The organism is Streptococcus australis, assembly GCF_047463015.1.
Taxonomy (GTDB): Bacteria; Bacillota; Bacilli; order Lactobacillales; family Streptococcaceae; genus Streptococcus; species Streptococcus australis_F.
Map to the genome: position 1 here is coordinate 1 of NZ_JASHER010000005.1, position 115343 is coordinate 115343.

Sequence of the window (115343 nt, forward strand, 5' to 3'; positions counted from 1 at the left end):
CAAGACGCAGTGGTTGAGTGGGCTCTACTACGCTGATTTCATCAGCTTTTACAGCCCTACTCAACTGTGCGGAGGTGGGACGACGAAATCGAATTCTAACGAATGACCGATTTCTGTCCCACTCTCTCTCCTGTTGCTTACAATTTAGCTGCTACGGCATCCAACAATTCTTGGATTTTCGCTTGGTTGCTTCCTCCTGCCATGGCCATGTCTGGTTTACCACCACCACGTCCATCGACGATTGGAGCCAATTCTTTAACCAAGTTACCTGCGTGGATGTCTTTTGTCTTGCTGGCTACAAGGACATTTACCTTGTCACCGATTGCTGCGACAAGAACAAGCACATCAGAGTAATCTTTTTGCTTCCAGTTATCCGCAAAGGTACGAAGGGCACCTGCATCTGAAACAGAGACTTGGCTTGCGATAAAGCTGTGACCATTTGCTTCTTGGACATTCTTGAAGACATCGCCTGCTGCTGCTGCTGCCGCTTTTTCCTTCAATTCTGCATTTTCTTTTTGCAATTGACGGAGTTGTTCTTGAAGGCCTTCCACCTTGTGAGGAACTTCCTTGAGTTGAGGTGCTTTCAAGGTTGCTGCGACGGCTTTCAGAGCATCTTCTTGTTCACGGTAAGCTTCGAAGGCTTCTTTACCAGTCACTGCCAAGATACGACGAGTTCCTGATCCAATCCCTTCTTCTTTGACAATCTTAAAGAGGCCAATCTCTGAAGTATTGCCAACATGGGTACCACCACAAAGCTCGACTGAGTAGTCACCAATGGTGACAACACGGACTTCCTTACCGTATTTCTCACCAAAGAGGGCCATAGCTCCCATTTCTTTAGCTGTATCAATATCTGTCTCAACTGTTTCTACAGCGATTGCTTCCCAGATCTTTTCATTGACTTGTTGTTCAATGGCACGCAATTCTTCAGGAGTTACCGCTTGGAAATGAGTGAAGTCAAAACGAAGGAATTCAACTTCGTTAAGAGATCCTGCTTGAGTAGCATGGTGGCCAAGGATATTGTGAAGAGCTGCATGGAGTAAGTGAGTCGCTGTGTGGTTTTTCATGACACGATGACGACGGTTCGTATCGATTGCCAAGGTATATTCTTGGTTCAAAGCAAGTGGAGCATGAACTTCAACGGTATGAAGAGCTTGTCCGTTTGGTGCTTTTTGAACGTCTGTTACAGTCGCTACGACATTTCCTGTAGCATCCAAGATTTGACCATGGTCAGCAACCTGTCCACCCATTTCAGCGTAGAATGGAGTTTCTGCAAAGATCAGTGATGCAGTTCCTTCTGAAACAGCTTCTACTTCTGCGTTATCTGCTACGATAGCCACCAACTTAGAAGGCAACTGGCTGGCATTGTAGTTGAAGACACTTTCTACAGTAATGTTTTGAAGTGTTTCGTTTTGCATACCCATAGATCCACCTTTGACAGCAGATGCACGCGCACGTTCTTGTTGTTCCTTCATAGCCTCTTCAAAGCCTTCACGGTCTACCGTCATACCCGCTTCTTCAGCGATTTCTTCTGTCAACTCTACTGGGAATCCATAAGTATCGTAGAGTTTGAAGACATCTTGACCAGAGATAACCGTTTGGCCTTTTTCTTTCAAGTCTGCTACGATACCTTGGGCAAAGTGCTGACCTGAGTGAAGGGTACGGGCAAATGACTCTTCCTCACTCTTGACGATTTTTTCAATAAAGTCACGTTTTTCAAGCACTTCTGGGTAGTAGCTTTCCATGATTTTACCAACAGTTGGAACGAGTTTATAAAGGAAAGGCTCATTGATACCCAATTTTTGACCATGCATAGAGGCACGGCGGAGAAGACGACGGAGGACATAACCACGACCTTCATTTCCAGGAAGGGCACCATCACCGATAGCGAATGAAAGAGAACGGATGTGGTCTGCAATAACCTTGAAACTCATGTTATCGCCATCTTGGTCGTAAACCTTACCAGACAATTTCTCTACTTCGCGAATGATCGGCATGAAGAGGTCTGTTTCAAAGTTGGTCTTAGCACCTTGGATCACGGCTACTAAACGCTCCAAACCTGCGCCCGTATCAATGTTTTTGTGTGGCAATTCTTTGTACTCGCTACGAGGTACAGCTGGGTCTGCGTTAAATTGTGACAATACGATGTTCCAGATTTCGATATAACGGTCATTTTCGATATCTTCTGCAAGAAGACGAAGACCGATGTTTTCTGGGTCAAAGGCTTCTCCACGGTCGAAGAAGATTTCTGTATCAGGTCCAGAAGGTCCTGCACCGATTTCCCAGAAGTTGTCTTCGATTGGAATCAAATGACTTGGATCTACTCCCACTTCAATCCAGCGGTTGTAAGAATCTGTATCAGCTGGGTAGTAGGTCATGTAAAGTTTTTCAGCTGGGAAGTCAAACCATTCAGGACTTGTCAAAAGTTCATAAGCCCAAGTAATGGCTTCGTCACGGAAGTAATCCCCGATAGAGAAGTTCCCCAACATTTCAAACATGGTATGGTGACGAGCTGTTTTTCCTACGTTTTCAATATCGTTGGTACGGATGGCCTTTTGCGCATTGGTAATCCGTGGGTTTTCAGGGATGATAGTCCCATCAAAGTATTTCTTAAGGGTTGCTACCCCTGAGTTGATCCATAAAAGGGTTGGATCGTTGACAGGAACCAAGCTAACAGATGGTTCTACTGAGTGACCTTTGGTAGCCCAGAAATCAAGCCACATTTGGCGGACTTGTGCACTAGATAATTGTTTCATGTTTTCTCCTCTATTTCATGTTTTCTATTGGTTGGCTTAAGAGCCATTTTCAGTCATTTCTACATAGTCAATTGCAAGACATAAGGAAATCACGAGATTGGCATATTTTTCTTCATAGACAGCTACCTGATAAGTCGACGTCAAGGTAAAGACTTGTTTGCTAATCTCTGCAACCAGCTGGTCCCGATCATCCAATAACTTGAAATTCAAATCCCAGATATTGCCTTCGATGCGTAGTCCTAAATTAGAAATATCGTACTTATCACGGAATAAGGTCAGTTTTTTACGGATGAAAAAACTGGAGCCATCCGCCAACTCTACAGTGAATTGGGGTAAGAGGCTAAAAGGCTTCTTCGTGATATGGCTGACCTTCTGGCCTTCCACATCAAATACCGTAAAGGTTTTAGGAATTTTCAAAAATGAACCTTCTACCTGGTATTCTACCATTCCCAGATCATTTTTGATATCAAAGCGTTCCCCTCCAAGTAGAAACTTTTGTTTGACCAGATACGTTTTCATCAGTTTCCTCCTGCAAATCCTTATTAAAACCTTTCTCTTATTAGAAAGGATCTCCGGTAGAAATGCTGAAAAAAAGACAAGCTCACTAACGAAGGGCGAAAAACCGCGGTACCACCTTCATTCAATGAACTTGTCATTCTTCATTCGATTATGTAATTGTTCTATTGAGTAGCAAAATCATTCCTCTTCCATGGCTCGCACCCCCGCCACTTCTCTGAATCTGATTCTAAATGATTTATTCTCAACTATCTCATTATACAGATAAATACAATGCTCGTCAACTAATATCCTTATTTAGAAGATGAGCTATCTTCTGTTGTTGCACCAATATTTTGCATGTATTGGTTGAAGGTTGCCTTGAAGGCATCATCTTTGACCTTGATATTGGCATTTGTCATTGCTTTGGCAATGATGCTACGGATAAAGTTGGCATCATTTTTACGTTCTGCCGTCAGAATTTCTTTCAAGCGTTTTTCGTATTTCTTCCAGTCAGATCCTTTTTCTTCCTTCTTAGTTACTTTAACGATATAGTAGGCACCAGCGCTTTTTTGACTAGCAGGATCAATAACGACATCTGAAATACCATTTACATCAAGCTTAGATGCTGCTTCCTTGACACGGGTTGGAACAGTTGTTGTTCCAGAGTCAAATTTGATTTCTCCACCCTTTTCTTTGGTGCTAGCATCTGTAGAATTTTCTTTGGCAATTTGTGCAAAGTCAGCGCCTTCAGCTTTTACACTTGCAAGAACTTCATTCGCTTTTTCTTCTGAATCCAATTTTATCACATTTGCAGTGATTTCTGGTGTATAGCTTTCAAAGGCTTTTTTATAAGCTTCGTCTGTCAACTCTTTTGAAATAGCTTGGTCAACCGCATACTCTAACAAAAGGTTACTACGGATTTGTTGTTTGTTGGTTTCTTCTGTCAACCCTTGTTGAGTGAGGTAGCTATTGAAGGCTTCACCCAATTGTTTTTTCTGCTCATCAACTTTTTTCTCAACATCTTTGTCTGAGACTTTTGAGCCGTATTCTTTTTCAAAGACTTTATTAATGGTCATTTGGAACAGGTATTGTTGTGCACCTTGGTTATGTTTGATTTCATCATAGAAATCACCAACAGTGATCGTGTCACCCTTCATTGTGACGATATCTTTGTCACTGCCACCTTTTGCACAAGCTGCTAGCGCTACAACGGATAAAAGGGTCACCGCTCCAGCTACAAATTTTTTCTTCATGTTTATTTCTCCATTCTAAAATTCACTGCTTCTATTTTACCACAAATTCAAAAGGATAACTTAAATAAGACTAAAAGCTACTCTTCTGTCGGCAAGGAAATCTCTTCCTCGTTTTTACGGATCATGAGAATGCCATCACCGAGCGGAATCAGACTGGCCGTCAAGCCAGGATGGTCCAAAGTGGCGTCAAAAAGACGTTGCAAACCTCGATAGATGGTGCGTTGTCCACGACGGACTTCCATAATATCACGTGCTACATCTCCCCCTTGGAAGATATCGTCTAAAATCACCACTCCCCCAACTTCCAACCGTTTGAGAACTTCTGGAAGAAAGACGATGTACTTGGACTTAGCCGAATCCATAAAAATCAAGTCAAAGCGTTGCTCGATATGCTCCAGCAGATCGACCGCATCCCCTTCTAAGAGGGTGATTTGGTTACGTTGATCAAAACGAGCAAAGTTTTCCTTGGCAAAACCAATCATTTCCTCGTTGCGATCAATGGTTGTAATCCTTGCATCAGGCACTTGCTCTGCCATCAAGAGGGCCGAAAAGCCGATTGCTGTCCCAATTTCTAAGATTGACTTGGGTTGCATGGTCTGCAAAAAGAGACGAAAGAAAGCAACCGTTTCATGAGGGATGATGGGAATATTTTCCCGTCGAGCAAATTCTTCTAGCTCCTTTAAAGCATCCGTTACCGGCGCTTGGCGCTCCCGCATGAAAGAGACAATTTCCTCCTTGACAACTGGGCGGCGCATATTGTGGTTGGCATTTTTACTGTAAGACTCTACCATCTTAGGCCAATCCTAATTTTTCAACCAGGGCCTCAAATTCATTGAGACGACGTTCAAAGACTTCAAAGGCGGCATTGAGGTAGTCTTCTTTTTCCATATCAACACCCGCCTTGCGGATGACGTTGAGTGGGTAATCTGAATTTCCGGCCTTCAAATACTCTAGATATTTGTCCTTATCTTCTTGTGTTCCATGAACGATTTTCTCAGCCAAGGCAGAAGCTGCTGCAAAACCGGTTGAATATTGGAAAACATAGTAGTTATAGTAGAAATGAGGAATACGAGCCCATTCGTATTGGATTTCTGGATTGTCTTCTTTAGAAAGACCATAGTATTTCTCGTTCAAGTCCGCATAGAGCTCATTCAAGAATTCGCTGGTCAAGACTTGTCCTTCTTGATCTGCTTTATGAATGGCATGCTCAAACTCAGCAAACTGGGTTTGACGGAAGACGGTACCACGGAAACCATCCAAGAAGTGGTTGAGAATGGCAAAACGCGTTTCATCATCTTCTACTTCTGCTAGCAATTGCTCAGTCAAGATATTTTCATTGGTTGTAGATGCAATCTCAGCAAGGAAGATAGAATAATCCCCGTAGACATAAGGTTGGGTTTCACGGGTATAGCTGGAGTGCATACTATGGCCAGTTTCGTGCACCAAGGTGAAGAGATTGTCCAATGTATCTTGCCAGTTCAACAACATAAAGGCATTGGTGTCGTACGATCCACCTGAATAGGCACCTGAACGTTTTCCTTGGTTGACATGGACATCGATCCAACGTTCCGTAAAGGCGCGCTTCACGCGTGATAGGTAGTCCTCACCAAGCACCGCCAAAGCCTGCTCAGACTTGGCAAGAGCTTCTTCATAGGTGAACTTGTAATCAGTAGAAGACAGTGGCGTGTAGACATCATACATCTTCAAATCTTCAATTCCCAAGATTTTTGAGCGGAGTTTCACGTAGCGTTGCAAGAGTGGCAAGTGCTTGTTCACCGCTTCTACCAAACTATCATAGACGCTTTCTGGGATAAAGTTAGCAGAAAGAGCTGCCTCACGCGCACTTGAGAATTTGCGAACCTTAGCATTGTAATTGTGAACCTTGACGTTGGTCTGAAGAGTCTTAGCATAGGTGTGTTGGTACTGTTCGTAGACACCATACAAGGCTTGGTAAGCTTCCTTACGTACTTGGCGGTCCTTAGACTCTACCAAAGAGATATAGTTTCCATGAGTCAACTGCACTTCTTGCCCTTGGTCATCTTTCACCATTGGGAAGACGATATCGGCATTGTCCAAAATCTCAAAGGTTTCACCTGCCGCAGCAAAGATTTCACCTGCTCCTGCTAGCAATTCTTCTTCTTTTTGAGAAAGAACGTGCTCTTTGGTTTTGAGCAATTTGTCAAAGTAATGAGCATAAGCTTCTAAGGCAGGGACTTCTTTCAAGAAGTTGGCATATTGCTCTTCGGTGATCTCCATAAATTCTGGTTCGTAGAAGGCAAAGGTCTCCCCTAAAAGGCTGTATAGAGACATGGCTTTTGATTGGAATTCTTGGTATTTGGCTACGCGTGTATCCTGGTCATTCTTCATATGGGCGTAGACATAGACCTTCTCCAAACGACGGCTCAAGTCCAAATAAACTTCTGTGGTTTCTAATAGATTGGCTGGAGAAGACAATAAAGAGCCTGCAAAATGGGCAGCATCTTTAATCGCTGCAGCTAAAGCAGTTGCTTCTTCTTCCCAAGCTTGGTCTGTCGCAAAAATGGTTGACAAATCCCATTGGTATTTTTCATCAATTTCATTTCGTTGTTTTACCATTACAAAAATCCTCCAATGTTTCTATTTTATCACATATATTACCATTTGGGGGTATTTGATTCACGGAAATTTAAGCTTTCCCATTCTGATAAAAACGAGGTGAATAAAGAGTCTGCGTCGCTTTCATTCCAGTTGAACGATAGTAGGTCATAAAGTCCTGGTAATAGCTTCGCCAATCTCCCCTAATCTGGATAAAATGGGAAGACTTCAGCGGCCGACAAAGGGGATAAAAAGCTTCCAAGTCCAATTCCAGGAGATGCTTTCCTTTCAGATAGAGTTGTTCCTGAAGAGCCATCCATTTAGAATGCCGGTAGTACAGCTGTTGACGAAGATAGTCCTTAAACTGTCTGTCTAGAGAGACCGTCATTCGTTGCAAGCCTTGTTGGGCATAGGGGGTCCGCAAAACATCTAACAAATTCCCACCATAAAAAGGAAAATGTTGAGTCCGATAATGAAGACGCCCTCGCAAGTCTTGATGGATCAGATAGTGGAGCCGAACTTCCTGTTGCTCTAGATCCAACTCCCAGAGATGAAAGCCCCTATTTTGGCTAAAATAGACAAAACCTTCTTGCAGAGCTGACAGGCTTTTCTTGAGCCATAAGTTTTTCCCTAGCAACCAGTAAACTTGATAACCATGCTTGCGATAGGCATCGCTCCGTTCTTTTAAACGCTCCATGGATAAGGAACTACATTGCACTTCTAAGGCAAGCTTTTGATCTGGAAGGAGAATATCCGCAATCTGTTGGAAAGCCTGCAGAGGACTTTCCACTTCAGCATTGGAGTGTTGCTTGGCCCATTGATAAAGTGCCAGCTTTAACTCCAAATGCTCTGGACTCTCCGTTTCATGATGGAAGGGACAAGCTTCTAGGTTGACGTGGGCAAAATGCGGACGCATCACAGGCCCTTTCTTTAAGATGACTTCCTTTCCACACAGGAGACAGAAAAAAGGACCCTCCTTTTTCATCGGAACCTTCTCCAAACAATTCCAACGCTGTTGCTTTGCATCAGTTGCAATAAACATATCATCACCTCCACTTATATAATTCGTAATAGGGGATACTTATATAAAGGAGACAGAAAAAAAGGAGGCAAGCTCCTTGTTGAATCCAGACAAACTATTATTTTTTTATAAAACAGCTGGATGATTTTCAAAAAATGACTTTCATTTTTTAGTCGTTTAAGAAGATGAAAAACTTTCCGCCGTGAGAAAAGTGCCTGAAACACAGTTGTTTCAGGCACTCGGGAGTTTTGAGACCTTAGGCTCAAAACTAAGTCATGGAACTTCGTAGAAGTTCGCTGACGTCCGTACTCACCTAAGGAAAGTTTCTAAAATTACTTTATCTTCAATCTGAAAGGAGCCAAGCTCCTTGTTTAGATATAATCGTCCTTACATGTAAAGCAACTGCTCATCCATCCTAGACGAGACGTTTAAAAACATCCCTCGCTTATTGATCTGACTCGCTCGAATTCTCGTCTGATGCCGGATCTGGAGTTTCCGATGATGGAGCGGTCCCATTTTCAGATGCTTCAGCTTGTTTTCGAGCCGTTTCAAATTTTTCAACAATGGTTGCACGAGTAGCTTCCGGAACTTCGGTATCTTCGGACCCTATCGTATCCATGGATTCATTAAAGCGGGCCTTGCTCGTTTCCATTTTCTCTTTCAAATCTTTCAGATAGGTCTCATAGGTCTCTTTAGCTGAGCCCGTCAGTGATGCTCCTGCTTCCTCTGAATGAGCAACGGTTCGGTCCATCATCAAAGCATAGAGCGCTTTAAAGTCTCCAACAGTTCTAGCATTTTCAAGTTCCTCATCTGTATACAAGACAAAAGGAGACTCTGAGGATCCTTTCAAGCTGGTCACTTTCTTGCCCTGAGAAGAGGTTGATGACTGGCGTGTTTCCTTTACAGACTTTTCACTGGACGAGGTCCCTTCTTGATTCGAGCAGGCTACTAGCCCCATCACTCCCAGTAAAGCAAGCGTCGATAATAGTATTTTTTTCATTCACTCTCTCCTTTTTAAGCTTCCACTACCATTTTAGCATCAAGCTAGGTTGCCGTCAATTCATGCATCCTCCCTGAGACTTTCTAAAAAAGACCAGAGATCAGTTGATCTCCGGTCTATCGATTTATTTGGATGAGGCGCACCTCTCCCTTATCTCCAGATACTTAAAGGTTGATTCACTGTCGAAATCCTAGAAAATATCGGCATCACGTGGACAAGTTCTTCTATCTCTACAACTTCTCCAACATGAGGTATAAGAGAGGATACCCTAAGGGAAGAGGGAGATTCTTGCAAGTAGAAAATCCCTCCACTCGTCTCCTCCTTTTGGCTTTTAACCAAAAAGTCCAATGCTAGCCATCTATTTATTCATCTGAATCGCTGTCTTCATCGTCTGAATCATGGTCCACTGGTGACTCTGATGAATCTTTGGCAGAGTCGCGAGCATCCTTCAACTGTTCAATAAAGGTTTCACGAAACTCTTTTGGAACTTCCGCATTATCATCCCCATAACGCTCAACCGCTTTGTTAAATGCTTCCTTAGATTTTGCAAGAGTCTCCTTAAGAGAATCTGCCGTTTGAGCAAATGTCTCTTTGGCACTTTCAGGAAGAGATTCCATTGATTCAGTCATCAGGCGATTGGATTCATCCAAGATTTTTGCGAAACACTTTTTAAAATCACCAACTGTTTTTAACTTCTCAAGCTCTTCATCTGATGGGAATATATCACTAGTTGTTTGAGAGCTAGTATTAGAAGAAGTCTTTTCTGCCTTAGATGAGCTAGAAGACTTGCTTGTTACCTTTTCTGTCTTCTCAGTAGATGAAGAAGCTTCGGTTTTTACTTCTTGCTTACCTGAACAAGCTGCAAGCGAAGCAGCTGCCAACAAGGCTGTAGTAGATAAAATCAATTTTTTCATTCGATTACTCCTTTAATATTGATTCGAGACCATTGTATCATCGAATAATTTGACAGTCAAATCAATCACTAACTGATGATAGATTGTGAAATCAAATCCGAAAATGTAGGAGAACAACTGCTCTAGCACTGCTTCTCTCCTCCCAGGAAGCAGCGGTTCCTTTTGTTCACTACAAAAAAAGATTTCCGTATTTGGAAATCTTCGAATGTAGAGAAACTATTTTTTACTTAAGATAGTCGGATGATTATCAAAGAATGACTTATATTTTTTAGGCATTTAAGAAGGACAAAAACTTTCCGCTGTGAGAAAAGTGCTAGAAACACTCTTGTTTCTAGCACTCGGGAGTTTTGGAGCCTTAGATCCAAAACTAAGTCATGGAACTTCTTCGAAGTTCGCTGACGTCCGTACTCACCTAAGGAAAGTTTCTAGGAATACTATTTCTTTAATTTAAGATTTCCAAATCTGGAAATCTTTTTATTTTCTCTTATATCTGATGTTAAAGAAAACTCTTAAGAAAATGAAGGGAAGGAAGCAAAAAAGCCACATTGGATCCCAGCCTTTTTGACGCGTGCTAGTGGACTTCTGATGGGACGCCTGTACTGCGCTTACAGCCTGTGTTTGCTGAATAGACGGAGAAACAGTTTGCAAGCCATTTGCAATTTGTAGCTGGCCATTTTGAACACTGACCTCTGGATTGGTCCCTCTTTTCACCGTAGCATAGAGAGGTTTTTCTAAGTGATAGGTTTGCCCCTGAATGGTGTGATCCCCCGCCGGCAGCACCTCTTTGTATTCATAATCCTGATAGAGTCTTTCAATTAGGGCATTTCCAATGACGTGGCGCAGGCTCTCTGCAATCTCCACATCGTAATGGCCAACTCCCATAATGACTTGAACAAATCGCTGGTTCCCACGGTTAACCGTCAAGGTGTAATTATAATCTGCGGTCGGACTAGAGCCTGTTTTCAGACCATCCGCTCCCTTAAGAGAATACCTTCCACCTTCTAAGGAATAATTATAATTCTCATGCGTTTCTTCATAATCTGTACCTTTGAAGAGGGTAATCTTGGCATTTTTGGTGTAGTTGAGGATTTCAGGGAACTCATTGACCATGTGATAGGCCAAAATAGCCATATCTCTCGCTGTTGTTTGGTTAATGGCATTTTGATCATAGCGTGTCGGATTATAGTAGCCATCCAAGACTGCAGTTGGGGCACCATTAGGATTGTTCCACTTGGTATTGGTCATTCCAATTTCCTGAGCCCGCTGGTTCATCAAATCCAAGAATTTATCCGGATCTCCTCCAGACACCTTATTGGCAATCATGATGGTAGCAGCACTTGAAGAAGGAACAAAAATCATATTTAGGAGGGTTGATACCTTGTATTTAGCACCCGCCACAATCGGACTATTGCTCAACTTCTGATTTTGAGAAATGATCACATCTGTATCTGTCGCGGTAATTAGGGTGTCATAATCCAGTTGCCCTTCTTGAATGGCTTTCAGAAGAACATAGACAGACATCAATTTAGCCATGCTACCGGAGTCACGAGGTGCATCAATATTATCTCCATAAACAATCGCTCCTGTGTGAGCATCAACGACAATATCTGCCTTGGGACGGAAAAATTCATCCACCGATGTCCCTGATTTTTCTGTGATCGACATGATGTCTTCTTGTTGGTAAAGATCATCCGCCTTTGCTAGCAGTGGGGAACATAGGCAAGCAAGGGAAAGTGTCGCAAATAAGGCACGTTTAAACTTCATTCTCTCTCATTTCTTTCATCATCATCGTTCTCCATTATAGCATAAGTCCCTCTATTCAGAAACACTATTTCCTAATCTTTTTACTCCTTCATACTCCCAAAGAGACCCGGAGATTTTCCTTTTGGCATCTTTAAAAAGATACTGAGAAGAAGGACGAGGATCAGGACAAGCACCAAGAAGTAACTCATCATTGAAAATCCTCCGTGATCCACAAAGAAAGCCGCTATCGGTTGCAATAAAATGGTACCAAGGTAGCGAACTCCCTGCATGAGAGCCATGGCTAAGACTAGATCTTTCTTATCCACCTGTTGAGAGATAAAACGTAAAGAGACCATGATCAACACCATCCCCGTCGTATGCTTGGCCAAAAGAGTGACCAGCACTTTTAAGAAGACAGGACTCGGAAGAGCATAGATGAAATACTGGAGCAGGAGAATCCCCACAGGAAGCAAAACCAGCAGACGCAAGGGCCAATGGTCCATAAAACGGTCCGAGAAAAAGATAAGAGGCGCTTCAACAACGACAGATATCGCCACAACCGTAGATGCGATTTGGACAGGGAGCCCACTATCCATCAAGAGAGCTGGAATATAGGTATGGCCAATATTGCCCACGCCCGACACAAGCCCCATCAAAAGTAAGAAAAAGAGATAGGGACCATTGTGGAGCAAAGGACGGATCGATACAGCTTCTTTCTGTACCCGACTGGTCTTGTCGATACGAATAGCTCCTAAAGTGAGGAAACTAAGAAGGATAGTTACCAAAACACAATAGTATACAGACTGGGGGCTAAGATGAGCATAAAGCCAACCAGCTAGTTGCGCTCCAGCCGCATACCCTAGTGTCCCCCAAACGCGGATTTTTCCAAAAGCATAGGAACTCTGGGTAGCGAAAACCTCCATCATGGGAGCCGTCCCATTTAGACACAGCAAAACCAAGCCATAAAAAATCGTCAACCAAAAGTAGTTAGGGGCCCAGATGAAGCCAGCCACTCCTGCCATGAGGACTCCCAAGCTCAAAGTGGTGATTTTAACAATGCCAAATCGTTCATTGATATAACCAAATAAGGGCTGGGTAAGCATGGATAGGAAAAAGGCCATTGATACCAAATGAGAGACTTGACTGGCTGAATACTGCTGGCCGATAAGATAGACAGAGATTAGAGTCGTAAAGAGAGCAGTCGACATGAAGTAAAAACTATATAAAAATAAATAAGCAGGATAGGAATTTCGAAATGCTTTCATTAGTTTCCTTTCAAATTTAAATATAAGAGGCAATGACAAAACCCAACTGGATTTCAGTTGAGTTTTGATTATTTATTTTTTGTATCGATCCTGAGCCTTGAGCGCACGTTCTTTACGATGGGCTCTTTCTAAATACAGAATCATAGCGAGAATGAAAATTGGAATCAGAATGACCAGGCTTTCAAGAGGAAAATGGAAGGATTTCCCTGTAGTTGAAGCCGTAGTACTTTGAGTATCCGATTGATTCACGGCTCCTTCTTTGACTGGAAGTCCATCAGAAATCTTTTCTGATAGGGTCATCAAGCCTGAATCCGCCTCTACTTGTCCATCTTTAACAACTAGCTTTGGATCCTCTTCGCCTTTTTTGACCGTGGCATAGAAAGGTTGATCTAGGGTGTAGGTCTTTCCATCAATCGTCTGAACACCCTTGTCCAATAATTTCTTATAACGATAATCTGCAAAAGCTTTTTCGATCAAGGCATTGCCAAATGGATGTCGATAGTATTCGCCATCCTGGTCAGACCAATCACCAACTCCCATGACTACGGAGATAATTCGTTGTTCTCCTCGTTTAGCAGTTGCGATATAGTTGAAGGCACCGCGAGGACTCGAGCCTGTCTTCAGACCATCTACTCCTTCAAGAGCATATCTAGCTCCTGGCAAGGAATAGTTATAGGTATCAAAGGTCTCCTCATAAGGAGTTCCTTGTTTGACGGTCACCTTAGCCTGATTGGTATAGCTAAGGATATCAGGATATTCTTTCACGAAATGATAGACGAGAATCGCCAAGTCTCTTGCAGTCGTCTGGTTAGCAACATCATTTGGATAGTTATAACTGGTATATAAACCTCGGAAGGTTGAAATGGCCGCACCACTAGGATTGTTCCAAATGGTATTGGTCATCCCCAACTCCTTGGACTTTTCATTCATCCGCTGAATAAAGGCATCCGCATCGTGGTTAGAAAGGAGATTGGCCAACATAATCGTGGCCACATTGGAGGATGGAACCGCGGTCATGGTAATCAATTCAGAGACCGTATAGTCTACGCCTGCAACGATGTTATTGTTGGAAATCTCATAGATTTTTGACATGGATTGATCCGCAGCTGTTGCAGTGACAACCGTATCTTTGGTAATCTTCCCCTCTTTCATGGATTCGAAAAGCAGATACAACGTCATGAGCTTACTCATACTTGCAGGATCCCGCACTTCATCAATATTGTCTTTCCATAAAACATCCCCGGTATTCGCGTCGATAACGAGGGAAGACCTTGGTCGGTTATAGGCCTGCACATGATCATTGGGATACATTTTTTGCGCCATATCCACTAACTCATCAGCCACGATCGACAAAGGTCGGAACAGAGATAAGACGATGATTCCTAAAACGAGCAACTTCTTTTTCAAAATATATTTTCCTCAAATATAGAATTTTATCTTATTGTACCATACTTCAATCTATAAAAAAACCTATCTTTCAGGATATTTTAGATAGGTCTCTCTGTTTCAACTGGTTACAGTAGGCTCAAGGCTGCTTGGTCTGCAATAATCACGACATCTGGATGACCTTGAAGGGCACTCGCAGGTAAACTCTCTGTTTTTGGACCATTGACCATTCCAGCAATCGCTTCTGCTTTCGATTCACCATATGCAAAGAGAATGATGGACTTGGCAGCGAGAATATTTGCAATTCCCATTGAAATGGCTTGAGTTGGCACATCTTCAATTTTTTCAAAGAAGCGAGAGTTGGCTTCAATCGTTGATTGATCCAAATGGACCAAATGCGTTTGGCTGTCAAACGGGGTTCCAGGTTCGTTAAATCCAATATGCCCGTTGCGACCAATCCCTAGAATTTGCAGATCTACTGGGTTTTGGGCCAAGATTTCATTGTAATGAGCTGTTTCTTCTTCTGCAGTATCTTCATTTCCTTTCGGAAGATAGCTGACTTTAAAAGGTTTCTCATTGAATAAATTTTCCTGCATAAAATAACGATAAGATTGAGGATCTTCTCCCGTCAAACCGACATACTCATCCAAGTTGACACTGACCATGTCTGAGAAATCCAAGTCACTTTCTCGAATCAATTTATAAAATTCAAGTGGACTACTTCCAGTCGCAAGCCCCAGCGTTTTCGCACCTTGTTCTAACTTTTCTTTTAACAGGCCAAAAGCAACCTGCCCTCCTTCAATTTGATTGGCTACTTCAATAACTTTCATGATTAAACCTCCACTTATTTCTTATATTCATTATATGGTATAGACCAATTTTTGTCAAGCGCTTTCTTCATACGAAAGAAGGATTTTTTACCTTCATCCCTTTAAAATTCGCCTAGTGATTTCCTTTGTTTCACTCTTATTTCATGATATAATGGGGAAGGTTAAATGTAAGAAATAGAAGAATTTAGAAACAAGGAGAGACCATGAATACAAACGACTTTGATTTCCACCTCCCCGAGGAGTTAATTGCGCAAACTCCTCTAGAAAAGCGCGATGCCTCAAAACTACTGATCCTCAATCGTCAAACAGGTCAGATGGAAGATCAGCATTTTGATGCCATTATCAATGAATTAGAACCAGGGGATGCTTTGGTGATGAACAATACCCGTGTCCTTCCTGCCCGTCTCCATGGGGTCAAACCGGATACAGGGGGACATGTGGAGCTTCTCCTCTTAAAAAATATCGAGGGCGATCAATGGGAGGTTCTTGCCAAACCTGCCAAACGTCTCAAAGAGGGTGGGGTCGTTAGCTTTGGTGATGGACGTCTCCAAGCAACTCTGATCAAGAAGTTAGAACACGGAGGATGTATCGTAGAGTTTTCTTACCAAGGGATTTTCCTTGAAGTCTTGGAAAGTCTAGGGGAAATGCCCCTACCACCTTACATCCATGAAAAATTAGAAGATCAGGAACGTTACCAGACAGTCTATGCCAAAGAAAATGGATCCGCCGCTGCTCCTACTGCTGGCCTCCATTTCACACCCGAGCTCTTACAAAAAATTGAAGACAAAGGCGTTCACTTGGTTTATCTAACCCTCCATGTCGGACTTGGGACCTTCCGTCCTGTATCTGTCGACGATCTCGACCAACATGAGATGCATTCCGAGTTTTATCAACTCTCTGAAGAGGCTGCCCAAACCCTTCGGCAAGTTAAAGCGAGCGGTCACCGCATCGTAGCTGTTGGAACCACTTCTATCCGAACCTTAGAAACAATTGGGAACAAGTTTAATGGGGAGTTACAAGCCGACTCTGGTTGGACCAATATCTTTATCAAACCAGGCTATCAGTGGCAGGTTGTCGATGCCTTTTCAACCAACTTCCACTTACCAAAATCAACCTTAGTCATGCTCGTTTCTGCCTTCGCAGGTCGAGAACTCACTCTGGATGCTTATCAGCACGCTATCGACCAAGGCTACCGTTTCTTCAGCTTTGGAGATGCTATGTTTATCAAATAAGGAGAGCCCCTTATGAATAAGATTGAAAGTCGCCACCGTCTGATCCGGTCCATTATTTCAGAAAAGAAAATTCGAACCCAACAGGAATTACAGGACAGCCTGGAAGCTAACGGCATCATCGTGACCCAGTCAACTCTATCAAGAGATGTCAAATCCTTGAATCTAGTAAAAATTAACGAAGGGGATACCTCTTACTATGCTATCAATAGCATTGCCCCATCTCGCTGGGAAAATCGACTGCGTTTTTATATGGAGGATGCCCTCGTCATGCTTCGTCCCGTCCAAAACCAAGTGGTGGTGAAAACTCTCCCTGGACTGGCTCAGTCTTTCGGTGCTATCCTAGACGCCCTGGAATTACCACAAATTGTCGCAACCGTCTGCGGAGATGACGTCTGTCTCATCATCTGTGAAGACAATCAGGGGGCCTTGGACTGCTTTGAAAAATTGAAAGAATTTACTCCTCCCTTCTTCTTTAGCAAATAAAAGAAAGAGAGTGGGACAGAAATCGGTAATTCGTTAGAATTCGATTTCGTCGTCCCACCTCCGCACAGTTGAGTAGGGCTGTAAAAGCTGATGAAATCAGCGTAGTAAAGCCCACTCAACCACTGCGTCTTGCTCAACAATCCAAAAATAATTGAGAGGCTAGGACTTTTGTCCCAGCCTCTTTTTTCTAATCTCTATCAGGCTTCCTTGGCTGCTAATCGTCGAATGGTCTCTGCATAGATTTCCATTGCACGATATAAATCATCCAGTTTAGCTCGTTCATTCGCCTGGTGCTCTGTTTGGAGAGCATCAGGGAAGAGGGCCCCATAAGCCACACAATTCTCCATGGTTCGAGCAAAGGTCGCTCCTCCTGAGGACATAGCTGGAGTCTGATCCCCCGTTTCTTCTTGGTAGACCTCCATCAGAGTACTCACCAACGGACTATCTAATGGAACGTACAGGGGAGCTACATAATCAAACTCTTCATACTGAAGTTGATAGCTAGCTGCCACTTCAGTTAATCGCTCTACTAAAGCATCCTTATCTGCTAAGACTGGAATCCGAATATCAATCCCGATTTCAGATCGCTCTTCATCAATAGAGAGGGTCGCAATATTGAAGGAAAGAGCACCACTTGGTTCATCTTTGATTTCACCAAAGAGAGCTGCTCCTGTCGCATCTTCCCCAACAGCATCTGCTATAAAGAGAAGAGCTGGATGAGGCTGGATCAAGGAAAGACTTTCCGCTAAGCCGACAATAGCATTGACACCCTCAGCCGCATCCTTGGAGTGTTTAGACAGTCCAAGAATGGTTACTGCTCCTGCTTCTTCTGTATACTTCACACCACTTTGCTCGATCACTGGTAAAAGTTCCTCTAAACGTTCCCCCTTATAAGTTGCCTTATCTGGTACCACGTTAAGGGCACGACCAGCTTGTAAGGGACGATCCTCCCAGCCTGGTCCATGGAGCTTCACTTGAAGCAAGCCTTTTTCAGCATAGGTTAATGGGAAGGACGAATCTGGAGCAAAGCCAAGATCTGCTTTTTCTTCTAGCTGATTGTAGCGGTTCATACAGCGCCAGAGAGTTTCCTCATCTGTACCAAATATAAAGCGAATCCGTTTGGTAAATACAAGTCCTTGGTCAAGCAGACTCTTAACTGCGTAAAGGGCCGCAAGGGATGGCCCCTTGTCATCTTGTACTCCACGTCCGATCAACCATCCATCTTTCAGAGTCGCCTCAAAAGGTGGCGTCTGCCAATCTTCTAAATCACCGGCTGGAACAACATCCAAGTGACAAAGAACGGCCAGGAGTTCTTCCCCCTGACCGATCTCTGCATATCCATAGTATCCTTCAGGATCTAGATAGGTTTGAAAGCCCATTTCTTGAGCAATTTCTAACGTTTTCTCAAGGACATCTTGGATAGCTTGTCCAAACGGTGTTCCATTTTCGCCTTCGTTTAAAACCGAAGGATAAGAAATGATGGTTTGAAGAGAGGTTAAAAACTGCTCTTTTACATCGTCCTTTATTCTATTTTTCATGAAACACCTACTTTATTCTATTGTAAGAATGGAACCACAGTTCCTAGTAGAAGAAGGGCAATGGTAATCACTACAATCGCTACGACCAATTTACCCATGAATTTCCACCATGCACTCAATTCAACACGTCCAAGAGCAAGAGCTCCCATTACGATACCTGAAGTTGGTGCGATCAAGTTCAAGACACCAGATGCAGATTGGTAAGCTGTAACAATCAAGCTAGCTGGTACATTGACGAATTTACCAAGAGGTGCCATGATACCCATTGTCGCGCTGGCAAGACCAGATGATGATGGAATCAAGAATGACATTGGCAAGTAGAAAATGTAAGTCAAGACAATGAACAATTGAGATGAAAGACCTTTAAGTCCTTCTTCACCCCAGTGAAGAATTGTTGCAGTGATCATACCGTCGTTCATGATGACTTGGATACCACGTGCTACTGCTACGATAATAGCAACACTCAAGAGGTCAGCTGCACCATTCATGAAGGATGAAATGATTTGTTCTTCTTTCAAGCCATAAATGATACCAACAAGGATTCCCATGAAGGCAAAGAGCATAGCTGTTTGAGGGAAGTACCAAGTACCAAGAGCATCTGTGTTACCGATCAATTGACCAAGGTAAGGAACTTTATGGAGAGACTCGTTAAAGGTGTCAAAGAATGTAATACCCAAATCTTTGAATGGGATAAATCCAGCAACCATGATGACGAATGTTGAAATGAAGACGAGCAAGACACGTTTTTGTTTCTTGTTCATTTGTGAAGGAATTTCTTCGCCACTATCAACGTTGAAGTGTTTCAAATCTTCTTCACGAGTAGCATAGGTGAGAGATTTGGTTGGGTCTTTTTGAATTTTATCAGCGTAACGGTATACATAGTAGGTGCTAAGGGCTGTCATGACAATCCAGAAGATTAAACGAAGCAAGAGACCTGAAGCACTTGAGATACCTGCAGTATCAGATGCGATAACTGTCGCAAATGGGTTCAAGGTAGATGCCAAACATCCAATCTGTGAACCAAGCAATATAATGGCTACCCCTGTCAAGCTGTCAAAACCAACAGACATCATAACAGGTACAAGAAGTGGATAGAAGGCCATGGTTTCCTCACCCATACCATAAGTTGTCCCACCAAGGGCAAACAATGGCATTAAGATCAAGATCAACATTTTTTCGCGGCCTTTGTATTTACGAACGATAGAAGCAATCCCTACATCAAGGGTACCTGTTTCGTTCACAACACCAAGGAAACCACCGACCATCAAGATAAAGAAGGCTACGTCAATGGCTGCACTGGTTGGTGCTTTACCAAGCATGGCATTGATTGGGGCCATCAAGACGTCCCAAATCCCTTGAGGATTTTGTTTCACAGCTTCATAACTACCTGCGATGATGGCACCACCATCGTCAACTTTGTATTGACCAGCTGGAATAATCCAAGTTAACACTGCCATAATGGCAATGATGATTAACAATACGGTATAAGATGAAGGCATCTTAAACCCTTTTTTCGCTTTTTCACTCATTTGCTTATCCTCCTAACGCAACAAAGTTTGAGTGACTCTTTCAAAAGGTTTATCTTTTAGAAAGCGCTTACCTATATGTTTATTTTATCATATTTAAGATTAAAAAACTAGTTTTTCCTAATCTTTTTTAGAAAAAACAAGGGGAGAATCTTTATACAAAATCCTGTAAAAATAAGATTTACTCCCCTCCTCATGTGCATGAATTAGTCTTTAACGATAATTGTTCCGCTTTCAGACTCAATCAAAGCGCCAAGGTTTTCAAGTGAAGTGATGACTGCTTTTCCTTCTGGACGACCATTTACAAAGGCAATCGCAGCTTCTACTTTAGGAAGCATGCTTCCTGGTGCAAATTGGTCTTGTTTGATGTACTCTTCCAATTGAGCAACATTGACATGTTCCAATTTTTCTTGATCTGGTTTGTTGTAGTTCACAAAGACATAGTCTACACCTGTCAAAACGATGAAGAGGTCTGCTTCTACCAATTCAGCCAAACGTTGGGATGCAAAGTCTTTATCGATAACAGCTTCAACACCAGTCAAGCTACCATCAGCTTCTTTCACAACTGGAATACCGCCACCACCGGCTGCAACCACTACTTGGCCTGCATTGAACAAGGTACGGATAGTATTGATTTCTTTAATATCCACTGGTTTTGGTGAAGCAACGACTTTACGCCAACCACGACCGGCATCTTCTTTGAAAGTTGCACCTGATTTTTCAGCTTCTGCTTTTGCTTCTTCTTCAGAGTAGAATGGGCCGATTGGTTTGCTCAAGTTAACGAAAGCTGGGTCATTTTTATCAACAACGACTTGTGTCACAACAGAAGCCACATCTTTTTCAATTCCTTCTTCAAGAAGAGCATTTTGAAGAGCGTTTTGAAGCCAGAAACCAATGCTTCCTTCAGTCATTGCAACCAATGAATCCAATGGAAAAGCTGGGTTCTTTTCAGAATCTGCTGCCAAATGTTGGAGCAAAAGGTTTCCTACTTGAGGACCATTTCCGTGAGTGACGATCAAGTCATCCCCATTTTTAATCAATTTTACTAAGTGTTTTGCTGTTTCTGCAAGTGCTTCTTGTTGAGCTTTTGCAGAAGGATCAGATGAGAGAATGGCATTTCCTCCCAAAGCAACGACGATTTTTCTTGACATAGTTTTTCCCTTTCTATAAAAAATAGGGGCAGGACTAAAGCTAGCAGTCCAGCCCCTATAGCTGTTGGTATACGGTTATAAAGTCTTAAACTTTTGGAATGTACAAGTTACCAAGAGTAGCTGCCATAACCGCTTTGATTGTGTGCATACGGTTTTCAGCTTGGTCAAAGTGGCGAGCATATTTGCTACGGAACACTTCGTCAGTAACTTCCATTTCTTCTACGCCGAATTTTTCAGCAACATCTTTACCATAAACAGTGTTTGTGTCGTGGAAAGCTGGCAAGCAGTGCAAAAAAATCAAGTCTTCGTTATCAGCTTTCTTAACCAATTCCATGTTTACTTGGTAAGGTTTCAAAAGGGCAACGCGTTCTGCAAATTTGTCTTCTTCACCCATAGATACCCAAACGTCAGTGTAAAGTACATCTGCACCTTTCACAGCTTCGTCAGCATCTTCAGTGATCAAGATATGAGCGCCACTTTCTTTTGCGAATCCTTCTGCCAATTCAACAATTTCTTGTTCTGGGAAGAGTTCTTTTGGTGAGAAGATGTGTACGTTCACACCAAGGATAGCACCTGTTACAAGAAGGCTGTTTGCAACGTTGTTACGTCCGTCACCACAGTATACAAGTGTCAAACCTTCCAAACGTCCAAAGTTTTCTTGAACAGTCAAGTAGTCAGCAAGCATTTGAGTTGGGTGCCATTCGTCAGTCAAACCATTCCATACTGGAACACCTGAGAATTCAGCCAATTCTTCAACCATGCGTTGGCTGAAACCACGGAATTCAATACCATCAAACATACGTCCAAGAACTTTTGCAGTATCTTCTGTAGATTCTTTTTTACCAAGTTGGATGTCGTTTGCACCAAGGTATTCTGGGTGAGCACCAAGGTCGATGGCTGCAGTAGTGAAGGCTGCACGAGTACGAGTTGAAGTTTTTTCAAACAAAAGCGCAATGTTTTTACCAGCTAGGTAGCGGTGGTCAATGTTGCGTTTTTTAAGGTCTTTCAAGTGAGCTGAAAGTCCGATAAGGTATTCTAACTCTGCACGTGTAAAGTCTTTTTCTGCTAAAAAGCTACGTCCTTGGAATACTGAAGTTGTCATTAATTATCTCCTTTAATTATGCATGATAAGATCCTGTCAATCAGTTTAGAGGGCTCAGTTTAGACACTGAGCCCGTCTAACCTGTAGAAGGATGATTAGATTTCTTCACGTTCGAATGGCATTGACATACAACGAGGTCCACCACGACCGCGAACCAATTCACTTCCGCGGATCTTGATCAAACGAAGTCCGTATTCTTCTAATTTCTTGTTGGTAACAGTGTTACGGTCGTATACTACTACCACACCTGGTGCGATTGTAAGAGTATTTGATCCGTCGTTCCATTGTTCACGCGCAGCAGCAACGACGTTGCCATCTCCACATGGAATCAATGTAACTTTTTCAACACCAAGGTTTTCAGCAAGCAATTCAGCCAAATCACCTTTTTCTTCAACGATCTTCAATTGTTCGTTTTCATAAGTAACAGAGAAGACGCGAAGGTTACCTTGGATTTCTGGGTGGATTGTGAATTTATCGTAGTCCACCATTGTGAATACTGTATCCAAGTGCATGAATTTACGGTTGTTAGCAAATTCGAAGGCCAATACTTTCTTGAAGCCAACGTTCTTCTTGAAGATGTTTACCAACAATTTTTCGATTGATGCAGCATCAGTACGTTGTGAGATACCAACTGCCAATACATCTTTAGAAAGTACCAACTCATCTCCACCTTCGATACGAGTATCTTCTTCACGGTTGTAGACAAGTTCAACTTTTCCACCGTAAACTGGGTGGTATTTGAAGATGTATTTACCATACAAAGTTTCACGGTTACGTGTATCTGCGTACATGTGGTTCAATGATACTGCATTACCAATTGTCGCAAATGGGTCACGTGTGAAGTACAAGTTTGGCATTGGGTCGATAGCAAATGGATAGTCAGATTCAACAAGGTCTGTCAATCCTTTTGCTTCTTCAGGAATTTCTGGAAGTTCAGCTTTTTGAACCCCTGCCATTGTTTTTTCAACCAATTCTTGGTTGTCTTCAATGCTGTGAAGCAATTCACGGATCGCAATTTTTGTTTGTCGTCCACGAATGTTCGCTTCTTCAAGGTATTCTTCGATGAACTGATCGCGAATTTCTGGAGAAGTCAATGACTCAGCAGCCAACTGTTCAAGGTAAAGTACTTCGATTCCTTCGTTACGAAGTGCTTCAGCAAATGCGTCGTGTTCTTTTTGAGCATCTTCCAAGAAAGGAATATCATCAAAAAGAAGACGTTCAAGATAGTCAGGCATCAAGTTTTCCAACTCTTTACCTGGACGGTGCAAACAAACTTTTTTCAGTTTTCCAATTTCTGAGAAAACATGAATTGGGTGTGTAGACATCTATAGTCCTCCTTTTTTCTTGCGGTTTAGCTTAGCTAATCCCGTTTACGTGTTTCATTTTATCACCAATTGGTACCGCTTTCACAACCAATCTTCCATTACGAATGCCAAGAATTTGACACTTTTTTAAATATTACCCTCGTTTTATGAAAAATGAACCGCTTTCTTTGGATATTTTGCTAAATATATTCTTTTTGTGAGTAAATATTTTTTTATTTGATTTTTGAAACTTTTTAACGTTTTTGACAGAAAATAAAAGAAGCCCTACTAGGCTTCTTCTTGAATGTAGACAAAGTTTATTTTACATAAAACACCTAGATGATTTTCAAAAAGTGACTTTTATTATTTTTTCATTTAAGAAGTTTAAAAACTTTCCGCCGTGAGAAAAGTGCTTGAAACATGATTATTTCAAGCACTCGGGAGTTTTGAAACCTTAGGTTCAAAACTAAGTCATGGAACTTCGTAGAAGTTCGCTGACGTCCGTACTCACCTAAGGAAAGTTTTTCAGAAGACTTTATCTTCAATCCAAAAGAAGCCCTACTAGGCTTCTTCAAAACTATCTAAAAAGAATGGAAGATCAAGAAAAGTTAATTTCTTATGCTTGTACTCGATTCTCTCCTCTTCTAGGAGCTTCTTTAACACTTGATTGACGGTTTCCCTCGTCGTCGCAGCTAATCTAGCCAACTCTTTCATGCTCATTGGAAAAGGGATGGTTGGACCAAACTTTTGATAATCCTTACAGAGTAGAGCTAAGGATTGAATCACACGATCACTGGCACTGGCTGCGACCACATTACGAAGCCGCAACTCCTGGAACTCCAGAATTTTTGAGAGCTTTCTCGTAATGAAGAGAACTTGTTCCATACTGGACTGGACAATTTCCTCATAAAGCTGAACAGGAATACTGAAGTATTTTACGGTTGTCATGGAAGTGGCTGTATAGTGATAAGTTGAATCTGTAAACATACCACCGTATGGGAAGACAGCTCCTTCTTTAATGTAATCCATATACGAGAAGGTGTCTGAAGAATCAAACTCCTCAATGCGGACATAGCCTTCCACCACTAAAAAGATACGATCGCGCTTATCACCAGCAAAAAATAGGATCTGTCCCTTTGGAATTTCTCTATAATGGATTTCTACAGCTAATTTATCGAATTTTTCAACTGGAATTTCTGAGAAAGCTGGATGGGATCGAATCAACTGATAATCTTCTTTTGTAATCATTTCTATTCTTTCTTTAGGTTCTTTAGTTATTATATCATATTTATTTACTGACCTCAAAGAATGTCACCAGGATTTTAGCTATTAAAACAATATTTTCCATAGAAAAAACCTTCCCAAAACTGTTTTGGGAAAGCTTCTAAATCGTTAATTGACATTTACACGGTGCCATTCATTGATCACATAGCAGAGTTGGCCAAGTAAATGAAGACCATAGCCACTGATCTCCGTACTTTCTGGAGTAGTTCCCCCTAGACCAGCTGTAAAAATTGAGATGAGGTAGGGTGTTTGTTCGTAAACGATGGCTTCGACATTGAGGGCTTCCGCTACATAACCAGGTTTTTGCTGAATGATCAAATCTGGTAAATACCGTTTGTAGTATTCATTTGGGAAGGACTCTCCGATCAATTCTAGCAAGGTCGCATACTTTTCTTTATGATTCCAGAGATAGTCTAAGACTTGAATATAGTAATCAGATGTCGTTTTGTTTTCAGGACTGATGGTTTTTATTTCTGCACGGGATTTCCCATATTTTTCATACTTCCCGTAAACATTGTCCATACCACCAAAGCGGTCGGCCAAGGCATATGCCGGCGTATTTTCTGAATAGACAAGAGAATACCGCTGCATATCTGGAATCGTCATAGCGCCACCGAAAGCAGCTACATAATTATCGTGCTCTCCAAGGTACTCGTAGTAAGTATTGGTAATATCAAATTCATCCGTTAAATTTAATTTCCCTGCATCGACTTCATCCACGACTAACATATTGAGGGGGAGTTTATAGGTACTTCCAGCTGTCATCGGCTGCAACTCATTCATTGAAAACTGTTGGCCTGTCGCAGGATTTTTGTAGGTAAAGGTGATTTGGGAAGGATCAATACCATATTCAGCCATGTAGTCTTGTACAACTTCTACCAAGCCTTTATTGGCATAATCATAGACAAGACCTAAATTCTCCATGGTTTCACGATCTTGATCTATGACAGCTTGTTTTTCTTCAGGAGTTTTGACACGAGGAGGTTGGAGAGGCTGCTTCTCTTCCTTGGACTCAACTGGTTGAGCTGTCGTTTCCTCTTGAGCAAGCGGTGAGGCCGGAGCCTGATAAAGATGGAGGTAAGTTAACGCTCCAACTCCTCCTATACATAGTAAAATTCCCAACACAATCATGATCGATCGAACATTAAATATTTTTTTCATATGAAGTTAATTATAAAAGATTCTCTTTAAAATAACAAGGTGTTTCCGGATCAGAAAACGATTTCTTCTAGAAGAAATTTTTTAGCGATTTCCAGATCAATCCTTCTTCATTTTCCTAATAGTCCATCCCCTTTTGACTGTCTTATTTCCGCTTAAAGGATCCCATGATCAGTTTTGCCACTTCACGCGCAATGGTACGGAACAAGGAACTGATAAAGGAATCTTTGGCCTTTTCTAAACTAGATTTCCGCGGACGGCCCGGACTCCGTTTTTGACTGGCCTTCTCTTCTGCAACTCTTGCTTTATCTTCCTCTTCTCGCTCCTTTTCCTTCTCTTCTCTAGCAGATTTTTCAGTCAATTTTTCATAAGCTGATTCATTGTCTACTCGAACAGCATATTTTTGATGGAAAGGAGAGCTGGTAATCAAGGCCAACTGTTCACTCTCGTTTAACAAATCAAAGCTCGATTGTGGAGACAAAATATAGGAGCGTTCAACCACACTTGGTTGCCCCTTTTCATTTAGGAAGGAAACGAGAGCTTCCCCTGTTCCCAACTCCGTCAAGACAGTTTCCGTATCAAATTCTGGGTTTGGTCGGAAGCTTTGAGCAGCAACCTTGATGGCCTTCATTTCTTTTGGCGTATAGGCACGCAAGGCATGTTGAACACGATTCCCAAGCTGGGCCAATACAGACTCAGGGAGATCTTGAGGATTCTGTGTAATAAAGTAGATCCCCACTCCTTTAGACCGGATGAGGCGAACGACTTGCTCAACTTTTTCAAGGAAGAGCTTGCTCGCATCATTAAACAAGAGGTGGGCTTCATCAAAGAAAAAGACAAATTTCGGTTTTTCTAGATCTCCAACTTCTGGTAAGGTCTCGAACAGACGAGACAACATCCAGATCAGGAAGGTTGAATAGAGCTTAGGGGAGTTGAAAAGACGAGTCGCTGATAGAATGTTGATGTATCCTCGTCCACTGCTGTCCAATTGCATAAAATCTTGAAGGTCCAAGGCTGGCTCTCCGAAGAATTGATCTGCCCCCTCTTGCTCTAGCACTAACAAGCTTCGTTGAATAGCTCCCACTGATTGTTTACTGATATTGCCATATTGAGCGGAATAGTCTGAAGCATGGTCATAGACTTCCTTCAAAAGACTCTGTAAATCCTTCAGATCAATCAAAGGCCAATTTTTTTCTTTAGCTAATTTAAAGACGATGGCCAAAATCCCTGTTTGTGTTTCATTGAGGTCCAACAAGCGCGCTAGCAAAAGAGAGCCCATTCCTTCAATCGTTGCACGGACCGGATGTCCTGCTTGACCAAAGACATCCCATAAGCGAACTGGAAAAGCTTGCGGTTCAAAAGGATCTGTAATACCAAGTAGTTTATAGCGTTCTTCCATCTTTGGCGTCCATTGTCCTGCTTTGGCAAGACCTGAAAGATCTCCCTTGATATCCGCTAGAAACACCGGAATCCCTTGCTGACTTAATTTTTCAGTTATGACTTTTAGGGTCACGGTTTTCCCTGTACCAGTAGCCCCTGCAATTAACCCGTGGCGGTTGAGCATTTTTAGATAAAGTGGCGTATCCACTGCTCCTTTTGTAATCGTAATACTTATCATTTTCATTCTCCCTTTTGTTGAGGTACAGTTTTTTTCAGAAAAAGTGACACGGCTTCTTTCTTATGTAGGAAGCCTTTCTCCTCACTTTCACATACTCTTCTAGTGTATCATTTTCAGGTATAAACGCAAGAAATATCCCTCCCAAAACAGGAGAATCATTTTACTCTACTTTGAGTAATTCTAAAAATAAAAAGCCTGAATCGAGGGGCTCCTTTAAGTGACCTCTTGATTCAAACTTTTTTTATTATGAAAGCTTATTTAGCTGCTGCATAAAGCTCGTCTACTTTGTTCCAGTTAATCACTGAGAAGAAAGCTTTGATGTAGTCAGGACGAACGTTGCGGTATTTCACATAGTAGGCATGTTCCCAAACGTCCAAGCCCAAGATTGGTTTCTTCCCTTCTGAGATTGGTGTGTCTTGGTTAGCTGTTGAAGTCACTTCAAGCTTCCCTTCTTTGTTCACAACCAACCATGCCCATCCAGAACCGAAACGAGTGGTTGCTGCTGCAGTGAAAGCTGCTTGGAATTCTTCGAATGAACCGAAGGCTTCATCGATTGCTGCTGCAAGTTCTGCTGAAGGAGCTGTCTTTTCAGGAGTCATCAATTCCCAGAAAAGAGCGTGGTTCAAGTGTCCACCACCGTTGTTGATAAGCGCTTGGCGGATATCAGCTGGGATCGATTCTACATCTGCCAACAAAGCTTCAAGGTCTTCACCAATTTCAGGGTGTTTTTCAAGAGCTGCATTTGCATTGTTTACGTAAGTTTGATGGTGTTTATCATGGTGCAAGTGCATTGTTTCAGCATCAATGTATGGTTCCAATGCATCGTATGCGTACGGAAGATCTGGTAAAATAATTGCCATGGAAAATACCTCTATTTCTTTATGTATATAAAAATGATAACGCAATCATCTAATTTATTCAACTATTCTGCTTACACAGATGGGTTGGCCAACTTTAGCAAAGCCAAATCAAATAGATAATCTTTCTCATAGGTTCCCGATTTCATTTGGAAGTCGGTATCAATCAAAAGACAAATCGCCTGCTCCAAATAGCTTAAAGATATCCCTCTACTATCTCTTAGAGCAAATTTGACTTGATAGGGATTTACTTTTCGACCGGTCAGCTCTGATAGGTCTGAAACGATTTGGGATTCTGTTCGTCCCTCTTGCTTCAACAGCTTGACCTGTGTGTAAATACGGAACTGACTCAATAAAATGGCCAAAAGCTTGATTTCATCCTCTCCTTGCAGCCGAAGGTCCTTGACCAAACTGCGGGCTGAATCAATTTGTTTCTTTAGAATCATCTGGATCAGATCAAACAGATTATCCTGGAGTGTCTTTGGAATAGCCTCTTCTATATCTGTGATAGTGATGCTTGAAGCTCCCTTGTAGGTTTTAAGAAACTCCAAGTTTTTCTGAATCTCACTAAAATCAAAGCCAGATTTAATCAAAAGTTGGTCGAAGGCTTGTGAATCAATCGCTAGCCCTAAAGACTTGATCTCTTCCGTGAAATGGGCACGCAACTCCTGCTCTTTTAATTCAGTCGCTTCCAGCAACTGGGCATCCCTTTTTAAGAGCTTGACAATTCTTCGCTTGCTATCCAGTTTTCCTTCCGCAATGACAATCAAGCGAGTCGTTTCTAAAGGTGCCGATAAGTATCCTTCAAAAGACTGCAATTCATCATCTGTCAGGTATCTTTTTTTTGCGGTCGTCACATCGACAAAATGATCCAAAATCACTATTTTTTCATCCGCAAAAAATGGAAGGCTGACCAAGTCAAGCTCAACTTCTGAATAAGCTGTTTCCTTCATGTCAAAATAGGAATAGTTCAAATCAGATGAATCGTAGCCAACTTTCTTTAAAAGTTGCTCTTTCATCCACTCAAACTGACCGATGTCATCCCCTGATAGAACCAGGATTGGAGGAAGGTTCTCGGCACTGATTTTTTTAATTGTTTGTAAAGCCTGCATGTTCTGAAGGTACCTCATTCCACTCTCTAAACTGATGCTGGGTCTGTTCCGATTCCATTTTCTTTTCAAGCGGTGCTTTCTCTAGTGGTGTTGGTGGAGCCGAAACAATCTGGGGAATAGCTGAAAAACTATTGGGATCCATCAAATGGGATGGCATACTTGGTGAAGGGACCACGGGACTCGTCGAAGCAAATACTGGAGAAGCAATCTGGTCCGGTTGTGCAAGTCTAGCACTTGGAAGGACCAAGAGACATGCTAAACAAAGCAAACCCGCAAGAGCTAAGACTAGAAAAATAGAAATAGGAGATAAAAGGTAGAGCAAGATAGGACCTAGAAATAGGAAAACCAAAGACCAATGAAGACCTGCATCTCTCAATCGCCGAACGACTACTGCTTGCTGGGGAACAAAAATAAGATAGAGATAAAGGAGAAAAAAGATGCTGAACCAAGCCGAAACGTCCATCCCGGTCAAGGGAATCACCTCTTCCTCTGATTTCGAATTTGAAAAGAGTAAGACCAATTGGTAAATCCAAAATGGACTTGTAAATAGTAAATGCCAGGCTTGGCTGATCCAAAATTCTTTTCTATCTGATCTTCTTGAAAAATCAGCATATTGCGTCCAAAACAACTGTAATGATTTCATACTTGTAACCTCATTTCCTTGACTTTATCATAGCAATTTTCAAGCTAGAAATCAAACAGCTCCTATCGAACGGTTTCAATCTTCCACTGATTCCAACCTCTAAAACGAATCGCTCCTTGCTGGTCTGTACGAAAAACAGTCATTTGTAACTCTTTGAAACGCTCCAAGGTTTCCTGATGAGGGTGCTGGTAACGATTTTTTTCACCCGCAGATATCAAGGCAATTTTTGCTTGGATTTTCTCTAAGAAGGCAGGGTGAGAAGATCCCTTAGAACCATGGTGGCCTGCTTTTAGCACATCTACGCGCAGTTGAGGATAACGGGCTAACAAGGTCTTTTCCCCTTCTTCTTCTAAATCTCCTGTAAAAAGGAAGGACCACCCATAAAAGCGGCCATAAAGAACAATGGAATCGTTATTACTCCCATCTCCTACTTCTACCGGATAGAGGACTTCTGCACTCCCATCAAAGATCGACAATTGATCACCAGCCTCCAACGTTTTTACCGGTAAGTTCAACCGTTTGAGCAAACGGACAAAAGAGTCTTTTTTTAAGCTCCCCTTGGAAATGTTGATTTCCTTTATCCTAACCTTAGTCGCGAGCACTTCCAAATCTCCCATGTGATCTGTGTCAGTATGCGTGAGAATCATATGATCAATCTGGTCAATCCCCCTGCTCTTGAGATAGGGAAGCAGGGTCCGTTCTGCATTGCTAGTAGACCTTCGCTTCTTCCATGCCTCCTTTTGGCCAAAGTCCACTTTTCCTCCTGTATCAATTAGGATGGTTTTCCCACGCCAATCACGTAGCAAAATACTATCACCTTGACCAATATCAATGATGGTAATCTCATTTTCTAAAGGATGCTTCACAAGGGCAAATACAGAGCATACTAAGAGTAGGAACAGGTATCTCCATTTCTTAACCTTGCGCATCTCATAGAGGCAAGCTAGCAAGCACAAGAGCAAGATGAAATAATAAATGCTTGGCTGCCCGAAAACCAAGGATTGACTAGTGAAGCTCGCTAGATACTCCATACTTTTTTCCATCCAGACAAAGAAAGGATTCCAGAAGGTCAAGGGATACAGAAAAGAAAGGAGAAAGACGACACTCAGTCCTGGCAACAACAGAAGGTCAAATAAGAGAGAAAAAATAAAGGTTAGAGGAAGGGACCAGGGTTGGTATTCTCCAAAGAAAAAAGTGAGAAAAGGAAGAACCCCTAGTGTTAACACTAGACTCTCCTTGACGACTTTTTGGATTCCCTCCTTCTCCTCTTCGGAAGAGGTCAGCGTCAATATAAAGGCGTAGGCGCAGGATAAGAGACCTCCAGCAGTCAACAAGGAGGACGGTAAAAGAAGGAGTAATAAAAGGAGAGTGACTCCCATATTTTCCATTCCTTTGATCCCAGCCTGGGCTAGGAGTTTCTGTAAGAGGCTTCGAACGACCGAAACCGAAAAACCTGTCATCCCAGCATAAAGGAGCGAAAATGGATAGAGGAGGTAGGCAACCTTTTCCTGCTCCAATCCCAAGCGGAGAAAGAAGCGCCGAAAGGCATCTAGGAAGAAGGCAACCTGCATGCCCGACAAGGCGAACAAATGGATAATCCCCAAGTTCGAATACAACTGGCTCATTTCTTCAAACTCTACATCTAAAAAACCAAAAAGCAAGCCCGTCATGTAGTGACTCATGGGCTGGGGGAAATACTGGTGAACCCATACAAGGGCCTTTCGCCTCCAACTAGACAGCACCCCTATGAAATCTCTAGGCTCAGCAGGTCTCTTTTCAAGAATGTGACTGATTTTCAAAAGGTGATAAATACCTTGTGTTTTCAGATAAGCCTGGTAATCAAAGCCCATAAAATTACGCTGTTTTGTCGGTGTTTCCAATTCCCCTTTGATCCGTAATTCTAGCCCATGATCCAGGTGTTTAAAATAGGCTTGTTCTTCCTCTGACCGAAGCTGGTAGAAAACCTGAAAAGTACGGCTACCTGACTTGGCACGAAAGGATAAAGCATCTCCATTCACCTTGATGGTATCCGGTAAAAGCTGAATGACCCTTGGGACCCTATGATCGCTTGACTCTTGTTTTCCCTGTTCGATCCGGAAAGCAAAACAAAGGCCAAAGAGGGAAAGAAACCCTATGAGGCACAGAAATCGTTTGCCATCGTAGCGTCTCCCAAACAAGATGAAGAAGGCCAGAAGGAAGAACGAAGCGAGCCAGTGTCCCGTGTACATCCAATAATAGAGAGATAAGACCGGCAGGGTGAGATGAAATGGATGAATGTTGAGACTTCTAATCCACTGTAACATGCTCTTTTAACTTTTCTAGCGTCTTTTGGCCAATACCAGAAACATTTTTCAATTCATCAACAGACTGAAATTTTCCTTTTTCCTCACGATAAGCAATGATATCTTGGGCTCGCTTTTGACCTATCCCAGAAATCGTCTGTAGTTCTGCTTCTGTTGCCGTATTGAGATTGACCTTTCCATCTTTTGACTGCTTCTCGCCACCGGTCGTCCCAGCAGATGCAGATGCGGACGCAACAGGCGCTACCACCTCTCCATTCTTAGCAACATAGACGATGGACTCATCCTCCAATATTTGCGCTAAGTTGACGGATTGGCTGTTAGCTTCGTCTGTCATCCCTCCTGCTTTTTGGACCGCATCATAGACCCGGCTCCCCACGGGAAGTTCGTAGACCCCTGCCTGCCTAACAGCACCCTTCACATCCACCATGATTTTCTCTTGAGAGGAGTCCGTCTTTTCCTCACTCCTCTGTTGAGAGCTAGAAGGGAGGCTTGTGTCTTCCTTAGGAGAAGTCTCCTGATCCACCATTTCTAACTGGGAAATGACAGTTTCCGGTGCTTGTGGAGGTTGCTTAGGCCAAAAGAGAAACACTCCTCCCATCATTAGCCCCACGGCAGCCAAACCTAAAAACAGTTTATATTCCTTGATTTTCTCAATCCACGTCTCCATAAATACCCCTTTTATTTTTATTATTCGTAAAAAATCGAAGAAATAAAAAAAGAATGTCAAAAATCACATGATTTTTGACATTCTTTTTATCTAGAGTACTGCTTAGTCTTTCCGATGCTTGTCCGGATCCCAAACAAAACTAGCGATATAACTAAACAAGAGGGTCAGTAAAGCGACAACCAAGACAAATGGCAGCAGTAAAAACTTCAACAAACGGATGAGGATAAAAGGTTTCCGGTCATTGCGGAGTGCCTGAGATTCTGCATCTAAGCGATCAAACTCAGCCTGGATTCGTCTTGCAACTTCTTCCACTCCCTCATCATTCATTTTTGCAATATCAGAGATATCAATAGGGTGCCCAAAGTTCATGTCAACCCGTTCACAGCTCGCTAATCCTTTCAAAGTCATTGGACCCGTATAAGTGACAGGCATAATACGTACCTTGGCCATCTTGGCAATCACGGCAACTCCACCCTTAACATCCTGAGAATGACGACTTCCACTTGGAAACATAATCAAGGAACGCTTGCTTTTTTTGAGCATATTCACTGGGTATTTAATCGCTGCTGCACCTGGATTTTCACGGTCAATTGGGAAAGCCCCACACATGCGAATCCACCATCCAAAAATCCGATTGGTAAAGAGTTCTTTCTTAGCCATAAAGATAAATTGCTTGGGTTTGGTCGCAAAGGCCATGTAGACAGGATCCCACCAAGTTCGATGAGGAGCTACGAGAATGTAATTTTCCTCTTGACTCGGAATCAGTTCCTTATGATGGTAATGAGCATTTCCATTCAGAACCCATAAAATAAAGGTCACTAAGCCACGTAAATAGGTATAAAACATGCTTTCTCCTTTGATAATTCTCTTGTTTATCCATTATACCGTATCCTTCTCTTCCCCGCAAATCTTTTCAAAAACTTGATGACTCAACAAACCGACTGCATCTAGTCTTTTTCTTAAAAAAATGATATGATGTTTTTATGGAAATGAATGAATTAAAGGGATTAACCCATGAAGAGGTCCGCAAAAAAATACAGCGTGGCCAAACCAACGAATTTAAAGCGAATACCAGTACCAGTACCTGGCAAATCATCAAGCGCAATGTCTTCACCTTGTTTAATGCTTTGAACTTTGTGATCGCCCTCGCTTTGGTTGCGGTACAAGCCTGGAGCAATCTGGTCTTTTTTGCAGTCATCTGCTTTAATGCCTTATCCGGGATTGCTACAGAGCTCCGCGCTAAACGGATGATTGATAAATTGAACTTGATGAGTAAGGAGCTCGTAACTGTCATCCGAGCCGGGGAAGAGGAAACCATTGATCCAGAGGAAATCGTCCTTGGCGACCTGATTAAGCTATCTGCAGGAGACCAGATTCCGAGTGATGCCATCGTTCAAAAGGGAGTTGCTGAAGCCAACGAAGCCATGCTGACGGGAGAAAGTGACTTGGTTCTCAAGGAAGAGGGAGATGAACTTCTATCCGGTAGCTTCTTAGCGAGTGGCCAGGTCTACGCTCGTGTCAAACGTGTGGGGGCCAATAACTATGCTAATAAATTGATGGTTGAGGCGAAAACTCTCAAACCCATCAATTCTCGCATCCTCTACAATCTCGCAAAAATCTCTAGTTTTACTGGAAAGATTATTATCCCATTTGGAATCGCCCTCTTCTGTGAAGCCTTTTTGATTAAACTGCTTCCAGTGAAAGATTCTGTGATTACCTCTTCCACTGCTCTCCTGGGCATGTTGCCAAAAGGAATTGCCCTTCTGACAGTGACCTCTCTCTTGACAGCCGTGATCAAGTTGGGGATGCGCAAGGTCTTGGTCCAAGAGATGTACTCTGTGGAAACCCTGGCTCGGGTCGATACTCTTTGTTTGGATAAGACAGGAACCATCACCCAAGGAAAAATGACCGTCAAAGGCATTCACTCCCTGTCTGAACACTTTTCTGAAGAAACTATCGAAGTTATTCTCGCTGCCTATATGCAAAATTCTGAGGATAACAACCCAACTGCCCAAGCTATCCGCAAAGCATATGGCGAGTTAGAACACGCTTATACAGCAGAATCAATCATTCCATTTTCAAGTGATCGAAAATGGGGTGCCATGACTCTAACCAACTTGGGAACCGTTTATTTAGGGGCCCCAGAAATGCTCCTCAAAGAAAATCCTCCAGCGGTATTGGAAGCCCAAGCCCATGGATCACGGGTCTTGATCTTAGCTCGCAGTGTGGAAGCCATCGATATGCATGATTTAACTTTGCCAAGTGATGTAGAAGCAATCGCCGTCATTGAAATCCTCGATCCAATCCGCGAAGGAGCTGCCGAAACCTTGGATTATCTTCGCTCCCAAGATGTAGATCTCAAAATCATCTCTGGTGATAATCCAGTCACTGTTTCTTACATTGCTAAGGAAGCTGGTTTTGAAAGCTATGAAAATTATATTGACTGTTCTAAGATTGAGGACGATGAGTTGGTGGACCTAGCTGAAAGTACAGCTATTTTTGGACGGGTTTCTCCTCATCAGAAGAAACTTTTGATTCAAACCCTCAAGGCTGCTGGTCGTACCACTGCCATGACAGGGGACGGGGTCAATGATATCCTAGCCTTACGAGAAGCTGACTGCTCCATCGTGATGGCCGAAGGCGATCCTGCAACTCGTCAAATTGCCAATCTCGTCTTGTTAAACTCAGACTTCAATGATGTTCCAGAAATTCTCTTTGAAGGTCGTCGGGTCGTCAATAACATTGGACGAATTGCTCCTATCTTCTTTATTAAGACGATCTACTCCTTCATTCTGGCCATTATCTGTATCGCAAGTGCCCTTTTCTTTGACATCAACTACTTGTTGATTTTCCCATTTATTCCGATTCAGATTACGCTGATTGATCAGTTTGTCGAAGGATTCCCACCATTTGTCTTGACCTTTGAACGAAACATTAAGCCAGTGGAAAAACACTTCCTCAAACGCTCCTTGCATCTGGCCTTACCAAATGCCTTGATGGTTGTCTTTAGCGTCTTATTTGTTCGTTTATGGGGAGCTCATCATGGCTGGTCTAGCCTGGATATGTCTACACTTTCCTACTACTTGTTAGGATCTATTGGCTTCTTGTCCGTTATTCGGGCTTGCTTGCCACTCAATATCTGGCGAGGTCTCTTAATCATCTTCTCTGTCTGCGGTTTCTACCTTTCTGCCTTTTACTTGAAAGGTCTGATTGAAATCGGAACATTGACAGCTGTGACCTTCCCAGTCTACCTTGCCTTGATGGCTCTCTTTACGGGAATCTTCATCTTGGCGACCATTTATCAAAAATATGAATTTGATTAAACAACTCTTGGATAAGGATGGAACGAAAGTTCTGTCCTTATTTTTTCTTATCCCTTTCTATGCTTTTCCCCGCCCTCTTTTCATGCTATAATAGAGCCATGAACGATATCGAATTAAAAGACGGCGAACGCGTCAACCAACTATTTTCCAGTGATGTGAAAATCATTCAAAACAGAGAAGTTTTTAGCTATTCCATTGATAGTGTCCTTTTGTCACGCTTTCCCAAGTTGCCCAACCGTGGTCTGATTGTCGATCTTTGTGCCGGCAATGGTGCTGTCGGACTCTTTGCTAGCACGCGCACCAAAGCCACCATCGTTGGAGTGGAGATACAAGAAAGACTAGCAGACATGGCAGAGCGTTCCATCCAATTGAATGGCCTCTCCGACCGCATGTCCATGATTACCGATGATTTAAAAAATTTGCCCCACCATTTCCCTGGTAGTAAAATCGACCTTATTCTCTGTAATCCTCCCTACTTTAAAGTAGACGAGCACTCCAATTTAAATGAGAGCCCTCATTATTTGCTAGCCCGTCATGAGATCACCACCAATTTGGACCAAATTTGTCAAGTGGCCCAACGGACTCTCAAGTCCAATGGCCGACTCGTCATGGTCCATCGTCCGGATCGCTTTTTAGATATCATCGAAACCATGAAACGCTTCAATCTGGCTCCCAAACGGATTCAATTTGTCTATCCCAAGGTCCATAAAGATGCCAACATGCTTCTCATTGAAGCCATTAAAGATGGATCACGGGATGGTCTAAAAATTCTTCCTCCACTGTTCATCCATGAAGAAGATGGAAGCTATACGCCGGAGATTCATGAGATTTACTATGGAAACTAAAGCTTATATGTATGTAGTCCAGTGTGCGGATGGGACCCTCTATACTGGCTACACCACCGATATCGAGCGCCGTATCAAAACCCACAATGCTGGCAAAGGCGCCAAATATACACGTCCCAGACTTCCTGTGACTTTGATCTACCAGGAGTCTTTCCCCGACAAAAGAGCTGCTATGTCAGCCGAGGCACTCTTTAAACGGAAGAGCCGAGAGGAAAAACTGACCTATATCAAGCATCAACAATCCAAGATAGATCCCGAACAAAAAAACACCTAGATGGTGTAACAATCATCTGTTTGCATGCTAAAAGGAGCCCCAAGAGCTCCTTTTTTTAATCAATCTAGGATTCGTCATCAAGGGTCTTCAAAAAAGCCCAATTTCCAACACTTTGTTTACCATAGTCTAGCACCATAGAATCTAATAGGACAAATTCATTTTTTTCATAGAAAAAGACATTTTGCTGGGTACTGGTAATCAAGCCTAGACGCTTACAACCTTTGGCTTTGACATAAGGTTCAATCCCGTTTTGGAGGAAATGACTACCAACCCCTTGTCCCTGAACAGTCGGGCTCACAGCAAACATCATCAAATACCAGTCGAAGTTTCCAGATTTTTTCAAATGTTGCTCCGAACGCTCCACCAGGTCCAGATATTTCATCAACTTCCAAGGGCTAATGTAACGGAATAACTTGAAAATTCCATTTACTAAATAAGAGACCATCGAGAAATCTTTTTGTTGCAAGAGTCCTACAGCTATAATTTCTCCATCTCGTTCAGCAACTAAGCAAGTTTCCCCTTTGATGTAGAGCTTGACTAACAAGGTATGCAATAGTTCAATAAAGGCCGGAAAGTATTCAGGCTTTTTTAAATCTTCTTTAATGACGGTTAAAAACGGATAATTCATAAAAGCATCAGAACAGACTTTTCCAATTAGCTTGTACTCATCTAGCCTTGCTTCTCTATATACGATCCTTTCCATACGCCAACTCCTTCATTCTAATAAGTCCATTATACTGTAAAATACTCTTTTTTTCGATTGCAATGTGAAATTATCACATAAATTCTTACAAATCAGAAGCCATTTGAATAGTGAATGAAAGCTTAATCAGATTTATGAACACTGAGAACCAATTTTTGATGAATGACGGAACTACTCCTGCATAGAAACAAAAAAATAGTCCTTCTAGATTTTTCTAGAAAGACTATTTGATACGTTAGGAACTAAGGAATTAAATACGCTCTTTCCAAGAAGTTGCGACTTGGTCTAAGACTTGGTTGAGCTCTTCAATGTTGCGACGACCTTCTGTACTGAGCCATTCACGAGCTGCTGCTTCGCCATTCTTGATGTAGGCTTCTACAGATCCAGCCCAAGTTGCACGGCCACAGAGAACCCCGTTGAAGTTCGCTCCTGCTTCATGCGCAAAGACTAAAGTTTCTTGGAAGAGTTTGGCAGAAACACCTGCACTCAAGTAGATGTATGGAAGGTTGGTTGCTTCTTCTTGTTCTTTAAAGAAGGCTGCAGCTTCTTCACGGCTATGAACGATTTCACCATCGCCAAAACCTTCAACGTATTTAACATTGACTGGAACTTCTACCTTCAAGACATCGATGTTAAAGCGTGGGTCTGAGAAGACTTTCATAGCTTCGATGACCTTGCGAGGTTTTACTTTCGCATATTCTACAGATCCGGCATCCGCGATTTTTTCATCATAAGCCAAGATTTCAAGGAAGAATGGAATTTCTTCTGCAGCACATTCTGAACCGATGCGTTCGATGTAAGCTTGTTTTTCTTGGTTGAGTTCTTCTGCACTATCCACATCATAGTAGAGCAAGAATTTCACTGCATCTGCACCCTGTTCTTTGATGCGTTTAGCTGACCAAAGGTTGAGGCAGTCTGGCAAACGCTTGGTGCTAGAAGTGTCGTAGCCTGTTTTTTCATAAGCCAACAAGAGACCTGCTTCTGCATCCAAGACCTTAGTCGCTGGAAGGCCATACTCAGGGTCCAAGAGCATAGAAGATGCGAATGGTGTCAATTCTTCAGCCACCAAGACCTTCAATTCTTCCATTTGAGCTACTGTTGGTTCTGTGTCTTGATATTGAGCCATGAGGCGTTTCAAGGCACCACGTTGGTCAAAGGCCAAGGCTGAGATCACACCCTCTTTGGTGCTCAATTTTTCTAAATAGTTGCGTTTTTGTTCTGTTAATACCATCTTATACCTCTTTTACAATTATATTCTGATACAAATCATCGTAGTGGGCCATATTGACATGCCCTGTCATCTTTTCTTGGGCATTTAGCATCCCTAGGACCATAGCATGGGTCAAGAGGGCCACGTCATCTTTTCCGCTACTGAGAGCAGCAGAAATCCCAGCCACAGTTGAATCTCCAGATCCCACTGGATTGACCACTTCAATTTTTGGAATATCGACCTTATAGAAGCTGTCTCCATGTTTGGCAAAGGCACCATCTCCACCTAAGGAGACGATAATCCATTCGATTCCTTCAAACAGTGGGTCTTTCAAAACTTCTTTTAAGTCCTCAAAATCAGCTGAAACATCCCGTCCTAAGAGTTGAGATAATTCTTCGCGATTGGGTTTAATCACCGTTGGTTTGAATGGTGAGTGAAGGACCGCTTCTAAAGATTTGCCTGATGAATCAAGTACAACCTTGCGTCCTGCTTCTTTTGCAATCTCAATTAGGCTCGCATAATAGTCCACTGGTAGCCCTGTAGGAAGACTCCCCGAAATAGCAATCACATCCGCTGTCGGCATGAGGAGTTTGAAATGATGAAGGAATCCTAAAGCTTCCGTCCGGATAATTTCTGGACCCGCTTCTAAGATTTCTGTTTGATTTCCTTCATGCAAGATGGCGATACAGTTCCGCGTATCTCCCAGGATATCATAGAAGAAGGATTGGACATCTCGTGGAAGATGGGTCTTGATGAATTGACCATTGGTCCCCCCAACAAAACCTGTTGCTCCAACTGTTTCACCGCTCTCAGCTAGGACACGGGTGACATTTAACCCTTTCCCACCAGCCGTCTTAGAAACTTCCGACACACGATTCACAGTATCCAACTTTAATTCTTCCAAGGGATAAGAAATATCAATGGAAGGATTCAAGGTGACAGTTAAGATCATATCCTCACCTCTTAGTCGTGGTATTCACCACGATCCCATTTTTCAAGGAATTCTGTAAAGAAGTCTGCATCCTCTTGGTGATCATTATGGGTTTCCAAATGTTGAATCTTGGCAATCAATTTCTTGTTTTCTTCACTTGGTTTGTATTCTGCATGAATGAAAGCTTCAATGATATCACACATGAGCAACTCACCGGTTACTTTCCCACCAAAACCAATGACATTAGCATTGAGTTCTTCTTTTGCATAAAGAGCCGTTGTCATGTCGCGTACCAAGGCTGAACGAATTCCAGGAACCTTGTTAACAGCGTTGTTAATTCCAACACCAGTACCACAGATACATACTCCAAGATCAGCTTGACCACTAGCGACTGCTTCTCCGACTTTTTTCCCAAAAATTGGGTAGTGGGTACGCGCGTGGTCATAGGTTCCGAAGTCAAGAACTTCATAACCTTTTGATTTCAAAAATTCAGAAACAGCCATTTTTTCATTTGTGACAATATGGTCACATCCAATTGCAATTTTCATTCGTTTACTCCTCCCCTTAGCACATCTTGTTGAGCATATCGACACGGATTTGGTGGCGACCGCCGTCATACTTACCGTTTACAAAACCTTTGGCGATATTTTTGGCCAATTGGTCACCCACGATTTGAGCGCCCATGGTGATCATGCGAGAATTGTTGTGGCCACGAGTCATGTAGGCAGAACGCTCATCTGAAACTTCTGCCGCAACCATTCCTTTAATTTTAGTAGCGACCATGAATGGACCAGCACCATAGGCATCAATGACGATACCAAGATTGTCTTCTGCTTGTTTGACTTCCTTAGCGACAGCCAAAGTCACATCGACAAAGTCTTGCCCTTCTTCTGTCACATCCACTACTTGGAAACCTTCTGCTTCCAAATATTCTTTGACTACTTCTTTTAAGCGGATACCTGCTGCATCCGCACCAATAATAACTGACATATTATGCTCCTTCTTTTAATTCATTTTTCAATCAAATACAGAAACTTCTATATTCAACAACATTATTATCTATAAAATTTCGATTTCAAAACTTAGTTCAGCTGCTTGACCTGCTGGCAAAAGTCGAACTTGCTTTTTATATTCCAAATAATCACTCTCTTCAAGGGAAGTGGATAAACCAGACCAAGGCTCTAAAGCGATAAAAGGTCCTTTATTTGGTGTTGTCCAGATAATCAAGTTTGAAAAATCTGGAAAATGAAGGCTTACTCCTTTTTCGTGCTTTTTAGAGCGGAGGATCACCCTTCTTGATTGTAAGCAATCTAAGGTGATGGCATCCTTTTGGAAGAGATCGTAATCGAGATTTAGGATTTTCTCTTGCTGTAAGAAAGGTGTCCGATCAAAGACGTTTAGCAAGCCTGTCTCTGGATAGGATTTAGGAATACTACAGGTCTCTTCTTGTTCGAATTCCAGGTAGTAATCTTCAAATCCTTCATCCGCCAGTAACGGACAATTAAATCCTGGATGGCCACCAACGAAAAAGGGCATGACTCCTTCCTCACCAAGATGGTGAACCCGATAGGTTACTTGAATCTTCTTACCAAGTAATTGATAAGAAATTTCTAATCTGAAATGATAGGGATATTGCTGATACATTTCTTCCGTATCTTCTATCCCAAAAGTCACCCGATCTTCTGTTTGCTCTACCAGCTCAAAGTTTTTCTTGCGAACCAGCCCGTGGCGAGGGATCTTCCCAACACCTTGAGGGCGATACAAGGTCGTATCATTTCGAACCGAACCACAGATAGGAAAGAGAACTGGGGCTTGGCCACTCCAATACTGAGCATCACCCTGCCAAAGATATTCGATACCTTCCTGATCCTTGATAGAGGTCAGCTCACCACCTAACTCCTTGAAACAAACTTCCAGATCATTATTTTTTAAAGCTATCCTCATATTTCACTCCTTAGCATGTTATTTTAGAGAAAAAACTAGGCTACCCCTCCATGTCTGGAAAATTGATACCCTAGTTTTATCAAGTTACATATTTAGGAGCGGATTATTTTGCATTTGCTGCGTATTCTTCGTTACGTTTGATCATTTGTTTTCTGTACCATGCAAAGATTCCAACGTAGAATGCTAAGAAGGCAACAACACCAATAATCAATTTAATATCACCAGTTGTTGCATTACCGATTGTCCAACCAAGCAATTTTTCAACAGGTCCTTCAAGAGTTGAGTGAGTGATCAATTGAGCTTTGTCAACTCCTTCTGGAAAGGCTTTTACACTTTTCGCCAATTCAGTAGCGAATGGTGCGATAAGAGTACCTGAAAGAAGGAAGAGTGGCAACAAGAGTGTTCCAAACACGATCATACGGATCAATTTACCACGTGTTACAACCAACAAAGCTGGAGTCACACCCATAGCGATGATCCCTGCAAGTGGCAAGATACCATTTCCGACTTTAGAAAGAAGCACTGCTTCGATCAACATGATTGGTGCAAGTACGTTTGCACAAGCCCAGATTTCAGCACGACCAGCGATAAATGGCCAGTCCAAACCGATATTGAATTTACGTCCTTGAAGACGTTTAGTAGCAACGTTTGTAATACCTTGTGACAATGGTTCTACCGCTGCGATGAACCAAGAACCGATCAATGAGAACAATTCCAAGCAGACACCGGCAGTCAAACCAAGGCTGATCCAACCTTTAATAACCAATTCCCAAGTTTTAGCATCAGCTACATCAGCAACTGGATGTGGAGTACCCATGATACCGATGACGATACCAAGAAGGAAACCGATGAAGAATTTAGATCCCCAGAAACCAATTTTCTTGTTCAATTTAGCTGCGTCAAAGTCGTATTTGTCAAGACCTGGGAAGAATTTGTCAAAGATTTTATCCAAAACCATGATGATTGGGTTCATCATGTAGTTCATGTGAGTTGAAGTCATAGGTGATGAACTTGGTGCATTCAACAAATCGTCAAATGTTGGTTTCATCAAGTCTGAGTTGATGATTTTCATAATCCCTACAAGAACAACTGCAAGAGTGGCAACTAAGAGGGAAACTCCTGCGCTAACTCCATTTTTATCCGCATACCATTTAATCAAAAGACCTGTGATAGACAAGTGCCAGATATCAAAGATATCGACATCAAGTGTATCTGTTTTCTTCATTGCAAGCATGACAATGTTGACAACCAACATAACTAGCAAGAAGTAAAGTGTCCAGGCAGACCCCCAAGTGATGGTCGCAAGTGGTGCCCAACCAACGTCTGTGATATTCAATTGAATACCAGTGTTCTCAACGAATTTTGCAAGAGACGCTGAGAAAGCTCCATTCAACATACCGATGATTGCACCGATACCTGTAAGGGCGATGGCAAGTTTAATACCACCTTCAAGCGCTTTGGAGAATTTCACTCCAAACAAAAGTGCCAATAGAGTTAGGACGATCAACATGATGATCGGTGCACCCATATCTAGAATGGGTTTGAAAAACTTATTGGCAAAATCGATAATGCCATTCATAATAAATCCTCCCGATTTATATTTTTATATTTTACAAAATTAAGAATGTCAGCAATCCCAAAAACAGGAACTGCTTACAAAGAAAAGATGAACAAATTAGCTTAAACCGTGTTCTTTGATCGCTGCTTCAATATTGTCAAATACAGGAGCGCTCATAGCTGGAATACGGAACAAGATCGGACCAGCTTCAACTACTGGAATACCAGGCTCAAAGCCTAGATCTGTTGCAGCGATTGGCGTGAAGATATCATAGCCTCTAATCAAGTCTTCATTGACATCTTTTACCATTACCGCATCACATTGTACATCATATCCACGGTTTGAAAGCTCTTCTTCTAGAGCGCTTTTAATTTGGTGGCTTGAGTTAACCCCTGCACCACAGGCAGCTAAAATTTTAATCATTTGAATGACCTCCATTATAAATATTTTTTGTTGTTACTATTAAGCAATCACTTCTGTGATATAGCGATATAAGTCTTCTTCATTTTCCAATTTCGACATGTTTTCAAGATTTCCGTTTGTCGTAAAGAAATCCATCAAATGAGCCAAAATGTTTGTTTGGCTGGAACTAGAATTGTTAATGATGAAGAATAAAAGCGAAACTTCTACTTCCTTATCAGGCGCGATCATATTGTGGAAGGTTACCGGATTTTTTAATCGAACGACTACAATATTCTCTGTCAGGTTATGGATGATATCCGTATGAGGAATAGCTACATTCGGAAGATCCTTCCCTAGAAATTCCATATCTAAACCAGTAGGGAACGATTTTTCTCTTTCTTTCAATGCAGCTCGATAAGAATCTGTCACAATCTGACGCTCTTCCAATAAAGTTGCAATCTGCTCAAACAATTCTTCTTGATCTGCAACATCTAGGCAAAAGACTAATTCTCGATTAAACAGTTGATTTAATCCCATCTTTTCACCCCTTCCACTTTTTACCTTTTTTAATTTACACGATAAGTATATCACTATATGAATGCGCTGTCAATTACAATATGTAATTTTTTGTTCTTTTTTGTTTATTTTTTATAAATTTGTTTGTAGTTTATGCTATATGAGAGAAAAAGAAAAAGACCAGAACATGCTTAAGTTCTGGTCTTTTAGCTGTTTCTGTACGAAGCTTTACAAAATTTTTGTATAAGAATTGTATTTCTCACGCACCTTTTTAGAGATTGAATGATCCGAAATCACCGCATCTAAGTCATCTAAACGGTAAAAAGCATAGAAAGAATAGCTATCAAACTTACTGTTATCTGCGACTACATACTTTTCAATGGCATTGTTGAGAATAATTTTATTGCCATTTCCTTCCTCTTCGTTTGCGGTCATTGCTGTATGACCATCAATCCCATTTACCCCGATAAAGGCTTTCGAAACTTTTATTTCCTTTAAGAGCTTATTGGCAAACTGTCCTACAAAGGTCTGTGTCTTGACCCTATAGCGTCCGCCAACTAAAATGATGTCACAATTGGGCTGGTCTTTTAATTTTTCAAAAATAGGCAAGGAATTGGTGACAATACTAACATGTTTCCCATCAAGATAATCGCCAATAAAATCTGTAGTAGTCCCTGCTCCAATAAAAATTGTATCGCCTTCATCAATCAAAGCCGCACATTTTTGAGCAATCTCCCTTTTCTCTTCCACGTTCAACATGTTCTTTTCTGTATGGGAAACTTCTGTCAGACTATCTTTGATTTTTCGATGGGCCCCTCCATGAACACGAACCAATAGGTCTTGCTCCTCTAAGTCTATCAAATCCCGTCGAATTGTCATATCAGTAACACCTAAGAGATCGCTTAGATCCTTAACAGAGACCACTTCATTTTTATCCAACTCTTGTAAGATTGCTACATGTCTACTCTCTTTCATATGACGTCCTACTTTCCTGATTATGCTTTTATTATACTATAAAAGTGAACAATTTCAATAAGAAACAAACATTTCACTCTAATTTTTCTATATTAACCACTTATTTTGTTGATCGTTTTTGTGTAATGATCATTTTTTTGTTCTTTTTTTTAAAAAAAGTAGATTTTTTTTAGCAAACCTGTTGACAGGGCTAAATAAAAGTTGTATTCTTAATATGTTAACAGAATTGATAGCGCTGTCACAAGATGATAGCAAACGTTTTGTTTACGAATTTCGGTCTCCTTATAAATATACAAGGGTAAACATGTGTTTACCCTTGTATATTTTATTTATCCCCTTTGTTCCGAATCACAAAGCCTGTTTTCTTCTCACTTGAAGTATTGCGAGGTTTTTTATGATCCTTGCGGTAACGCTTCTCTTTATCAAATCGATCCTTTGAGCGTCCACCTTTACGATAGTCATCACGACGTCCATTGCCACGGCGTTCATGGTCTCGACGGTCGTCTCCACGACGGCCACCGCGACCAGACTTGCCTTTTCCGCCAAATCCACCACCAGACGGTTTAAACGGTAGTGGTTTTTCACGCGCAATTTCAACCTCTGGAAGACTGTCTGGATCCTGAACCGTCAAGCTAAGGATGTACATAGCCAATTCTTCTGGGCTGAATTCTGAAGCCAATTGACGAGCATCCTTGCCAAACTTCTCAAAGTTGCTACGAATCTCCTCATTAGCAAAATCACGTTCGATTTTCTTAAGAGCTACTTGCTTCTTAGCTTGGAAGGCTTCTTCTGCACTTGCTGGCTTGAGACCTTTCATGCGTTTTTTAGTCAAGTTCTCAATGATTTGGAGATAACCCATTTCATTAGGTGAAACGAAGGTAATTGACTGACCTGACTTACCTGCACGCCCTGTACGACCAATCCGGTGAACATAACTCTCAGGGTCTTGAGGAATATCATAGTTGTAGACATGGGTCACACCTGAGATATCCAAACCACGAGCAGCAACGTCTGTTGCAACGAGGACATCGAGGTTGCCATTTTTAAAATCACGAAGGACACGAAGACGTTTGTTTTGGTCCAAATCTCCATGAATCCCTTCTGCACGGAAACCACGGATCTTCAATCCACGAGTTAACTCGTCTACACGGCGTTTCGTACGACCAAAAACGATTGACAATTCAGGTTGATCAACATCCATCAGACGTGTCATGGTGTCAAATTTTTCTTGTTCCTTAACACGGATATAGTACTGGTCTACCAGTTCTGTTGTTAATTCTTTGGCAGCAATCTTGACATGCTCAGGTTCTTTCATGAATTGAACACCGATCCGTTTGATGGCATCAGGCATGGTTGCTGAAAAGAGGAGAGTCTGACGATTTTCTGGGACACGTGAGATGATTGCTTCGATATCTTCCAGGAATCCCATATTAAGCATTTCGTCTGCTTCATCAAGGATGAGAGTTTCAATATCTTGTAATTTCAAGGCCTTGCGTTTGATCAAGTCTAGGAGACGTCCCGGTGTTCCTACAACGATATGAGCCCCTGATTTAAGTGCCTTAATTTGTTTTTCAATACTTGAACCACCGTATACTGAACGGACTTTCACACCCTTACTACGACCAAAGCGGAAGAGTTCTTCCTGGCTTTGAACAGCCAGTTCACGAGTTGGGGCGATGACCAAAGCTTGGATAGTTGCTTCTTCTGTACGAATTTTTTCAAGGGTTGGCAAGCCAAAGGCTGCTGTTTTCCCTGTACCAGTCTGTGCTTGACCGATTACATCTTTACCTTCAAGAGCCAAAGGAATGGTTTGCTCTTGGATAGGACTTGCTTCTACAAATCCTGCTTTTTCAATTTCTGCTAACAAATCAGCAGAAAGATTAAATTCATTAAATTTCACGTTATTCTTCTTTCTAAAGATGGTGCGAAGCCATCCTATAGCGCTTAGTTTATACTTTTCTTGTCATGACGTACTTTCACCTTTTATGAAAGATCGTGTTGCTTCTTTTCCACGAAAGAAAAGTACTGCTTTCTTTGCAACTTATCTAGTATACCACAGACCTGGGTTAAAAGATAGTAAAACGAAACAAGTTAAAAGCTTTTTATTGCGTAACCCCTTTCAAAAAAGTTCTTTTCACCTTTGATTCATTAGTATAACCCTTTTTATTTCTTTTTAAATTTACAATAATATAAAAGGACGCAAAATCTCTTCTTCGCTTTGAATCCTATCACAAAAAAAGCGTTACAATAGGCTTTCTAAAAGTTTTTTCTCACAAAAAATCCACTTTTATTTTGGGATTGTTTTCTTGATTTTTAAAATAAAAGTATGTATAATGAATTTAGTATTTAGGATATTTCAGAATGATTAAAATGCTTCATTCATTTAACTGATTCAACGATTCAATCCAATTATAAATTGTTTATAATCCACTCAGTACTTTTAAATCTACTCCTACTATTTCCAAGAAGATTATGTACAGTCGATCACTTGTATCAAAACTGCCTCTTCTTCTTAGGGGAGGCAGAGTTAAAAATGAAGAATTTTCTGAAATAGCCAAGATACGAAAGAGGTAAGGAATTTCTTCCCTACCTCTCTTTTTTATCGTTTATGGGCAATCCAGCGCAAAATACGAGACAAGATGATCCAGAGTACAAAGCTTGCTATGGAGATATACAGCCATGCATTAGGATCGTCAGTAAACGGCAATGGAACGTTCATTCCAAAGAAACCAGTGACAACTGCTAAGACTGCTAACAGAGCTTCCAAGATAGTCAAAGTTGTCAAATTGTCATTCAGGTTGTTGTTTAGGATGTTATTGTAGGAGCTAGACAACTGTTGCAAGACTTGACAGTTCAACTCCGTCATATAGACCAACTGTCTGGCCTCGATCATGGCATCATCAAACTGTTCTTTTTCGACATCATCAAATTGGCGGTAGATTAGGTGAGCCTTGATATGTTCCAAGAGCATGCGATTTTGCTTGGCAGCGGATGCCAGATAGACCATACCTGTTTCCACGTCAGAAAGAGCATACAGGTTCTTACTAGTTGTTGTTTTTCGTAAGAGACGAGTGATTTCATCCTTGTGCTTATCTAGACGCTCAATAATCGGATAATAAGCATTACTAATCATCTCAAGCCCTGCAAATAAAAGCTTAAAGGTCGATAAACTCTCGTGATTATCGACATAGCGTTCCATTTGTGCAATAATATAGGCGTTGTCTCGGTTACTAATAGTCACAAGACGTGGTCCCTGGACAATGAAGGTCATCGGAATGGTTTCATAATATTCCTTTTCCTTTTCCATGTCCAAGACATTATAGATAAAAGTCACGGTCCCATTCTCACGGTTGTAATCCATGTGGGCACGTTCGTTTTTATCCAATGCATATTCAATGGTTTCTTGATCAATACCATACTTTTGGTACAACTGGGAGGTTTCCGCAATCAAGTCAGAATCAATATTAATCCAACTCCGGCCATCTCCTAACTTTTTTTCAACGAACATTTTGCTCCCTCTTTACCTTATCTGCCAGTGCTCCTATCCGATTGTCCTAAATCGCTAGATGAAGACTGTTTAAATTTATTTTTTATCAACGCAATACAGCTGCTGCCAAGGCCTGCTGGATTTCGATGACACTATTGTCGCTCTTAAATTGAAGTGTTTCTGATGGTTCTACAGCTGATGAAACCCAAATTTTTAATTCAGCATCCAAATCAAAATGACCAGATGTTTCTACTGAAAAACGCGAAATAGAACGATAAGGAAGGGATTTATAAGATGTTTTCTTCCCTGTCATTCCTTGCTTGTCCACCAAAATCAGACGGTACTCAGTAAAGACAATCAAGTCACGAATCAAACTAAAAGCCAGAGTTACCTGCTCACCTGGAACCAGGATATCCCCTAAATCTTTTTCAACCTTATCGACGTCGTTTTGAGAAGCATTGCCCATCAAACCTGCAAAAATACCCATGATTATTTCCTCCACAATTTGTGCATTTTCTATCTTAATAACTATACCATATTTTTTGCGAGTTAAAAAGTTGCGGGAACGTTTTTTAGATAGTATAATGAAAGAGTCACAAGAGGAGCAGCAGCTGAGATTGGTTAGATGGAATACCAAAAGTGTTCGTTACTGACCTAAACTCTTACCACCTGATCAGGTTAAGACCTGCGTAGGGATGTGTCTCAAAACAGAATGAAATAGAGAACTTCTATGACGTCGTTTTGGTGTGGCAACAAATGAGCCAATCAAAACGATTGGTATAGGAGGTTTTTTTATGTCGAAAACTACAGTTCGACCAATGATTGAGGTTGCTCTTTTAGCGACCATAGCTTATATTTTGGATTTGGTTACTCAACCGATGTCCTTAGGTCCTTGGATTTCTCTATCTTTTAAGATGGTTCCCATCTTTCTCCTCAGTTTCCGCTGGGGTGTGAAGGCTGGTGCCGTGGGAGGCTTCATCTGGGGTTTGTTACAAGTCGTAACAGGGGAAGCAGCTGGTGGTTGGTTGACTCCAATCCAAGGTTTCTTAGAGTACTTTGTAGCCTTTAGTCTGATTGGACTGAGTGGAGCTGTCAAACCTGCTCTTGACAAGGCTATCCGAGAAAAGAAACGACTACAGACGCTTACTTATATCACAGTCGGAGTCATCTTGGGTGGTTTTGCACGCTACACAATTCACTACATTGCTGGTGTCATCTTCTGGGGAAGCTATGCTCCAGCTGGCCAAAGTGCCTACCTGTACTCTCTGATTGTGAATAGCTCGTCCTTCTTAGGCGAGACCATTGCCAGCCTCATTGTCTTCTTTATCTTACAAGAATTTTTGGGAAGACTCCTCATTACAGAACAATAAAAAGCCAGCTCACTTGAGCTGGTTTTTTATTAAAGAAAAAATATTCTTAGAAACTTTCCTTAAGTGAGTACGGACGTCAGCGAACTTCTACGAAGTTCCATGACTTAGTTTTGAACCCCTTCGCTCTTTAATTTCTGGGCTCAGGCTAAAACAGTTTCCCAAACTGTTTTACTTTCAAAACTCCCGAGTGCTTGAAACAACATTGTTTCAAGCATTTTTCTCACAGCGGAAAGTTTCAGTACTGGCTTTAATGACTATAAAAATATGGAATTATTTTTATTTATTGAAAAATCACTTGATTTTTTATGTAAAATGGAAGTTTGTCTTCATCCCAAAACCAGCTCAAGTGAGCTGGTTTTTCAATTTATATATTTTATTCGCCAAAAGTAGTTAGTAAGGCAGTTAGCTAGTTCGCAAAATAGCGACTAGCGTTCAACAATTAGGAACTTTAGTTCCAATTGTTGGTACTGAGTTACATCTTTTCCTCTAGTTCAACATCTGGGTACTTGTCTGCAAACCAACGGAGGGCAAAGTCATTTTCAAAGAGGAAGACAGGTTGGTCAAAGCGGTCTTTGGCCAAGATGTTGCGGCTTGAAGACATGCGTTCATCTAGATCCTCAGGTTTGATCCAGCGAACCGTCTTTTTACCCATTGGGCTCATCACCACTTCGGCATTGTATTCATTTTCCATCCGGTGCTTAAAGACTTCAAACTGGAGCTGCCCGACAGCACCCAACATGTATTCACCCGTTTGGTAGTTGGTATAGAGCTGGATAGCTCCTTCTTGCACCAATTGCTCGATTCCCTTATGGAAGGACTTTTGCTTCATGACATTCTTGGCAGATACCTTCATGAAGATTTCAGGAGTAAAGGTTGGCAGTGGTTCAAATTCAAACTTATTCTTCCCAACTGTTAGCGTATCCCCGACCTGATACGTACCGGTATCGTAGACCCCGATGATGTCTCCTGCTACGGCATTGGTGACATTCTCACGGCTTTCCGCCATAAACTGGGTGACATTAGATAGCTTAGCACTCTTACCAGTACGAGGCAGATTGACACTCATCCCCCGCTCAAATTCACCAGACACGATCCGCACAAAGGCAATCCGGTCACGGTGACGAGGGTCCATATTGGCTTGGATTTTAAAGACAAATCCTGAGAAATCCTTGTCATAAGGATCGACAATTTCTCCATCTGTCTTCTTGTGGCCGTGTGGCTCTGGAGCAAACTTGAGGAATGTTTCCAAGAAAGTCTGCACACCAAAGTTGGTAAGAGCGGAACCAAAGAAGACAGGAGTTAATTCACCTGCAAGGATAGCTTCTTCTGAAAATTCATTTCCTGCTTCATTCAAAAGCTCAATATCATCTTTTACTTGTTCATAGAATGGATTGCTAGCAAAAAGTTTATCGCCATCCTCTAGGCTGGCAAAACGTTCATCCCCTTTGTAGAGTTCCAAGCGTTGGTTATAGAGGTCATAGAGTCCCTCAAAGGCTTTCCCCATCCCGATTGGCCAGTTCATTGGGTAACTAGCGATGCCCAATACTTCTTCCAATTCTTGTAAGAGATCTAGTGGTTCACGACCGTCACGGTCCAGTTTATTCATAAAAGTGAAGACTGGAATCCCACGGTGTTTGACAACCTCAAACAATTTCTTAGTTTGGGCCTCAATACCCTTGGCAGAGTCCACTACCATGACCGCAGCATCCACCGCCATCAGGGTCCGATAAGTATCTTCTGAGAAGTCCTCGTGCCCTGGAGTGTCTAGGATATTTACTCGTTTGCCGTCGTAGTCAAACTGCATCACAGATGAAGTTACCGAAATCCCACGTTGTTTCTCGATATCCATCCAGTCAGATTTTGCAAAAGTCCCTGTTTTCTTTCCTTTTACGGTACCTGCTTCCCGAATCTCTCCTCCAAAGTAGAGCAACTGCTCAGTAATGGTTGTCTTCCCCGCGTCCGGGTGAGAGATAATGGCAAAGGTACGGCGTTTTTTAATTTCGTCAGTGATTGTCATTCTTTCATCCTCAGTTATTTTTTAAAAGCATATTTTTTAGTAAGTAGGATCCTTCTACATTGGTTCTCTCCTTTTACCTTAACTAACCTATTATAGCGGAAATAGAGCCTTTTTTCAATCATCAGTGTATTTATAAATTAAAAAGCCTGAGGGAGAACTACAATGGTTCTACATCCCAGACTTCATTCAATCACAAGTGCTATTAGAAGGCTCCAAACCCTCCACCACCACCGCCATCAGAAAATCCACCGCCGTCAAAGCCACCACTGCCATCTGAGGAGTTAATAGAGAAGCTTGAAACACTATAGGAATCATCTGCATAGTTCATCAAGGTAGAACCGTCTAGGAAGGTATTTGGAGAGGATGTCAGCCAAAGAACAGTGTCCCAGTCTTCATATGGCACGGAAATCTGATGATTTTGGAGTACCTGACTCACTTTTTTAGCTTGGCCATACAAGGTCGCATAGACTAAGATACGATTCCATAGGACAACACTCTCAAGTTCTGCTTGGTTGAAATTTGGAATACTTTCAATCATATTTCGAAAGGCCATCCATTCAAATTGTGAATCCAAGTTCTCTAAGGATTGTAGATGATCTTCACGAAGTTTCATAACAATATAAAATGGAATGAATAACAAAATCAAACATAAAATAGTCCAAAAATAGAATGAAGATAGGTATGAACCAAATCCAAAAGATAAGAAACACATGCTCACAAACAAGATCAGTAAGATCCAAAAATGTAAGGCACAGCCTGTTTTTGAAAAAGCTTCTTCTTTTTCAGATAAGTCTCTAAAATAAGAGGGCAAACCTAATTTCGTAATTTCCTTTTCAACACCTTTTGACAATTGCTGGGCATCCCTTTTTAAAAGTGATTGAACGTCACTTCCGACCTTTCGAATACGATCTCTTTGTGTGTCTGTTTTAGCAGCTCGAAAATCCTTTTTTAGGGTTGCTTGATTAATTTTATATTTCGAGAACACCTCACTGATCCTGATTTCAGTTTCTTGATCAAAGATCATTTCAATAAACTTCAATTCAAAATCAGCCAAGCCTTCATGGTGAAGACAGATCAAGGTCCCTCCACTTTCATCTCTCGTCAAACGAAGATTTCCTCGATCGATGAGATCTAACATGGTTGCCTGGATGAGATGATTAAATTTTAGTTGACCTTTCTCTCTATATATGACCATCTGTTCAAAATCAAGTTGATACAAGGCCTTGGCTAGGACAAAGGGTGGCAAATTCTGTGGAGGTTCGTATAATCGTACTCCCTTTGCAATCCGACGAGTTCTGGTACTGATCATATAGCGGATCCATGGAATGAAAGCTAGAACAAATAAAAGAATTGCTACAATTGGAATGACTCTGAGAAACAGTGTCTTGTAGATGACTGTTTTTTGTTGAATGGATTTTTCTTTTTTAAGAAATTTATCCTTTCCCTTTTCCTTTTTAATCTCATTAGATTGGCCTCGACGTAGAGCTTCTGTCATGGGCCAGTATGCGTGGAGCTCCAATTTTCCATTCTTTGGGAAGTTCCATAACTGAATGTGATAGCCAGTCTCAGTCCGTTCAATCTGGGCTGGTGGATTAAAATAACCGGTATGAGCATACAAGTCTCCCTGCTTGGCATCCAAGCCATCCACATAAAAATCTAATTTTTCTACGTCCTCATCCCCATCTGAAATAGGGAACCAATTGAGCTCGGCGATATCGGAATACAGTTCTAGAATATGATCAATCTTCCATACAACCTTGATGGTAACTTTGCCACCAACAATCCTCGAATTGTAGATTTTTAATAAACGTCCATTTCCGAGATCCGATTCTTCTACACGGATCTCTCGTTTTTCCCCATCCACATAGGCTTCCACTTGAGGATTTTCATGGATTTTAAATCCTTTGGGAAGGGGATCTACACTCCCTAAAGTTACATACTGCCCATTATAGCCTGTTGAAAAAATGTAGGTAATCTCTTGCGTAAATGTCGCCTGGCTATCTTCCTGCAAGTGGAGGTGTCCCACATAGGATTCTATCGAATAGCGAACTTCATCATCTGCCTGAGCCGGACTAACCGTACAAAAAAAGGCACACAATATACCAATGACTAGTAAAAACCTCTTCATTTCAAACTCCTATTAACTAAAAGAAGGCTGAGACTGATGGTCCCACCCTCCTTTTTCTTTTTATCGAAGAACTCTTTCTCTTGCAGGCTTACGACTGAAAAATACATTAAAGAGAAGCAAGGCTGCTGCTAAGATGCTAGAGACCACGACGTAATTCACCAAGAGGCTGTCCCCTTTGATAATCGGTGGCCGGGCCATGAGTCCATAATTCCCTCCAGTGACTTGGTTGACGCCGACTAGAAATAGATCCAAAACGAAAGTATAGAGAACAATCTCTCGATTTTTTAAGAGGCTCGAATCATAGCATCTCAAGAGATAAATCAAAGAATTAACCAAAAGACAGTAATGCCCGAGGAGGAAAGAAAAGCTCGTAATATGAGGGAAGGTGTAGGGATCAAAGACTGGATAGCCCAAGGCAAAGATCGCTCCACTCACTCCCATCAAGGCAAAGAACTGCTTGCTCTTCCATCGGTCTGGCAACAGCAAGACAGCAAACATAGCCAAACGACAATGGTACAAGGGTAAACTATTGGACCAGGGAAGCTGAAAAGCAAAATACCAGATATAGAGACAGATCAATTGAAATATTTGTAGGTTTCGAAAGATCTTCCGAAATTGTTCATTTTGGTAGTAACGTAATGAAGCCCATATTGCCATTACGATTAAAAGAACCATGACCCCATACCAAAGGAGCGGTATAACAGGTGGTACAGTGGATTCAGTTGTAAAAAAATGATGCATAAGGTCTCCTTATTAAACGGATTCAGATGTTCTTTTTCTTTTCTTACTGGACTTAATAAGATGATTGATCAGGATGAGGGTTCCTGTCATCAGGATAGTAACGATCAAGTAATTGAGCACGAGCCCATGATCGCCAATTACAGGAGGACGACGCATAAAGCCGTAATTTCCACCCGTTACGAGATTAGCAAGCTGAATAATAGCGTTGACACCAAAGGTCATCTCACAGATCTTCCAAACGTCTCCTTCTTCTACTTGGTAGAATTGGACCAGATAGATCAAGCAATTGGCCAAGAGGGCCCAGTGGCCAAAAACATTGTTGATCGAGGATACATGAGGAAAGGGATAGGGATAAAAGACGGGATGAACCAAGGCCATGATGGACCCAAAGACACCAACAAGAGCAAAATATTGCTTGAAGCTTCCCTTGGGAGCCAAAAGAATTATCCACATAGCCATCCGACTATGATAGAAGGGCAGGCTCTCTGAAAAAGGCAAATGTGCTGCAATATACCAAGAGTTGATAATCAGCAATTGAATCAATTGTCCCCAATACCAAAAGTTTTGATAAGCTTTGGAAGAAGCAAATCGAATAGATAAATAGCCTACCACCATCAATGAGGCTGGCAACAAAAAATACCAAGCCCCCAATTGAGGAGGGGCCGTTGGTTGACTAGTGAAAAACAAATCCCAAAGTGGCATGATTTCCTAACCTCAGCTCATTAATTTTCTATTCTGAACGTGAAACGACAGCCTCTTCAACCATCTTGTATTTATACTTATAACGTTGGTTGACCAAGAAAATTCCAGCTACCATCACAAAGCTAACCAAGAGGTAGTTTAAGAGAGCACCGTGGTCCCCAATGATTGGTGGACGTCGTAAGAAGCCATAATCCCCTTTCGTCAAAAGATTGACCAAGAAAATCAAGGCATTCATGCCAAAAGTAATCTTGAAAATTCTCAAGCTGTCTTGTTTTTCAGATTGATAATGATCCTGTAGGTAAATCAAACTATTGGCAAGCAAGGCCCAGTGACTGAAAATGAGATTCAACACTGTGATATGAGGGAATGGGAAGGGATCAAAGGCTGGATACACCAAGGCCGCAATCGATCCTAAAACTCCCAAGAGAGCAAAATATTGCTTGATATAGGTCCCTCTAGGTGCAAAAAGAATCACTAGCATGGCCAAGCGGCAATGATAGAATGGCAAATTATCCGTCAACGGCATGTGGGCAAGAATATACCAAGCATTAATGGTCAAGACTTGAATCAACTGTGCCCAATACCAAAAGCGTTGGTAGCTTTTGGACTGTGCATATCTAATGGAAAAGTAGCCAACCACCAACAAAGAAGTTGGCAGAATGAAATACCAGAGCCCAAATTCAGGTGGGGCTGATTTTTGGTTTGTAAACAATAAATCCCAAAGTGTCATTTTCACATTCCTTTAATTTATAGATCATTTTTAATCACAATACAAATCTCGTTTTCCATCATAGACCTCCCAAAGGAAGTTCAATTGTTCTTCTGTATTGCGCTTGGTAGAAAGAGCAGGTATTTTTTCTCTCTCAAAAAAGGCAAGGTCGGAAATTTCCTGGTTCTTTTCAAAATTTCCATCTAATAATTCACATTCAAATACCAATTTCACATATTGGCGACTTTGCAATTGGTAGCGATTGGTATCAAATACTGCCAACAATCTGATTACACGCGCAGAATAGCCCGTTTCTTCTTGGATTTCCTTTAAAATGTTTTCCGTCGGAGAATAGCCAACCTCACCAAAGCCACCCGGCAAGGCCCAGGTCTCTTCTCCCTGACCTTTCACCAGACAAAGTTTTCCATCTTTGACAATCCATACCCTAACATCAATCAAGGGAGTGTCGTAATGGTCTGTCGGTCTAAACAAATCCGATAATTCTTGTGGATTCAAATCAGTCGCTTCTCTGACAAGATCCTGTAAAATGGCACGAATATCCTGATAGCGCTCTTGATCAAATGGATCTTTTGAGAACGCTAAGCCTGTATTGGTGATTGAAATCAAGCGCTGAATGTTCTTTAGTACATTATTACTCGCCATTCTCCAACTCCTCTACCAATTTGGCTAGATTCATGGAATTGCTTCCCTTGATGAGGATTTGGTCCTGCTCTTTTAAGCTTTCCTTGACTTGTTTGACCATGTCCTCAAACTGGTCTTCCTCAGCGGTCTTTTTGAAATAATAGACATGTCCGAGTGGGAACATCTGACTCGCTAACTGAGCCAAGCCCGCAATGTCTTGGCCATAGAAAATAACCGTATCCAAGACATCCGGTGAAAGACTAAGAATCATTTGGTTGTGGAGATCAATGGATTGCTCCCCTAGTTCTTTCATATCCGCCAAGACTGCCAACTTTCGGCCATCTGGATTGGCAGGAATAGTCGAGAAGGTTTCTAAAATCAGGCGCATAGCCGTCGGATTGGCATTGTAGACATCGGATAAGATATCCGCTCCATTACTTGCCTTTTTCCATTCTGTGCGGTTCTTCGTAAGCTCTAGGCCTTTAAAGCTTGCACGAATGGCCTCTTCGCTGACTCCTTCTTTTAGGGCAACATAGGTAGCAATCATGGCATTGGTCGCATTGTATTTACCTGTTACAGGAAGATCAATGGCTTCTTCTAAGAAATTCGCTTCAAAGGTCAAGCTGTCCTTGCGTTCGTCCAACTTGGTAATGCGGATATCTGCTCCTTCCCCAAATCGCACAAGCTCTTGTTGGCTCGGCAAAAATTCCTCTACAATGGGATCAGATGGCACTAGAAGTAAGCCACCAGCTGGCATGCCGTCCGCAATTTGCAATTTCCCTTTAGCGATTTCTTTGCGATCTTTGAAAAACTCCAGGTGAGCTTCCCCAATGAGGGTCACGATGGCTGCTTTTGGATGGGCGATTTCTGAGAGGAGATGGATATCTCCTAGATGGTCCTGTCCCATTTCAAGGACAAGCTTCTCTGTCCCTTCTGGCATATGGAGAACCGTATAAGGGAGTCCAATTTCATTATTGTAGTTCCCTTGTGTTTTATAGGTTTTATAAGTAGTAGACAGCAGTTGAGCCAACATATCTTTGGTCGTTGTCTTACCGTTTGAACCAGTGACCGCCAAGACATCTACTTGACTCTTCTCCAAAACATATTGGGCTAATTTTTGAAAGGCCGCTAGAACATCATCTACCAATAAATAAGGATGGCCTTCTACTTCTTTTTCAGACAGGGTCGCTACAGCCCCATTTTCAAAGGCAGTTTCAATAAAATCATGCCCATCACGCGCCCCCTTGAGAGGGACAAAGAGATCCCCCGGGCCAATGAGACGACTATCAAATTCTGGTTTCTGTAAAACAAAATCCTCAAATTGACTGATATCATTTCGGGCACCAAGGACACGTGCTACTTCGTGCAAGGTTACATTCATGGTATTCTCCTCTAAAAAGTGGGAGCAGGAAGAAAAGTGACTCCTCTATGAGTTGACTTCATCTCCCACTCCCGCTAGGAACAGTTTCTTAAAGTAAGTGCGCTTCGCGCTTTTCAAAGGTTTCTTTGGCCAATTCTACCAAGCGCTCGATTAAATCAGGATAGGCTAAGCCCATGTTATCCCAAAGTAAAGGATACATAGACCATTGAGTAAAGCCGGGCATGGTATTAAGCTCATTCAAGTAGATGCCTCCATCCTCTGTGTAGAAGAAATCACAACGAGAGAGACCTTTGCCACCAATAGCACGGAAGGCCAATTCGGCATTCTGACGCATAGTCGCTACAACTTCTGCTGGGATTTCAGCCGGAATTGCCATCGTAATCTTATTATCGATGTATTTGGCTTCGTAGTCATAGAAGGCTACATCTTTGACCACTTCACCAGGGAGGGTACTTTTCACATCGTAGTTGCCTAATAGTCCCACTTCGATTTCACGCGCTACGACACCTTGCTCAACCAGGACACGGCTATCGTATTTAAAGGCCAATTCCAAAGACTGACGGAGTTCTGCTTGGTTCTCTGCTTTTGAAATCCCAACACTAGAGCCCATATTAGAAGGCTTGGTAAAGACCGGATAGGTTAATTCTTTTTCGATCAAGGCAATCTTAGCCTCTAGGTCGTCTCCTTCAAGGACAGCCACATAAGGAACTTGTGGAATCCCTGCAGATTCTAGGACCCGTTTCGTAGTAATCTTATCCATCGCCACACTAGAAGAAAGGATATCACAGCCCACATAAGGGAGTTTCAAGACTTCTAAGAATCCTTGAACCGATCCATCTTCGCCCATCGGTCCATGAAGGACTGGAAAGACAACCGCTCCTTCTTGGTAGATGCTGCTCGGAGATACTTTTGTATCCCAATCAATGGTCTCGTTGGTCATCAAGCGTTCGGTTTCAGCAGGCTTCTCTTCAAAGGTTTGGGTCTTAATGAAGTCCCCAGCCTGAGTAATGAAATAGGTCTCGACCGAATACTTGTCATAATTAATCGCTCGCATGACGCTTTCAGCTGAAAGCACCGACACTTCACGCTCTGCACTACGGCCACCATAAAGAAGTACTATTTTTTCTTTTGCCATCGTTTGGTCCTAATCCTTTGTTTAATTTTGTGCTTCATAATCGACTTATCAAAAGCACTCCTCACATACGAGTTCGTCCCTCTAGTATACCACACTTTAAAAAGAAAGAAAACGAGGGAGAACACCTAAAAAACAAAAAGAGAGTGGGACAGAAATCGGTCATTCGTTAGAATTCGATTTCGTCGTCCCACCTCCGCACAGCTTCAACAGTCTGGGAGACTGTTGAAGGTTGCAGATAAAGGAAACTTTGTTTCCCTCATTAGGTCATATTTGGAGCTTAAAAAGCGAACAAAGACTTAGGATACTTGCTTCGCAAGTTCTATCCACCACCTCAAAGCAGTGCTTTGAGCACTCAACCACTGCGTCTTGCTCGACAATCAAAAAACAATTGAGAGGCTAGGACTTTTGTCCCAGCCTCTCTGTAACCGCTTATAACTCGGTTCGATTTTCGATAGCCCGAAGAAGGGTCACTTCATCCGCATACTCGATATCGGCTCCGACGGCTAAGCCACGTGCCAGGCGGGTCACTTTGATACCAGCTGGTTTGAGGACGCGTGAGATATACATAGAAGTTGCTTCCCCATCTGCTGTTGCATTGGTCGCCACAATCACTTCTTGGACCTCATGATCCATTAATCGTGTGATCAAGGACTTGAGGTTAATATCATCCGGTCCGACCCCATTCATGGGCGAAATCAAGCCATGAAGGACATGGTAGCGACCGTGGTACTCCTGAATATTTTCCATGGCCGACACATCTCGGCTATCTTCCACTACTAAGATGGTCGATGGATCGCGAGTCTCGTCTCGACAAATGGCACACTCTTCTTCATCTGTTAGGTTCCCACAGATGGAACAATAGCTTAATTCCCGCTTTGCTGACAAGAGATTTTTAGCAAACTCATTGACATCGTCATCAGTCATTCCGATGGTATAAAAGGCCAGACGAGTTGCCGTCTTGATCCCAATACCAGGGAGCTTCGAATAACTTTCAATTAATTTTGCGATAGGTGTTGGATAGAGCATAGCTTCCTTTCTAATTCATAGGATGTTTTTGCTGGTAGAGATTGATAATCTCTCTGGTAATACTGTGACTAACAGTCGCTTGGAGATTAGTGTTGTGAGGGAAGACGACTGCCACTGCAATCTGAGGATTTTCAGAGGGAGCATAGGCGATCACATTGGTGTTTACAGCAGGGGTCCCACCATTTACAAACGTTTCTGCAGTTCCGGTCTTTGCACTGATTGGAACCGCCGCACCTTCTCCGATGGTTTTACCAGTTGTTAAGCCACTAGTTCCGTATACTACCTGATAAAAACCTTGTTTGATGATGGCTAGATTTTCAGGTGTTAGAGCCACTTGGTTAAGTTCTTTTGTTGCAATTTCTTCTTTCAGAGGTCCCAAACCTCCCTTGGCATCATTTTCATAGATTCCTTGGACCAGGTGTGGAGCTACACGTTTCCCATCGTTGGCAATGGTTGCAACATATTGAGCCAACTGCATAGGCGTATAGTTATCAAACTGACCAAAAGCGTCTGTTAGGTAATTGCCAATAGTATACTCTTTGGGAACGTAGCCCGTCGATTCGTTCGGAAGGTCAATCCCTGTTTCTGTTCCCAGACCATAGGAGGCGAAAGTCGTACGCAGTTTCTCCATAGCAGGATCCAATTGATCCGTCTTTAAGGTCATATTGGGCTGATAGGGTTGGCCCATTAAATTAAGAGCAATCTGCACCATATAGGTGTTGGAAGAATATTCTAACGCTTGCACCGCATTGATTTCTCGGCTTCCAAACTGGGTGAACCAGGAAGTGATTGGAGCTGAACCAGAAAATGAAATTGGTTGATCCAATAAGACTTGATTCCCAGAAATCACCCCATTTTCCCATCCTGCTGTCAAGGTAGCCGCTTTAACGACAGATCCTGGGACAAAGACATTGGTCACCGTCCCTAAAGCATCAGGAGTAAGATCTTGAGAACCGGCTTCATGCTTCATCCCCGCCATCGCAAGGATTTTACCCGTTTTTGGATCCAAGGCAACAGCATAGACCCCTTCTGAGTAGGTCGCATTGCCAGCAGCTAATTCTGCCTGGAAGGACTTTCTCAAGATATCTTCCACTCCTCTTTGGAAATCCAAATCAATCGAAAGCTTGATATTATTTCCCTTGCTTCCTTTTGAGAGGGTTTTGATCTTTTCGACATTGCCATTCTTGTCCAAATGGATCTCTTTTTCAACCCGTTCTCCTTGGAGAACAGACTCATATTGTTTTTCTAAATAAGAAGTTCCGACGCGATCATTTAAGGCGTAGCCTTTTTCCAAATAATCATCGGCTTCTTCAGCTGGTAGGCCGGCTTGCTCTGTCGACACACTACCGACAATAGAAGCCAAAGGACTATCGACTACTTTTCGATCCCAACTCGTAATCACTTCAAATCCTGGAAATTCTTTTAAATGATCTTTGACTGTCGTCACCTGCTCATCGGACATCGGATCCGTCACAATCGTAGCACTGGCGAAGTTTTCGACTGCATTCATTTGGCTAAAGAGATAGATGGCCTTTTTTTCTTCATCCGTATAGCCTAATTTAGCTGGGTCAATACTGTCCACCGCATACTGGTAGATTTTTGCTTCTGGAAGTGGGTTGCCATCCGTGTCGATGCGTTCCTCCTTGGGCAGTTTGTCCACTACTTCTTTATAGACTTCGGTGTTTGCGAGATAAAAGTCGATTTCTTGACGCTTACTGACTTGAGGGTTTGACACGCTTACGTAATTTAGGAGAAGCTGTGCTGTTTGACGCATCTCTTCTGCAGTAAACTTATTGCTACGCGTAAAGGATAAGACCTTCTTATCGACATTCTCTACCAGTGGCTGACCAGAAGCATCATAAATCTGTCCCCGGAGACTTCCCCTTGTTACATGTTTTTTTGTAGCTTTTGCTAATTTTTGCGTATAAAAGCCTTGATGAGTAATCTGCATATACCCTAGTCGAGCAATTAAAATCAAAAAGAGGGTACAGACTATACTGAATAACAAATAAAGTCGTCTAGTAATCCACCGATTATCAAATTTTCTCACCTTAGCATTCGCTTTTTTTGAACGTTTAGATTTTCGAGCCATACCTCTCCTTTCATCTTGATTCTCAATCCCAGCCCCTCTCAACACAACCTAAAAATAGGATAAATTTAGAGGAAATCTAAGGAATATTTCCATTTTAAACTTAACTTCCATTATAGCACATTTCATCCAGACGCGAGTCGCTAGACCAGATAAAAAAATAGCATTTTAAACTCCTTGTCAACTATTCTTATAGCAGTGTGAACAATACAAACATCTTTTTACTAAAAAGCGGATCCTTCCTCAAATCACAAGAAACAGGAGACTGGATATTTTTTGGTATAATAGAAGCATCGACAAAGTTAGTAAAGGAAACGATATGAAACTAATCTCATGGAATATTGACTCATTAAATGCCGCCTTGACGAGTGACTCTGCACGCGCGAAGCTCTCGCAAGACGTCCTCCTTACCTTGGTTGCAGAGAATGCGGATATCATTGCCATTCAGGAAACAAAATTATCTGCCAAAGGACCAACGAAAAAACACTTAGAGGTCTTAGCAGAACTCTTCCCTGGTTATGAAAACACCTGGCGGTCCTCTGTAGAACCCGCTCGTAAAGGATATGCAGGAACCATGTTCCTCTACAAAAAAGAATTGACACCGACCGTAACTTTCCCAGAAATCGGTGCTCCTTCTACCATGGACGTCGAAGGTCGGATTATTACCCTTGAATTTGATAACTTCTTTGTGACCCAGGTCTATACTCCGAATGCTGGAGATGGGCTCAAACGCTTAGAAGAACGCCAAATCTGGGATGCCAAATATGCAGACTACTTGGCAGAACTAGACCAGCAAAAACCTGTCCTGGCAACAGGAGACTACAACGTAGCCCACAAGGAAATCGACTTGGCCAATCCAGCCAGCAACCGTCGTTCCCCAGGCTTTACCGATGAAGAACGGGCAGGCTTCACCAACTTGCTAGCCAAAGGGTTCACTGATACTTTCCGCCACTTGCATGGGGACCTTCCAGATCAATATACTTGGTGGGCACAACGTAGCAAGACTTCTAAAATCAACAATACAGGCTGGAGAATTGACTACTGGCTCACTTCTAACCGAGTTGCGGATAAGGTAACTAAATCAGCTATGATTGATTCTGGTGCCCGTCAAGACCATACACCAATTGTCATGGAGATTGATCTATAAGGAGAAAACGGATGGACTATCAAGCTGTCATCCCTGAATTTGTCGTATCGGATATCGAGAAATCGCGTCACTTCTACTGCGACTTATTGGGATTCTCTATCCAATACGAGCGTCCTGAGGAAAAATTTCTCTTTCTCTCGCTTGAAGACTGCCAGCTGATGCTAGAAGAAGGCAAGGAAGAAGAATTAGCCCAACTGACCTATCCTTTCGGGCGCGGTGTCAATATTTCCTTTGGTATCAAGGATGTCCCACAACTCCACCAAAAACTGCTGGAAGCCAACTATCCCATCCATCGTCCGCTGATAAAAAGAGAATTTCGAGTCGGAGATAGCTTTATCTATCCTCAGGAATTTACGATTTTGGATCCAGATGGTTATTTTTTAAGATTTAGCGAATAAGAAAAAGGAGGCTCTTGGCCTCTTTTTCAGTAGGTAACTATCCATTGACAGGCTTGTAAATCTATAGTCAAAAACAGTTGCTAAACCCTATGAAATCAACATGTCAAAGAACTTTGATAGCCCTTTTTTATAAAATTGAGTAGAATGAAATCAGGAAGCGAGGAAATCTTATGCAAGTCGGAAAACAAATCCAGCACTATCGTAAAGAGAAAAACTTATCTCAAGACGAATTAGCTGAAATCATCTTTGTCAGCCGTCAATCCATCTCCAACTGGGAACGCGGCGCAACCTATCCTGATATTCAAAACCTGCTCTTACTAAGCAAGGTCTTTGAAGTGTCATTGGACAAACTAGTCAAAGGAGATTTGGAAACCATGAAACAAATTATTCACGACCAAGAATTTATGCGCTATCAAAAAGATGGAGTGGTTTTTAGCTTACTGCTAATTGGCAGTCCTATCATCAGCACTCCCCTCATTCTTTATTTGGATGGATACGGCATCGCTATTAGTTGCTTGATTCTTGCTGTCGGTATATTCTACGCCCTACGCATTGAAAAATTCAAGAAAAAGCATAATCTTCGTACTTATCGCCAGCTTGTCGCCTATGAACAAGGACGCAGTCTGAGCGAGATTGAAGAAGCTGAAGAAAGGGGTAAAGATCCCTACCAAAGAATCCTCATTCCTATTCTATTTGTCCTTGGAATTGGCGCTATTACTCTACTGATTTCTTGGCTCTTACTTACTTTCTTCCCTATCAAATAAAAGCGAAGTCATTAGACCTCGCTTTTTAACTGTCTTTAAAGTTATACAATTGCGGATAGTGATCACATTCAGGATTTTTAGGATGGCAGATAGCCCGTCCAAAATAGATCATGGCCTGATGAGCTGGGAGCCAGCGTTCAGGAGGAAGAACGTCCATGACTCGTTTTTCCACTTCTAATGGTGTTGCTGATTTCTTGACGATGTCATGGTGCTTGCAAATCCGCTCTACATGGGTATCAACAGCAAAGGCAGGAATTCCGAAACCGACACTCATGACCACATTGGCTGTTTTACGTCCCACTCCGGCTAAACTCTCCAGTTCCTCCCGTGTCTGAGGGACTTGGCCATCAAAGTTGTCCAACAATTGTTGGGCACATTTTTTGAGAAACTTAGCCTTATTGCGATAGAGACCTAATTTGGAAATATGCTTGGCAATGTCGGCTTCACTGGCGACCGCCATGGCTTGAGGAGTTGGGAAGGCTTCAAACAAGGCAGGAGTTGCCTTATTAACCGCGGCATCTGTTGTTTGAGCAGAGAGCATCACCGCTACTAATAATTCAAAATGGTTGCGAAAATCCAAACTTGGCTGAGCATCCGGAAAGAGGGCAATAATTTCTTCAATCACATGACGGGCCCGTTTTTTTGATAAGACCATAACTTCTCCTTTGCATTACTAGAATCTATTATAGCATGAAGAACCAGTTACTTTACAGAATCAGCTTAGCAAAATAGGACTAGCTAAGGGCTAGTCCTATTATCTTAAGCTTTTCTATACTAATCTCTTCAAGAAAGTCATTAAGGTTTGAGCAGAACGCTCGCCAGCCTGAACGATAAATTCATCAAAAGAGATATTAGCTGCGTGATCTGCCGTGTCACTCATAGCCCGAATGACCATGAAAGGACGGCCGGCTGCATGAGCCGCTTGGGCAATAGCTGCCCCTTCCATCTCAACGGCCAATACTTCTGGGAAATGTTCCCTAATCGCTGCGACTTTTTCTTCACTCGCGATAAAACTATCCCCAGTCGCAATCAGTCCAACATGGGTTGGTGTTTGTTCCTCAGCTAGCACTTTTTTCATCTCTGAAACAAAATAGCGACTGGATTCAAAGTAAAGAGGTTGCCCTGCCATCTGGCCATAGTCATAACCAAAAGCTGTCACATCGACATCATGGTAGGCCAGTTTGTCCGCTAGGACGATATCCCCAACAGCCATTCCCGGTGCGACTGCTCCTGCAGATCCGGTATTGATAATGGCTTCCACTTTGAAATCATTGGCTAGAACCGCTACACTCATGGCAGACATGACTTTCCCGATGCCACTTTCAACCAAGACCACTTCATGGCGACCAATCGACCCTGTATAGTAGACCTTTCCTAGGCGAAGGTGTTTCTCTCCGTTCTGCAAAGCTTCCACTAAGATTTTTAATTCTTGTGGCATGGCCGCAATGATTCCAATTTTCATAATCGTCACTCCTTTGGTAGATGCTGCTTATAAGCGCCAGATTGCAAGAATTAACAAGATGAGGAGCAGGATGACCCAAAATAAGATCTTATTCAATTTTGATTGAATCACCTCATCTTTCTGGTTCTCAATCCGACGACTCTTGGTCACTGTAGGTTGGACTCTGATTGGAATAGTCTCCTGAGGATACGATGCTCCATGTCCACTATCTCCTTCCCCTGAAGTCACTGGCCGTTCATAACCAAATCCCCTGTTTCCTGTCGGGAGAATTTTTGTTTCTTCCTCATCAAAGAGCGGGGGACCAGAGATTGCTTCTCCTCGGTTTGCCCGCTCAATCATTTCATCTGTTAATAAAGGTTTTCCCATTGGATCCTCCTCTATTTATTGGATAATTCCCAGTACTGAATCGCCATAATGGTCTTGGCATCACAGATTTCACCAGCTTGGATCAAGTCCTCCGCTTCTGCTAAAGTCACCTCAAAGAGTTCCAAGGTCTCGTCTTCATCTTGAGGGCGAGGATTTTCCACTTTTTTCAAGTTGGTCGCAACATAGAGTTTGATCCGCTCGTTACAAAATCCAATTGCAGAATAAAAATCATACAACAACTCTAGATCCGCTGTGTAACCAATTTCTTCTTCCAATTCACGCAGAGCAGCTGCTTGAGGATCCGCATTTTCACCCTTTTCCAACTTCCCTGCTGGAATCTCTACAGAAGTCCTTTCGATCGCCTTGCGGTACTGCTTGACCAAGATCGTTTTACCATCTTCTGTGATCGGCAAAACCGCTACTGCTCCATTATGGAAGATTAAATCACGCTGCGCTTGACCTTTTCCGTCAGGTAGTTCCACTTGATCTGTGACTACTTGGAAAATCGGTCCTTGATAAATCTCCTTGCGCTCAATGGTTTTTTCTTCAAATTGCATGAAAATCTCCTATTTATTTTTAGGATGGTGAGGAAGGCGAGTCGCGTACTCATCCTTATTGACTTGACGGCCACGACCAATCGCAATCGCGTCTGCTGGAACATCCTTGGTAATGGTAGATCCAGCACCGACTAGAGAATTATCTCCTAGCTCAACTGGCGCAATGATGGTCGAATTCGAACCGACAAAGACATTGTTGCCAATTACTGTCTTGTATTTATTTTTCCCATCATAGTTGACGGTAATAGTTCCCGCACCAAAGTTGACGTTGCTACCGACTTCACAGTTGCCAATGTAGGTCAGATGACCAGCTTTGGTATTTTCGCCAATAGACGAACCTTTGACTTCGACATAGTTTCCAATATGGACATCTTTTGCCAAGCTAGATCCAGGACGAATATGGGCGTACGGTCCTACTGTCACGCCATCGGCTACTGTGCTTTCTTCAATCATAGAGTTGGTGATCACGGCACCTGCACCGATTTCACTGTCTACGATATAGGTTCCATTGGTTAAGACGGTTTCAGCCCCAATTTTTGTGTGCCCTTTTAGAGTGACATTGGCTTCGATTTGCACTTCTGGTGCGATTTCAACATCGATATCGATATAGGCCGCATCTGGATTGACAAAGCTCACTCCATTGACCATATGAGCTTGGTTAATGCGGCGACGCATGATACCTTCTGCTGTCGCAAGGGCTACGCGGTCGTTAACCCCGAGACTTTCATCAAAGTCTTTGAGCGTATAGGCACCAACTTTTTCACCAGCTTCACGGAAAATCCCAATCACGTCTGTGATATAGTATTCGCCTTGAGCATTGTTGGTGTTGATATTCTTCAAAGCTTCAAAGAGGCGGGCATTGTCAAAAACATAAGTCCCTGTATTGATTTCTTTGATTTGCTTTTCAAAATCTGTCGCATCTTTTTGCTCGACGATGCGAAGCACTTCTGCATTGTCATTACGGACAATCCGGCCATAACCAAATGGATTGGCTGCTTCTGCTGTTAAAATCGTTGCCACATTTTTGTGGTTGATATGAAAATCGATCAAGTGTTTGAGGCTTTCACCCGTAATCAAAGGTGTATCCCCTGCGATGACAAGGGTGTGGCCTTCAAGAGCTTCCAAGACTGGCTCTGCCATCATAACTGCATGACCAGTTCCCAATTGTTCGGTTTGTTTGACAAACTCTGTTTGGCCTTCTAATACCTTTTCTACCAATTCCGCCTTGTGGCCGACAACCGTTACAGTTTTCTCAGGTGAGATGGCTCCGACACTTCGGAAAACATGCTCCAACATAGAGATCCCCGCAACCTTGTGTAGAACCTTGGGCAAATCTGATTTCATACGGGTACCTTTTCCCGCTGCTAAAATAATGGCATAATTTGGCATATACATTCTCTTTTCTGTACAATATCGCTTACATTATACCATTTTTTAGCCCTTTTGGAAAATTAGATCCGAACCAAAGGGAGTGGGAAAGAACTTCGACTAATTAAAAAGAGTTCGTTTTCCCACCCCCGCACAGCTCCAACAGTCTGGGAGACTGTTGGAGGTTGCAGATAAAGAAAACATGGTTTTCCATCTTCATAGGTCATCTTTGGAGCTAAGTAGCGAACAAAGATGCCAATCAACTACTGCGTCATACAGTTATTCCTATTAAACATCGAAGGCTGGACAGTTTTTGCCCAGCCTCGTTCTACAATGGATAAACCTTGCGAAATTCTTCTAAAACCACCTTGCTGTCAGGTGTAAACGTCAGACCTGCTTCCTCCAGCCACTCCGTGAAAAACTCCTCATGAACCTGACGCCAATAGGCCAGAGATTTGTCTCCTTCACCTTCCTTGAAGGCATGGTCAGCAGACACTTGATGGAAGGGCTGAACAGAAACCTTGGTAATTTCGACAATGCAGACAGCCTGATTTCGGCTGTCTAAAATAATATCAAAGGTCCCTTCTTGGGGAAGGGGTTCGTCCTCTAGTGCGTAGAGGTCGTAGGCTGAGGCTGTTGCTGTCTTTTCGCCTCTTAGTACCAAATCTGCCAAGAGATCTGCTTCCACTCCAAAAGCCCAAGCATCGATTTCATCTCCGATAGAAGGGTTGATTTGCTTGTAGGCTTTCCACATTTCTTGCGGTGTCATGGGTTCTCCTTTGTAATTTTTTACTTTCTTCTTTTATATGTTTAAGATGGTCTGGATGGTCAATTTCTAAATCAAAAATCTCTGGAATAGAGCTGTAATGGAGAATACATTCGATACCCATCTGATTCATTTTTTGTATGAAAGAAGTATTCAGATAGCCTGCTACAGCAAAATCAATCTTTTTCATCCTTGCTTTATCCTGCATCTGTCTCAACATATCTAACATAATTGGACTTTCCATATCATGCCATTGACTGTTTCTCACAGTCGCAAAAATAAAAGAAGTTAAATCATTCATTCCAACTACAATCTTTGAAATACCCGTTTCCAGTATCCTGTCCAAGTCGAAATAAGCTGATGGTAATTCAATCATCGTGCCGACTTTCCCGGTAAAACCATACTGACGCAATACTGTAATAGCTTTTTTTAATTGTTCGGCATCATTGACAAAAGGAAAAATAACAGACAGATTGGGATTGGTTTGAAAAACTTCTGTAACAACATTTGTCTCAGCCTGATATTCATCTGGACACGCCAACAAACGCCTGATACCTCTGTATCCAAATAAGGGGTGGCGTTCGTCAAAATACTCTTTAGTCCCGTCTAGACTATTTGCTTCTGCATTTGTTAACTCTGAAAAGCGATACCAGACTTCTTCATCTGCGTACAAATGACAAATAGTGTCTAGATAATCTTTCACAAATTGCTGACAATTTGGTAATAGTATGTTTTGGTTTAGTTCTCTCAACAAGTATTCCCCACGAATCAAGCCGACGTGGTGCAATAAATGGGGATAAACTTTTTCAACAATTTTTTCGCCACTAAGAGCTAGTTGATTTTGCATGTTCATTCACCTCGTCTTAAAAGATGCAATATCAGATATCATTATACGACACTTTCCTCTAGTTCAAAAGCTTCATAAGGTTCAACTAACTCATATCCTAAAAATTCTGCTACTTTTTTGGAAGCCTCGTTATGAGCATCCCAAAGTGGAAACATATCTCTGTTTAAACTCTCTAGAATCATTGCAGCACCAAGCTTTTTAGCAAATCCATTTCCTTGTTCGTTTGGTCTAGTTGCAACTTCCACTTCAACTGCACCTTGGTAAACTAACCCTGAGGAAATTCCAGCAATCAGTTCTTTATTTTTAAGAATCACAAAGCCAAATCCACCTTTTAAAGCAAAATCCTGATAGGATTCAAAATCCCCTTGTAAATCTTGTGACCATTCTTCCTCAGAAAAGCTGTCATAAATATGATTATCAATAGGCACAATATTGTAATCTTCCTCTAACTGACTAACTAGATTATTTAGAAATTCAACTTGAAAATTTGCCTTATCTTTAAAAGAATAACGAGTAAAAGAAATTAGCTCCACTTTCTGATGCAGAAAATCTTGCCAATTGGTTTTTTCTGAAATAATAATCTTATAATCTAAACCATATTTCCTAACAAAATCTTCCCAAAATCTGGAATCCAACTCCCCTGCTAGGAATAGAAAATTCCCAACATCATAAAAACTTGTTGTCCTATCACTGTTTCGGTAGACAGTTCCGATTTGAGATTTAAGACCATAGCGAACCATATTTTTCTTCCATGTTTTAAATAGTTCCATAAATCCCCTTCTTCACCTTCCAATGATTATAGCTTGTCAGTTCTAATTCTGGAAATCCTCGCAACTCTGCCTTGGCCTTCAATACTAAAGGCGAAGCATTGTCTGCAGTAATCTCTTCTAAATTCAACCAAATTGCATTTGCTGAATCATTGCTTCCATCAAGAAGCTCCTGAGGAAGGGATTGTTGAGAGCGTTCGAAATCGAGGACGATATCATAAAAGGCCATGATATGGTGTACTGCGAAATCTTGCCCTTCTTCCTGAACCAGCACATCATAAATCCTAGGTTTTGAATAAGAGCTTATCGCATATCCTGTCTCTTCCTGAACTTCTCTCTTGAGAGTTTCTGTCAACCCCTCACCGAGTTCCTGACTACCACCCGGTAAATCAAAACGATACTGATAAGGTCCTCTCGTTTTCTCAATGCAGAGTAATTTTCCATTTTCAAAGCAAACGCCATAGACGCCAAAGTGATTTTTGATTTCCATTTTCTACTCTTTCTAATACTCAATGAAAATCAAAGAGCAAACTAGGAAGCTAGCCGCAGGCTGTACTTGAGTACGGCAAGGCGAAGCTGACGTGGTTTGAATTTGATTTTCGAAGAGTATAAAAATCCAAGATTGCTAGCTCACCTTATCCCTTAAAAGGAAAGAGGCTATAGATTTCATGCTCCTTGATATACTTCTTTAGTATCTCCATATTCTCTTCGATTTTTTTCTGGATATCTGTCTCTTCACAAGTTGACTCAGTAATAAAGAGGTGAATCTTTAATAAATCTGTCAGGTACAGCAGACGACGTTCCATTTCTGATTCAGGACTTGAAGCTTGCTCAATTTTTGCAAGCTTTTGCTCCAGGCTATCGCCATTCAAAAATCTCTGATGAACTCTCCTTCTTATGTTTCGAGTGGATTCCTCCCCTTGTTCTAATGGAGATAAAAGGAGTTTTTTATAGACGAATACCTGATTTTCTTTTTCTCTTTCCAGATAAGCTAATAAAACCAGAGAGCTATCAATAAAGGTCCAGGTGTTAAAATTCCCTTCAAATGGAACCTGTATGAGCCTATCTAATAATTCCTTAGCCATTTCCTCTTGACCATCCAGATAAAGTAAATAGGCCAGATGATTAAGCGATTCGAGATAGGTAGCTTGGGGCTTCTTATTCTTTTTTGGCACAAGACTGATATAGGATGCTAAGTCAACATCATTTTCAACCTCTTCGATTAGTTCTTTAACATTCATTTCTTTTCTCCTATCCAGTTCATTTTTTGTTATAGAGAAGGGCTTTAATTGCAAATCTATCTCAGCTCACTCTTACCTTAATAGAAATTCTTTCGCTGTCGCTTGGACATCTGGGGAAAGGTAGTGCTCTATTAAGTCACCTGTCCCAGCAATAAATTCCTCCAAAGATACATCTTCTCTTTGCTTCCACAAATTAGTAAAAGCAATATAAAACTCCAGAAACTCAGTCAAACTATCACTGAGTTTGTAGAAATTAGGATCACCGGGTCTTCCAGCGAAAACAGGTGATTTTTCATCTTTCATATCACAGAAAAGAATATCATCTGTATCTGTAGTAGCGAATATCTGGTATTGCCCTTCACTAAATTGAGGAACATCTTGTAAGGCCCAACATTCGAATGTCCTGGTAGGAGAATCTAATGGCAACAAAATGATATTAAAATTTTGATTGGCAAAAAATAAATCCTCTTTGAACACTATATGTTGATAGTAATCAAGCAATTCTCCTGTCAAATCTGAGGACTGGATCCTTAATTTTTCATTTGAAAAATTCACAGATTGGGGGATAAACGTTGTTTCCTCATACAGCCTAATGATCTTTTTTAATACAGTCACTACTGCCATTTTCTCTCCTTGGTCAATCCTCTTCCGTCTCCTTTAAGAATTCCAGCCATATTTTCAGATCTGGATTTATCTCATGTGCTATCTCAGCATGCTTCCTATAATCCATATCCAAGTAGCCTTGTTCATTCCGGAAAATAATAGCTTGCTTATAACATACTTTAAAAGTTTGGAGCATAGATTCCAATGACTGGTATTCTACCTGAGGTTCCTCTTCATACACGTAGAAACCAAGTATGTGACCCTGAGCTTCTGGAGCCAGGATCATGGCATAAAAATCTCCCCCACCGCTGGCAAAAATTGGAAACCAGCATTGATTCCAAGTAGAAGTCTTCCTCAACTCCTGATAGGTCTGGATACTCTCTTCCAGAGACATCAAATAGAAACCAGGAAAAAATGCCAGCTCACCGAGTGTGATTCCCTCACTATCTTCTGAACCGTTTCTCCAAGTATAAAGAGCACGCAAGTCCTGAGTTGGCTGCAATGGGATTTCCTCAAACAATTCTTGGATTTTTAGAGAAGATATGCCCGGATTTAGATGGTCTACACAAGGATGATCTAGCTGTTGGAGACTTTTTTCAATCTCATTTAATAATTGGGTGATCATTTCCATTTGTTCTCCTTACCTTGTAAATCATTAGAGACGAGTTCCTTCGTCCCTAGAAAAGAGCTTGCGATTATTCAATCCCATCTTCTTTATTGTACTCTATCATGCATTTGACTGCATATTCTACCCATTCCCAAAAATCATTAAACTCTTTTCGTTGCTCCCAGCCTTCTGTAGCAAAATCATGAATGAGTTGGACCTTATTGCCCTTTCCTATTTCAAAACAAGCTGTATCATCACAATCACCTCTTTTAGCAAATGGAATCAACTTTCGGGTTGGGTACCTTTCCTGCAATCCCTCATACAAAGACAGGGCCCATTCTGAATCCAACAGATACCAACAATCAAAATCAACTAAATTGAGTTCGATCAATTTTTTAAACGATTCAGGATACTGAAATAGCCTTTCATCAAGTAAATAGTTTTTCATTTCTTATTTCCTTTTTGGTACAAGACTGACATAGAATGCCAGCTCTAGATTATTATCAAGGTCTTAGATTTGTTCATTAAGATGTATACATTTTCTCCTACCGATTCCTTTCGTCAGGATGTTGATCAGTCAATCAGAACTTTCATTCCACCCTAATAAGTAGTTTTGATTATTTCTCTCGAACGAATATAGGTTTTAAAGAAGTTTTTGGGAACAGAGGCAATCTTAGGTGTAATGGATAAGCCATAGTTTGCAAAATCTAAAGCAAGCTTCTTAGAATCGATTGCATCATAATACTCAACATACAATCTGCATAAGTTCATTTTGGTAATAGAGAATTGTTTTAACAACCAATCCTTCTCAAGATCCTTCTCGGGATCTATGCTTGAAAATACGGTTGAATACGATGAATACTGAGCAGTAAAATCGATGGCCTCTTGAACAGCCTTTTCCAATTCAGCTTGTTCCATACCATTTCTATGATCGATAGAACCTAATCGAGTCCTTAAAGCACAATCCACTTCTTCTAACAGTCCCGAGTCCAGGAAGAGGGGATGAATGCCAATATTCACGAAATAGGCAGTCCCATCTGATTTTCGTTGAAAATAGATTACCGTGTAAAAATCATGATTGATTTTATAATAGTTATTGCTTCTCTTTAATCTCGAAAAGCCATTTTTTTCGAAGAGTTCTTTGGCCTCTTTCATTTCTTTACCTCTATTTCTAACAGAATGTAGGGAGTTCCTCATTGCATTTTCCTATGAATCTAAATGGATATAGGTTATCCCTACAACTTTCCCGTTCTCAATCGCATATTGCTTAACAGAATGAATGGAACTGATCAAACCTTCCTTACTGATTTCCTCTAGGGTTGCTGGCACTATTTGATCCTTTAATTTAAAATCCCGAGCCTTATCTATCTCCCCCACATCATCAATGGACGTCCAAAAGAGCATATATTCATCGCAATAAAAATAGATCTGATCATCATAGAACTCAGGTATTTTACAGAACTCAACTCCATCACTTTGCCTTTCTATCGCTCCACTATCTCGATAAACAAAGTAGGTCTTTTTCATCTCTCATTTCTCCATTTTAAGTATCAATCTTCACAGGACCAATCTCAGCAATTCTAACTAGGTCAGAAGATCCTGATAACATCACATCATTTTGGTTTATAAAATTGAATTCAACCTTATTCTCTAGAAAGAGCAGCTCCAGTTGTCCATTCACCTGATGAATCTCCTTAGAATAAAAATGGATTTCATCTAAATTAAAAAACTCTAAGAGCATCTAGAAACTTACTATCACAGGGAACTGCTACATCAATCTTCCTCAATATTGAATGCATTCCACATAAAAAATCGAATAAAGTTCCATTTTGTCTTTTCCACTTGAATATCATTTAAATCATAATCCAAATAATATATTTCATCTTTAAAAACATCTTTATCCTTGATAAATCCATAATATCCTCCTACACCATCACTAGAAATTGGATAGAAAAAACTAGGGATAAATTTATATTTTTCATACTCATTCAATACATAAAAATCACTATCTGGGCTTATTGAGAATATTTCACCAAAAGCAAATGTGCCACCACCAAAGTTTCTTAACACCTCTATATAAGAATTAGGAAATTTAGCTACTAATCTATTTTCTATCTCATTTATATCATTCAGATTCACCTGAGGTTCACTATCTCTAAACATAAAAAAACCGGCTTTTCTTTCATTTTCTTACTAATAAAATCTATTAAATCTTTTGTATTCATTCATGCCTCTTCTATGTTTTGTATCCTATTCAACTACATACATTATTGCTGTATTAAAGTCAGAACTTGAGTTAACTTAAAAGAAGTTAATACGCTTTCCATCTTTTCCTTTTTTAACATCTGAAATAATATCTCTCACTAATTGAACGTCAAATTGTTCCGAAAAGATCAAAATTTTCTCTCGACTGCTCTCAGAAAACAAATAAGATGCTGCTAAGATAAATAAAAATGGATTTGTGACTTTGCCAATATGCTCAAGGTATTTAGGCTGAGTTACATAAGACATAATTCTATTAAAATCATCATCTTTAAGTACTAACTTTTTCATATAAATAGCAGCGCAAGCACCTGCAGCTTTCGAGAAGCTATTCGATTCCAAGGACTCATAAACAAATGATAAATTCTCTATTTCTGAATTCTCTAGATAGACAATGGCTAATGCTAGAGAGCGGTAGGTTACAGGTGTTGGAATGTCTCTTAGAATCAATGACTTCAGATAGGGAATTTCTTCTGCACAATCTGTTGCGGCCATAGCGTAGAGCAAGTACATTTGCGTTTCCCAAGCTCTTTTTTTTTCTATCTCCGCCTCTAAAGCACTATGTAAGTATGGCCCATATCCTTTTAGTCTGTCCTTTAAAATTTTCTTAGCTGCTTTCTTAACTAAAGGTGAACGCTTTGATGTTAATTCTTCTATGAGTGGCATATAGTCTCCTTTCTAAAATCATCATTTAATTGATCAAAAGAAAAATCCCTTCTTACAAATTTTCACAGTAAGAAAATTATTTTTATCTTAAGTTAGATAAAATTGTACTTGAATAGCCTGATATTCGTTTATCTTAAACCAGTAATCCCGACTTGATTCAATTGTCATAGCGATAAATTGGGTATGTATATTTTCCATATTTTATAAACAACTAGTCTAAGATTGTGCCAAGTATCATCTTATTTTGCTCGGATATCTGAAAGTCATCCATGAAATAGGGTAAAAAGTCATCAAGCAAGGGATGGCTAAGCCCGTCGATTGGGAGGCCTCTTTTCTGACGTTCTTTTAGTAAAACTAAGATTTCAATTGGGAAATACTGCCATAGTAAGGTATTGAAGTCTACTAAATGACTATCTTTGGTGTTCGCTAAATGATAATCACACATGGATAAAATTGTTTCTCTAAAAATAGCCATATCCTCTGAAAAAATAGTTTCCATAACCTGTTTATAGGCATCATTCACATTATGATAAGGGTTCGAGTCCAAGGGTTTATATTTAGCATCACAGGCATTTTCGAGCAAGCTAGCTAACCGGTCTCCCTGTCCATTTCCATAAAGAAAAACGACTAAAGGCAATAAACTCTTGGCTGAAAAGAAAATAACTTTTTTCCCTTTTTCAACTTGGGCTTCTTTAAAATAGGTTAATTTATCAATTAAAAATTCGACATAAGTATCATCTAAATAGGCAAGGGCAAATAAGATATTCAAACAAATATCTGTATCAAAGTTTGAGCCACCTTTAGCCAAATATTTAGCAGAAGCCATATCTGCCATCACAGAACAAAAACAGCCGTTCAATAATAACTGGTAGTTTTCAGATGTTTTACATTCTATAAAGTTAGAGACTAGAGGATACGGACTTATAGAATCAATCATATCTACATAATCATACAGGTATGATCTTATCTCACCATTTTCTTCGTAGTTAACTTGAACGCTTTTCTTATCAGATTTTAGAGCTGTTAAAATGGCTTCAGTATTAGATAGGTTTTCTGCCTCTAAGTGAAAATCTCTGGCCTTCAGTATTTTATTTTTGATAGTTGTTAATTTTCTTTTTTGATTTGAAAGTGTTTTATTCATATTGACCTCTAAAATTTCATTTCTTACACTCAACTACCGGTGTTTTTGAAGTTCATCTCTTTCCGTCTTCCTACATTATCCAGTATATCACAAGGAAGAATTGATCCACTTCCCATCATCAAGCCATTCTTTCTTATCAATCCACCATTTCCCCTTTTGAAACACCATATGAAAACAATAGAGAGTTTCTATCCCAGAACGATTCTCCTTGATATAAATATAAGCTTGATTCCCGTCATGCTCTTCATCAACGATGGGATGTGTTTCTAATTTATAGTCAAACGGAAACCGGACAGATAAAGATAATTCCCTTGCTCTGAGTGGTTTTTTAGATGTACAAAACTGATTAAAAATAGTAGCTAATTCATTCTTCAACATCTCTTTATAGGCTTGGTTTCTTAAGCTCCTAGTGGCCTTTTTCTCCCAAGAATACATAGCCTGCATAAACTGGAGTAAGGTTTCTTTTGCTAGATTCGTATGAGTCATGGTTCCTCCTACTTAAATAACGGGACTAATGGTTCGTTTATAATGAAGACATAGGTCATAAAAACCTGTATTGAAGACATGCTTTTACCCCTCTCGCATGCAAACATGTGGTAACTCGCTTCTAAGAAGTTCCCTTTGCTTTTGATTTGTTCTTCCCGTTGTTAAAAATCGTAGATGTTTCAGACTCTTCAAGTAGCTAACTGTGGATGCGTAGTTAAAAATAGACGTATCGACAAAATCCAAAAAACGAAGCTCACTAGAGGGCTGGATAAAATCCAATTCTGGTAAATTTTTATTTGCTGTAAATGAAAGATAGAGCAACTGATTTAAATCCCTTATAAAATCAAAGTCCGGCAACTTTACACCATAATCAACGTGCAGATAACGCATACCTGTATGAAAAGAAATGTTCTCTATCGTTTCCAAATTTGTCATAGAAGATATCCCTAGAGCTTTCACACAATCATTTTGGGGTAAGATGATCTTTCTTACTTTACTAGCCCCAACTATTAAAATCTTTTCTACTTGTTCATATTTTGAAAAGTCTAGCACGTCAGATTTACTTCCCATCAAGTAAATCACTCTCGTCTTGCTAGGTAACGAAAGCTGATTAAAATCCACATCCTTCAGCATATCCTCTGGGTTTTCAACAATGTACTTTTGTCTTAATAAGCGATTGATATCGATGAATTCTTTATAAGTCAATTTTTCGTCCAATAATGGTGCAATCTCTTCAATAGAATGCAGAGGCTCCATTGCCATTAGATTCTCTCTTTCGGAAAATCCTTCTTTTATGATTTCTAAATATTTATCTAAACAGGTCATCGTTCACCTCTTTTCATGAATATCATGCTTCTGTTTCTTTGTTCAACCTATCTATTTTTACAATGACACTTTTACAAGAAGACTACAGCACCGCTTGTCGCAAAAACTAAAATCGTGAATCTCAAGAGTATTCTTTTCTATATAAACATTATTCTGCTTGTTCAATCTCGATCAAAGATAACCTTGACTCTAGCTCTACCCAAAGCGTCTAGATATTGCTCCAGTTTCGTAATCGACTCCTCCGAATCAGATAATTGAACAAGCAAATCCCCATTGATAGTCATGACATCCTTTGTCGGTAAAAGCATGAGATTCTCAACGCTTGGATCATTCACAATCATTAAGGAAGGGGAATAAATACAGCTTGTGGAGAGGTCTAGATTTCCAAATCGCTCCCTAGCAGACACAAAAATAGATTCCATCCCACCTTGGTCTTTCAGAACAAATTCCCTCTTGAAAAATGCTTCAAAACTGTCGTAGATCTCGATGACATCCATAGTAATCCCATCTAAATAATAAACTTGATGACTTTGAATGTTCCCATCCTTCAATCTATAAGCGAATTGATCTCCAATAGCAGACATACCAAAAAATAGTAGCCTGATACATAATCTTTCCAGATTTCTCTCCATAGCGTATCTGAATTCCAAGAGTCGAGCGTGATGGCTTGAGCAGAATTTGTACCAAACAAACGATAATAACCACCATAAAATTCCAAGCCATTGGTTATGGAGAGCAAATCCAAGTGAGCTTGAGGAAACTGTCTGGCTTTGAGTTTTTCTAGTTCAAGAGCTGAAGCCCCACTTTCTTGTATGACCAGATCCTCACAACATTTTAAAAAATTCTTCATTTCCATTTGCTTCTCATCTCTCTCTATTTGGCTTTAACCCAGCATAAATGCTATAAAATCATTTCGATAGTCTTCAGGAAGTTGCTCCTCAATAATAGCCATGATTCCTGTTAAAAAACCTTCTTTATAGTCTGACAAAGCCTCATCAATGTAGATGTCATTCTCAAACTTGGTGATTTCTAGCTTTTTCATCTGACTATAGGTAGACAAGAAAGTAGATAAAGAGGGGCTTAAGCTATAGAGCTTGGAATTCCCAGGAATCTTGCCAAATACAGGACTAAGCTCGCTAGTTAGATCACAAAAAATTGGCTCATCCCCCATCATGTGAGCAAAAACCACATAACTCTCTTTCCAGCTAGGATCCTGCCATCCTTCTGATGCAGCTTCACATAGAGGGAGAGGAATTAGAGCAAGATCATAGGGAGCTCCTCTAAAATAAGCTTCTTCATCAAAGTCTAAATGCTGGTAGAACTCTTTCAATTGACCAGACAAATCTGGCTTTTCGACATGGAGACAGTCACTAGTAAATATAAGCTCTCCTAAGCCCTTGTTTCTATGATAGACTTCTACGAATTCCTTCAACAAATTGAGCATCATTATTGGACTCCTCTCACATTTTTGGGATTATATTTGGCTATTTTCAACTGACGATTACGTATCATTCTGACCGCTAGTGACAGCCTGAGCCCAAATTCGTTCAAATTCCTCTTGACTAATCTTGATGGAGTCTGATAGATCCAACTCATCTTTTCGACCATCATAGAGTAGAAACCCTACTTCTGGAACATAATCCTGTAGGCAAGAGGAAGCATAAGAGTGCCCATTCAAAACGTTAATTTGTCGACTTGCACGCTGACCAGTAAACTCTGTATAAATAACTCCTAGGCCTGACATAAACTCACTATTGCCATAATAATAATATTCTTTTTCACACATTAGAACCACCTTTACCATTTGTCTCTCCAAGAATGGCATTCTTTCCTCTTTGCCTCTCTCATCGACTGATTCTATGTTCATTTTCAATTTATAGAATCTACCAGTTCTTAGCCTTATTCTCCAAGACTCTCACTTCTACTTTATCCTCCGCTAAATGGAGATCCAATACTTTTTCCTGGTCTTGAAAGAATAGCGTCATGTCTCTGGTAGAAAATTCAGTAAAATAAGAGGGCAAAAATTCATCCAAAGACTCCATTTGAAACAAGACGTAAACTGGTGAAAACTCCCAAAAAACTAGGATAAACTGCCTTCTATTTCCAACTAGACTTTGAATTGATCTACTTAGATCTTTAGTAGTAAGATTGGCAGAAAGCTCATAAAGGCAAGAAATCGGAGAATCGATAGGATTCAACTCCCCAGCATACCAAGCAATTTCTCTCGGTTTAGTGGTCAGAAAATGGACATCCTTTATCCCCTTCAAATTCTTGATTCGTCTTTCAACTTTTAATAAGGATAATTTCTTTTTTACGTCACTCATTGTTCTTGCTCCATCATTTTAAAACAGAAATTCTGCTCACAACCTCATTCTGTTTATCCAACAGATAAAGGAAGTCCCCTTTTGTTTCCAGTTTACCAAGCTTAGCCCCATAGTCCATCTCGTGAGCAGGGCAGGATTGAATCAACTGACGGATGCTCTTATCCTTGTGCTCTATCTTCCAAAACAAATCCACCTTATCCAGCTGATGCTCCACTTGGATGGAAAAGATCGTGGATTGGATCTTTTTCCTTTTCCACTCCCAGCTATTTTCATAATCGTTTTTCTCTATTTCATTGACTACATCCTCTATCAAGGAGCAAGGAATTGAGAGCTCCTGAAACACGCACTTTACCCCTTTTACCAAGGCCTCTAAGAGTAGCTTTTTCTGTTCCAATGGACTCAAGGTTTTATAGCTAGAAAAATCAAATAAGACCTGAACAGTATAGACACCAAGTAGGTTCATGATAGCTGGATTGCTAATCGTATCTACACATTCTACGATGATTTTCCAACAATCCTTGGTCACAACTGGTTTGAAGAGGCGCTCTACCATAGAGGTCATACATTTGGATTCATATATGAACGCTCTTCGCAGGTCTTTCCAATTCTGTCGATAGTCCTTAATTCTAGCTTCCTCGTAAGTTAGCACAGCTGAGTCCATCAGCTCCTCAATCCTCTGTTGATTTTCCATATAGGGCTTATCTAATTCAAAATACTGTAACTTCATATTCGTGGTCTCGTAGTTTTTTTCTTGTAGAAAGGTTTATCCTTAGGTCAAGGTCTGTTGTTTGTAGTTTTTTAAATATGTAATGATTTGCTTTTCTACCTGTTAGGCATTCCAACTCCTTTAGGATACATACTGTTTACTCTCCTCAAAAGAGATTTCCCTTTCTTGACCATTTTCCCATAGTCGTGGTGTCCCTCCTGGCAATGGAGGATTGTTTGATCATCCAGAATCTCCGCAAATAAGCTAGGAATTCATCTTTAAGTATCAATCTTCACTGGCCCAATCTCAGCAATTCTAATAAGGTCAGAAGATCCTGATAACATCACATCATTTTGGTTTTTAAAATTGAATTCAACCTTATTCTCTAAAAAAAGCAGTTCCAGTTGGCCATTCACCTGATGAATCCCCTTGGAATAAAAATGGATTTCATCTAAATTAAAAAACTCTAAATTAATTTTTATGGCATTAAATGCACTTTTCTGCCACTTTTCAGGGAAATTAGTTGGCAAATCAAATAAATAAAAGACAAGATCTAATTTGTAATCGTAACATAACACAGTATCAAGAAATACATTCTTCAATTCCAAATCCCCATCAAACAGATGAATAATCTTTTCCCTGCCCACTGCTTTTTCAAACCATTTCACAATATGAACTCCTTTTTTAAAAATGAATAAAAGTCTTGTTTTTAAGAGTTATTGTTTCGCTCTTTAAGGAGATTTTAGAATAGACTGACCCTCCTGCCGTCCTTTCCTTTGGATACATCATCAATGATTGTATTTATATGTACTTCATTAAATTGACGAGAAAAGTCTACAATTTTCTGGCGATTCTGTTCTGGATATAGATAAGATGCAGCCAAAATGAACATAAAAGGAGCGATTGTTCCTCTTATATTTTCCAAATAAACATCCTTGGTGATAAAGGTCATGATTTTCTCAAAATCGTCATCTTTCAGCACGATCTTTCTCATATAGAGTGCTGCACAAGCGCCAGCAGCTTGCAATAAGTTATTCGATTCCAAGGACTCATAAACAAAAGACAAGTTCTCTGTTTCTAAATTTTCTAGATAAGCAATCGCTACTGCTAGAGAGCGATAGGTTACAGGTGTTGGAATATCTCTCAGCAGCAATGACTTGAGATAGGGGACTTCTTCTGTACAATCCGTTGCGGCTATGGCGTAGAGTAAGTACATTTGTGATTCCCATGATTTAGGTTTTTCCATCTCGCCTTCCAAGGCTTGATGTAAAAATGGTCCATATCCTTTTAGTCTGCCCTTTAAAATTTTTTTCGCAGCTTTTTTTACCAAGGGCGTACGTCCTGAAGTTAACTCATCTACATAGTCCATCTCAAACTCCTTTATTTCATTTGCTTGTCCAGTTTTTCTTCCAATATTCTGTTATAAACTATACTTCCGACACAGGCTTCCCAGTCCAGATCGTCAACTTCTTCCCTAGAAAAAATCTTAGGTTCGCGCCTACCATCTAGCCAGACCTTCCCAAAGTGAAGACCATTTGGATCTCCCCACTTAAAGGCTAAATCCTTAAAAGGGATTGGATCAAAATCCGCTTGGTGACCAATTATCTGCCAAGACCATACTGGACTTCGATCAAACAAGGTGTAAGAATCTACAATGATGGGCTTACCTATAAATTGAGCACGATTTAGCTCCTCAACTGTTATAGTAGGACTTGCTTGAAAGATATCGAAAAATTGGATGACATGACCAACGTTCACTTTTCCAATAATTTGACCAAATACAAAAATTTTCTCCAAAAATTGATAGCAAAAAATATCACCAATTTTAATAAATCGGAGTTTTGTTCTTGGCTTTTCATTCCACTCACGAATCTTTATCTGGGGCAATTTTTTCTCCATGATTAATTTAATTCTATTCCTACTGCTCTTTATTTAAGATATGAAAGAGATCATCTCTTAGTACAATTCCATCGTCTTCTATCAAATAGGCCATGTGCTCCCAGAAGGGCAATTCTTGTTCAGGGTGAGCTTCCAAGGCAAGTACTTGATTCTTCAAGTTTACTGCAATCTCTTCGACTTCAACTTGCTCAATTTCATAAAATTTTGCTTTTAAAAGAAAGAGTGCTGATAGAAAAAGCGAATAAGAGGAAACAAAAGCTTGCAAGGAAGAATTGACATAAATCCTCGCTTCTTGAAAAACTTCCCTTCCTTCTTGATTGCAAAGTAAAAAGATTTGCTCCTGTTTTCCAATGACAAAAGCACCTAAAAAACACTGGCCAACAAACCTATAACTCTCCTGATTTTTCCTTAGTTCGACTAGTTCGTCACCTGCTTTAACAAAAGAAAAACCCATTTTGGAATAATCTTCTAAATAAGCAAAGAGGTTGAAACGAATCTCATCAAGACGAAATGGTTTCTCCTCTGAAGTTACCACAGAAAAGCCGTGCTCCTTCACGAATTCATCGATATTGACTGTCATTTTTCTCCTTATCACTATCAGTCATTGAATACCATTTCTCTAATCGGCCTAGCTAATCTTCAAATGGCATAAAGCTATCATGCTGCTGATAATAATTAAAAGCCTCGACCAAGTCATTGTGACTAGCATTTGGTTTTTCCTCAAGTGCGACTGCAAGAACATCAATCAACTGCTCTCCATAGTAGACTAGCTGCAGATCTTGCTCCGTCACTTCTGTCGGGTAGACATCACGGTCTTCCACGACATCCGGATAATCGGATACCCAATAGAGCCTAGCTAGTGCCAGTTCTCCATCCTCCTTGCCATAGAGGCAAAAATCATCTGATACTAATTGATCTACGCGCACCTGCTCAATTATCTGCTCTAGTGAAAGTTCTTGGTGTTTTCGCATCCCGTCTCCTTTTGAGTCTCTCTTCCCAAAGGCTTTTTTTATTTGACCTCCATATTACAGGTCCCTTTTAGGCTATCATACCATAAGATTTCCTTTCCATAAAGCTAAAATAGAAAATGAGTCCAGCTGTTCAACTAGACTCATTTCATTCTTATCTTTTATGCTTATCTCAGCCCTTACTTCAAACTCCAGCCACCATCAATGGTCAGGATTTGCCCCTGCATGGCAGAGGCCTTCCCACTGGCCAAAAAGAGGCTGACTTCTGCCACTTCTTCTGGCTCTATCCAGCGTTTAATAGGGGTCTCACTAGCCACCCAGTCTGCTAGGCCTCCTGGTTCAAAGTCCGCTGCGGTCATGCCTGTTTTGACAGCACCTGGTGCAATGCCAAAGACTTGAATACCAGCTTCTGCATAATCTAGGGCCAACTGCTTGGTAAAGCCCGCTAGGGCATGCTTGGAGGAGGTATAAGCGTGACCGCCTCCACCCGCTAGGCTAGATGCAATGGAGCACATATTGATGATGATCCCTTGCTTCTTCTCCAACATTTGAGTCAGATAATGCCTTGTCAACTCTACCGGAGTCACATAGTTGATCTCAAAGATCTCCTGAATCTCCTGAGCGCTTTGCTCAAGAAGTGGTTTGTAGTCATCCAAAACGCCGGCCGTATTGCACAAGACGTCGACCTCAGGACACCAGTCAAAAATCGGCGTCAAATCCAAGGTCAAGTCCCGCTGCAAAAAATGGAAAGCCCCTGGCAACTGGGGATCAGCTCCCTGGTCCACCCCATAAACCTGGTAGCCCTTTTCTAGAAAGAGACGAGCTTGAGCCAAACCAATCCCGGAGCTCACGCCCGTAATCAAGACCCGTTTAGTCATGGACTTCCACCCAATCTGTCGCTAAGACATCACAAGGAGTTGGACTCCACATGGAAAATCCTTCGCCTTCACCAGAGACATTAATGAGAAAATAAGGCGTCACTTCTAGAGCCACTCCATTTTGCTCGATGGTATCAAAAAGCTGAACATAGTTCTCTGCTCCACCCCAACCCGTACGGACATATTTCTTTTTTGCCTTTAGTCCCGGCAAGATTTCTTCAAATGTCATCATCTTCTCCTTTGATTTATAGTCCCTTTCATTATAACAAAAATCAAGCTTGCTCGTTGTTTTTCAACAGAAAAAGGGGAGTTTCCTCCCCCTTTTCACTCTATTCACCATTTTCTGTCTTGTTCTTTTTCAAGGCGCGAATCGTGAACCAATAGTAAATCATCAATCCTATAACAATGATTACCGTAGGCAGAATGATAGTCATGGTAGAATTCTGAATTCCTTGCGCCAAGGTCCAGCGATGCAAGAATCCCACTACTAAGAAGGACAGAATAGGAAAGATGAAGGCACGAGCAAACTCTTCTTTCCACTGCCACAGGATAAGTCCTGCACAAGCCCCTGTAATGAGGAAGGTATCCCATGGATTTGGCACTGTTAACCAAGCAATAGCTGGCAAGAAACGGACACCCACTATCTCACTAGCGAAATAGAATCCTAGAACGAAAACGACTGCTACATAAATTGCTTTTTTTGACTTCTCTTCTGCAAAAATAAGGCGACGAAGGAGATAGAATAGTAACCCAACGACTAAAATACCTAAAATACTATCCGTTAGATAGACGAGTGGCTTGAGCACCAGGACTGCTTGCGAAGCAAAATCACTTAAGAGGCGATAAAAAATCACAATTCCCGAGATGATCGCGCCATATTTCAAAACGGATTGCGTGGATTCTTTGGGCATATTCTCTAGGATTTGGTCTGCCATTCCCTTGGGATCTTGTCCAAAATAGTCCTTAGCCGTCAATCCATCTCCGCTCGCTTGCGAAAAATCTAGGGCCAAATTATAGACCTGCTCTCTTAAAGCCCTCTCCTCATATAAGAAACCAGCGAAATTGAAATAATCCCAGAGATCTTGGAAGTAAGCTTGGTCCTCCTGGCTAAAGGTTTGAACCAAAGCCTGCGTTTCTTCATAATAAATAGCTGATGTCATATTGCTTTCCCCTCCTTTTTCACGCGTTCTACTTTAATGACCAGATCCTGCCACTGGTACCAAAATTCCTCTAGGCGCTCTCTTCCTTCCATGGTTAGAGAGAAATATTTGCGATCAGGTCCACCCGGAGAGGGCCTCATCTCTCCTACGATGACTCCCTGCTTCTCTAGCTTCTGAAGCAAGGGATAAACGGTCCCCGCAACTATCTTATCGAAGCCGGTTTCCTTGAGACTTTGGATCAATTCATAGCCATAAATAGATTTTTTTGAAATAATTTCTAAAACACAACCTTCCAGGACACCCTTGAGCAATTGCGACTCTTTCATCCTGCTCCCCCTTCTATACCGCCTCTTTTTGGCTAGTTTGTTTTACATACTAGTCCTTTCATTATTAGTATACTCCTCCTTAGCTAGTTTGTAAAGCATAATAGTTAAAAATACTGCATGAAACTCTATAAAAACGAACATTATGACTAAATATACAATTAATTTCAAAAAAAATTTGCTTTTTATAAAAAAAGGTGTATAATAATACAAAATCTTTATTAAAGGAGATAAGTGATGAAAAAATCTAAACTAGCTTTCCTTGCAGGTGTCACGGCTGCTTCAGCCCTGTTCCTTGCTTCTTGTGGATCATCTGCAAAGTCTTCTCAGACGAACACTTTTTCATACGTGTATAGCACTGATCCAGACTCTTTGAACTACCTCCTTTCAAACCGTTCAACAACAAGTGATGTCACAACTAACTTAGTAGATGGACTTTTTGAAAACGACCAATACGGTAACTTGGTCCCTGCCCTAGCAGAAGATTGGTCTGTTTCTAAGGATGGATTGACTTATACTTACAAACTTCGTAAAGATGCAAAATGGTATGACTCAGAAGGGAACGAATATGCAGATGTCACTGCACAGGACTTCGTCACTTCTCTGAAATACGTAGCGGACAACAAATCAGATGCCCTCTACTTGGTTCAAAACTCCGTAGCTGGCCTGGATGACTATGTCACTGGTAAAAATACGGACTTCTCTAAAGTTGGAGTAAAAGCCGTTGACGACCATACCCTTCAATACACCTTGGCTCAACCTGAGTCTTTCTGGAATTCTAAATTGACAACTTCGACCATGATGCCCGTCAATGAAAAATTCCTCAAGTCTGCAGGTAAAGACTTTGGTAGCGTCAAACCTTCTGGAATCCTCTACAACGGTCCTTACTACTTGAAATCCTTCACTTCAAAATCGTTAATGGAGTTCACTAAGAACGAGAACTACTACGACAAAGACAATGTGAAGATCGATGATATCAAATTGACCTACTTCGATGGTTCTGACCAAGACTACCTAGCTCGTAACTTTTCTGATGGAAACTTGACCACTGCGCGTCTCTTCCCAACGAGCTCAACCTTCAGTACCATTGAGAAAAAATTCAAGGACAATATCGTTTATTCACCGCAAGATGCGACTGTCTACTATGTCTACTTCAACGTAAACCGTCAAAACTACGGTCATACTGAGAAGACAACAGACGACCAGAAGAACCAAACCAAAACAGCTCTTCAAAACAAAAACTTCCGTCAAGCCATCAACTTTGCCCTTGATCGTACTTCTCTAAGTGCCCAATCAAACGGGAAAGATGGGGCTAGTAAAACCCTTCGTACGCTTCTTGTACCTCCAACATTTGTGCAAGTAGACAACAAAGACTTCGGTACTGTTGTTGAAGAAAAACTTGCTGCAACAGGAGATGATTGGAAGGATGTCAGCCTAGCTGATGCACAAGATAGCATGTTCAATGCGGACAAGGCTAAAGCACAATTTGCTAAAGCCAAAGAAGAGCTCCAAGCACAAGGTGTCCAATTCCCAATCCACATCGACTATGTGGTTGACCAGTCTTCTGCTAGCATTGTGCAACAAGCTGATTCAATGAAAGACTCCATCGAAAAAACATTAGGAAAAGAAAATGTTGTCGTGGATGTTCAGAAATTGTCTACGGAAGATGCGGACAATGCAACCTACTTCGCTCAAAGTCCTGATCAAAAAGACTTTGATATGGATATCGCTGGTTGGGGACCTGACTTCCAAGATCCATCAACTTACTTGGATATCTTCAATCCAGTCGATGGTTCAGCCTTAGCAGGTATGGGAATCAATCCGGCAACTGACCAAGCCCTAATTGAAAAACTAGGTTTGAACGAGTACAAACAACTATTGGATGATGCCAATGCAGAACAATTGGATACCAAAACTCGTTATGAAAAATATGCTGTTGCTCAAGCTTGGTTGACAGACAATGCCTTTGCACTTCCTGTCTACTCTAAAGGTGCTGTTCCTTCTATCACGAAGATCAAACCATTTACAAAAGCCTTCTCCTTGATTGGTATCAAAGACGGGGCTAGCTACTACAAGTACATGGAATTACAAAGTGATACAGTCACAACGGCTGACTACGACAAAGCTTATAAGAATTGGTTGAAAGAAAAAGAAGAAACCAATAAAAAAGCACAAGAAGAACTTGCAAAACACGTCAAATAATGGTTGACGTCAAAACACCGAGGATCAAATCCTCGGTGTTTTTTGTTCAGCAACTTGTCTCATTTTTCAATCCTTGACAGAGACATCGCTATCTCACGACAATCTTCCGATAACTTCTGGAGGTCAGAAGAAAGACGAGGACATAGGAGATGAAAAAGACAGCGCAGATAAAGAGAGTTGTTTGAAGGACCAAGCCCGCATTGGTCGCTCCTAAGATGGCAACGATTTTTGCAATCATCTTGTAGGCTACTCCTAGGTAAAGGAAGGAGAAGAATAGAGGAAGGAAAAAGACAGTGAGAATCTGTTTGCGAATGGTGGTGCCGGTTTGCTTTTGGTCCAATCCGACTTGTTGCAAGATCACAAAATTATCCCGATCCTCATGACCCTCTGAAATCTGTTTGTAGTAAATGACGAGTACTGTAGCTAATAGAAAGATGATCGATAGGAAAATCCCAATAAAGAGGAGAGTCCCTGCTGTTTCACGCCACTCCTTCTCTATACTGTATCGTTCATATCCACCAAAATAAGTCGCACCATATTGACTCATTTTGTCTGTCGAATACAGCTCTTTGGTCACGCCACCAGTAAAATCTTTGTTGTCTTTATTTTTGGCATTAATAGAGAATTCTAAATTCTTATCAACTTTTAGACCCAGTTGGTTCAAGTCAGGAAGAACAAGGTACAAGCCCATTTGGTGTTGAAACAGGGCGTTTTGTGGGATCTTCCCTTGGATAAAGTTGGAGTCTAGTTTTTGTTTAATCGTGAAGGTCTTCCCATTGATTTCTAATTGTGCGTCTAATCTTCCAGGATACTGATACCCATAGGCTAGGATTTCATTTTCCCCAAGCTCAACTTTTTGACCCGTTAGTTGCTCGTAAGTTGCCTGATCAAAAAAGTAGACTGTTCCCTCTGTCTTCATCTCCTGATCAGCTTCTTGATAGGACTGCTCAAACACCTCTAAGCTCCTTCCATCAATCTTTCGAATTTCAGCAGACCAGTATGTTGTCTGTGCCACCTGATAATCTGATAGATGTGTCACATCGGCTGTTTTCTTAATTTGGGCTTGAACATCCTCAATAACCGTTTCTGTCTCAGCATCTGAAGGCATATGCCCCACACTAATCATGTAATCAGAAGGGTAAACAGTATCTAGGTAATTCTGCCCTCCAATAAAGATATTGAGCGACCCGGTTAAGGTGACCAAGACCATGGTGGAAAGAATACTAATGGTCGCGAGGCCCGCTGCATTTTTTCGCATCCGAGCTATTAAGTTAGAGACGGATATAAAATTCTCTGGCTTGTAATAATAGGATTTCCGACCTTTGAGAAATCTTAAGAAGGTAATGGATCCTGCATTGAATAAGAGATAAGTCGCCAGAATGACCAAAATGACAGCAATAAAGAATCCTTGAACAGCCGCTACCGGACGCTCAACGGTTAGCGCTATATAAAAAGCAATTCCTAAGAGCCCAAGTCCTAACAGAGTTTGGACCAGCAAGAAGCGTCCCTTCTTCTCTCCTGCTTTTTTCTGTTGCATGAGGTGGAGGGAACTGTAGCGCAAGAGACGGAAAGAATTCAACAAAAGAATGAGACCAAAAGCTAAGGCTAACCCAAGTAAAGTGTTAAGAACAGCCTCTATCTGGAAGGTTGATTGAATGACGACTGGTAGCCCCATACATTTTAGGAGCAAGGCAAAAATCAAGCGATCAAACAAGAGTCCCAAGCCCAGTCCTACTCCAACTGTGAGAACATAGAAGGAGAGCAGTTCCCATAAGGTCATGACGAGAAGGTGCTTCTTCTCCATCCCCAAAACACTGTACAGTCCCAATTCTTTGGAACGATTTTTCATGACATAGCCATTGGCATAAGCCACTAAAATGATGACGACTAATTGGACAACGAAACTACCAAAACCAAGAACAGTTCTCGCCGCTCCCCCTCCGTAAGAATCCTCTAAATGAGGGGTCGATGACAAGGCGATAAAACTATAAAGGATCATAGTCGTTAAAATAACAGCCAAGGCAAAGGGATAATAGAGCTTGCGATTTTGTTTGAGGTTGGAAAGAGCTAATTTACTTGTTAATTTAAACATCACGATCCTCCTTTCCCGCCATGACCGTCAAGGTATCTGAGATTTCTTGGAACATCTGACGCTCTGTTTTTTCCCCACGGAAAATCTGGTTGTAAAGGATCCCATCCTTGATGAAGAGCACGCGCTTGGCCCGAGCTGCTGCTGCGGTTGAGTGGGTCACCATGAGAATAGTTTGCCCCATGCTATTGATGTCTTCAAAGACGTCGAGCAACGCAGCAGATGATTTGGAATCTAGCGCCCCTGTTGGCTCATCCGCAAGGAGGATTTCTGGCGAGGTGATGATAGCCCGTGCTACGGCTACCCGTTGTTTTTGCCCACCAGAGATTTCGTAGGGATATTTTTCAAGCAGTTGGTGGATGCCCAATTCCCGACTGACGCTATCGACCTTACTCATCATTTCCTTGACCGGTCTGCGAGAAAGGACCAGAGGGAGAAGGATATTGTCCTTGACGGATAAGGTGTCGAGCAGGTTAAAGTCTTGAAAGACAAAGCCTAACTTTTCGCGACGGAAGCTCGAAGCATCCTTGTTCTTGATGGTCGAGGTGTCTATGCTATTTAGGTAGACCCGCCCTTCCGTCGGCTGGTCCAGCATAGCTAGGATATTGAGGAGGGTCGATTTCCCAGATCCTGACTCCCCCATGATGGCGACATATTCACCCTTTTCCACAGTGAAGTGAATGTCCTTTAGGGCTTCGACTTGCGTCCCTTGAAAGCGGGTTTTGTAAATTTTTTTCACATGTTGTACATCTAATAAGGCCATTTCCATTCTCCATTTCCATCTAGTTATATGATTGATACTAATAGAACTTTTTACACCTCTATTGTAACGATTTGAAGAGAGATCTACAATAAGCTAACCTTTCATTTTTACCCTGATTTCTTACATTTCTGTAAGGTATTAAAAAACTAGCTTCCTTGCGGGAGCTAGTTCCTTCTTATAAGGCTGTGATGGCTGTGATCAAACCAAAGATGATCCCTGGTGCATTGGCTGCAGCAAGTGGGATATCGCGTTCTTTTTTAAAGAGTCCATAATAGACCCAAAGGCTACAGTTGATAGCGGCAACTAAAGGTTGGACAAAGTTTCCTTTGTGACCAGCGAGGTTATCCATGATTTGTGGGAAGTAAGACACATACATCATCACAGACATAAAGGTTGCAACCCAACCAAGAATTTTCATTTGTTTTTCATTCATTTTCAAAACACCTTTTATTTTTTTGAGTACGCACTATTCTAACGCTTGCCCTCTTAAAATTCAAGTGCTTTTTTCAAATGTTACCGAACTGTAAAGTGTCACAATCTTGTGATTTTGGATGAAAAATGTTATTTATTAACCCTGATTTTTCTTGTTTCTAACACCATAAAAATAGACACATTGTCTAATTTTGCGTAAATGTAATAGTTTTCAAGCGAAATATCGTGCAATTTTATTGCACAAGACCTTTTCTTCTGGTAAAGTAATATTCGGAGGTAGAAATAAATGAATAAACAAAAAATCAACCAAATCGTTGGCTCGATCGGTGCCTTTATTGGAATTATCGTTTTCATTGCCTACATCCCACAAATTATTGCTAATTTACAGGGAAATAAGGCCCAACCTTTCCAACCCTTGTCAGCTGCTATTTCTTGCTTGATCTGGGTCATTTATGGTTGGACAAAGGAACCTAAAAAAGACTGGATTTTGATTATTCCGAATTCGGCAGGTGTCATCCTAGGGGGATTGACTTTCCTTACATCACTTTAATAGAAAGCGAACAAAGACTGAACTCGACTGGTTCAGTCTTTTTCGTGTATCCCTTTGAAAAACAAAAACAATCGCAGTCGGTTTTCGTACAAAAAAGCCCGCCATGAGCGAGCTTCTCTTTCCTTAAATCTGTACAATCTTGCGGTAGCTCCGAGAGGTGATCCAAAAGACGATCAGGTAGGTGATGAGAAAGACGGCACAGACACTGAGGGTCACGATGAGGACTTGGCCACTATTGATGACACCGAGCACTTTAAGGATCAGGCGGATCATATGGTAGGCAAAGGCCAGGTGGACAAAGGCAAAGATGAGAGGTAGGAAAAAGACGGTCCGCACTTGACGGTTGATGGTCCGTTTGACCTCATCTTCATCAAGTCCCACCTGTTGGAGGATAACGAAGCGGTCACGGTCTTCATAGCCTTCTGAGATTTGCTTGTAGTAGATGACGATGACTGTTCCGACCATAAAGATCAATGACAAGAAAATACCAATAAAAAAGATACCACCAAAGAGGCTATTCATTTCTCTCACATTATATGCTCGATTGCCCCCATAGACAAATGTCCCTTGCCCCTGTTGGCTACTCAGTTCATCGATCATCTTGTCATAGCTGTCAGCTAACTTAAGTTGGTGTTCTTCATCTACATTGACATTGAAACCACCATAGATTTGGGTAACGACAGCAAGGTTCGGAAACTGAGCGACAAAGGCTGAAAGGTCAGGCACGATCAGGTAATTGAAATCCTCTGTCAGCATATTGAAGATGTTTGGGACATGATCGGTGATAAAATCCTTGGTCACTTCTTCCTTGACTTGAAAGTCTTGCCCATTAATAGTAAACTGCTTTTGCCCTTTCAGAGCCTCGTTATGAGCAAAGAGGATGACTTGGTTGCCAGTCAGATCGACGTCTTCTCCTGTCATCTGCTCATAGCTAGCTGCATCAAAGACCAGAAAGACTGTTCTCGGTCTGACATCGTGTTCATCATCAGGATAGACCGTGAAGTCTGTGCCCTTTTGGGATTCGACCCCAAAGGTGGCATAGTTCATCAGGTCACGATTTTTGATCTCAAGTTGGTGCTCAGAAGCAAACTCATCAAATTTCTGATTGATTAACTCCAAATCCACGCCTTTTCCTTGAATGGAGAAATCATGTGGATTCATGATTTTCTTGATCATTTCACCACCGATATAGATGTTGGTGGCAGCAGATATAGTCACCAATACCATGGTTGAGAGGATGGCAATGGTCGCAAGGCCCACTGCATTTTTCTTCATGCGATAGATGAGGTTAGAGACCGAAATCATATTGTTGGGTTGGTAATAATAGCCCTTCTTTTTCTTAAGCAGGTGCAAGAAGACAGTGATCCCTGCATTAAAGAGCAGATAAGTTCCGATCATGACCAAGATAACTGCTAGAAAGAAGATCACAATCGCAGACAATGGGTCTTTGACAGACAAGGCTAGGTAGTAGCCAAAACCAAGAGAAGCTAAACCCAGGATGGTTTGGGGCCACAAAAAGCGAGCTTTCTTTTCACCACTGGCTTTCTCACGCGTCAACTGCAGGGCATTCAAACGAAGAATGCGCCAAGCATTGAGAAAAACTAGGAGGCCAAAGATGAGACCAAAGGTGACAAAGACTGCGACCACAATCCCAGGTTGGAAGGTAGATACTAGCTGGACCTTCATCTTCATGAGTTTCAAAAGAAAGGCAAAGATCAGCTTGTCAAAGAGGGCTCCAATCAAAACACCAGCTGAGATAGTCACAAAGCCAAAAATCAAGAGCTCCTTGCAGATCATGCTAATGAGATGGCGTTTTTCAAGGCCTAGCATGCTATAAATCCCCAGCTCCTTGGAGCGGTTTTTCATGACGAAGCTATTGGCATAGAGCACAATGATGGCCCCCGCAGCGTTGACCACAAACAGTCCCAAGCCTAGGGTGAAGAGCATAGAAGAGCCCCCACGAAGCTCGTGAATATGGGGATTAAAGGTCAGGGAGTCAAAGAGGTAGGCGATGGTCACTGCTAGAATGACTGCAATCGCAAAGGGATAATAGAGCTTGCGGTTCTTGATAAGATTGGAGCAAGCTAATTTAGTGGTTAATCGAAACATCTACTCCACCTCACTTGCCATGACCGTCAAGGTATCCGAGATTTCTTGGAACATCTGACGCTCTGTCTTTTCTCCACGGAAGATCTGGTTGTAGAGAATTCCATCCTTGATAAAGAGCACGCGCTTGGCCCGAGCTGCCGCTGCGGTTGAGTGGGTCACCATGAGAATGGTTTGCCCCATGGTGTTGATATCTTCAAAGACATCTAGCAAAGCAGCTGAAGACTTGGAATCCAGCGCCCCGGTTGGCTCATCAGCAAGGAGGATTTCAGGTGAGGTGATGATGGCCCGTGCCACAGCCACCCGTTGTTTTTGCCCACCAGAGATTTCGTAAGGATATTTTTCAAGCAGTTGGTGAATGCCCAACTCCCGACTGACGCTATCGACCTTACTCATCATTTCCTTGACCGGTCTGCGAGAGAGGACTAGAGGAAGGAGGATATTGTCCTTGACGGATAAGGTGTCGAGCAGGTTAAAGTCTTGAAAGACAAAGCCTAACTTTTCGCGACGGAAGCTCGAAGCATCCTTGTTCTTGATGGTCGAGGTGTCTATGCTATTTAGGTAGACCCGCCCTTCCGTCGGCTGGTCCAGCATGGCTAGGATATTGAGAAGGGTCGATTTGCCGGATCCTGATTCTCCCATGATGGCGACGTATTCCCCTTTTTCCACGGTGAAGTGAATATCCTTTAAGGCTTCGACTTGTGTCCCTTGAAAGCGGGTTTTGTAGATTTTTTTGATGTGTTGAACGTCTAGCAATGACATACTTTTCTCCTTTTACTAGTAGATCAAGAAAAATTCTTAGGTTTGTTGTAGGACTTGGCGACCAAATTCCGCCTTTTCCAAATCAGTTTGCTTATTGGATTTTTTAATCATTTTGGGTTCTTTCATCCATTTCAAGAGTTTCATTTTCTTGACCTCCTTCATTTGATGAGACTATTGTATAAAAAACAAAAGGCGGTCACCATAACCTAACCTTTCATTTTTAAAATTAAATCTTACATTTTTGTCATTTTCAAATAAAAGAGAATTTTAGGGAGAAAAACATCATGTATCGACGATTTCCCCTAATCCATAACCAACTTCTTCTCTTCAAAGTGAATGGCAACAGTCGTCCCTTGGCTGACTTGAGACGTCATCTGAATCTGATGTCCTAGCTGATCGGCAATCTTTTTAGTTAGGTAGAGGCCTAGTCCCGAAGATTGCTGAGTCAGATGACCATTGTAGCCGGAGAAGCCCCGCTCAAAGACACGGAATATATCGCTATCCTTAATTCCAATCCCACTATCTTTGATATAAAGGGTCTGGTCATTGAAAAAGATCTCAATCCCGCCAGTACTGGTATACTTAAGGCTATTAGACAGCAATTGCTCGATGATGACCAAGAGCCATTTGCGATCGGTAATGACGGCGACATCTAAGTCATGCAGATCCACCGTCAATCCCTTTTGGATAAAGAAGATAGCGTACTTTCTCACCACTTCTTTTACTAGCTCTTCGAGTGGAACACGCTTAAGCACCAAATCATCGTGAAAGCTTTCGAGTCTCAGATATTGGAGAACCAGATTAGCATAGGAGTCAATCTTAAAGAGCTCCTGCTCCATTTGTTTTCTCAGGTCGCTGTCTTCTATATTTTGAACCAAGAGCTGGCTGGCCGCAATAGGTGTCTTAATTTGGTGGGCCCAGAGGGTATAGTAATCCATCAGGTCATTATAGGCCTCTAGACTCACCGTGGTTTGCTCACGCTGGGCTTGCTGACTGGTTGCTAGTTTCTGACTCAAGACCAGTTCTAGAGGGGTCTCAGGCAGTCCCTCCCCATAGAGCACTTCCTTCCGACAGGCCTGATACCTAGCCACAGCATCCCAAATGACCAGAAGAAGACTCAAAAAAGCCAAAATTCCTGTCAGGTAAAGGAGAAAATTGCGGTAGCCTTCGAATATATAGGCAAACAAGACCAGGGATGAAAGGAGTAAACCAATCAAATAGAGATAGCGGCGATGAGAAATCAGATAGTGTTTGACAAATAAGAATTGATTATCCATTGCTCAACCCGTATCCTATCCCTTTTTTCGTTTCGATAAAATGTTCCAGTCCTGCTTCTTCGAGTTTCTTCCGAAGTCTAGCTACATTGACCGAGAGGGTGTTATCATCAATAAAGAAATCACTGTTCCACAATTCCTTCATTAGATCATCCCGAGCCACTACACTTCCAGCTTTTTCAAAAAGGATGCGAAGAATTTGAAATTCATTTTTGGTCAAATTAATCACCTCTCCCTCGTAGACCAGATCCATGGATTTGAGATTGAGGATGGCGCCCCGGTGTTCTAACAAATCTTGATCAGTTCCAAACTCATAGGAGCGGCGAAGGAGACCCTGAATTTTTGCCAGAAGGACATTGGGATCAAATGGCTTGGTCACATAGTCATCTCCCCCCATATTGATAGCCATGACGATGTCCATAGCTTGATCTCGTGAGGATAAAAACATGATAGGGACCTTAGACACCTTACGAATCTCCTGGCACCAATGGTAGCCATTATAAAGAGGAAGGCCAATATCCATCAGAATCAGATGAGGATTGGTCTGGACGAAGCTCCCCAATACATCCATAAAATCATCAACTGCAATGACCTCAAAGCCCCACTGTTCCATGATTTTCTTTACCTGTTGGCGAATGGTTTCATCATCTTCGACAAGAAGAATTTTATGCATGCTCTTTCCTGCTCTTTCTTACTAGAGTATTACCCTTTCATTATATCAAATTATCCAAGAAGCATACATTTTTTTCGGTATATCGACTGACAGGCTACTCCCTTTCGTCAATTACCTGTTTTTTACAGAGGGGATTTTCAGGTATTTTATGCTATACTGAACATACAGATACAAAGGAGAATCTCATGTCCACGATTTTTGATTATCTAGACTATGTCGCCTATGATTCCATCTACGATCGCCCTTTTAAGGAACTCGATGTCCTGGCACTGACAGAGCTGACCTATCTTCCTTTTGATCGGATCGTCCCCCAAGGAGATACGACCAATATTGAAGTCCGCTTGTCTGATGCAGCAGAGCTGGTCGATCGGACCACCGATTTTATCGTGACGAACCAGCACTTGCAGATAGTCGATAGCTTGGCCACATCGAAACGCTTTAAGAATATCAAACTGCTCAACTATGTCGACGAATATGACCCCGATGTCCAGAAGCAGTTTGCGGCGATGACTTATCGTCTTACCATGGATGTTTATTTGGTTGTCTTCAGAGGGACGGATGATACCTTGATCGGTTGGAAGGAAGATTTCCACATGACCTACATGGACCATATCCCAGCTCAGAGACGTGCAGCCAGCTACCTACAACATGTCATGAAGGAGTTTCCAAAAGGACGCTTCATGGTAGCCGGACACTCCAAAGGGGGTAATCTCGCAGCCTACGCCTGCTCCTACCTTCCTGACCAGCTGTCCGAACAAGTCGACGCCATTTTCTGTTACGACGCTCCTGGTCTCAACAAGTCCATTATCAAAACAGAGGGCTACCAACGAATCGCACACCTCATTCATCGCTTTGTCCCACAAGGATCCATTGTCGGTATGATGCTGGAAGTCCCAGAGCCTGCTACGATTGTTAAAAGTCGAGCTTTTGGTGGATTTGCCCAGCATGACGCCTTTACTTGGATGGTTGAAAAGGATGGATTTGTGACACTGGATCAAACCAGTCCCGATAGTCAACAGATGGTCCAAACCTTAAAACAGTGGGTACAAGAAGTCCCTGATAGCCAACTCAAGAAATTTTTCGATACCTTCTTTGGCCTCTTCTTGGATGCAGGCATTACTTCGATTAATGATTTGATGAACTTGAAAAATTTCTCCAAAATCAAAGATATCTTTCAAAATGCTCAGGACCTAGACTCCACCGAGCGGGAAATGCTGGAACGTCTAGCCAAGCAACTCATCGACACCCGTGTCCAAGCATGGAAAAAATGGCAAACAGTTCCTCGTATCCTGGTTCAAATGGCTGCATTTTTCAAGCGAAAACAAGCAGTCGAGACCACCCCATCACTGCTCCTTGAGCACAAAGAGTTAGTTTAAAGAGACAGGTTGAAGTAAGAAATAATCAACTCCTTCAGCACTTAGTGATAAACAATTGAAGCAAAACAAAACCCAGGAAATTGAATTTCCTGGGTTTTAAATGTAGAAATACTATCACTTTACATAAAACAGCTGGATGATTTTCAAAAAATGACTTTTATTTTTTAGTCATTTAAGAAGATGAAAAACTTTCCGCCGTGAAAAAAGTGCCTGAAACACAGTTGTTTCAGGCACTCGGAATTATTGAGACCTTAGGCTCAATAATTAGTCACGGAACTTCCTGGATTGCTGAAATCATCCACTGGATAATTTCACCTAACGTCCGTACTCACCTAAGGAAAGTTTTAAAAATGACTTTTTCTTCAATCTTATTGACGATAGAAGTATTGATCCGCTGGATAGTTCCCAGATGATTGGGTAACAACCAAGCGAGGTTTGCTCTTATCTGATTGGTCTCCATCAGGATTTTCAAAACCAATCTTAAAGAGGCCAACTGCCACTCCTGTTTCTCCCACACGTAGATCGACATAAGGGACTTTACTTGTCTTATCCGAGTTCGGCACTGCTTTTAATCTTCCTTGGCCCTTTACAGTTCCATCTTCTTGGATGACCATCTCCTGGCCTTTAGCGTTGCGCCATGTCCCTGCCAGACTTGAGAAGTCTCCATTATTGATGGCCGCAATATCAAGGTCTGCGTCCTTCTTAGGCTCTGGGTAGGCTTCCCACCATTTGTCTTGGTAGGCTTGGAAGGAGGCTTGGTGGTAGAAGATGCGTCTCAAAGGCGACACGACACCATCAGGACCTTGAACGTTTTCAGGAATCAAGGTGACAATCAATTCCTGACCAGGAGTTTCTCCACTTGTACCAGCTTGGACAAAGTAAACCTGATAGGTCGCGCCTGCTTTCTTAGGTTTCTTATCTTTATTGAGGACAAATTGGACATTGGTGGCTCCACTCCAGAAGCTCCATCCATTGTCCTTATCAGAGTAGATAGAAGGAAAGACAGTAGTCCGGTGATTGTAATAATCTTCTGGACTATAGCCATACAGCTTAAAGCCAGAATCAGCAATCTGCTTTTCAATCGATTCATTGGAATAGCTTCCTGAGAAGGTTGTCAAATCCCCATCCAATACCCCATCATCTGGATTCGTCGACTTGAAGAAATCCTTCCGATTGGCAAAGACCATTTCGTGATCTGGATCATTGTCTGACATGGTGACCGTAATGAGAGGATCTTTATCTGATTGGTATTTAAAGATACGAACAGTGATGGTAAAATCAGTATTTCCATCTGACTTTTTCATCTGACTGGTAGAAACTTTATTGGCTCCTTCTACTTTGAAATCCGTTGAGAAAGTTGCTGATACAGGACCATCTTCTGTCTCATAATCAATCTTCCAAGATTTCCCATCTTTTTGAATCTTGGCCTTATCACGCGCGCTAGAGACATATTCACCAGACAAATCGATGGCTTTTTCCTTAGATGAGGACGAGGTCTTCGAGGTCTGATTGAACTCTTTTTGATGATCCGGTTGGATATTGGAGCTAGAGTAGAGATAGACTCCACCAATTAGAACCACTGCACTCACAAAAGCGATGATCATCCAAAGATATTTTTTATCTAACTTTTTGATCATTTCAATACCTCCTTGAAATGGTAGTTACCTATTAGTATACCTCAAATTCTATTTAAAGCAAACTTTGACCGAATTTCATAAATTTTTTATCGTTTTTCGATACTTTTTTATTGACTTATTTTTTATAAGGAGTATACTATAAGTAAATAATAAATAAACTTTCAGGAGGCTTGCGATGAAAAACTCGAAAACCTTAAAAAATGTTATTGAAGTCTTAACGGCTTTCATTTACTTCTGTGGCTTTATGACCGTGGCAGCACTGGTCATCCACCTTCTTTCACGGATGGGTGTGTTTAAGGATCTCGTTCAATCTGGGCGCTTGTCCTTTGAGGTGAATGGCATCCAGCTTTTCCCAAAACATCTGCAACCCCTATGGCAGTTGCTCTTCCCACTAGCCTCAAGTGCTATTTATATTCTTCTTCTCATCACCATTCGTAGCTTCCTCCAAAATCTCTACCAAGAAAAGATCTTTTCTCACTCCAACATTGATCTTTGCAACCGAGCTTGGAAGATCTTATTGGTCTTGTCCTTTATGTCTGGTACACTTGAAACCAGTGGCGACGTTTATCTCCTTCCCTTTACCTTCCAATTGACCTTTAATACGGGACTCCTCCTCGCTGTCCCAATTGTCTGGGTCCTTGGCAAGATTTTAGAGAGAGGAATTGCGATCGCCGAAGAAAATGAGCTGACCATTTAAGGAGGGGACCATGATTATCGTCAATCTAGATGTCATGCTGGCCAAGCGAAAGATGAAATCCAATGAGCTGGCTGATAAAATCGGTATCACTACCGCCAACCTCTCCATCCTTAAGACAGGCAAGGCCAAAGCTATCCGCTTCACCACCCTTGAAGCCATCTGCAAAGAACTGGACTGCCAGCCCGGAGATATCCTGGAATACCGGCCAGATGAATAGGAAATATCTTAAGAAAAGTAATTGGAGACTTTCCTTAGGTGAGGACGGACGGTAGCGAATCCCTCTGGGATTCCATACCTAAAATTTGAGCCTACTGTCTCAAATCTTCCGAGAGTCTGAAACGAAACTGTTTCAGACTCTTTTCTCACTGATGAAAACTATAGCGATACAACAAAAGCACTCCCACGGGGAGTGCTTTTAGTATACAATCATCAGTTTAGCCAATGATGCTTCCATTTGGTACAGATGGATCAACGGTCAAGACCGTTAATTGATCCCCGTGTTCTGCGGAAAGAATCATGCCTTGGCTGACATATTTTTTCATCATCTTGCGTGGTTTGAGGTTAGCCACGATTTGAAGTTTTTTGCCGACCAATTCTTGTTCATTTGGATAGAATTGAGCGATACCAGAGAGGATTTGACGGTCTTCGCCATCTCCTGCATCTAGGCGGAAGCGAAGCAATTTGTCAGATCCTTCGACGCGTTCAACTTCTTTGACCTCTGCTACACGGATTTCGACCTTGTCAAAGTCTTCAAATTTGATCTCATCTTTTTCAGACTTGAGTTCCACTTCTTCTGGAATCCATTCTTTTTCTTCTGTTTTACCAGCAGTCATTTGAAATTGGATGTAGGCAATTTCTTCATCCATATCCAGGCGAGGGAAGATTGGAGTTCCTTTGGCAACTACTGTGACATTTTCAGGGAAGCCTGCTAGGGTCAAGTTCTCAAGATCGAAGTCCAAGCCCAAGCCAAGTTGTTCCATAATGGCATTTGAGGTGTTCATCATGAATGGTTGGATCAAGTGAGCCACGACACGGAGACTTGCTGCCAAGTGAGCCATGACCGCTGCCAATTGTTCCTTGTCACCATCTTCTTTAGCAAGTACCCATGGAGTTGTCTCATCGATGTACTTGTTGGTACGAGAGATGATGTTCCATACTGCTTCCAAAGCGCGTGGGTAATCAACTGCATTCATTTGTTTATGGTACTCTGCAATACTTTCTTCGACCACCTTGGCCAAATCTGCATCAAATGCAGTGGCGTTTTCGACATAAGCAGGGACTTGACCACCAAAGTATTTATTGATCATGGCCACCGTCCGGTTGAGGAGGTTTCCAAGGTCATTGGCCAATTCATAGTTGATACGAGCCACGTAGTCTTCTGGTGTGAAAGTACCATCTGAACCAACTGGCAAACTGCGCATGAGGTAGTAGCGAAGCGGATCCAAGCCAAAGCGTTCTACCAACATTTCTGGGTAGATGACATTTCCTTTAGACTTAGACATCTTGCCGTCTTTCATGACAAACCAACCATGGGCAATCAAGCGATCTGGCAATTTGATATCGAGCATCATGAGAAGGATTGGCCAGTAGATAGAGTGGAAACGAAGAATATCTTTTCCAACCATGTGGAAGACCGTTCCGTTCCAGAATTTGTCAAAGTTGCCATGCTCATCTTGGCCATAACCAAGTGCCGTCACGTAGTTGAGAAGGGCGTCAATCCATACATAGACTACGTGTTTTGGATTGGATGGGACTGGGACTCCCCAGGTAAAGGTGGTCCGAGATACCGCCAAGTCTTCCAAACCGGGTTCGATGAAGTTTTTCAACATTTCATTGAGACGGCCATCCGGCGTGATGAAATCCGGTTGGGACTTGAAAAATTCGACCAAGCGGTCTTGGTATTTGCTGAGGCGAAGGAAATAAGATTCTTCAGAAACCCATTCTACTTCGTGACCTGATGGCGCTATCCCACCGATGACTTTACCATTCTCATCTCGGTAAACCTCAGCCAATTGGCTTTCTGTAAAGAACTCTTCATCAGAGACTGAATACCAACCAGAGTATTCACCCAGGTAGATGTCATCTTGAGCCAGTAAGCGTTCGAAGACTTGGGCCACCACTTTTTCATGGTAATCGTCTGTCGTACGGATGAATTTATCGTATGAGATATCGAGTAACTGCCAGAGTTCTTTCACTCCAACCGCCATCCCATCTACATAAGCTTGTGGCGTAATCCCAGCTTCCTCTGCTTTTTGCTGGATCTTTTGCCCGTGCTCATCGAGACCAGTCAGGTAGAAAACATCGTAGTTCATCATGCGTTTGTAACGCGCCAAGACGTCACAGGCAATGGTTGTATAAGCTGAACCAATATGCAATTTACCAGATGGGTAATAGATAGGGGTTGTGATGTAGAATGATTTTGTCATTTTCTTTTCCTTTCAAGGCTAATGAAACCTTATGTACTAACACTTCATTATATCATTTTTAGGAGGCTCTGAAAACCAAAAAAGCGCTAGGGGACTAGACAAGATAAACAAAAAAGCTGACCGAAGTCAGCTTTCTATTATTGATAACGAATCCTGCTATCTTACTTACCAAGATAGTATTCAGAAACTACGTTCAATTTTTCGTCAAATTCGAATACCAATGGTGGGAAGTTAGGGATTTCCACGTCCATGATTTCATCGTCTGACAATTGTTTGATGTGTTTTACAAGGGCACGGATTGAGTTACCGTGTGCTCCTACGAATACGTTCTTACCGTCTTTAAGAGCTGGAGCGATTTTATCTTCCCAGAATGGAAGCGCACGTTCCAAAGTAACTTTCAAGTTTTCAGCGTCTGGAATCACTGAATCGTCAAGTGAAGCGTAACGACGGTCAGTGTGAGCTGAGTGCTCATCATCGCGATCCATTGCAGGAGGCAATACATCGTATGAACGACGCCAGATGTGAACTTGCTCATCACCAAATTGTTCAGCAGCTTCAGCTTTGTTTTTACCAGTCAATCCACCGTAGTGACGTTCGTTCAAGCGCCATGATTTTTCAACTGGAACCCACAATTGGTCAGAAGCTTCAAGAGCCAAGTTAGTTGTTTTGATCGCACGTTTCAATACTGAAGTATAAGCTTGGTCAAATTCGATACCAGCTTCTTTGATCAATTTACCAGCGTCGATCGCTTGTTGTGTACCTTTTTCAGACAAATCAACATCAGCCCAACCAGTGAAAAGGTTAGCTTTATTCCATTCAGACTCACCGTGGCGAGCAAAAACCAATTTTACCATTAGATGGATCTCCTTTTTATTCTCCGAGGTTTCCCCCCGTTTATCTATTTTATTCTACTAGATTTTCAGTAAAAAATCTAGTGGTGACCATAGAAAAGTGCAATTTCTCACAAAAAAAGTCTGAACGGAGATTTAGTGAAATTATATCAATTCTTTTTCATGGACATTTACATTTTTCACTCATCAGCTTCTAAATCTTTCCTCTCTATCTTTTTCCGCAAACCATACCAAACAAAAAAACCTCTAACAAGAGGTTTGCTTATAATTGCTTCTTCTGACACTCTGGACAGATTCCATAAACGGTGGTTTGGCACTTGGTAATGATGTAGCCACTTTTTTCTCTCGCTTCTGCTCTCACGTCTGGAACTTCGATGTCAACATCGTCAATCTTCCCACAAGACTCGCAAATCAGATTCAAATGATCGTGTCCCATAAAATCAAAGTAGGTCGTGGTATCATTGCGTACTTTTATCTCAGAGACAAAGCCTTCATCAATGAGGACCTTGAGATTGTTATAAACGGTTGCCAGGCTCATATTGGGAAAGGCTGGTTTTAAATCTTGGTAGATGGCATCCGCACTTGGATGTTCCTGGCTTTTGACAAGATAGGAAAGGACCGCTCGACGCGTCTCTGTAATCCGTACAGATTTTTCACGCAAGTGTTGCAATACATCTTCTACTTTTTGTTGTTGAACGGAATCAAGTGTTAAACAAGCTAGCATGGTCTTCCCCCTTTCTGTCTCTTCTTTAAAACTATTATATCACGAATGCCAAATTTTGCCTAATTAGAATGTTTGTAAATAAGAAAAGAGGCTTGGACAAAAGTCCTAGCCTCTCAATTATCTTTAGATTGTCGAGCAAGACGCAGTGGTTGAGCGGGCTCTACTACGCTGATTTCATCAGCTTTTACAGCCCTACTCAACTGTGCGGAGGTGGGACGACGAAATCGAATTCTAACGAATGACCGATTTCTGTCCCACTCTCTTTTGTATTCTATTCTTAACTTCCCCAATTAAGGATCCATCTCATGGTTCCTAGTAAAAATTTAACAAAGAGGAACATAAAGAAGAGTTCCACAATAAACCAGAGACCTTTCAATAGATAAATAATTGGTTTAATCATGAGTAGAACAAAGATTCCAAAAATCCATCTCATGGCCCACCCTCCATTTCTCACTTTTTTCTATTATACTCCTATTTATAGGCCCTGTCTAGAAAGGACTCCAATACAAAAAGTTCCCTCTAGCAAGCTAGAAGGAACTTTCGTAATCACAATTATTTAACTGCGTCTTTAAGAGCTTTACCAGCTTTGAATGCTGGAACTTTAGAAGCAGCGATTTTGATTTCTTTACCAGTTTGTGGGTTGCGACCTTTACGAGCTGCACGTTCACGAACTTCGAAGTTACCGAAACCGATCAATTGAACTTTTTCACCTTTTGAAAGGTATTCTGAAACAGCTGCAAATACAGCGTCAACTGCTGCTGCTGAGTCTTTTTTAGTCAATTCTGTAGCTTCTGCCACTTTTGCGATCAAATCTTGTTTGTTAGCCATTTAACAAATCCTCCAAATTTTTTTAGGTTTTACCCTTAACATCTCTATCATATCTAAAAAATGCTTTTAGGTCAAGTACTAAACCTGTTTTTATAAACTTTTATGTAGGAATAAATTCCTTTATTGACGGGCTTCTATGCAAATCGGACAAGAACTGCCCAAGCATCTTCACCAGTGTGGGTTTGAATGATCGAACCTGTTTCCAAAACAGAGATTGGAGTTGCAACCAAAGGCTGTAATTGCGCCTTCATTTCGTTAGCAAAGTCAGGTCCACCAGCATAGGAAATTCCTATCTCAGCGATTTCTTTACCGGATAAGTCTTGCATCAACTCGTCCAACCATTTTTTAAAGGTTTTCTGTCCGCGTCCTTTGACAATCGGTTGCAGTTCATCGTTCTTCATTTCCATGACGACCCGAATATTCAAAAGTGAACTCAATAAACCAGTTACGCGTCCAATCCGGCCTCCTTTAACCAGGTTTTCCAAAGTAGAAACCCCAATATAGAGTCTAGTATTTTGCTTGACCTCTTCAATGCGAGCTACAATTTCCTCTACGCTAGCACCTTCTTGAGCCAGTTTCGCCGCTTCGACCACTTGGAATTTCATGGCTTGGTCCGTAAAGCTACTATCGATAACTGTTACATCTGCATTGGCTAAGGTAGCTCCTTGACGTGCAGCTTCCACTGTACCAGATAAGGCATGAGACATATGGATTGCAATAATTTGCGCCCCTTCTTCAGCCAATCCTTCGAAGATTTCCGCAAACACACCTACTGGAGGTTGGCTAGTCTTTGGAAGGTTTTTACTGGATTTCATCAACTGAAGGAACTCACCTTCGGTTAATTCCGCATCTGAGTAGAGAACACCGTCCACCATAACAGAGAGGGGAACGATGGTAATTCCGTATTTTTCAACAACTTCAGGCTCAATCGTTACGGATGAGTCTGTAACAATTTTTACTTGTGACATAACATTCCTACAATCTTTTCTTAGATATATCCATTCTATTATATCAAATTTTCTAGGCTTTTGTGGGACAAAGTCCTTTTTGCTTAATCATCGATGGCTGCAAATCCATCATTAACCAAAGCAACATCGGCCCTCATTCCATTTTCATCAAAGAGAATACCATGGAGGACACCACCATAAACAGCCCCACCATCCATGCCAATCTTCCCATCTTCGGTCACCCAGAGTTCTTTGGTTCCAATCTTTTGATCCAAGAGATAGTGGACAGGGGTATGGCCAAAAACAATGGTCTTTCCTGTCTGATTGGTTGCTTCATGGAAGGGCTGGCGAATCCAGACTTTTTGGTAATCCGTCGTTTCATGCCAGTCCGTTAGAGTCAAGTCAATCCCAGCATGCACGAAAATATAGTGTTCTGTTTCATAAACAAAAGGAAGCGAACGGATGAAAGCGACGAGGTCCCCACAAGTTTCTTGCACGCGCCGAGCATCCTCTACTCCATCTACTGGAGCCGTGAGGGGACGACCAAGCAGAGAGTTGATCGTGGTATCACCACCATTTCGTCGGTAATGGTCATAGCGTTCAATCGGGTTATCGATCCAGGCTAAAAACATGTATTCGTGGTTACCAGAGAGGCAGATTGCCCCTTGATGGTCGACAAAATCTTTGACCAGTTCGATAACTCTACAACTATCTTCCCCACGGTCTATCAAATCTCCGAGAAAAACCAGCCGGGACTGACCATCCCAATGGGTCATCAGTTCCTCCAACATGCCTGCTTTTCCATGAATATCTCCCACTACGAAATAGCTTCCCATATCGGTTCCTTTCTTCTTAGCTTGGCCGTTTTAGCAATTGCTCCGCCTGCAGGCGGGCTGCTTCTGTCACATCTTCACCAGCAAGCATCTTGGCTACTTCTTCTACCCGTTCTTCATGACTGAGCAAGCGAACGGTCGAAACCGTTGAAAATTCATCACTCACCTTTTCGATAAAGAATTGGTAATCGGCTACTGCAATTACCTGAGGCAAATGAGAGATGGCTAGCACCTGACCAAAACGTCCAATTTTATAGATCTTAGAAGCAATAGCTTGAGCGACCCGACCAGATACCCCTGTATCCACCTCGTCAAAGACGATACTGGTCTTGCCTTCTTTTCGAGAAAAGGCGGACTTGATGGCCAACATAAGACGGGATAATTCACCACCTGAGGCTACTTTTACCAAAGGCTTAAAGTCCTCTCCAGGGTTGGTCGAAATATAAAATTCAACTGTTTCGTTTCCTTCCCGATTAAACTTAGATGGAGTAAAACGCACTTGGAAACGGGCTTTTTCCATGTAGAGATCCGCCAATTCCTGCTGAATTTCTGCTTCCAGCTCTTGAGCTAAGGCATGGCGCCCTTGACTCAGTTCCTTGGCCAAGGCAACCAGCTGGCCTTCCATAGACTTGAGTTCCTTCTCTAAGTCTTCAGAAGAGGTTCCAGCTCCTGTTAACAGGCTATATTCCTTACTGATTTGCTCCAAATAATCAAGGACATCTTTTACCTGACCGCCGTACTTACGCGTAATTGAGTGGATCAGGTCTAATCGAGCTTCTACCTGCATCAAACGGTTGCCGTCAAAGTCCAAGCCATCTACCAGATCCTCCAAGCGTTTGGTCAGATCTTCCAGAGTATAGTAGGTCTCAGCCATTTGATCAGACAAGATCTTGTAGTCCGGATCATACTCCTCGATGCTTTGCAGATCATTCATGGCCGATCGAACATTGCTAAGACTGGAGAAGTCTTCTGCATCCAGCATAGCGTAGGCATTGCTTAGGGTATCCGCAATCATCTTATGATTGAGTAGGCGTTGCCGTTCCTGCTCTAACTGGACATCTTCATCCAGGGACAAGGCAGCTGCCTCGATTTCCGAAATTTGGTATTCCAGCATTTCGATTCGAGCTTGGTTTTCCTGGTTGTTTTTTTGGATCTGCAAGACCTGCTTGCGCAAGGACTTATAATTCTCAAAGGTCTCTCTGTAGGCCTTCTTGGTCGCAAAAAAAGCATCCTCCCCAAAGCTATCCAGCATAGCGATATGCAATGGAGCCCGCATCAGTTCTTCCTGATCGTGCTGACCATGAATATCTACCAAATGCTGACCAACGGCCTTGAGGACAGAGAGGTTGACCATCTGCCCATTGATCCGACTGACACTCCGGCCATTCTGGAAAATTTCTCTGCGAATAATCAACTCCTCTGCCCATTCTAAGCCCTGCTCCTCAAATAACTGCTGAAGAGCACGGTTTTCATCAATCGCAAAGAGGCCTTCAATCTCAGCCTTAGGAGCACCGTGGCGGATGACATCAGTCGTCGCCCGGCTCCCCAGCATCATATTCATAGCATCGATAATGATGGATTTTCCTGCACCAGTTTCACCGGTTAAAACCGTCATCCCCGTCTCAAAATTCAGAGCGATTTCTTCAATGATGGCAAAGTTTTTAATTGAAATTTCTAATAGCATCTCTCTCCTACCATTCCATCAATCGTTGTTCGATAAACTGTGCCTTTTCTTCCGAGCGGGCCACAATGAAAATACTATTGTCGTCTGAAATCATACTAAAGATGATGTCATCGAAATCTTCCTGTAGATGGCGCTTGACTAAATAGGCTGTCCCTGGGACAAGCTTGAGGGTCAGAAAACTCCCCATGCGTTCAAAAGATTGAAGATTATTTTCTGCTAATTTTCCACTATGTTGGACACGTGGCAATTCATAGACATAGGCTGAACCTTTTAATGGCGTTTTAATAATGCCCAACTCTTTAATATCACGGGAAACAGTCGCTTGTGTCGCAGAAATTCCCGCTTCCCTCAGATGTTCGACAATTGCATCCTGAGTGCCGACTTTATTTTCTCGGATAAAGCGTCGTATTTTTTCTAATCGGTTTTGTTTACTATTCATGTTTAAAATCAGTGTGGGCTTTGTCGACGACAGCTACAAACTCTTGCTGATCGAGACGATTTTGCCCGGTATTTTTTTCTAAATAAAGTAAAAATTCAATATTGCCATGGCCCCCTTGAATCGGAGAATAATCCACTCCCAAGACGGAGAAGCCATGTTCTATCGCAAAGCCTTGAACCTGTTCCAAGACGGACAGATGGACCTTGGCATCCTTGATAATCCCATTTTTTCCAATCTGCTCCCGACCAGCTTCAAACTGGGGTTTGACTAGAGCGACCACCTGGCCTCCTTCTTGCAAAATCCCATGAAGAGCAGGCAAGATAAGGTTGAGGGAAATAAAACTAACATCAATACTAGCAAAACTTGGTCTTTGCTCAAAATCTTCAGACGTCGCATAGCGAAAGTTGAACTGCTCCATCGAGATGACACGAGGATCCTGACGGAGTTTCCAAGCCAACTGATTGGTCCCTACATCCACTGCATAGACCAAGGCAGCTCCATTTTGGAGCATGACATCCGTAAAGCCCCCTGTTGAGGCACCAATATCTAGCGTGATCTTGTCCTGCAAGTCAATCTCAAAAAGGGCCAAGGCCTTTTCTAACTTGAGACCACCTCGACTGACATATTTGAGTTTTTCACCCTTGAGTTTTAATTCAGTCGCTTCATCAATTTTTTCACCTGGTTTATCGAAGCGCTCGCCATTATGGACCGCAACGACCAAACCAGCCATCACACCGCGTTTGGCCTGCTCCCGGGTTTCAAATAGTCCCTGCTTGTAGGCCAGTACGTCAACTCTTTCCTTGACCATGAATTCTCAGTCTTTCTATTATGTTCTTGATTCCAGTCCCTTCGAAGGAAACTTGATTAGAAATGCGATCGAGCAAGTCCTCACAGGCATCCAACTCTCGATCCAAATAAGCCTGAGCTCCATCTAGACCAAGTAGCGCAGGATAGGTCGACTTTTCTGCCTGCAGGTCCTTCTGAGGGGTTTTTCCTAAAGAGGCAAAATCGGCTATCACATCCAAAATATCATCCCGAATCTGAAAGGCCAAGCCTAAATGGAGGCCAATTTCCTCTAAGAGAGTCGCAACAGCTGGCTCAAGCTCTAAGAGGATCCCCGCAGCTTGGAAAGGATATGCTAGCAGTCGTCCCGTCTTATTGGCATGGATGACTTGCAACTGGTCCAAGTTCAGGCTCGCTCCTTCCCCTTCCATATCCAAGACTTGGCCTGCCACCATCCCAGCTGTCCCTGAAGCATCCGATAATAAGGCAATCAGTTGCACCCGAATAGAAGCTGGAAGGTCCGCTTCTGCCACACAGCCAAAGGCATCTAAGAAGAGAGAGTCTCCTGCTAAGATGGCTAGGTCTTCCCCAAATTTTTTGTGGTTGGTCAATTGACCACGACGGTAATCATCATTATCCATCGCTGGTAGATCATCATGGATCAAGCTTCCCGTATGGATCATTTCAAGAGCGGCTGCCACCTGAAAATGAGCCTCAAGGATTGGAGCATGAAAAGCCTCCAGCAACTCCAATAAGAGCAAAGGCCGAATCCGTTTGCCCCCTGCATGGACTGAATAAAGGATGGATTCTACCAAACGGGGAGCGATTTGTTTGGCCTCGTAGAAGCCTTCAATCGCTTTTTCGACCCCTTGCAGTTTTTCTTCTAAGATCATACCAGTTCCGTTTCTGAGCCATCTGCTTGCATAACCTTGACCAAGGTCTTTTCAGCCTGATCCAGCGTTTCTTGCAAGTCTTTTGATAGCTTCATTCCTTTCTGAAACTCTGAAATGGCCTCTTCGAGAGGCACTTGCCCACTTTCCAATTTTTGGACAATAGCTTCCAAATCAGCTAAATTTTCTTCAAATTTCTTTTCTTTCGACATGCTTTACCTCTACTTCTACTTGCCCATCCCGCATGACTAGCGTCAAGGCATCCTTTTCTTTGATTGTATCCACACTATCCAAAACCTGATCTCCAGCCTGTACCAAGGCGTAGCCTCTAGCCACAATGCGACTGGTATCCAACATCAAGAGAGCTTCTGATAGGCGCTTGGCATCTGCTGCTTTTGTTTGGTAGAGCTCCTTGATTTTCAAGATCATCAATCGCTCCATTTGGAGAATCTGGTCTCGATAGCGCTCCAGCTGATGCTGGGGCGCTTGAGAAGCCAGCCGATGGCGGAGTTCTTGTAACTGACGGCTATTTCTGGTAATTGACTCTGACACGGCCTGTTTCAGTCGCAATTGAATCTGATCTAATTTTTGCAGATAAGAGTCATACAGCCGCTCTGGTTGACGGAAGATGACCGATTGGCTCAGTTTTTGCAGGCGCTCCCGATTATATACTAGGCGGTTGCGCATAGCGGTTGCCATCCGCCCCTCCTGCTTCTGCAAATGATTAAGCAGGTCCAACTTGGTCACAGGCGTTGCCAGCTCAGCCGCAGCTGTAGGAGTGGCTGCCCGGCGATCTGCTACAAAGTCTGCCAGAGTGGTGTCTGTCTCATGGCCCACACTGGAAATGATGGGAATTCTGGACTCAAAAATAGCCCGCACAACCGGCTCTTCATTAAAAGCCCACAGGTCCTCGATAGACCCACCACCACGACCGATAATCAAGACATCTAAGTCCGTCCGAGCATTGGCCTTTTGGATATTGGCGACAATTTCTTGGGCAGCTCCTTCTCCTTGTACCTTGGTTGGAAAAAGGAGAATCTCCACACCAGGAAAACGCCGAGTGACAGTGGTGATGATATCCCGAATAACTGCCCCACTCTGACTGGTAATAACCCCGATTTTATTGGAAAACTGGGGAATGGCCTGTTTGAACTTCTCTTGAAAGAGCCCTTCTTCCTGGAGTTTCTTTTTCAACTGCTCAAACTGAATAGCTAAAGCACCGACGCCATCTGGCTCCGCCTTTTCGATGACAATGGAATAACTTCCACTTGGCTCATAGAGTTGGATCCGACCGATGACATTGATCTTCATGCCTTCTTCTAGCTCAAAGCCAAAACTCTTATAGATCCCCGCCCAAACAGTCGCCTGAATCACGGCTTTTTCATCCTTTAGAGAGAAATACTGATGGTTGGGACGCTTCCGGAAATTCGAGACCTGACCCGTCAAATAGACCCGCTCCAAATAGGGGTCCTTATCAAATTTTAACTTGAGGTATTTGGTCAGACTGGATACCGATAAATACTCTGACATGGTTCCCCTTTCATACGGAAAATTCTAGTATAAATTATACCAAAAATAAGCGGAAAAAGCTGATTCTACCTACGGAAAAAGCCCCAGATTTCATGATCTGAAGCTCCTATTCTATCGACTTTTCCTATTGGCTATTTTTTTTCATCCATTTGGGAATTTCTTTACTAATCGCTGTCGGCAAAACCACGTAGACTTCCTTGCTCAAGTCTTCAGCAATAGCCGAATGAAGGTGAGTAGCCACCACCACGCGCTCATAGAGTCCAACCTGTGGAAATTGGCCTGCAAATCCTGCAATCATGCCTGCCAAGGTATCGCCCATACCTCCAGTTGCCTGGTAAGGTCCCCCAACTGTTAGTTGGTAATAGTCTGGTTGTCCTTGTTGCCAAATCTTGGTCTGAGGTCCCTTTTGAACTAAGATAGATCCTTCTGGAAGTTTTCCCACAGCCATTTGTGTCCTATCTTCTCCTTGTTCCCCAATTGCTAGACCTGACATCGCCTCCCATTCTTTCTGATGAGGAGTGAAAACCAACTGAGCTTGAGGAAGAGGCAACGCTAAGCGAGTATAGATACTAATTGCTCCGCCATCTAGAATCAACACTTGGTGAGACTGAACCCTGTCAAAAACTAACTGTACAAGGTGTGTCCCTAGATCATTGTCCTTGAGGCCTGGCCCCAATAAAATAACGCCTGCTTTTGCGATTTGATCAGCCAATAATTCTTGGTCAGTCACAGCAAATGCCATGGCTTCGGGTAGCTGACTATGGAGTGCAGGGATGTTCTCCTGATCTGTCGCAACCGTGACAAGCCCCGCTCCACTCTCCACAGCTGCCAAAGCAGACATCATAATCGCTCCCCCGTAAGGGTAGGTTCCTCCAATCAAGAGAAGACGACCATAGTCACCCTTGTAGGAGTCTGACTGACGACTAACAATAACTTGTTGCAGCAATGTTTGGTCAACTCTTAACATAAGCTTTCCTTCTTTCTTCCTCT

At 41.8% G+C, this 115343-nt stretch carries 120 protein-coding genes and 1 riboswitch; of the genes, 14 read left to right on the plus strand and 106 right to left on the minus strand.

Translation table 11 applies throughout. From position 1 onward, the window contains the following. Positions 1 to 137: 137 nt before the first annotated feature. The 12 genes from alaS to QM873_RS05680 form a co-directional block, all read right to left on the minus strand. On the minus strand, positions 138 to 2756 hold the full coding sequence (gene alaS / locus QM873_RS05625; RefSeq protein WP_414278966.1) for an alanine--tRNA ligase: 2619 nt from the start codon (positions 2754 to 2756) through the stop codon (positions 138 to 140). A gap of 36 nt (positions 2757 to 2792) precedes the next feature. Further along, positions 2793 to 3275: an LURP-one-related/scramblase family protein gene (locus tag QM873_RS05630; RefSeq protein ID WP_414278967.1), complete on the minus strand. Its 483-nt coding sequence runs from the start codon at positions 3273 to 3275 to the stop codon at positions 2793 to 2795. 290 nt (positions 3276 to 3565) lie between these two features. Next, positions 3566 to 4507: a peptidylprolyl isomerase gene (locus QM873_RS05635; RefSeq protein ID WP_048717181.1), complete on the minus strand. Its 942-nt coding sequence runs from the start codon at positions 4505 to 4507 to the stop codon at positions 3566 to 3568. Between the two features lie 77 nt (positions 4508 to 4584). After that, the gene (locus QM873_RS05640; protein ID WP_023026613.1) at positions 4585 to 5298 is read right to left on the minus strand and encodes an O-methyltransferase; all 714 of its coding nucleotides are present in this window, start codon (positions 5296 to 5298) and stop codon (positions 4585 to 4587) included. Position 5299: 1 nt separating this feature from the next. Further along, entirely contained in the window at positions 5300 to 7102 is a 1803-nt protein-coding gene (gene pepF, locus QM873_RS05645) for an oligoendopeptidase F (protein ID WP_123159349.1), read from the minus strand. Between the two features lie 70 nt (positions 7103 to 7172). Next, positions 7173 to 8123: a competence protein CoiA gene (locus tag QM873_RS05650; protein ID WP_414278968.1), complete on the minus strand. Its 951-nt coding sequence runs from the start codon at positions 8121 to 8123 to the stop codon at positions 7173 to 7175. Between the two features lie 424 nt (positions 8124 to 8547). Beyond that, positions 8548 to 9102 carry a hypothetical protein gene (locus QM873_RS05655; RefSeq protein WP_023026610.1) on the minus strand — a complete coding sequence of 185 codons (555 nt, stop codon included), beginning with the start codon at positions 9100 to 9102 and terminating at the stop codon, positions 8548 to 8550. 362 nt (positions 9103 to 9464) lie between these two features. Then, positions 9465 to 10016 (minus strand): hypothetical protein, encoded by a 552-nt coding sequence (locus QM873_RS05660; RefSeq protein ID WP_023026609.1) that lies wholly within the window; start codon positions 10014 to 10016, stop codon positions 9465 to 9467. Between the two features lie 474 nt (positions 10017 to 10490). Further along, entirely contained in the window at positions 10491 to 11780 is a 1290-nt protein-coding gene (locus tag QM873_RS05665; RefSeq protein WP_414278969.1) for a D-alanyl-D-alanine carboxypeptidase family protein, read from the minus strand. Between the two features lie 80 nt (positions 11781 to 11860). After that, on the minus strand, positions 11861 to 13024 hold the full coding sequence (locus QM873_RS05670; protein ID WP_306474505.1) for an MFS transporter: 1164 nt from the start codon (positions 13022 to 13024) through the stop codon (positions 11861 to 11863). A gap of 72 nt (positions 13025 to 13096) precedes the next feature. Further along, positions 13097 to 14431, minus strand: coding sequence for a DUF1958 domain-containing protein (locus QM873_RS05675; RefSeq protein ID WP_129822234.1), 1335 nt, complete (start codon positions 14429 to 14431; stop codon positions 13097 to 13099). Between the two features lie 107 nt (positions 14432 to 14538). After that, positions 14539 to 15240 carry a glucosamine-6-phosphate deaminase gene (locus QM873_RS05680; protein ID WP_414278970.1) on the minus strand — a complete coding sequence of 234 codons (702 nt, stop codon included), beginning with the start codon at positions 15238 to 15240 and terminating at the stop codon, positions 14539 to 14541. Positions 15241 to 15443: 203 nt separating this feature from the next. On the opposite strand from QM873_RS05680, the gene queA reads away from it, so the two are divergent. Further along, complete coding sequence (gene queA, locus QM873_RS05685) at positions 15444 to 16472, plus strand: tRNA preQ1(34) S-adenosylmethionine ribosyltransferase-isomerase QueA (protein WP_048689224.1); 1029 nt, start codon at positions 15444 to 15446, stop codon at positions 16470 to 16472. A gap of 12 nt (positions 16473 to 16484) precedes the next feature. Further along, entirely contained in the window at positions 16485 to 16955 is a 471-nt protein-coding gene (locus QM873_RS05690; protein WP_006596653.1) for an arginine repressor, read from the plus strand. A 197-nt stretch (positions 16956 to 17152) separates the two neighbouring features. Here the strand turns inward: QM873_RS05690 and QM873_RS05695 are convergent, their stop codons facing one another. The 14 genes from QM873_RS05695 to QM873_RS05760 all read right to left on the minus strand — a co-directional run bounded on the left by QM873_RS05695 (position 17153) and on the right by QM873_RS05760 (position 34064). Beyond that, a complete protein-coding gene (locus QM873_RS05695) occupies positions 17153 to 18493 on the minus strand; it encodes a dipeptidase (protein WP_270288793.1) in 1341 nt (446 codons plus the stop codon). Between the two features lie 17 nt (positions 18494 to 18510). Then, entirely contained in the window at positions 18511 to 20022 is a 1512-nt protein-coding gene (locus QM873_RS05700; RefSeq protein WP_270288794.1) for a YfcC family protein, read from the minus strand. 203 nt (positions 20023 to 20225) lie between these two features. Next, a complete protein-coding gene (arcC, locus tag QM873_RS05705) occupies positions 20226 to 21170 on the minus strand; it encodes a carbamate kinase (protein ID WP_270288795.1) in 945 nt (314 codons plus the stop codon). An 85-nt stretch (positions 21171 to 21255) separates the two neighbouring features. Then, positions 21256 to 22272 (minus strand): ornithine carbamoyltransferase, encoded by a 1017-nt coding sequence (gene argF / locus QM873_RS05710; RefSeq protein WP_006596657.1) that lies wholly within the window; start codon positions 22270 to 22272, stop codon positions 21256 to 21258. A gap of 95 nt (positions 22273 to 22367) precedes the next feature. Beyond that, positions 22368 to 23597 carry an arginine deiminase gene (arcA, locus tag QM873_RS05715; RefSeq protein WP_049514063.1) on the minus strand — a complete coding sequence of 410 codons (1230 nt, stop codon included), beginning with the start codon at positions 23595 to 23597 and terminating at the stop codon, positions 22368 to 22370. A gap of 540 nt (positions 23598 to 24137) precedes the next feature. Further along, entirely contained in the window at positions 24138 to 24824 is a 687-nt protein-coding gene (locus QM873_RS05720; RefSeq protein ID WP_061563760.1) for a Crp/Fnr family transcriptional regulator, read from the minus strand. Between the two features lie 144 nt (positions 24825 to 24968). Next, positions 24969 to 26021 (minus strand): serine hydrolase, encoded by a 1053-nt coding sequence (locus QM873_RS05725; protein WP_129822238.1) that lies wholly within the window; start codon positions 26019 to 26021, stop codon positions 24969 to 24971. A 142-nt stretch (positions 26022 to 26163) separates the two neighbouring features. Beyond that, positions 26164 to 27636, minus strand: coding sequence for a helicase HerA-like domain-containing protein (locus tag QM873_RS05730; protein WP_129822239.1), 1473 nt, complete (start codon positions 27634 to 27636; stop codon positions 26164 to 26166). Positions 27637 to 27890: 254 nt separating this feature from the next. Next, positions 27891 to 28496, minus strand: coding sequence for a superoxide dismutase SodA (gene sodA, locus QM873_RS05735; protein WP_048689195.1), 606 nt, complete (start codon positions 28494 to 28496; stop codon positions 27891 to 27893). A gap of 71 nt (positions 28497 to 28567) precedes the next feature. Continuing rightward, the gene (holA, locus tag QM873_RS05740; protein ID WP_048717157.1) at positions 28568 to 29605 is read right to left on the minus strand and encodes a DNA polymerase III subunit delta; all 1038 of its coding nucleotides are present in this window, start codon (positions 29603 to 29605) and stop codon (positions 28568 to 28570) included. After that, positions 29583 to 30248 (minus strand): DUF805 domain-containing protein, encoded by a 666-nt coding sequence (locus tag QM873_RS05745; RefSeq protein ID WP_219075102.1) that lies wholly within the window; start codon positions 30246 to 30248, stop codon positions 29583 to 29585. The genes holA and QM873_RS05745 overlap by 23 nt, the downstream gene beginning before the upstream one ends. 62 nt (positions 30249 to 30310) lie before the next feature. Next, positions 30311 to 32551, minus strand: a complete 2241-nt coding sequence (locus QM873_RS05750; RefSeq protein ID WP_270288798.1) for a DNA internalization-related competence protein ComEC/Rec2 — start codon at positions 32549 to 32551, stop codon at positions 30311 to 30313. Continuing rightward, entirely contained in the window at positions 32535 to 33218 is a 684-nt protein-coding gene (locus tag QM873_RS05755) for a helix-hairpin-helix domain-containing protein (RefSeq protein WP_270288799.1), read from the minus strand. The genes QM873_RS05750 and QM873_RS05755 overlap by 17 nt, the downstream gene beginning before the upstream one ends. Positions 33219 to 33320: 102 nt before the next feature. Continuing rightward, positions 33321 to 34064 carry a lysophospholipid acyltransferase family protein gene (locus tag QM873_RS05760; protein ID WP_154858562.1) on the minus strand — a complete coding sequence of 248 codons (744 nt, stop codon included), beginning with the start codon at positions 34062 to 34064 and terminating at the stop codon, positions 33321 to 33323. A 137-nt stretch (positions 34065 to 34201) separates the two neighbouring features. On the opposite strand from QM873_RS05760, the gene QM873_RS05765 reads away from it, so the two are divergent. From QM873_RS05765 to QM873_RS05775, 3 genes are all read left to right on the plus strand, one after another. Then, entirely contained in the window at positions 34202 to 36541 is a 2340-nt protein-coding gene (locus QM873_RS05765) for a cation-translocating P-type ATPase (protein WP_285338109.1), read from the plus strand. 98 nt (positions 36542 to 36639) lie between these two features. After that, positions 36640 to 37386: a tRNA1(Val) (adenine(37)-N6)-methyltransferase gene (locus tag QM873_RS05770; protein ID WP_048689404.1), complete on the plus strand. Its 747-nt coding sequence runs from the start codon at positions 36640 to 36642 to the stop codon at positions 37384 to 37386. Then, positions 37376 to 37660 (plus strand): GIY-YIG nuclease family protein, encoded by a 285-nt coding sequence (locus QM873_RS05775; RefSeq protein ID WP_048717147.1) that lies wholly within the window; start codon positions 37376 to 37378, stop codon positions 37658 to 37660. Before QM873_RS05770 ends, QM873_RS05775 begins: the two co-directional genes overlap by 11 nt. Positions 37661 to 37724: 64 nt before the next feature. On the opposite strand, the gene QM873_RS05780 is transcribed toward QM873_RS05775, so the two are convergent. The 13 genes from QM873_RS05780 to QM873_RS05840 all read right to left on the minus strand — a co-directional run bounded on the left by QM873_RS05780 (position 37725) and on the right by QM873_RS05840 (position 49873). Then, complete coding sequence (locus QM873_RS05780; protein ID WP_048717145.1) at positions 37725 to 38363, minus strand: GNAT family N-acetyltransferase; 639 nt, start codon at positions 38361 to 38363, stop codon at positions 37725 to 37727. Positions 38364 to 38613: 250 nt separating this feature from the next. Further along, on the minus strand, positions 38614 to 39594 hold the full coding sequence (gene lacD / locus QM873_RS05785; RefSeq protein ID WP_048717143.1) for a tagatose-bisphosphate aldolase: 981 nt from the start codon (positions 39592 to 39594) through the stop codon (positions 38614 to 38616). Position 39595: 1 nt separating this feature from the next. Next, positions 39596 to 40525, minus strand: a complete 930-nt coding sequence (locus tag QM873_RS05790) for a tagatose-6-phosphate kinase (protein ID WP_048717140.1) — start codon at positions 40523 to 40525, stop codon at positions 39596 to 39598. 11 nt (positions 40526 to 40536) lie between these two features. Beyond that, complete coding sequence (gene lacB / locus QM873_RS05795; protein WP_023026585.1) at positions 40537 to 41052, minus strand: galactose-6-phosphate isomerase subunit LacB; 516 nt, start codon at positions 41050 to 41052, stop codon at positions 40537 to 40539. A 16-nt stretch (positions 41053 to 41068) separates the two neighbouring features. After that, complete coding sequence (gene lacA / locus QM873_RS05800) at positions 41069 to 41494, minus strand: galactose-6-phosphate isomerase subunit LacA (RefSeq protein ID WP_023026584.1); 426 nt, start codon at positions 41492 to 41494, stop codon at positions 41069 to 41071. A gap of 69 nt (positions 41495 to 41563) precedes the next feature. Then, the gene (locus QM873_RS05805; protein ID WP_414278971.1) at positions 41564 to 42448 is read right to left on the minus strand and encodes an aldose 1-epimerase family protein; all 885 of its coding nucleotides are present in this window, start codon (positions 42446 to 42448) and stop codon (positions 41564 to 41566) included. Between the two features lie 103 nt (positions 42449 to 42551). Then, positions 42552 to 44027, minus strand: coding sequence for a PTS galactitol transporter subunit IIC (locus tag QM873_RS05810; protein ID WP_048715587.1), 1476 nt, complete (start codon positions 44025 to 44027; stop codon positions 42552 to 42554). 96 nt (positions 44028 to 44123) lie between these two features. Continuing rightward, on the minus strand, positions 44124 to 44429 hold the full coding sequence (locus QM873_RS05815; RefSeq protein ID WP_414278972.1) for a PTS sugar transporter subunit IIB: 306 nt from the start codon (positions 44427 to 44429) through the stop codon (positions 44124 to 44126). 39 nt (positions 44430 to 44468) lie between these two features. Further along, the gene (locus QM873_RS05820; protein ID WP_414278973.1) at positions 44469 to 44945 is read right to left on the minus strand and encodes a PTS sugar transporter subunit IIA; all 477 of its coding nucleotides are present in this window, start codon (positions 44943 to 44945) and stop codon (positions 44469 to 44471) included. A 207-nt stretch (positions 44946 to 45152) separates the two neighbouring features. Then, positions 45153 to 45899 carry a DeoR/GlpR family DNA-binding transcription regulator gene (locus tag QM873_RS05825; RefSeq protein WP_342991789.1) on the minus strand — a complete coding sequence of 249 codons (747 nt, stop codon included), beginning with the start codon at positions 45897 to 45899 and terminating at the stop codon, positions 45153 to 45155. 325 nt (positions 45900 to 46224) lie between these two features. After that, on the minus strand, positions 46225 to 47799 hold the full coding sequence (locus QM873_RS05830) for a DEAD/DEAH box helicase (RefSeq protein ID WP_023026575.1): 1575 nt from the start codon (positions 47797 to 47799) through the stop codon (positions 46225 to 46227). 699 nt (positions 47800 to 48498) lie between these two features. Next, positions 48499 to 49407, minus strand: coding sequence for a magnesium transporter CorA family protein (locus QM873_RS05835; protein ID WP_117745012.1), 909 nt, complete (start codon positions 49405 to 49407; stop codon positions 48499 to 48501). 85 nt (positions 49408 to 49492) lie between these two features. Next, positions 49493 to 49873, minus strand: coding sequence for a PH domain-containing protein (locus QM873_RS05840; RefSeq protein WP_414278974.1), 381 nt, complete (start codon positions 49871 to 49873; stop codon positions 49493 to 49495). A gap of 101 nt (positions 49874 to 49974) precedes the next feature. After that, positions 49975 to 50099: riboswitch (TPP riboswitch) on the plus strand. An 81-nt stretch (positions 50100 to 50180) separates the two neighbouring features. Between QM873_RS05840 and thiT the strand changes: the two genes are divergently transcribed. After that, positions 50181 to 50756: an energy-coupled thiamine transporter ThiT gene (thiT, locus tag QM873_RS05845; protein ID WP_120702202.1), complete on the plus strand. Its 576-nt coding sequence runs from the start codon at positions 50181 to 50183 to the stop codon at positions 50754 to 50756. A 472-nt stretch (positions 50757 to 51228) separates the two neighbouring features. Here the strand turns inward: thiT and QM873_RS05850 are convergent, their stop codons facing one another. From QM873_RS05850 to pbp2b, 10 genes are all read right to left on the minus strand, one after another. After that, complete coding sequence (locus QM873_RS05850) at positions 51229 to 52773, minus strand: peptide chain release factor 3 (RefSeq protein WP_023022638.1); 1545 nt, start codon at positions 52771 to 52773, stop codon at positions 51229 to 51231. Positions 52774 to 52975: 202 nt separating this feature from the next. Beyond that, positions 52976 to 54901 (minus strand): DUF2207 family protein, encoded by a 1926-nt coding sequence (locus tag QM873_RS05855; RefSeq protein ID WP_414278975.1) that lies wholly within the window; start codon positions 54899 to 54901, stop codon positions 52976 to 52978. A gap of 60 nt (positions 54902 to 54961) precedes the next feature. Further along, on the minus strand, positions 54962 to 55642 hold the full coding sequence (locus tag QM873_RS05860) for a YwaF family protein (RefSeq protein ID WP_414278976.1): 681 nt from the start codon (positions 55640 to 55642) through the stop codon (positions 54962 to 54964). Between the two features lie 12 nt (positions 55643 to 55654). Continuing rightward, complete coding sequence (locus QM873_RS05865) at positions 55655 to 56344, minus strand: YwaF family protein (protein WP_270288805.1); 690 nt, start codon at positions 56342 to 56344, stop codon at positions 55655 to 55657. A gap of 28 nt (positions 56345 to 56372) precedes the next feature. Then, entirely contained in the window at positions 56373 to 57074 is a 702-nt protein-coding gene (locus tag QM873_RS05870; RefSeq protein ID WP_270288806.1) for a YwaF family protein, read from the minus strand. 30 nt (positions 57075 to 57104) lie between these two features. Continuing rightward, on the minus strand, positions 57105 to 57716 hold the full coding sequence (locus tag QM873_RS05875; protein WP_414278977.1) for an NUDIX hydrolase: 612 nt from the start codon (positions 57714 to 57716) through the stop codon (positions 57105 to 57107). After that, positions 57706 to 59076 (minus strand): UDP-N-acetylmuramoyl-tripeptide--D-alanyl-D-alanine ligase, encoded by a 1371-nt coding sequence (locus tag QM873_RS05880; RefSeq protein WP_270288808.1) that lies wholly within the window; start codon positions 59074 to 59076, stop codon positions 57706 to 57708. The genes QM873_RS05875 and QM873_RS05880 overlap by 11 nt, the downstream gene beginning before the upstream one ends. A gap of 88 nt (positions 59077 to 59164) precedes the next feature. After that, positions 59165 to 60211, minus strand: a complete 1047-nt coding sequence (locus tag QM873_RS05885; protein WP_270288809.1) for a D-alanine--D-alanine ligase — start codon at positions 60209 to 60211, stop codon at positions 59165 to 59167. Between the two features lie 429 nt (positions 60212 to 60640). Further along, on the minus strand, positions 60641 to 61237 hold the full coding sequence (gene recR, locus QM873_RS05890) for a recombination mediator RecR (RefSeq protein WP_125335328.1): 597 nt from the start codon (positions 61235 to 61237) through the stop codon (positions 60641 to 60643). 10 nt (positions 61238 to 61247) lie between these two features. Further along, on the minus strand, positions 61248 to 63329 hold the full coding sequence (gene pbp2b / locus QM873_RS05895) for a penicillin-binding protein PBP2B (protein ID WP_414278978.1): 2082 nt from the start codon (positions 63327 to 63329) through the stop codon (positions 61248 to 61250). A 316-nt stretch (positions 63330 to 63645) separates the two neighbouring features. On the opposite strand from pbp2b, the gene QM873_RS05900 reads away from it, so the two are divergent. From QM873_RS05900 to QM873_RS05910, 3 genes are all read left to right on the plus strand, one after another. Beyond that, entirely contained in the window at positions 63646 to 64473 is an 828-nt protein-coding gene (locus QM873_RS05900) for an exodeoxyribonuclease III (protein WP_414278979.1), read from the plus strand. 11 nt (positions 64474 to 64484) lie between these two features. After that, positions 64485 to 64871, plus strand: coding sequence for a bleomycin resistance protein (locus QM873_RS05905; RefSeq protein ID WP_414278980.1), 387 nt, complete (start codon positions 64485 to 64487; stop codon positions 64869 to 64871). A gap of 170 nt (positions 64872 to 65041) precedes the next feature. After that, positions 65042 to 65635: a helix-turn-helix domain-containing protein gene (locus QM873_RS05910; protein ID WP_287514376.1), complete on the plus strand. Its 594-nt coding sequence runs from the start codon at positions 65042 to 65044 to the stop codon at positions 65633 to 65635. 25 nt (positions 65636 to 65660) lie between these two features. Here QM873_RS05910 and nth read toward each other — a convergent pair whose 3' ends face one another. From nth to QM873_RS06085, 35 genes are all read right to left on the minus strand, one after another. Further along, entirely contained in the window at positions 65661 to 66290 is a 630-nt protein-coding gene (nth, locus tag QM873_RS05915; RefSeq protein ID WP_120702221.1) for an endonuclease III, read from the minus strand. Positions 66291 to 66404: 114 nt separating this feature from the next. Continuing rightward, positions 66405 to 67097: a 5'-methylthioadenosine/adenosylhomocysteine nucleosidase gene (locus QM873_RS05920; RefSeq protein WP_135781936.1), complete on the minus strand. Its 693-nt coding sequence runs from the start codon at positions 67095 to 67097 to the stop codon at positions 66405 to 66407. Between the two features lie 27 nt (positions 67098 to 67124). Next, the gene (gene macP, locus QM873_RS05925; protein ID WP_023026541.1) at positions 67125 to 67463 is read right to left on the minus strand and encodes a cell wall synthase accessory phosphoprotein MacP; all 339 of its coding nucleotides are present in this window, start codon (positions 67461 to 67463) and stop codon (positions 67125 to 67127) included. Between the two features lie 11 nt (positions 67464 to 67474). Continuing rightward, a complete protein-coding gene (locus QM873_RS05930; protein ID WP_414278981.1) occupies positions 67475 to 68020 on the minus strand; it encodes an NUDIX hydrolase in 546 nt (181 codons plus the stop codon). Positions 68021 to 68029: 9 nt separating this feature from the next. Further along, positions 68030 to 69409, minus strand: a complete 1380-nt coding sequence (gene glmU / locus QM873_RS05935; RefSeq protein ID WP_270307844.1) for a bifunctional UDP-N-acetylglucosamine diphosphorylase/glucosamine-1-phosphate N-acetyltransferase GlmU — start codon at positions 69407 to 69409, stop codon at positions 68030 to 68032. A gap of 307 nt (positions 69410 to 69716) precedes the next feature. Beyond that, on the minus strand, positions 69717 to 70157 hold the full coding sequence (locus tag QM873_RS05940; protein WP_042507439.1) for an ASCH domain-containing protein: 441 nt from the start codon (positions 70155 to 70157) through the stop codon (positions 69717 to 69719). After that, positions 70099 to 71001 carry a putative PEP-binding protein gene (locus tag QM873_RS05945; protein ID WP_414278982.1) on the minus strand — a complete coding sequence of 301 codons (903 nt, stop codon included), beginning with the start codon at positions 70999 to 71001 and terminating at the stop codon, positions 70099 to 70101. Before QM873_RS05945 ends, QM873_RS05940 begins: the two co-directional genes overlap by 59 nt. Before the next feature lie 41 nt (positions 71002 to 71042). After that, positions 71043 to 71771, minus strand: a complete 729-nt coding sequence (locus tag QM873_RS05950; protein ID WP_414278983.1) for a GNAT family N-acetyltransferase — start codon at positions 71769 to 71771, stop codon at positions 71043 to 71045. Further along, positions 71758 to 72258 carry an NUDIX hydrolase gene (locus QM873_RS05955; protein WP_414278984.1) on the minus strand — a complete coding sequence of 167 codons (501 nt, stop codon included), beginning with the start codon at positions 72256 to 72258 and terminating at the stop codon, positions 71758 to 71760. The genes QM873_RS05950 and QM873_RS05955 overlap by 14 nt, the downstream gene beginning before the upstream one ends. 145 nt (positions 72259 to 72403) lie before the next feature. Continuing rightward, positions 72404 to 73009, minus strand: a complete 606-nt coding sequence (locus QM873_RS05960; protein ID WP_414278985.1) for a DUF6707 family protein — start codon at positions 73007 to 73009, stop codon at positions 72404 to 72406. Between the two features lie 72 nt (positions 73010 to 73081). Next, the gene (locus QM873_RS05965) at positions 73082 to 73633 is read right to left on the minus strand and encodes a hypothetical protein (protein WP_233332226.1); all 552 of its coding nucleotides are present in this window, start codon (positions 73631 to 73633) and stop codon (positions 73082 to 73084) included. 13 nt (positions 73634 to 73646) lie between these two features. Beyond that, on the minus strand, positions 73647 to 74243 hold the full coding sequence (locus QM873_RS05970) for an SMI1/KNR4 family protein (protein WP_414278986.1): 597 nt from the start codon (positions 74241 to 74243) through the stop codon (positions 73647 to 73649). Positions 74244 to 74307: 64 nt separating this feature from the next. Further along, positions 74308 to 74667, minus strand: coding sequence for a hypothetical protein (locus QM873_RS05975; protein ID WP_075567793.1), 360 nt, complete (start codon positions 74665 to 74667; stop codon positions 74308 to 74310). 152 nt (positions 74668 to 74819) lie between these two features. Beyond that, positions 74820 to 75374, minus strand: coding sequence for a DUF4304 domain-containing protein (locus QM873_RS05980; RefSeq protein WP_270307832.1), 555 nt, complete (start codon positions 75372 to 75374; stop codon positions 74820 to 74822). A 51-nt stretch (positions 75375 to 75425) separates the two neighbouring features. Beyond that, on the minus strand, positions 75426 to 75746 hold the full coding sequence (locus QM873_RS05985; protein ID WP_270307831.1) for a hypothetical protein: 321 nt from the start codon (positions 75744 to 75746) through the stop codon (positions 75426 to 75428). 246 nt (positions 75747 to 75992) lie between these two features. Next, positions 75993 to 76382, minus strand: coding sequence for an SMI1/KNR4 family protein (locus tag QM873_RS05990; RefSeq protein WP_270307829.1), 390 nt, complete (start codon positions 76380 to 76382; stop codon positions 75993 to 75995). 138 nt (positions 76383 to 76520) lie between these two features. Next, positions 76521 to 77147 carry a hypothetical protein gene (locus QM873_RS05995; RefSeq protein ID WP_195563548.1) on the minus strand — a complete coding sequence of 209 codons (627 nt, stop codon included), beginning with the start codon at positions 77145 to 77147 and terminating at the stop codon, positions 76521 to 76523. A 211-nt stretch (positions 77148 to 77358) separates the two neighbouring features. Next, on the minus strand, positions 77359 to 78288 hold the full coding sequence (locus QM873_RS06000) for a hypothetical protein (RefSeq protein WP_414278987.1): 930 nt from the start codon (positions 78286 to 78288) through the stop codon (positions 77359 to 77361). Positions 78289 to 78375: 87 nt separating this feature from the next. Beyond that, entirely contained in the window at positions 78376 to 78774 is a 399-nt protein-coding gene (locus QM873_RS06005) for an NTF2 fold immunity protein (protein WP_270288827.1), read from the minus strand. 84 nt (positions 78775 to 78858) lie between these two features. Then, positions 78859 to 79599: a hypothetical protein gene (locus QM873_RS06010; protein ID WP_270288828.1), complete on the minus strand. Its 741-nt coding sequence runs from the start codon at positions 79597 to 79599 to the stop codon at positions 78859 to 78861. Between the two features lie 161 nt (positions 79600 to 79760). Beyond that, complete coding sequence (locus QM873_RS06015) at positions 79761 to 80183, minus strand: hypothetical protein (protein ID WP_414278988.1); 423 nt, start codon at positions 80181 to 80183, stop codon at positions 79761 to 79763. Then, entirely contained in the window at positions 80147 to 80455 is a 309-nt protein-coding gene (locus QM873_RS06020) for a hypothetical protein (RefSeq protein WP_229038972.1), read from the minus strand. The genes QM873_RS06015 and QM873_RS06020 overlap by 37 nt, the downstream gene beginning before the upstream one ends. A gap of 27 nt (positions 80456 to 80482) precedes the next feature. After that, entirely contained in the window at positions 80483 to 81046 is a 564-nt protein-coding gene (locus tag QM873_RS06025) for a hypothetical protein (protein WP_195214119.1), read from the minus strand. Positions 81047 to 81100: 54 nt separating this feature from the next. Continuing rightward, positions 81101 to 81385: a hypothetical protein gene (locus QM873_RS06030; protein WP_195214120.1), complete on the minus strand. Its 285-nt coding sequence runs from the start codon at positions 81383 to 81385 to the stop codon at positions 81101 to 81103. A gap of 97 nt (positions 81386 to 81482) precedes the next feature. After that, positions 81483 to 81923, minus strand: coding sequence for a hypothetical protein (locus tag QM873_RS06035; protein WP_270288829.1), 441 nt, complete (start codon positions 81921 to 81923; stop codon positions 81483 to 81485). A gap of 13 nt (positions 81924 to 81936) precedes the next feature. Continuing rightward, positions 81937 to 82485, minus strand: a complete 549-nt coding sequence (locus QM873_RS06040) for a hypothetical protein (RefSeq protein WP_270288830.1) — start codon at positions 82483 to 82485, stop codon at positions 81937 to 81939. Positions 82486 to 82907: 422 nt separating this feature from the next. Beyond that, entirely contained in the window at positions 82908 to 83297 is a 390-nt protein-coding gene (locus QM873_RS06045; RefSeq protein WP_023022559.1) for an Imm50 family immunity protein, read from the minus strand. A 74-nt stretch (positions 83298 to 83371) separates the two neighbouring features. Further along, entirely contained in the window at positions 83372 to 83998 is a 627-nt protein-coding gene (locus tag QM873_RS06050; RefSeq protein WP_414278989.1) for a hypothetical protein, read from the minus strand. A gap of 11 nt (positions 83999 to 84009) precedes the next feature. Next, complete coding sequence (locus tag QM873_RS06055; RefSeq protein ID WP_023022555.1) at positions 84010 to 84528, minus strand: Imm26 family immunity protein; 519 nt, start codon at positions 84526 to 84528, stop codon at positions 84010 to 84012. Positions 84529 to 84547: 19 nt separating this feature from the next. Next, entirely contained in the window at positions 84548 to 85108 is a 561-nt protein-coding gene (locus QM873_RS06060; protein ID WP_414278990.1) for an immunity protein, read from the minus strand. A gap of 52 nt (positions 85109 to 85160) precedes the next feature. Continuing rightward, on the minus strand, positions 85161 to 85499 hold the full coding sequence (locus tag QM873_RS06065) for a DUF7716 domain-containing protein (RefSeq protein ID WP_023026507.1): 339 nt from the start codon (positions 85497 to 85499) through the stop codon (positions 85161 to 85163). 176 nt (positions 85500 to 85675) lie between these two features. Further along, a complete protein-coding gene (locus tag QM873_RS06070) occupies positions 85676 to 86374 on the minus strand; it encodes a 3-oxoacyl-ACP reductase (RefSeq protein WP_023026505.1) in 699 nt (232 codons plus the stop codon). Beyond that, on the minus strand, positions 86367 to 86603 hold the full coding sequence (locus QM873_RS06075; RefSeq protein ID WP_000141913.1) for a DUF2829 domain-containing protein: 237 nt from the start codon (positions 86601 to 86603) through the stop codon (positions 86367 to 86369). Before QM873_RS06075 ends, QM873_RS06070 begins: the two co-directional genes overlap by 8 nt. 100 nt (positions 86604 to 86703) lie before the next feature. Further along, positions 86704 to 87534 carry a hypothetical protein gene (locus QM873_RS06080; RefSeq protein WP_117745048.1) on the minus strand — a complete coding sequence of 277 codons (831 nt, stop codon included), beginning with the start codon at positions 87532 to 87534 and terminating at the stop codon, positions 86704 to 86706. Next, on the minus strand, positions 87531 to 87860 hold the full coding sequence (locus tag QM873_RS06085; RefSeq protein ID WP_117745049.1) for a PadR family transcriptional regulator: 330 nt from the start codon (positions 87858 to 87860) through the stop codon (positions 87531 to 87533). Before QM873_RS06085 ends, QM873_RS06080 begins: the two co-directional genes overlap by 4 nt. Before the next feature lie 234 nt (positions 87861 to 88094). Here QM873_RS06085 and QM873_RS06090 point away from each other — a divergent pair, with 234 nt between their 5' ends. Then, positions 88095 to 90059, plus strand: a complete 1965-nt coding sequence (locus tag QM873_RS06090) for a peptide ABC transporter substrate-binding protein (RefSeq protein WP_048715484.1) — start codon at positions 88095 to 88097, stop codon at positions 90057 to 90059. An 88-nt stretch (positions 90060 to 90147) separates the two neighbouring features. Here QM873_RS06090 and QM873_RS06095 read toward each other — a convergent pair whose 3' ends face one another. The 3 genes from QM873_RS06095 to QM873_RS06105 all read right to left on the minus strand — a co-directional run bounded on the left by QM873_RS06095 (position 90148) and on the right by QM873_RS06105 (position 93344). Next, positions 90148 to 92151 carry an FtsX-like permease family protein gene (locus tag QM873_RS06095; RefSeq protein ID WP_342991811.1) on the minus strand — a complete coding sequence of 668 codons (2004 nt, stop codon included), beginning with the start codon at positions 92149 to 92151 and terminating at the stop codon, positions 90148 to 90150. Next, positions 92144 to 92911: an ABC transporter ATP-binding protein gene (locus tag QM873_RS06100; protein ID WP_314837017.1), complete on the minus strand. Its 768-nt coding sequence runs from the start codon at positions 92909 to 92911 to the stop codon at positions 92144 to 92146. The genes QM873_RS06095 and QM873_RS06100 overlap by 8 nt, the downstream gene beginning before the upstream one ends. Positions 92912 to 93086: 175 nt before the next feature. Beyond that, positions 93087 to 93344, minus strand: coding sequence for a SemiSWEET family transporter (locus QM873_RS06105; protein WP_003006102.1), 258 nt, complete (start codon positions 93342 to 93344; stop codon positions 93087 to 93089). 285 nt (positions 93345 to 93629) lie between these two features. On the opposite strand from QM873_RS06105, the gene QM873_RS06110 reads away from it, so the two are divergent. Continuing rightward, positions 93630 to 93893 (plus strand): SemiSWEET family transporter, encoded by a 264-nt coding sequence (locus QM873_RS06110; protein ID WP_003012241.1) that lies wholly within the window; start codon positions 93630 to 93632, stop codon positions 93891 to 93893. Between the two features lie 123 nt (positions 93894 to 94016). On the opposite strand, the gene QM873_RS06115 is transcribed toward QM873_RS06110, so the two are convergent. The 4 genes from QM873_RS06115 to QM873_RS06130 all read right to left on the minus strand — a co-directional run bounded on the left by QM873_RS06115 (position 94017) and on the right by QM873_RS06130 (position 98708). Further along, complete coding sequence (locus QM873_RS06115; protein ID WP_414278991.1) at positions 94017 to 96002, minus strand: FtsX-like permease family protein; 1986 nt, start codon at positions 96000 to 96002, stop codon at positions 94017 to 94019. Then, complete coding sequence (locus QM873_RS06120; protein ID WP_023026492.1) at positions 96003 to 96761, minus strand: ABC transporter ATP-binding protein; 759 nt, start codon at positions 96759 to 96761, stop codon at positions 96003 to 96005. 302 nt (positions 96762 to 97063) lie between these two features. Beyond that, positions 97064 to 98038: a sensor histidine kinase gene (locus QM873_RS06125; RefSeq protein WP_414278992.1), complete on the minus strand. Its 975-nt coding sequence runs from the start codon at positions 98036 to 98038 to the stop codon at positions 97064 to 97066. Next, positions 98031 to 98708 (minus strand): response regulator transcription factor, encoded by a 678-nt coding sequence (locus tag QM873_RS06130; RefSeq protein ID WP_023022523.1) that lies wholly within the window; start codon positions 98706 to 98708, stop codon positions 98031 to 98033. Before QM873_RS06130 ends, QM873_RS06125 begins: the two co-directional genes overlap by 8 nt. A gap of 185 nt (positions 98709 to 98893) precedes the next feature. Between QM873_RS06130 and QM873_RS06135 the strand changes: the two genes are divergently transcribed. After that, positions 98894 to 100084, plus strand: coding sequence for a DUF2974 domain-containing protein (locus QM873_RS06135; protein ID WP_414278993.1), 1191 nt, complete (start codon positions 98894 to 98896; stop codon positions 100082 to 100084). A 368-nt stretch (positions 100085 to 100452) separates the two neighbouring features. On the opposite strand, the gene QM873_RS06140 is transcribed toward QM873_RS06135, so the two are convergent. After that, positions 100453 to 101721 carry a DUF6287 domain-containing protein gene (locus tag QM873_RS06140; RefSeq protein WP_414278994.1) on the minus strand — a complete coding sequence of 423 codons (1269 nt, stop codon included), beginning with the start codon at positions 101719 to 101721 and terminating at the stop codon, positions 100453 to 100455. A 175-nt stretch (positions 101722 to 101896) separates the two neighbouring features. On the opposite strand from QM873_RS06140, the gene QM873_RS06145 reads away from it, so the two are divergent. Together QM873_RS06145 and QM873_RS06150 are read left to right on the plus strand one after the other, a co-directional pair. Beyond that, positions 101897 to 102418 (plus strand): DUF2975 domain-containing protein, encoded by a 522-nt coding sequence (locus QM873_RS06145; protein ID WP_023022517.1) that lies wholly within the window; start codon positions 101897 to 101899, stop codon positions 102416 to 102418. A gap of 10 nt (positions 102419 to 102428) precedes the next feature. Further along, positions 102429 to 102635 (plus strand): helix-turn-helix domain-containing protein, encoded by a 207-nt coding sequence (locus QM873_RS06150; RefSeq protein ID WP_003006064.1) that lies wholly within the window; start codon positions 102429 to 102431, stop codon positions 102633 to 102635. A 217-nt stretch (positions 102636 to 102852) separates the two neighbouring features. Here QM873_RS06150 and metG read toward each other — a convergent pair whose 3' ends face one another. The 14 genes from metG to QM873_RS06220 form a co-directional block, all read right to left on the minus strand. Then, positions 102853 to 104844 carry a methionine--tRNA ligase gene (gene metG, locus QM873_RS06155; RefSeq protein ID WP_414278995.1) on the minus strand — a complete coding sequence of 664 codons (1992 nt, stop codon included), beginning with the start codon at positions 104842 to 104844 and terminating at the stop codon, positions 102853 to 102855. A gap of 161 nt (positions 104845 to 105005) precedes the next feature. Beyond that, positions 105006 to 105698: a phosphoglycerate mutase gene (locus tag QM873_RS06160; RefSeq protein WP_000240128.1), complete on the minus strand. Its 693-nt coding sequence runs from the start codon at positions 105696 to 105698 to the stop codon at positions 105006 to 105008. A 259-nt stretch (positions 105699 to 105957) separates the two neighbouring features. Beyond that, positions 105958 to 106419 (minus strand): Fur family transcriptional regulator, encoded by a 462-nt coding sequence (locus tag QM873_RS06165; RefSeq protein WP_023022509.1) that lies wholly within the window; start codon positions 106417 to 106419, stop codon positions 105958 to 105960. A gap of 277 nt (positions 106420 to 106696) precedes the next feature. Continuing rightward, the gene (locus QM873_RS06170) at positions 106697 to 106852 is read right to left on the minus strand and encodes a hypothetical protein (RefSeq protein WP_023022508.1); all 156 of its coding nucleotides are present in this window, start codon (positions 106850 to 106852) and stop codon (positions 106697 to 106699) included. 119 nt (positions 106853 to 106971) lie between these two features. Then, the gene (locus QM873_RS06175; RefSeq protein ID WP_006596762.1) at positions 106972 to 107247 is read right to left on the minus strand and encodes an HU family DNA-binding protein; all 276 of its coding nucleotides are present in this window, start codon (positions 107245 to 107247) and stop codon (positions 106972 to 106974) included. Positions 107248 to 107381: 134 nt separating this feature from the next. Continuing rightward, positions 107382 to 108215 (minus strand): DegV family protein, encoded by an 834-nt coding sequence (locus QM873_RS06180; RefSeq protein ID WP_023022507.1) that lies wholly within the window; start codon positions 108213 to 108215, stop codon positions 107382 to 107384. An 83-nt stretch (positions 108216 to 108298) separates the two neighbouring features. Continuing rightward, positions 108299 to 109030 (minus strand): metallophosphoesterase, encoded by a 732-nt coding sequence (locus QM873_RS06185; protein WP_414278996.1) that lies wholly within the window; start codon positions 109028 to 109030, stop codon positions 108299 to 108301. A 16-nt stretch (positions 109031 to 109046) separates the two neighbouring features. After that, positions 109047 to 110711 carry a DNA repair protein RecN gene (recN, locus tag QM873_RS06190; RefSeq protein WP_219075060.1) on the minus strand — a complete coding sequence of 555 codons (1665 nt, stop codon included), beginning with the start codon at positions 110709 to 110711 and terminating at the stop codon, positions 109047 to 109049. A gap of 7 nt (positions 110712 to 110718) precedes the next feature. After that, the gene (locus QM873_RS06195; protein WP_023022501.1) at positions 110719 to 111150 is read right to left on the minus strand and encodes an arginine repressor; all 432 of its coding nucleotides are present in this window, start codon (positions 111148 to 111150) and stop codon (positions 110719 to 110721) included. Continuing rightward, on the minus strand, positions 111143 to 111958 hold the full coding sequence (locus QM873_RS06200) for a TlyA family RNA methyltransferase (protein ID WP_023022499.1): 816 nt from the start codon (positions 111956 to 111958) through the stop codon (positions 111143 to 111145). The genes QM873_RS06195 and QM873_RS06200 overlap by 8 nt, the downstream gene beginning before the upstream one ends. Further along, entirely contained in the window at positions 111939 to 112826 is an 888-nt protein-coding gene (locus QM873_RS06205; protein ID WP_270288849.1) for a polyprenyl synthetase family protein, read from the minus strand. Before QM873_RS06205 ends, QM873_RS06200 begins: the two co-directional genes overlap by 20 nt. Further along, complete coding sequence (locus QM873_RS06210) at positions 112823 to 113035, minus strand: exodeoxyribonuclease VII small subunit (protein ID WP_006596769.1); 213 nt, start codon at positions 113033 to 113035, stop codon at positions 112823 to 112825. Before QM873_RS06210 ends, QM873_RS06205 begins: the two co-directional genes overlap by 4 nt. Beyond that, the gene (gene xseA / locus QM873_RS06215; protein WP_414278997.1) at positions 113013 to 114353 is read right to left on the minus strand and encodes an exodeoxyribonuclease VII large subunit; all 1341 of its coding nucleotides are present in this window, start codon (positions 114351 to 114353) and stop codon (positions 113013 to 113015) included. The genes QM873_RS06210 and xseA overlap by 23 nt, the downstream gene beginning before the upstream one ends. Before the next feature lie 124 nt (positions 114354 to 114477). After that, positions 114478 to 115320, minus strand: coding sequence for an NAD(P)H-hydrate dehydratase (locus tag QM873_RS06220; RefSeq protein WP_414278998.1), 843 nt, complete (start codon positions 115318 to 115320; stop codon positions 114478 to 114480). Positions 115321 to 115343 lie beyond the last annotated feature (23 nt).

Bases quoted from the DNA above. Each gene is read 5' to 3' on its own strand.
- alaS (WP_414278966.1), bottom strand. From the start codon at position 2,756: ATGAAACAATTATCTAGTGCACAAGTCCGCCAAATGTGGCTTGATTTC.
- QM873_RS05630 (WP_414278967.1), bottom strand. From the start codon at position 3,275: ATGAAAACGTATCTGGTCAAACAAAAGTTTCTACTTGGAGGGGAACGC.
- QM873_RS05635 (WP_048717181.1), bottom strand. From the start codon at position 4,507: ATGAAGAAAAAATTTGTAGCTGGAGCGGTGACCCTTTTATCCGTTGTA.
- QM873_RS05640 (WP_023026613.1), bottom strand. From the start codon at position 5,298: ATGGTAGAGTCTTACAGTAAAAATGCCAACCACAATATGCGCCGCCCA.
- pepF (WP_123159349.1), bottom strand. From the start codon at position 7,102: ATGGTAAAACAACGAAATGAAATTGATGAAAAATACCAATGGGATTTG.
- QM873_RS05650 (WP_414278968.1), bottom strand. From the start codon at position 8,123: ATGTTTATTGCAACTGATGCAAAGCAACAGCGTTGGAATTGTTTGGAG.
- QM873_RS05655 (WP_023026610.1), bottom strand. From the start codon at position 9,102: ATGAAAAAAATACTATTATCGACGCTTGCTTTACTGGGAGTGATGGGG.
- QM873_RS05660 (WP_023026609.1), bottom strand. From the start codon at position 10,016: ATGAAAAAATTGATTTTATCTACTACAGCCTTGTTGGCAGCTGCTTCG.
- QM873_RS05665 (WP_414278969.1), bottom strand. From the start codon at position 11,780: ATGAAGTTTAAACGTGCCTTATTTGCGACACTTTCCCTTGCTTGCCTA.
- QM873_RS05670 (WP_306474505.1), bottom strand. From the start codon at position 13,024: ATGAAAGCATTTCGAAATTCCTATCCTGCTTATTTATTTTTATATAGT.
- QM873_RS05680 (WP_414278970.1), bottom strand. From the start codon at position 15,240: ATGAAAGTTATTGAAGTAGCCAATCAAATTGAAGGAGGGCAGGTTGCT.
- queA (WP_048689224.1), top strand. From the start codon at position 15,444: ATGAATACAAACGACTTTGATTTCCACCTCCCCGAGGAGTTAATTGCG.
- QM873_RS05690 (WP_006596653.1), top strand. From the start codon at position 16,485: ATGAATAAGATTGAAAGTCGCCACCGTCTGATCCGGTCCATTATTTCA.
- QM873_RS05695 (WP_270288793.1), bottom strand. From the start codon at position 18,493: ATGAAAAATAGAATAAAGGACGATGTAAAAGAGCAGTTTTTAACCTCT.
- QM873_RS05700 (WP_270288794.1), bottom strand. From the start codon at position 20,022: ATGAGTGAAAAAGCGAAAAAAGGGTTTAAGATGCCTTCATCTTATACC.
- arcC (WP_270288795.1), bottom strand. From the start codon at position 21,170: ATGTCAAGAAAAATCGTCGTTGCTTTGGGAGGAAATGCCATTCTCTCA.
- argF (WP_006596657.1), bottom strand. From the start codon at position 22,272: ATGACAACTTCAGTATTCCAAGGACGTAGCTTTTTAGCAGAAAAAGAC.
- arcA (WP_049514063.1), bottom strand. From the start codon at position 23,597: ATGTCTACACACCCAATTCATGTTTTCTCAGAAATTGGAAAACTGAAA.
- QM873_RS05720 (WP_061563760.1), bottom strand. From the start codon at position 24,824: ATGATTACAAAAGAAGATTATCAGTTGATTCGATCCCATCCAGCTTTC.
- QM873_RS05725 (WP_129822238.1), bottom strand. From the start codon at position 26,021: ATGAAAAAAATATTTAATGTTCGATCGATCATGATTGTGTTGGGAATT.
- QM873_RS05730 (WP_129822239.1), bottom strand. From the start codon at position 27,636: ATGATAAGTATTACGATTACAAAAGGAGCAGTGGATACGCCACTTTAT.
- sodA (WP_048689195.1), bottom strand. From the start codon at position 28,496: ATGGCAATTATTTTACCAGATCTTCCGTACGCATACGATGCATTGGAA.
- holA (WP_048717157.1), bottom strand. From the start codon at position 29,605: ATGCAGGCTTTACAAACAATTAAAAAAATCAGTGCCGAGAACCTTCCT.
- QM873_RS05745 (WP_219075102.1), bottom strand. From the start codon at position 30,248: ATGAAATCATTACAGTTGTTTTGGACGCAATATGCTGATTTTTCAAGA.
- QM873_RS05750 (WP_270288798.1), bottom strand. From the start codon at position 32,551: ATGTTACAGTGGATTAGAAGTCTCAACATTCATCCATTTCATCTCACC.
- QM873_RS05755 (WP_270288799.1), bottom strand. From the start codon at position 33,218: ATGGAGACGTGGATTGAGAAAATCAAGGAATATAAACTGTTTTTAGGT.
- QM873_RS05760 (WP_154858562.1), bottom strand. From the start codon at position 34,064: ATGTTTTATACCTATTTACGTGGCTTAGTGACCTTTATTTTATGGGTT.
- QM873_RS05765 (WP_285338109.1), top strand. From the start codon at position 34,202: ATGGAAATGAATGAATTAAAGGGATTAACCCATGAAGAGGTCCGCAAA.
- QM873_RS05770 (WP_048689404.1), top strand. From the start codon at position 36,640: ATGAACGATATCGAATTAAAAGACGGCGAACGCGTCAACCAACTATTT.
- QM873_RS05775 (WP_048717147.1), top strand. From the start codon at position 37,376: ATGGAAACTAAAGCTTATATGTATGTAGTCCAGTGTGCGGATGGGACC.
- QM873_RS05780 (WP_048717145.1), bottom strand. From the start codon at position 38,363: ATGGAAAGGATCGTATATAGAGAAGCAAGGCTAGATGAGTACAAGCTA.
- lacD (WP_048717143.1), bottom strand. From the start codon at position 39,594: ATGGTATTAACAGAACAAAAACGCAACTATTTAGAAAAATTGAGCACC.
- QM873_RS05790 (WP_048717140.1), bottom strand. From the start codon at position 40,525: ATGATCTTAACTGTCACCTTGAATCCTTCCATTGATATTTCTTATCCC.
- lacB (WP_023026585.1), bottom strand. From the start codon at position 41,052: ATGAAAATTGCAATTGGATGTGACCATATTGTCACAAATGAAAAAATG.
- lacA (WP_023026584.1), bottom strand. From the start codon at position 41,494: ATGTCAGTTATTATTGGTGCGGATGCAGCAGGTATCCGCTTAAAAGAA.
- QM873_RS05805 (WP_414278971.1), bottom strand. From the start codon at position 42,448: ATGAGGATAGCTTTAAAAAATAATGATCTGGAAGTTTGTTTCAAGGAG.
- QM873_RS05810 (WP_048715587.1), bottom strand. From the start codon at position 44,027: ATGAATGGCATTATCGATTTTGCCAATAAGTTTTTCAAACCCATTCTA.
- QM873_RS05815 (WP_414278972.1), bottom strand. From the start codon at position 44,429: ATGATTAAAATTTTAGCTGCCTGTGGTGCAGGGGTTAACTCAAGCCAC.
- QM873_RS05820 (WP_414278973.1), bottom strand. From the start codon at position 44,945: ATGGGATTAAATCAACTGTTTAATCGAGAATTAGTCTTTTGCCTAGAT.
- QM873_RS05825 (WP_342991789.1), bottom strand. From the start codon at position 45,899: ATGAAAGAGAGTAGACATGTAGCAATCTTACAAGAGTTGGATAAAAAT.
- QM873_RS05835 (WP_117745012.1), bottom strand. From the start codon at position 49,407: ATGTTCGTTGAAAAAAAGTTAGGAGATGGCCGGAGTTGGATTAATATT.
- QM873_RS05840 (WP_414278974.1), bottom strand. From the start codon at position 49,873: ATGGGTATTTTTGCAGGTTTGATGGGCAATGCTTCTCAAAACGACGTC.
- thiT (WP_120702202.1), top strand. From the start codon at position 50,181: ATGTCGAAAACTACAGTTCGACCAATGATTGAGGTTGCTCTTTTAGCG.
- QM873_RS05850 (WP_023022638.1), bottom strand. From the start codon at position 52,773: ATGACAATCACTGACGAAATTAAAAAACGCCGTACCTTTGCCATTATC.
- QM873_RS05855 (WP_414278975.1), bottom strand. From the start codon at position 54,901: ATGAAGAGGTTTTTACTAGTCATTGGTATATTGTGTGCCTTTTTTTGT.
- QM873_RS05860 (WP_414278976.1), bottom strand. From the start codon at position 55,642: ATGCATCATTTTTTTACAACTGAATCCACTGTACCACCTGTTATACCG.
- QM873_RS05865 (WP_270288805.1), bottom strand. From the start codon at position 56,344: ATGCCACTTTGGGATTTGTTTTTCACTAGTCAACCAACGGCCCCTCCT.
- QM873_RS05870 (WP_270288806.1), bottom strand. From the start codon at position 57,074: ATGACACTTTGGGATTTATTGTTTACAAACCAAAAATCAGCCCCACCT.
- QM873_RS05875 (WP_414278977.1), bottom strand. From the start codon at position 57,716: ATGGCGAGTAATAATGTACTAAAGAACATTCAGCGCTTGATTTCAATC.
- QM873_RS05880 (WP_270288808.1), bottom strand. From the start codon at position 59,076: ATGAATGTAACCTTGCACGAAGTAGCACGTGTCCTTGGTGCCCGAAAT.
- QM873_RS05885 (WP_270288809.1), bottom strand. From the start codon at position 60,211: ATGGCAAAAGAAAAAATAGTACTTCTTTATGGTGGCCGTAGTGCAGAG.
- recR (WP_125335328.1), bottom strand. From the start codon at position 61,237: ATGCTCTATCCAACACCTATCGCAAAATTAATTGAAAGTTATTCGAAG.
- pbp2b (WP_414278978.1), bottom strand. From the start codon at position 63,329: ATGGCTCGAAAATCTAAACGTTCAAAAAAAGCGAATGCTAAGGTGAGA.
- QM873_RS05900 (WP_414278979.1), top strand. From the start codon at position 63,646: ATGAAACTAATCTCATGGAATATTGACTCATTAAATGCCGCCTTGACG.
- QM873_RS05905 (WP_414278980.1), top strand. From the start codon at position 64,485: ATGGACTATCAAGCTGTCATCCCTGAATTTGTCGTATCGGATATCGAG.
- QM873_RS05910 (WP_287514376.1), top strand. From the start codon at position 65,042: ATGCAAGTCGGAAAACAAATCCAGCACTATCGTAAAGAGAAAAACTTA.
- nth (WP_120702221.1), bottom strand. From the start codon at position 66,290: ATGGTCTTATCAAAAAAACGGGCCCGTCATGTGATTGAAGAAATTATT.
- QM873_RS05920 (WP_135781936.1), bottom strand. From the start codon at position 67,097: ATGAAAATTGGAATCATTGCGGCCATGCCACAAGAATTAAAAATCTTA.
- macP (WP_023026541.1), bottom strand. From the start codon at position 67,463: ATGGGAAAACCTTTATTAACAGATGAAATGATTGAGCGGGCAAACCGA.
- QM873_RS05930 (WP_414278981.1), bottom strand. From the start codon at position 68,020: ATGCAATTTGAAGAAAAAACCATTGAGCGCAAGGAGATTTATCAAGGA.
- glmU (WP_270307844.1), bottom strand. From the start codon at position 69,409: ATGCCAAATTATGCCATTATTTTAGCAGCGGGAAAAGGTACCCGTATG.
- QM873_RS05940 (WP_042507439.1), bottom strand. From the start codon at position 70,157: ATGACACCGCAAGAAATGTGGAAAGCCTACAAGCAAATCAACCCTTCT.
- QM873_RS05945 (WP_414278982.1), bottom strand. From the start codon at position 71,001: ATGCAAAATCAACTAGCTCTTAGTGGCGAAAAAATTGTTGAAAAAGTT.
- QM873_RS05950 (WP_414278983.1), bottom strand. From the start codon at position 71,771: ATGGAACTATTTAAAACATGGAAGAAAAATATGGTTCGCTATGGTCTT.
- QM873_RS05955 (WP_414278984.1), bottom strand. From the start codon at position 72,258: ATGGAAATCAAAAATCACTTTGGCGTCTATGGCGTTTGCTTTGAAAAT.
- QM873_RS05960 (WP_414278985.1), bottom strand. From the start codon at position 73,009: ATGAATGTTAAAGAACTAATCGAAGAGGTTGAAAATGATGTTGACTTA.
- QM873_RS05965 (WP_233332226.1), bottom strand. From the start codon at position 73,633: ATGGCAGTAGTGACTGTATTAAAAAAGATCATTAGGCTGTATGAGGAA.
- QM873_RS05970 (WP_414278986.1), bottom strand. From the start codon at position 74,243: ATGGAAATGATCACCCAATTATTAAATGAGATTGAAAAAAGTCTCCAA.
- QM873_RS05975 (WP_075567793.1), bottom strand. From the start codon at position 74,667: ATGAAAAACTATTTACTTGATGAAAGGCTATTTCAGTATCCTGAATCG.
- QM873_RS05980 (WP_270307832.1), bottom strand. From the start codon at position 75,374: ATGAAAGAGGCCAAAGAACTCTTCGAAAAAAATGGCTTTTCGAGATTA.
- QM873_RS05985 (WP_270307831.1), bottom strand. From the start codon at position 75,746: ATGAAAAAGACCTACTTTGTTTATCGAGATAGTGGAGCGATAGAAAGG.
- QM873_RS05990 (WP_270307829.1), bottom strand. From the start codon at position 76,382: ATGTTTAGAGATAGTGAACCTCAGGTGAATCTGAATGATATAAATGAG.
- QM873_RS05995 (WP_195563548.1), bottom strand. From the start codon at position 77,147: ATGCCACTCATAGAAGAATTAACATCAAAGCGTTCACCTTTAGTTAAG.
- QM873_RS06000 (WP_414278987.1), bottom strand. From the start codon at position 78,288: ATGAATAAAACACTTTCAAATCAAAAAAGAAAATTAACAACTATCAAA.
- QM873_RS06005 (WP_270288827.1), bottom strand. From the start codon at position 78,774: ATGACTCATACGAATCTAGCAAAAGAAACCTTACTCCAGTTTATGCAG.
- QM873_RS06010 (WP_270288828.1), bottom strand. From the start codon at position 79,599: ATGACCTGTTTAGATAAATATTTAGAAATCATAAAAGAAGGATTTTCC.
- QM873_RS06015 (WP_414278988.1), bottom strand. From the start codon at position 80,183: ATGTCTGCTATTGGAGATCAATTCGCTTATAGATTGAAGGATGGGAAC.
- QM873_RS06020 (WP_229038972.1), bottom strand. From the start codon at position 80,455: ATGGAAATGAAGAATTTTTTAAAATGTTGTGAGGATCTGGTCATACAA.
- QM873_RS06025 (WP_195214119.1), bottom strand. From the start codon at position 81,046: ATGATGCTCAATTTGTTGAAGGAATTCGTAGAAGTCTATCATAGAAAC.
- QM873_RS06030 (WP_195214120.1), bottom strand. From the start codon at position 81,385: ATGTGTGAAAAAGAATATTATTATTATGGCAATAGTGAGTTTATGTCA.
- QM873_RS06035 (WP_270288829.1), bottom strand. From the start codon at position 81,923: ATGAGTGACGTAAAAAAGAAATTATCCTTATTAAAAGTTGAAAGACGA.
- QM873_RS06040 (WP_270288830.1), bottom strand. From the start codon at position 82,485: ATGACCTCTATGGTAGAGCGCCTCTTCAAACCAGTTGTGACCAAGGAT.
- QM873_RS06050 (WP_414278989.1), bottom strand. From the start codon at position 83,998: ATGGACTATGTAGATGAGTTAACTTCAGGACGTACGCCCTTGGTAAAA.
- QM873_RS06055 (WP_023022555.1), bottom strand. From the start codon at position 84,528: ATGGAGAAAAAATTGCCCCAGATAAAGATTCGTGAGTGGAATGAAAAG.
- QM873_RS06060 (WP_414278990.1), bottom strand. From the start codon at position 85,108: ATGACAGTCAATATCGATGAATTCGTGAAGGAGCACGGCTTTTCTGTG.
- QM873_RS06065 (WP_023026507.1), bottom strand. From the start codon at position 85,499: ATGCGAAAACACCAAGAACTTTCACTAGAGCAGATAATTGAGCAGGTG.
- QM873_RS06070 (WP_023026505.1), bottom strand. From the start codon at position 86,374: ATGACTAAACGGGTCTTGATTACGGGCGTGAGCTCCGGGATTGGTTTG.
- QM873_RS06075 (WP_000141913.1), bottom strand. From the start codon at position 86,603: ATGACATTTGAAGAAATCTTGCCGGGACTAAAGGCAAAAAAGAAATAT.
- QM873_RS06080 (WP_117745048.1), bottom strand. From the start codon at position 87,534: ATGACATCAGCTATTTATTATGAAGAAACGCAGGCTTTGGTTCAAACC.
- QM873_RS06085 (WP_117745049.1), bottom strand. From the start codon at position 87,860: ATGAAAGAGTCGCAATTGCTCAAGGGTGTCCTGGAAGGTTGTGTTTTA.
- QM873_RS06090 (WP_048715484.1), top strand. From the start codon at position 88,095: ATGAAAAAATCTAAACTAGCTTTCCTTGCAGGTGTCACGGCTGCTTCA.
- QM873_RS06095 (WP_342991811.1), bottom strand. From the start codon at position 92,151: ATGTTTAAATTAACAAGTAAATTAGCTCTTTCCAACCTCAAACAAAAT.
- QM873_RS06100 (WP_314837017.1), bottom strand. From the start codon at position 92,911: ATGGCCTTATTAGATGTACAACATGTGAAAAAAATTTACAAAACCCGC.
- QM873_RS06105 (WP_003006102.1), bottom strand. From the start codon at position 93,344: ATGAATGAAAAACAAATGAAAATTCTTGGTTGGGTTGCAACCTTTATG.
- QM873_RS06110 (WP_003012241.1), top strand. From the start codon at position 93,630: ATGAATAAACAAAAAATCAACCAAATCGTTGGCTCGATCGGTGCCTTT.
- QM873_RS06115 (WP_414278991.1), bottom strand. From the start codon at position 96,002: ATGTTTCGATTAACCACTAAATTAGCTTGCTCCAATCTTATCAAGAAC.
- QM873_RS06120 (WP_023026492.1), bottom strand. From the start codon at position 96,761: ATGTCATTGCTAGACGTTCAACACATCAAAAAAATCTACAAAACCCGC.
- QM873_RS06125 (WP_414278992.1), bottom strand. From the start codon at position 98,038: ATGGATAATCAATTCTTATTTGTCAAACACTATCTGATTTCTCATCGC.
- QM873_RS06130 (WP_023022523.1), bottom strand. From the start codon at position 98,708: ATGCATAAAATTCTTCTTGTCGAAGATGATGAAACCATTCGCCAACAG.
- QM873_RS06135 (WP_414278993.1), top strand. From the start codon at position 98,894: ATGTCCACGATTTTTGATTATCTAGACTATGTCGCCTATGATTCCATC.
- QM873_RS06140 (WP_414278994.1), bottom strand. From the start codon at position 101,721: ATGATCAAAAAGTTAGATAAAAAATATCTTTGGATGATCATCGCTTTT.
- QM873_RS06145 (WP_023022517.1), top strand. From the start codon at position 101,897: ATGAAAAACTCGAAAACCTTAAAAAATGTTATTGAAGTCTTAACGGCT.
- QM873_RS06150 (WP_003006064.1), top strand. From the start codon at position 102,429: ATGATTATCGTCAATCTAGATGTCATGCTGGCCAAGCGAAAGATGAAA.
- metG (WP_414278995.1), bottom strand. From the start codon at position 104,844: ATGACAAAATCATTCTACATCACAACCCCTATCTATTACCCATCTGGT.
- QM873_RS06160 (WP_000240128.1), bottom strand. From the start codon at position 105,698: ATGGTAAAATTGGTTTTTGCTCGCCACGGTGAGTCTGAATGGAATAAA.
- QM873_RS06165 (WP_023022509.1), bottom strand. From the start codon at position 106,419: ATGCTAGCTTGTTTAACACTTGATTCCGTTCAACAACAAAAAGTAGAA.
- QM873_RS06170 (WP_023022508.1), bottom strand. From the start codon at position 106,852: ATGAGATGGATTTTTGGAATCTTTGTTCTACTCATGATTAAACCAATT.
- QM873_RS06175 (WP_006596762.1), bottom strand. From the start codon at position 107,247: ATGGCTAACAAACAAGATTTGATCGCAAAAGTGGCAGAAGCTACAGAA.
- QM873_RS06180 (WP_023022507.1), bottom strand. From the start codon at position 108,215: ATGTCACAAGTAAAAATTGTTACAGACTCATCCGTAACGATTGAGCCT.
- QM873_RS06185 (WP_414278996.1), bottom strand. From the start codon at position 109,030: ATGGGAAGCTATTTCGTAGTGGGAGATATTCATGGAAAAGCAGGCATG.
- recN (WP_219075060.1), bottom strand. From the start codon at position 110,711: ATGCTATTAGAAATTTCAATTAAAAACTTTGCCATCATTGAAGAAATC.
- QM873_RS06195 (WP_023022501.1), bottom strand. From the start codon at position 111,150: ATGAATAGTAAACAAAACCGATTAGAAAAAATACGACGCTTTATCCGA.
- QM873_RS06200 (WP_023022499.1), bottom strand. From the start codon at position 111,958: ATGGTCAAGGAAAGAGTTGACGTACTGGCCTACAAGCAGGGACTATTT.
- QM873_RS06205 (WP_270288849.1), bottom strand. From the start codon at position 112,826: ATGATCTTAGAAGAAAAACTGCAAGGGGTCGAAAAAGCGATTGAAGGC.
- QM873_RS06210 (WP_006596769.1), bottom strand. From the start codon at position 113,035: ATGTCGAAAGAAAAGAAATTTGAAGAAAATTTAGCTGATTTGGAAGCT.
- xseA (WP_414278997.1), bottom strand. From the start codon at position 114,353: ATGTCAGAGTATTTATCGGTATCCAGTCTGACCAAATACCTCAAGTTA.
- QM873_RS06220 (WP_414278998.1), bottom strand. From the start codon at position 115,320: ATGTTAAGAGTTGACCAAACATTGCTGCAACAAGTTATTGTTAGTCGT.